The following is a 115,343-nucleotide window of genomic DNA, read 5'->3' on the forward strand; positions in this document are numbered from 1 at the left end:
AACAGGCATATTTCTTTTCTAGACAGGCATGTTTCTGTATACCCACCTATCTGAGTTGTTATTGAAAGCTATATTCCAGTAATAGCAAAGTCTATTGCACCTATTAGCAATTCGCGGGATTGGTCCAAAGAACCGATGCAGTCCTTGAGCACATCTTCGGGTATGGAACTCAGTTGTTGAGCCAGGAATAGGTACGTCTCGCCTTCGAATTCTATCTCCGGCGTTAGGTTTTTCATGTAAAGACTATTGCTAGTCTTATTCTTTGTCAGCGGTACAATTAACCTTGTTGCTAATTGGTCAATTACGGAGTTCTGAACATCTACAAGAAAAGGGTAAGCTTTATTAGTTTTTGAGCTTGGGTTTCTGTAAACATCAAACTGTGCCATTAGAAGTTCCTGTACTCATCACCTATACAGCCGTTCTCAGCAACAAACTCGTTATACGCAGCTATGGCAGTTTTGTTTTCTTTTTTCCATCTTTCTTCTTCAACGCTTTTTAACTTGTCTTTAAGTGCCTGTTCTAAGGTTGCAGACAGGTTAACTTTTAAGTCTCTAGCTTTTTGTAATAAGTCGCTGTTTAAGCTTAAATTAGTCGCTTTTTTTGGGGCATGGATGTCATATAAATCTTGCATACTATCACTCCAAATTGTTCTACATATTAAGTATACGCATAGAGATGCGCATTGCAAAAAATTAGGTTCTTAACAAGCCCGGGGAATTGTTATATGGAGATGTATACATATAGTGCCTGTCTTACTCTCTATTAAATTGCAAAGCTAACCAAGTAATCGCATAGCATTTTGTCGGCCCTGAACCCGTTGCTGGTGTTGATTGTGTGCGTATTGCTCCAAGTAAGTCACTTTGCCGGCGGCGTGCTTAAAGCAGGTTTCAAACTGCGTGGTTAAAGTTATCCAATGTTCGTGTTCAATATTGAGGCGCTCTAAAATAGGGGGCAGATTATGCTGAACCTTACCGCGTTTGTTTGGATGAATATATCGGCTGGTTATATCTACAAGCTGTAAGTAGTGTGGAAGAGTAAAAGGTAAACCGTGTGGCATCTCTAGTCTTGGATTGCCTGCAAAAGGCATAAGTCTTTTCGGTGTTTTGCCTACCTTGGCTGCGTTAATTCGGTATTTAATACTGGTATGGTCCGATGTTTCAGGCGTTTTGGCCATCTTTGCTCGTACTGGGTTTAAATCAACATAAGCCATACAGGCGGCTAGGGCTGACTCATCGAGCAGCGCTTGAGATTTAAACCGTCCTTCCCAAAAATGCCCTGTGCAGTTGTCTTCTTTATTTGCGGCCCTGGCAATGTATTCATTTAGTGCACGCATAAACCAGCTGATATCAAATAGCCTTTTACGCCATACTTCAGCCGTTAACTCCACCGTTTTAATTTGGGTTTCATGTAATTCTTTACGAGCATCTGCTGACATATAGCGCTTCGAGAGTAATGTGCCTTTGTACAGTTTGTGCCATCGTTGAATCACGCCCTCTGTACTTAGTGCGTCTGCTTTCTCTTTGTTTACGTGCAATACCAGATGCGTATGATTACTCATTACTGCATAGGCACATACATCAATTGCAAACACCTCACTTAAAACATGAATACGGTCTTCTACCCATTGGCGACGATGTTCAAAACTTCTACCGTTTTCCTCACCACATAAAAAGGCACGACGTACACAGCGGGAAATACAGTGATAATAGGGTGTATCCGATAAACTAATTTGAGACTTTCGGGCTTTAGGCATTACATCTGTCTTACTCTGATTAACTTGTTCAGCAGTTTGAATAGGGATTTAAATTAAAGAAAGTGTACGAGGGGACAGTTTGTGATTTTTCTAGTTATGCCTGTCTTGTTAAGTTTTTAAGTCATGCCTGTCATGTTAAGTTTGAGTAGCATTCTGTCTTGTCTTACAGAGAAGGAGTAACATCGTCTAGCTAAGCTCTCAGGTAATATTTCCAAAAAAGTTAGTCACACTTTTGTCGTCTGTGGTTACTAAGTAATAACACTAAGTAAAAAGGGCATTAATCACATGACAACTATCAATCAACACCTCGCTAAACACTATCGCAAGTATCAGTTAATTGGTCTGCTAATTGGCTTTCTTGTAGCCAGCTTTTCTATTGCAGCCCAAGAGACCTTCACGGCTTCACAAAAAGGAAACGGGCCCGCTATTATTTTTATTCCTGGACTTATGTCAGACAGCTCTGTGTGGGACGATTTTGCAAAGCAGTTTGACCAAGCACACCAGGTGCACCAGATATCAATAGCCGGTTTTGCCGGTTCAGCGCCGATAGAGAACTGGTCTATTGACCGGGTAGTGGGCGAGGTAGCCCGCTATATTGCCGACAATGACTTACAAGCGCCAATTATAGTAGGGCATAGCCTTGGCGGGTTTGTTGCTCTTAAGCTCGCTGTCGATTATCCTCAAGCGGTGGGTAAAGTGGTCTCCGTTGATGGGTTGCCATTCTTAGCACCTATTTTCACCCGTGATCCTCAGACTAAGGCTGAAGATATGCGACAACGTGCTGAACAAATGAAACAGTATTATGCCGCACTCTCGCCAGAACAGGTACGAGAAAGCACTCGCAATGGCGTCTATATCCAAGCTAGGAACGAAGACGCTCAGGACAAAATATTGGCAATGGCAGAGCGTTCAGACCCACGTACCGTTGGTATTGCGATTAGTGAGTTAATGACCACTGATTTACGGGAAGATCTTACGACAACGCAAACACCTATATTGGTGTTAGGTGCCAGTGGCGCATTTTCCAGCGAGCAAGAACATGAATTTGCTGAGCGTTTGTATCAACAACAGGTTTCTCAGGCACCGACAGCAAAACTTTTGATGAATAGAGATGCCAGGCACTTTATGATGTGGGAAGCGCCAGAGTGGGTGACGTCGCAGATAGCAAGCTTCATGTAATCTAAGGAAAGGAGAGAAGGCAACATGAATACGCTCGCCGCTGATGTTATCGAAGCTAAGACTGGCAATCTCAAAGCGTTTGAACGGTTAATTAATCACACGCGGAATATGGTTAGCAGTTTAGCCCTTTCAATTATCAAAGATGTAGATGCCAGTGAGGAAGTGGCACAGTTGGTCTACATTAATTGTTGGCAAAACCTAAGCTCGCTCAAAAGTGAAAATAGCTTTTTACCTTGGGTTAGGCAATCTACCCGCTATACAGCACTTAACTACATAAGAGACAACAAGCTTTCCAAACGTATTGGTGGTGACGAGGCCGATAAGTTACTCGCCTCTTACTGCACGCAGGATCAAGACCCTCAAGAGTACTACGAAACTGATACGATGAAAAAGGTGGTAGCACAACTCGTAGACAATCTACCCGAAGAGACAAGAGAAGTGGTTCTTTTGTATTACAGGGAGGAGATGTCCAGCAAGCAAGTTGCTGAACTGCTATCGATTTCAGAAGCTGCGGTACGCAAGAAATTGTCACGGGCAAGAGAGGTGTTGAAGCAAGATGCATTAACTAAGATGGGAAGCGCCATCTATGCAACGGCACCAGCGGTGACCTTCACCACAATGACGTTGGCAAACCTAACGATGAGTGCACCGGCTTCTGCTGCAACTGCAACAGGTGGTGCAACTGCAACGGGTCTGACAAAGTGGAGTTGGTTGCTGAGTGGCGCAGCTATTGCGTCATCCTTTGCCGCTGTTGTGGTCTTTCTAAGTTCGCGATTTCCACTTAAAAAGATGCACTCCGAGACCAAAAAGAAGCAGTTGCTCAAACTGCGCAACTTAACCATAGTTTGGATCTTATTAAGCAGTATACTTATGTCTGCAGCTTATCAATTTACCAAAGGCGCCGCAGCGCCGATTGGCGCGTTTACCGTTTTTTCTGCAGGACTTTATGTTCTGAGTAGACGTTCTCAGTTGCTTATTGAATCTGACGAGGGAGTAAAATCCCGTAGGAGATTTTGGCACCCTAAATTGAGTAGAGCGTGCATTTTACTGGGGGTAGTCGCGGGGTATGCTGGGCTTTTTATCGGCCTCATCAATAATGGACGGCTAGCGCTCTAGCACTGGTCCAGTATGTTGTCCTAATTTCGAAGTTTAAACAAGACAGGCATCCTTATGTAGTCGCGCAGCGGTATATTATTTGGGCTTATTCATTGAAAGAAAAAGATTTAATTATTTACGATGGAGTGTGTAACTTCTGTAACGGAGCTGTCGCATTCATTTTGAAGCGCGACAAAATGGAACGCTTTATTTTCTCCCCAATGCAGTCAACTTACGCTCAGGAGGTTATAGAACGCTATAAAGTCGATACAGTAGGTGTTGATACTTTCATGTTGGTAAAAGGCGGGAAAGTCTTTCTGTGGTCAGACGCAGCACTTGAAATCGCCAAAGATTTAAGTGGTTTCTGGTTTTTGTTCGGCATATTCAGAGTTTTACCAAGAACATTTAGAGACCTGTTCTATAAAGCCTTTGCTCGTAATCGCATCAAGCTTTTTGGTGGTACACAACACTGTCAAATACCCAATAAAAAGGTACTAAAAAGGTTCAAAGGCCTAGAGTAATCGCTAAAGACATCATGTTACAAATTGGTTAAAGCCTTAAGCTTAAAAGTTGACTAAACTAGTTTAAACAAGACAGGCATCTTTGTGTCTTTGTAGTTTAAACAATACAGGCATTCTTGTGTCTTTGTGTTAGGCCTTTAAAAGGAGAGTTTAAATGAATGGTGTTTATCGAATTCTTATCGCTCTGTTTCTTCTAGTCGCAGCAATCGCATCTTACAGTATGGGTATTCAGTCAGGTGTATTTCTATTTATCATTTTGGGGCTTGTTCTAGAAGGGGCATTTTGGTTCGGCATGTTTTCAGCCAAAAGGCGGAACGAAGCTTAGCGATATGTACCGGCACTTTTAGAATTATAGAAGATAGGCACTTTATGTAATATTTAATTATGCCTGTCTTGATTAGTTTGCTTTATGAAGTTTGTCCAATATGTGCTGGTGAGTTGAACATTACTCAGTGGTTCGGTAGTTGGAACATTGCGTGTGAAAAGTGCGATATGTCGTATTCTATTCGTGAGAGACGCGCATATTTTTAGCTTTTACGGCAATTACAATATAAGTTGTATCTCTTAACTAGCGACAGAGAAAAAACTATGGAACCCATCAATAAGTTCTGCCCTAGATCTGGCAAGCCCGTAAAGCCCGATTCGCTTGCCGAATACAGGGGCTATACCGTTGGATTCTGCAACCCAGGGTGCAGTAGCGATTTCGCCAAAAACAGCGACGAATGCCCAAACGATACTCAATACTTTGATGTGTTAATTAAAGAAAAATATGGAAAATGAACGCTTAAAAGCTTTCATCTCGCAAGTACCAAATGGCTTCAAGATGGGACAGAGATTTGACTAAAATTTTAATATTCGGAAATTCCGGTTCTGGCAAATCTACGCTAGCGCGCCATTTGTGTGATTCTCAAGGTTTAGCACATTTAGATCTCGATACCCTTGCATGGAAACCCACTAGCCCACCAGAAAGAAAGCCGATTAAGGAGTCGGATCAAGAGATACAGGCTTTTACCGTTTCTAATGAAACTTGGGTAATTGAAGGGTGTTACACAGACCTTCTCAAGCTTGTAGAGGGGCAGTCTTCAGAAATTATATTTATGAATTTACCCATTGAGTTGTGTATTGCTAACGCGAAAGCAAGACCTTGGGAGCACCATAAATACGATACCAAACAAGCGCAAGATAATAATTTACCTATGCTGATCGACTGGATTGCCCAATATACAAAAAGAGACGATACGTTTTCTTATACTGCTCACCAGCAGTTTTTTGAAAACTATAGCGGCAATAAAAAAATGATAACGCAAAATATCCCGCACCAAGCCAGTTAAAACGTTATTCGGCTTATGGATAGGGACTTCGCTTAACTACTTTAAGCGCAATAAAATCAAGGAGGACACCCACTTGGATAGCTTTTTATCTTTTACAGGGATAGCAGCATCGGTTTGGATAGTTTTAGGTATTTACATCGCTTCTCGTTTTTATCCAAACTATAGCCATACGAAGCAGTTTTGTAGTGAACTTGGTGCATTTGGTAGTCCAACACAGAAACTCTCTCCTGCAATCAATAATTACCCGTTGGGCTTATTATTCGCTCTGTTTGGGTATTACCTCATTAACTCACATCCAGACCATACGCCAACTATGGTTATCGGTGCAATGACAATAATACATGGTATCTGTACTTGGGTTTGTGGCTACTTCCCAATGGACGCCGACCCATATACAACAACACCTTCGCAAAGTTGTAAAATCCATACGTGGTCAGGGCTAATAATGTTAGTTTCGTTTATCGTGGCGCCGCTGATCGTTACTTTTTCTAGCTTCTATGCTTGGCCGCTGAGGATTCTGTCTGCATTAAGCGTTATTGGCTGCGTTTTCTTTACACATAAATTAGCAAAATCCCTTGAACGAAAAACTGTACCAGGGCTTTATCAACGCCTAAGTTACGGCTGCCAAATTCTTTGGCTGTTAAGCTACTCGATATTCATGATTTTATAGAGCCGTACAATGAACACTCGCTTTAAAAACTCTATCCCTCTAGCGTTCTTATGTTTAGCATCTCTTTGGTGGTGGTTTTACTATTCCTCCTCGAACTTTATCAACGACTATGGTGATGAAAAGCACGAGTGGTTGTTCATGTGTTTACAGACAAAAGATATTGAATGGTAGGTCGTTTGAGTGCGGCTATTTAGGTGGCTAAACAAGGCGGGCATCTTAATGTAGTCACATTTTTGTATTCGAGGACAGTTTTGATTTTTCAAGTTATGACTGTCATGTTAAGTACTTTATTTTCTCCCCAATGCAGTCAACTTACGCTCAGGAGGTTATAGAACGCTATAAAGTCGATACAGTAGGTGTTGATACTTTCATGTTGGTTAAAGACAGGAAAGTCTTTCTGTGGTCAGACGCAGCACTTGAAATCGCCAAAGATTTAAGTGGTTTCTGGTTTTTGTTCGGCATATTCAGAGTTTTACCAAGAACATTTAGAGACCTGTTCTATAAAGCCTTTGCTCGTAATCGCATCAAGCTTTTTGGTGGTACACAACACTGTCAAATACCCAATAAAAAGGTACTAAAAAGGTTCAAAGGCCTAGAGTAATCGCTAAAGACATCATGTTACAAATTGGTTAAAGCCTTAAGCTTAAAAGTTGACTAAACTAGTTTAAACAAGACAGGCATTTATGTGTCTTTGTAGTTTAAACAATACAGGCATTCTTGTGTCTTTGTGTTAGGCATTTAAAAGGAGAGTTTAAATGAATGGTGTTTATCGAATTCTTATCGCTCTGGTTCTTCTAGTCGCAGCTATCGCATCTTACAGTATGGGTATTCAGTCAGGTGTGTTTCTATTCATCATTTTGGGGCTTGTTCTAGAAGGGGCATTTTGGTTCGGCATGTTTTCAGCCAAAAGGCGGAACGAAGCTTAGCGATATGTACCGGCACTTTTAGAACTATAGAAGATAGGCACTTTATGTAATATTTAATTATGCCTGTCTTGATTAGTTTATTATGCCTTACGTGAACGTACAGATTACTAAAGGTGCAAGTCGCGAGCAGAAGGCTGAAATAGTGAAAGATATCACCGGCTCATTAGAACGAGTTTTAGGTAAAAAGCCGGAATAAACGCACGTTGTAATTCAGGAGTTTAAAATGAGGACTGGGGCTTCGCAGGTAAACTCAAAGACGACTGGAAAAAAAGCGAATCTTAACGTTACTAATGCTTGTAGGTAAATTCACGTCTAAAGTCTTTATGATACAGAACTAAGAAAGACAGGCATTTTAAGCTCCATTGTGCCTTACTTAACTAAAAACGATATTTCAAAATAACTCCCTAGGAAAAATGTTTCATTATGAATGTAGAGATAGTAAAAGCTGATTACAAAAATAAACAACACGCTCGAGATATCCCGTTTCTTCTAAACGAATACGCTTGTGATCCTATGGGGGGAGGAGATCCGCTAGCAGAATCCACTATGAAAAACCTTTCTGTTAAGCTTTCTAATATCCCGCACGCTTTTAGTGTTTTAGTATACGTTGACGACAGCCCGGCAGCGTTAGCTAATTGCTTTGAAGGGTTTTCAACTTTTGCTTGCAAACCTCTTATCAACATCCATGATATCTGCGTTCATAAAAACTATAGAGGGCTAGGGCTTAGTCAAAAATTATTGGAAAAAGTGGAGTCGATAGCTAAGGAACGTGGTTGCTGTAAAATTACCCTTGAGGTACTGAGCAATAATGATGTTGCTAAAGCGGCGTATAAAAAATTTGGATTTAGTAGTTACGAATTAGACCCAGAGGCTGGCAGCGCTGTTTTTTGGCAAAAAGCCTTGGATGCATAATAACTCCACACACACGGAACACAAAACTAGACAGGCATTTTTACGTAGTGCCTTACATATATAGGATTGTTCTTGAAAAGTCAGAACGCTAAAAGGAATTTATGAAATTTAGAAGCAGAGTTTCATTGAAGTATCTTGGGCATCTCCCCATCGTTTTGTTGCTTATAATGGTAAGCATCTTAGGTGAAAATCACAGAGCTAAAGAGCTTGTTGAAAATTATCTAGAAACCGTGAAGGTGGGCTTTGAAGCTGAAAAATGCATACCTTTAAACTTCAAGAGTTCAAGTGGCGTCGACCAAAGACTATCCTGTGAAGATCAAAGTTTTTTATTTTTGATTTCCCTAATGAAAACCCTCGAGTTAAAGGACTTTGGTAGTGTTGTTTACACGACAGACTTGAATAAATACTGGACTCCTTTTAGCTCAAACAACTTTGTTTCTGTCCACGTTATCTTTGAAAACATAAGCGAAAATACTCTTAAACATTATATTCGTTGTTGAACGAGATGGACTATCTTGGACGATTGATAAAATCGATATTAACAATAAAGAACTAGTCAGTGTTTATAAAGAGTTCAAGGCTTTAGATTTATCCCGTTATATAGAAGTTGCTGACGATACTTTAGTGATAAAGAGTAACCATCTGAAAAGAGGCAGCCTGTCCTCCATTGACAAGATGGTTATAAAATACAATCTATATAGGTTGAATGAGTTTCTAGAAGATAACTGATGGTAAGCAAAACTAGAAAGGCATCTTGGCGGGCATGTTTTGGGGAAACGCACGGGCAGGTTAGTTTGCCTTTTAGAGCATTAATTAATGCATCGCTTGTTATTGCCTCGCTAGGTGTAACGTAATTCCTGAAATCATTGTATGCTTAGCAACATACAGTCAGAAATACATGGAAAGTGAAATGTGGTTTGAAGATATTGAGTTAGAATCTGAGAATATAAAGCTCACTCCCTTAACAATGGAACATGCAGGTGCTTTAGTGAACGCAGCAAACGACGGTGAACTGTGGAAGCTATGGTTCACCTCTGTACCAAGCGCTGAAATTATTGAAGACTATATTACGACAGCACTAGAGCAAAAAGCCAAAGGGCTATCGTCACCGTACGTGGTTATAGACAAAGCGAGCGGAGAGGTTATCGGCTCAACACGCTTTTGTAATGCTGACCTTTTAAATCAAAGGGTGGAAATTGGTTACACCTGGTACAGCAAAAGCTATCAGAAAACATCATGCAATACCGAATGTAAGCTACTTCTTCTTACCCACGCTTTTGAAAGTCTCGGAGCGATCGCTGTAGAGTTCAGAACGAATTGGCATAATCAGGCTTCAAGAGCCGCTATTACTCGCTTAGGCGCAAAACAAGACGGCGTGCTAAGGAATCATCAAAGAATGCCAAATGGTGGTTATAGAGATACGGTTGTGTTTTCAATTATTAATACAGAGTGGCTAGCTGTTAAAGAGAACTTAACTTTTAAGCTCTCAATGCGTTGCTAGCACAACATTCAATATTAAATAGGCAATTAGGGTTACATTTTTATTGAGTAAGCAATCACGCCTCTAATGTTAAAACGTTAAATAACAATAAAAAGCAGGAGAGAACATGCACCCAAATAGACATGCTATAGCTTTCGGAAGTCTAGTATTTTTGGTGGTATCAGTTGTATTAATTATTGCTGCATTATTTTGGGGTTGGCCAAAATACAAAGTATATAAAAAAGAGATGGACGGTATTGCCGCACTAAAAGAAGCAGAGTGGAGCAAACAAATACTGATTGAAGAAGCCAAAGCTAGAGAGCAAGCGGCCCTGATGCAGGCGAAAGCGAGAGTAACATTGGCTCAAGCAGAGGGTGAAGCGAAAATTGTACAGGCTAAAGCTGAGGGACAAGCGGATATCGAGCGTGCAAAAGCTGCTGCTGAGGCTAATAGAATCATCGGTGAATCTCTTAAGGGAAATGAAGAATACCTTCGTTACGTATGGATTAAGGGGCTTCAAGATGGAAAGGGTGAACGCATCTATATTCCAACCGAAGCTGGCCTTCCAATACTTGAAGCGGGTAAAGCAGGGAATTAATCGTTGGCAGTAGCTCAAAAATGTAACTCTGCCGTTTGAAATTAGTGTGGGGCCGCTAGAGCTCTTGGCTGTTCGCAGTTGGCTTATAAATTATAGAACAAACAGCAAGGATGAAGTCATGAGCAGACCCAATTTTTCAAGTTATACCATTGACGAATTATTAGACTGTAAGCAAAATATTGACAAAGAGCGCTGGCCTGAACGCTATCAAGAAATACTCGATGTCTTAGCTTCACGCGTCGAAGACCCAACTAATAAGGCCGAGCATGACGAGCTTATTTTTACTTCGTTTTGTGAAGAATTAAGAGACGATTTAACGATTGCTATCGATGATAATCTCTGGCCTATCATTACGTTCTTTTCAAAGCGCTTAAGGCATAGCGTTCCAAGTACCTTTCTTGATGAAGTTTGTCCAATATGTGCTGATGAGTTGAACATTACTCAGCGGTTTGGTAACTGGAACATTGCGTGTGAAAAGTGCGATATGTCGTATTCTATTCGTGAGAGACGCGCATATTTTTAGCTTTTACGGCAATTACGATATAAGTTGTATCTCTTAACTAGCGACAGAGAAAAAACTATGGAACCCATCAATAAGTTCTGCCCTAGATCTGGCAAGCCCGTAAAGCCCGATTCGCTTGCCGAATACAGGGGCTATACCGTCGGATTCTGCAACCCAGGGTGCAGTAGCGATTTCGCCAAAAACATCGACGAATGCCCAAACGATACTCAATACTTTGATGTGTTAATAAAAGAAAAGTATGGAAAATGAAAACATTCATAATAGCGTTTTTGTGCTTTTTTATAAGTAGTGTGGTTGCCGAAAGCAATTTAGATGAAAGTGCGTTTACTCAAAGGTATGTGAAGGCTGTTACCACCAAACCAGAGGTTGTGAGTGCGCGAATAAAAAACCGTCTAGAGGTTGAGATGACTTACAGTGGTGGAGGAACGTCTACCGCATATCTCGATAATGCCTATATGAATTACCTTTCTGACCCAGAAGAGCTCGACGTAATTATAGAAACGTACATCAGTGCGTTAACAAAGAACAGTAATGACGCTAAAGCCAACATAGATAAAGCGAATATTTTTCCCGTAATAAAAGATTCAGGTTATATAAACCATATAACTGAATTGATGAGCGAAGATGAACTGCCTTTCTTTTATGAAAAACTAAATGATGTTCTCTATATTCTTTATGCCATTGATACACCTTCATCTATCAAGTTCATACCGAAAGAAGACATTGCTAACTTAGACGTAAAAGAGGAAGAGCTTAGGGACCTCTCAATGTCTAATTTGATGAATGCTATTGAGTCACTACAAATTAAAGGAAACCCTTCGACCATCTCGATGATTGTGGCCGATGGCACTTACGAAGCGTCTTTTCTAATTTATGATGCGCTTTGGACGAAAGAAAACTTTCCGGTGAAAGGCGATATAGTTGTTTATGTACCCTCTAGAGACGTTGTAATTGTAACGGGTTCAGAAGATACGGATAGTATAGAAACGGTGAAAGGGATAGTGCACAACCCGGAAAATCAGTGGCCTCATTCAGTAACAAAAACTGGGTTTATTCGCAAAGATGAGAAATGGCTCAAGTTTCATGATTAGCTGGGTACACGCTATAGAATAATAAGCGTTTCTCGATGCCTTTTGCTAAGGTAATAAGGAAAACACCGTGACTAAAATTTTAATATTCGGAAATTCCGGTTCTGGCAAATCTACGCTAGCGCGCCGTTTGTGTAAAACTCACGGTTTAGCACATTTAGATCTCGATACCCTTGCATGGAAACCCACTAGCCCGCCAGAAAGGAAACCAATTGAAGAGTCGGACCAAGAAATACAGGCTTTTACCGCTTCTAATGAGACTTGGGTAATTGAAGGGTGTTACACAGACCTACTTAAGCTTGTAGAGAGGCAGTCTTCAGAAATAATATTTATGAATTTACCCATTGAGTTGTGCATTGCTAACGCGAAAGCAAGACCTTGGGAGCCCCATAAATACGATACCAAACAAGCGCAAGATAATAATTTACCTATGCTGATAGACTGGATTGCCCAATATACAAAAAGAGACGATACGTTTTCTTATACTGCTCACCAGCAGTTTTTTGAAAACTATAGCGGCAATAAAAAAATGATAACGCAAAATATCCCGCACCAAGCCAGTTAAAACGTTATTCGGCTTATGGGTAGGGACTTCGCTTAACTACTTTAAGCGCAATAAAATCAAGGAGGACACCCACTTGGATAGCTTTTTATCTTTTACAGGGATAGCAGCATCGGTTTGGATAGTTTTAGGTATTTACATCGCTTCTCGTTTTTATCCAAACTATAGCCATACGAAGCAGTTTTGTAGTGAACTTGGTGCATTTGGTAGCCCAACACAGAAACTCTCTCCTGCAATCAATAATTACCCGTTGGCCTTATTATTCGCTCTGTTTGGGTATTACCTCATTAACTCACATCCAGACCATACGCCAACTATGGTTATCGGTGCAATGACAATAATACATGGTATCTGTACTTGGGTTTGTGGCTACTTCCCAATGGACGCCGACCCATATACAACAACACCTTCGCAAAGTTGTAAAATCCATACGTGGTCAGGGCTAATAATGTTAGTTTCGTTTATCGTGGCGCCGCTGATCGTTACTTTTTCTAGCTTCTATGCTTGGCCGCTGAGGATTCTGTCTGCATTAAGCGTTATTGGCTGCGTTTTCTTTTCATATAAACTAGCAAAATCCCTTGAACGAAAAACTGTACCAGGGCTTTATCAACGCCTAAGTTACGGCTGCCAAATTCTTTGGCTGTTAATCTACTCAATATTCATGAATTTATAGAGCTGTGCAATGTTAGTTATGTTATTTTCAACTAACGTTAACGAACTATCGAAGCTTTGAAACTAAAATGTTAGCAAGGCGATAAGTGAAACCTAGCTTAGCGTTTGAGTAAAAATCAATAGGGAGGTTTTCATGAAAAGCGTTTTACTTTCAGCGCTTATTTATTTGTGGTCGATACAAGTATTTGCACAAACTGAATTAGAAGAACTTGGCAGACAATACTTTAATGCGTGGTCAGCAACGCAATCTCCAAATGCTACAGAGCATGATTTAGATAGATATCTATCGCTTCTTAGTAGTGACGTCGCTCATCAGCATTTACCGTACGATTCTGACGATTCCCGCATGCCCGATGGTAAAGCGCGCATTCGTGAGGGGATGCTTTATTACTTGGGTGCACACGTTTCTTATACCGCCCAACTCAACCACATTATAGCTGCGCACAATGCGATAGCTATTTCGTACACTACAACGAGTAAGGGCATTCACCCGCAAACCAAAGAGCTAGTTGAACTCCAGTATCAAACATTGGAAGTTCTAGAGATTGAAGATGGTAAAGTCGCTGTGATAAGAAAATACGAAGAGTAATGGTAAGGTGTTAAGCCTGCTTAAAATAACTAAAAATCTATTAGCAATACAATAAACGCAAAGGACGGCAACGTGATCGTAATCTATGGTATAGACAATCAATTAAACCCAATAAAACGCAAGCTATCAGATGTTATTCATTCTTGTATGCAATCAGTCTTAGGCTTACCAGAAAATAAAAGAGCCCATCGCTTTGTGCCGCTGTCAAAAGACGACTTCTTTTACCCTGACGGTAGAACCGAGGCATACACAGTTATCGAAATAAACATGATGAAAGGGCGAGAAACACACACGCAAAAGTCACTGATAAAAGCATTGTTCAAACAAATTGAGCTAGAGTTAGGAATTTCACCCGTAGATATTGAGATTACGATTAAAGAACAAGAAAAGTATCAGTGGGGTTTCCGCGGAATGACAGGTGATGAAGCCCTTGATTTGAAGTATAAAGTGAACGTTTAGCTCATTAATATGTCCAGTTTAATACTTGCACTATTTACGCATGTACTTCTTTGTACTGTACTTTACGCCTTACTCACTATAGCTCGCGCACCTGATATATGGGGGGTGGGGCAAAGCAAAGATGGTTCAAACCCTTTCAGCAATATTCAGCCTAAAATCAGCGCGAACCTAAGCAATCAATTTGAGTGGCCACTATTTTTTTACATTGCCATTGTATTGCTTATCGCAATGGATGAGCAAATAGACAGTGTGCAAATCTACTTTGCTTGGGTATTTGTAATTGGCAGAGTGTTGCACAGCATTGTTCAAATATTTACCAACAATATCAGATTGCGTGGTATGGTGTTTGCCATCAATTTTGTCGCTGTGTTGGCTATGTGGGCCTTGATTCTTATTGGTGAAATTGGCATGTAGTCTCGCCATTAGACGAACCAGAGTGCCGAGTAAAGGGCGTCGTTAGCGACAAAATTATTAGACAGCCACTATTTAATAACGGCACCATTTAGTAAAAGCACTATTTAACAAAAGCACTGTTTAATAAAAGCAACAAAGAGCATTAAAGTTATGGAAGACGTTTTAGAACCACTGGGCCGCTTTATACTTCGGATATTCAAATGGATAGTCGTAGAAGCTATCATTGAATTCGTTATAAAAGGTATAGGGCATATAGTGCTCAAACTTTTAACCTTTGGCAAATATCCGCGAGCGGGCAGAGACGAAGGAAGGACCTTCGCTGTTGGTTTAGTTAGCTCAATAGTTGTTTTTGTTTGCCTTGTACTGCTTGTTTAATATTTGGAAAAAGGATATTTACATGAATATGGATAAGTGGGCAAAAACGCGAGAGAAAGGCAAACAGCGCTTCGTTTTAGTAAACGGTGTTTTAGGGTGGGGCGTACCTACTGCCATCCTCTGGGCCCTACTAATGGAATTTCTTGACCCATTAGAAAATATTTGGGTGCGCCCAACTATTGCTTTAATCATCTTTCCCATTGCAGGTATCGCTTTTGGCCACTTAACGTGGAACAAATCTGAGAAGGCTTACGAAAAAGCGACGAGTAATACTCTGTAACTTCTCTAGGCTGGCTTTTTACTTATAACCCAGTAAAGTAAAAGTTCTAATTTCTACAAGCTAATTCAGAGAAGTACATGGAAGTATCGAAAGCAAGTATTCAAAAAGCAGTAGCGAAGAAGATCATCTCTGAACAGCAGGGCGTTGACCTCTACAGCTTCTTTCAGGCAGAAAGCCAGCATACTCCCGCTTTCACCTTTACCCACATTCTCTATTACTTGGGCGGCCTTATCGCTATTGGCGCCATGACTTTGTTTATGAATTTAGGGTGGGAACAGTTTGGGGGGCTGGGGATAATCTTCATATCATTGCTCTACGCTGGTGTAGGGATAAAGCTTACTAACTCTTTAGCAAATAAAAACCTTATTATTCCTGCCGGTATTTGCGCAACCTTTGTAGTGTGTTTAACACCGCTTGCTATCTACGGTTATCAACAGTGGCTTGGCCTTTGGCCCGAGGACTATGCAGTCTATCGTCAGTTTCATACACGCGTTAAATGGCTGTGGTTGTACATGGAACTTGGCACATTGGTGACCGGCATGATAGTAGCTTGGCGGTACAAGTATCCATTTTTGATAATGCCTATTGCTGTAACACTGTGGTACATCAGTATGGATGCCGTCATGCTTTTCATCGACCAAGACGATATATGGAACTCTCATACGTGGGAATTTCGCGCACAAGTATCTATGTACTTTGGCATACTCATGACCTTATTAGCTTTTTGGGTCGATATACGTTCAAGGTACACTGCCGACTACGCATTTTGGTTATATTTGTTCGGCGTTATTGCGTTTTGGGGCGGGCTTACTAGCCAAAACTCAGACAGCGAACTTTCAAAGTTTTTCTATTTTTGTATAAACCTAGTCATGGTTGGGCTAGGCGCATTATTGGTTCGGAAAGTATTTGTGATATTTGGTGCGTTAGGCAGCTGTTTCTATTTAGGCCACTTGGCCTCGAATGTGTTTAGAGACAGTTGGCTTTTTCCTGTTGCGTTAACGGCTATTGGTTTAGGTGTGGTGTATATAGGAATATTGTGGCAAAAACATGAAGTTAAGATTACGCGCAAAGCCCGTAATGCTTTGCCAAAGCCGTTTCAGGAACTCTTAGACAGCAGGCTTAGGTAAAACGCTTAATTAAAAGCTAGTTAATAAATAAACGCTATTTAATTGTGATAAAAGTAGAAATCGAATAATAAACATAAACAATAGCCTCGATAAAAGCAGATAGATTAGCTTGGTAAAGTGGCCTAGACCCAAGGTAGTAAATAGAAATGTCAGATAAAAAAGAAGAATTCAAAGACCCTACAAACCTAATGGCGTGGATTAAGTACTTTCTATGCTTTCAAGTTGTCCTTTCGTTCGTCGCTATCGGCTCAAATTTATTGGAGTACCAGCTTTTAACCGACTTTCAAAACGGCGTTTATTTTAGCCAAGAAATGGCGGTGGCCGATGCCGAAGCTAATGATATGAGGCAAGCCGTTATTGCATTCTCTTATTTAGGCGTGTTTATTGTATCTGGAATATTGATTTTAAAATGGATTTATCAAGCAAATCAAAATGCGCGTCAACTTGGTGCGAAAGATATGGCGTTTTCGCCAGGCTGGTCGATAGGTTTTTATTTCATTCCCATTGTTTCTCTTTGGAAGCCCTATCAAGCTATGAAAGAAATCTGGCAGGCAAGTCAAAACCCAACTAATTGGCCAGTAGAAAAAGTAAGCTCTATCTTGGGAATCTGGTGGTTTTTCTGGATTGCAAATAGCATGGTGGGGCAGGCGGCATTTAGAATGTCTAGAAGAGCGGAAGAAATCTCTGAAATTATGAATGTGAACTTGGTGTCACAGGCCTCAGAAGTTATTTCAATTCCCTTAGCATTAGTTACCTGGTTAATGATTAAAAAAGTTTCTAATGCTCAGCTAGCAATGCGCGAGCGAAGTGATGAACAGCCAGAAACTAACGAAGTATCGAACCTAGAACCAGCAAAGTGAAGTTGACCAACTTTTTATTTCGTTAGAATAACGCAATAACCGCTGATAGCGGGTATTTTTTCATAAAGGTGCTTTAAAATACTTTTTATTGATTAACCTAAAACGTTCTGGCTTACTAGTGCGTTATTTTCCAATGAGTTTTTAAGTATGTCGTTTAAAAAGAAAGCGTTAGCAGGTGTTCTTGTTTCTCTTTGTTCTGCGTTTAGCCTAAACGCTAGCGCAAATGAACCTTATGAATTGATGGGCGTGACCACCCAAACGGGTCAGAAAGCGTCCTACCTCGCTACAGAGAAAAGCATAACGCTGCCAGTGACGGTTATAAACGGAAAAGATGACGGTCCAGTACTGCTACTTACCGCCGGTATTCATGGTGATGAGTTCCCGTCTATGTATGCCCTACAACAACTTCAGCAAAACCTTGATCCTAACGAGATGAGCGGTGTGTTGGTTGTGCTGCACCTGGCTAACTTAGATGGGTTTCATGGAAATAGAATTGCGTTAAACCCTAAAGATGAGAAAAACCTGAATAGGGAGTTTCCAGGGAGCGCGGATGGCACACCGACGGAACAAATTGCTGAGTTGTTAACCAGAGAGTTTATTGGCAAAGCTGACTTTTTAATAGACATGCATTCTGGCAGTGCAAACCAAACGTTATTGAATCATGTGTATTCTCCTTTTGTGGGCGACGAAGAACTTGACGCTTTAACATTTGAATTCGCGAAAGCGACTGGCATGCAGCATATTGTCATGTATGGCGACCGTCCAAGAGATCCTAACAATTCAATTTCTTACCCTAACACAGCCATGACAAGAGGAAAGCCTGGCCTTACTACCGAAATAGGGCACTTAGCGCAGACAGATGAAGAGTCTGTGGCGAAAGCCTTAGAGGTGGCTAAGAACGCTATGTATTTTCTAAAGATGTTGCCAGAAAAGCCAAAGCAGCACCCTGAGCCAATTATCTACGAAACCATTAAATACCCTAAAAGCTCGAAAACCGGTTTTTTCAAGGCTTCAGTGGAGATAGGCGATAAAGTGTCAACTGGGCAAGACATAGGTAAGGTCACCGACTATTTTGGAAATCTAGTTGAAACCCTCAAATCGCCTGTTGATGGCACGGTTATGATGGTTAATCAAATGCCAGCCATTAAAGACGGTCAGTCTGTAATGGCTATTGGTATAGAAAAATCTCAATAACATCGTTGATGAAGTAAATAGGCTGAATGATCTAATTCGCCTACTCAATCAAATAAATGTTAAAGTTAAATTATAAAACTGTGATTAGGGAATAACATGGACTTTCTTTTTAACGTATTGATTTGGGTAGGCGTGGTTATCTTCGCCATTTTTATTATTGGCTTTATGGCAGCAGCGAAACTAAATAAGCGCCAAAATGAAAATAATGATTAGAGGACTGCCAAGCTTGCTGTAGAAACTGCAATGGCAATTGTAGAAAAACAATAAATATTTCACCCCTTTTATTCAGTTCCTCCGTTTAGTGAAAAAAGGGGGAACAACATGCAAACAACAATTCTACCAAGCGCTAATTCGCAAGTTCTGGTACAACACAGTGTATTGTCTTTTGCAAAAGCGCCTTTCCACAAACGGGCTATAAATGTTGCCACTATTTCTCTTGCCGGTGGAGTAGTAACAGCTGGGCTTTTCGTCTTAATGGCAGAGCTTATTAAGCAAGATAAGGTGAATATCAGCGAAGCGCCGCCTGTGCTTTTTGAACCCGTCATTTATCAGCCTGAAGACGAACGGATTATGACAAAAAAGCCCATTGCGCCAATTGAGCAAGTCATAAAAACGCCGCCGCAAAGAGTAGTCGAGATTGACCCCGAGCCAAATGATGACCCGGGTAATTTCGAAATAAACACTCAGGTTCCTAATACAGCATTGAATTTATCGATAAATTTAAATAGTGCTCAAGGTGATATGCAGGCTACGCCTCAATTTAGGGTCGATCCTACTTATCCGCCAGAAGCGAGTCGTGACGGTATTGAAGGTTGGGTAAAGCTCGGGTTTACGGTAAGTGCTAGCGGCGCTGTATCCGATATAAAGGTATTAGATTCTGAGCCCAAGCGTGTGTTTGATAGAGCAGCACGCCGCGCTCTTAAAAAGTGGAAGTACAAACCAAAGCTGGACGGCGGTAAACCTGTTAGTCAACCAGGTATGGTTGTAGTATTAGATTTCAAACTAGAACAATAAGGACAGCCTATGAGTATAGGCGCAAGCTTGCAAAGCCTGTTTCAAGGCAAGCGCGAAACAGCGCTGGGAGTGAGTGAAAGGCTAATGCTGCAATACACCGCAAAAGGTGATGAGGCATCGTTAGCCGCACTTTTTGATTTACACAGCACTAAGCTATTTTATTTTCTTAAGGTATTAAGCGATAGCACCATAGCGGAAGATATAAGCCAGCGTACATGGATTAAAGTTATTGAGCACCGCCATTTATTTAAAAGTGGCGACAATTTCCAAGCTTGGCTGTTCACCATTGGTAGGCGAGCACTTATTGATGAGTTTCGTAAAAACGCCAAGCTTGAATATAGTAACGAGGCTGTAGAGGAATTTAGTGTTTCTGAGTTTGTTAAGCACGCGCACCCTTCTGTAGAAAATGATGTGGCTAAAGGATTAGAAAAAGACGTGTTCAAAGCTTGTTTAGCGCAATTGCCATACAAACAGAAAGAGGCGCTCTCACTGCAGTTTGAGGGTTTTAGTTTATCGCAAATAGCTGATATGTGCGGCGCTGAAAAAGAAACGGTGAAAACACGAATTCGATATGCAAAAGACAGTCTAAAAATTATGCTGGAGAAATTGTAATCATGTCTATCTCAGATAAAGAGCTACAAGAAGCCTTCAGACGCAGTCAGCTAGTCCAAAAGCAAAATGATTCAACAACTCAAAAAGCAAACGCCCGGGTACGCGCCAACGTGCTTGCGCACAACAAGGCTAAAGCAAACGGCAGTGACACAGAGCGTATGTTTGCTGTGGTGGCTTCGCACCTTCGCGCCTATTTCGCGTCATCAACCCTTCGATTTGCCGCTGTGGCTTTTGCTATTGTTGCCATGCTAGGGGTGTACAACATTGGAACATTCCAAAGCCGCCACTCGTCAGGTATGCAAACTGCTGCACACAGTGTAGATATTGTTCATTACCACGGTTTTGCAGGTGAAGATAAAATGCTGGCTAATAATCTCAATAATAACTATCAAGCCCGTTTCAATGCCTATACTCGCCAATATATCGAGAGTAGTTTAGTTGCTAAAGCGGTAACCCAGCAGCCAGCTACATTGCAATCACAAGATGGGTATTGGCTATTAGTAAATTGTGAAAATCAGCAAGTTGTCGTTTCTGAAAGTCTAATTGCATCGTTAGATATTAATGGCCGTATAGAAGGGGATATCAACGTAGGTACTCAAGTTGCGCTATCATTCGATGGTCAGGGAAGAATATTGTCTATTAAACAGTCTACTAAGCCGATGATGTGCTGATATATAAATGCGTGCTATTTATTTTTAGAAACGCAAAAACGAGGCTGGTAGATGTGGAACCTTCCAGAGCCTCGTTATTGCAAGGTATCGTGATAAACCTATTTGTCTAGATCGTGCGCCCTAAAGGCATTGGGAAGTAATTCACCAATTGTGGTTTCAAACTTTTCACCACTTTGACTAATCATGGTCACGGGCGTTTCATCTGGCGCGAACTCGGCGATTTTTTGTCTGCACCCGCCGCATGGAAAGCAAAACTCATCGTTTGGACTTGCAATAACAATATGTGAGATACGCTTTTGACCTTGTGTAACCATATTGCCAATAGCGGTGGCTTCGGCACATTGCCCTAGTGGGAAAGCAGCACTTTCTACGTTACAACCAGAGAAGGTTTCGCCACTAGGCGTAAGTACCGCAGCACCAACTTTAAAGTTGGAATAGGGGGAGTGAGAGTTTTTCTGTGCGTCAAAAGCAAGTTGTGATAGTTGTTCTAAATTATTTTTCTTCATAGCTACCTGTGTTAACCACCCAATACGCTTTACTTTTATCATCAAATGCGAGAAGGTTGGCGGCATTAGCGCCGCGGACAAGCGTATATTAAATGCTCAGGCGGTTTTTTCTTTTTTTATAGAATGCTTTTTTACCATGTGCAGAAACGTTAGTCTCATCTTTTTTTCTCTATTCGCTGCTATTTTAACCGGTTGTGCGCAAACACCCCCTGTTTCAGAAAGACCACAAATGGGGAATTTGCTTCTAGCCGAGCCTGCACCTATTAATCCTCGTTCAGAGATGGCGATTGCGCGTTATAATCAAGTGCTAACTAGCCCGGCGCTTTCGGATGAAGATAAAGCTGAACTTCATTTTCAACGTGGCATGCTTTACGACAGCGTAGGTCTTGCAGGTTTAGCGCAGTTCGATTACACCCAGGCCATTAATTTAAAGCCTGATTTAGCAGAAGCCTATAATTCTATGGGTATTCATTATATCCAGCAGAGTGACTTCATTCAGGCTTACGACGCTTTTGACTCTACAATTGAAATTAACCCAGAGTACGATTTCGCGTTCTTAAACCGTGGCATCGCGCTTTACTATGGCGGTCGCGCAGAACTTGCGACTGACGATCTTAATCGCTTTTTTGAAAAAGATAACAGCGATCCGTTTCGTGCGCTGTGGGCTTACTTCGCGCATTACGATGTATCAGAACTGGAAGGGCAAACTTACTTAGCGTCTATTCGTCCTACGCTAGACAATGAGCATTGGGCAACTTCGCTGGTGGATCTATTCTTAGGTACTGTAGATGAAAACGATGTACTTAACTCATTGCTAGACGGTGTTAAAAGCCAAAAAGCGCTAACCGACCGACTATGCGAAGCATATTTTTATTTAGGTAAATTTCATTCCCTACGCGGAAATAGCGGCATTGCATCTAATTACTTCAAGCTTGCGCTAAGTACAAACGTGTTCGACTACGTAGAACATCGTTACGCAAGAATGGAGCTTAATCGTTTGCGTAATCAAGCTAGCAACGATGTAGTTAGCGAAGAGTAAGCGCAAAGCATTATGCGGGGCTTATTTTTAGCAGTCTTTGCACTGCTTATTGTTGCGGGCGATAGCGGGCGTTATGCCCCTCAACTTATCTCTAACGCAATTAGCGTGCTATTACCATCACATAAAAATGAAGATGGTGTCTTACTAGAAGGCGAGGAAACTGGCACGTTTGACAGCGTTCAGTCTAATGCTTTTGCCCAAGATAGCGCTAATACTACCCTTAAAAACAATAATCCACGAGATAACGCGCTAGCGCTGCTTTGGTTGGCTTCAAAGCAGGGAAGTGACACTGCCCAAGCCTATATGCTTGAGATATTTGAGAGCGCATATAACAACGGCTTTACCTCTGCTGCTATTACTGACGAAGATACGGCGACCTATTTTCTGGAGAAGCTTGTTAGTCTAGAAAATGCCGACGCTGCGTGGCTGTTGTACCAAATTTTAGGCGAAGAGGGTGCTTCAGAGCGTTTTATGCGCTTAGCAGCGCTTGGCGATGTAGTTGAAGCACAACTGGCCTTCGCGATGTCTACCGATTCGCCAAAAAAGCGAGAAAAGTGGCTGATACGCGCAGCGTCACAAGAATATTTGCCTGCACAGGCAGCACTGGCCGATTGGTACTTACTTCACGGTCAACAGCAGTTAGCTAAGCCTCTGCTGGCAGCTACAGCAACCTTAGACATGCAAAGTGCGTTTAAGTACGCAAGGCTTTTGTGGGACGAGGGCGAATTCTCAGAAGCTAAATCGCATTTTAAATTTGCAGCGCAAAAAGGCCATCAACAAGCGGAAAAAGCACTAGAAGCCATCAAACTTTATTCACCCTATTCAGTAACGCAAGCAATAAAGCAATCTGGCGCTTTTGATTGGGAGAGTCAAACAAATTGCCTGCAGCGTGTTCAACCTTTCGCTACAAGTTTGGCGACCATCATGCGAGCGCACGAACTTTATCAGTCATATAACGACGATTCGCGCCTTGAAAACCTTTCTATTTGTTTAGCCCCGCCTATTTGGCTTCAATCCGATGTGCTGGAATGTAACGCTAACTATAAAAGGGCGGGTATCTTGGGGTGCAATATTACTCCGTTAGCCAATATCGCCAAAAAGCGTAAATTTAGCCATGCAGTTGTGGTGGCGGAGCAGGGTAAAGCGAACGTTCAAAATGGTGTAATGTATTTGGATATTAGTGACGCTTATTCAGTATTCGTGCACGAACTAGCGCATTTTGCTGGCTTTGCTGACGAATATCCTATTGGCAAGGGTATGGCAAACAAGCTGTGCGATGAAGATGGGATTGAAGGCTTCCTACCTCCCAACGTTGTGGTAGATACTGAGTATTGGTATGCACCGCATGAAACGGTAGAGAATTGGCTGTCGATAGACCCCGCAACGATTATTGCTCGCGCTAAAACCTGTTCAGTGTTGGGGCTTAATAGCTACAAACCTAGCCGAAGAATTACCTTTATGGAGCACCACGATAGCGGTGTGATCCCGCCTTTATATCTGGTCCTTTGGCAGCAACAGCTTGAAAAGCAAAATGCGCAGCGGCCCATCTCAATGAATTTCTTCCAAGCTTTTCACAATAGCGGTAATCAAAAAGAGGCGGCCCACTGGCTAGCTGAGTACGAAGCATTTACCGGCACCAAATAAGCAGCCGCACACTCTTTTTTGATAACGCCATAGTTCTATTCAACAACCACCTTCACAGGTACTGCAACGGGTTATTTCTCGCTACCCACGAAGCGTAGGCTTCAGCTCTCTTACCCACATAGATGTGGCACCACAAATTGCTACCGGCATAACAATGAAGTTCACCACGGGAATGAGCGAGAACACGTTTACCATCATGCCAAAGGTCATTGCTTTTCCTTTGTGTTCGCCAAGGTGCAAGCGCATTCGAGTGAAATCTACCTTGTGGTTATCATAAGGATAGTCGCAATACTGTATCGCCATCATCCAGGCGTTAAATAAGAACCAAAGCACTTGCCCGATAATAGGTAGAAAAAAGAACAGCAATAAAAATCCGATGGCGCGAGGTAAATACCAAATGAGCTTAGTCAGTTCGCGACCTACAGTGCGCGGAATGTCTTTTACCAACGACATAACGCCTTCATCACCCAGGTCTTGACCCGTTAAATGACGCTCAACCTTTTCTGATAACACGCCGTTGAAAGGCGCGGCAATCCAGTTGGCCAGGGTGCCAAAAATAAGTGCGAAAATGAGTAATACGCTTATAACTGCTAAAGGCCATAAGAAGAAACTGATAGCCGTTTTTATCCAGCCTAACCATTCTGGTACAAGGTCGATAACATAGGCTATGCCCATTTCTATTTGGCCGAATAAGAAATAAAAAGCAACGGAAAACAGAACAAGGTTAATAGTGAGGGGCACAAACACGAAACGCTTTAGCCCTTTTGTCTTTATAAGCGAAAAGCCTTCAAAGAAATAATGTACACCACCTGAACTCATTCATACTCCTTCGCGTTATTTTAAACGCTTTGTTTATTAACTATTTACTCTATCATACGCCCTTGGCGCGTTCTGTGCCTAACTCGCTGAAATGGTAATTGTTACAAGCTGTTAGTTTTGGTAGAGTCGAAACATAATAACAAAAGAACCTTCTGTGTGATTACATCATTTCCATATCATCTGCTAATTCAGCATCCCGCCATGGGGTATTGGGCTGAAGCTATGACGATTTTGTCCGGCAACTCTGTATACCAGAGGGATGATGCGTGAGACTTAAGAAGATAAAGCTTGCCGGCTTCAAGTCCTTTGTTGAGCCTACTACTATTCCGTTTCCCGGGGAAATGACTGCCATTGTTGGCCCGAACGGCTGTGGTAAATCCAATGTTATTGATGCTGTTCGCTGGGTATTAGGTGAAAGCTCAGCGAAGAACCTACGCGGCGATGCAATGACAGACGTGATCTTCAACGGTTCATCTTCACGAAAACCCGTGGGGCAGTGTAGCGTCGAACTTGTTTTCGATAACAGTGCAGGGCGGATCGCGGGCGAATTTGCTAACTATAACGAGCTGTCTGTTAAACGATTAGTGACCCGAGATGCCACGTCTACTTACTTCCTCAACGGTACCAAATGTCGCAGGCGAGACGTTACCGATCTGTTTTTAGGAACGGGGTTAGGCCCACGTTCTTACGCCATTATCGAGCAAGGTATGATCTCACGGCTTATCGAATCTAAGCCACAAGAACTACGCGTGTTTATTGAAGAAGCTGCGGGTATTTCAAAGTACAAAGAGCGTCGCAGAGAAACAGAAAATCGAATAAGGCACACGCAAGACAACCTTGAACGCTTAAACGATGTGCGCGATGAACTTGGCAAGCAGTTAGAAAAATTACAGCGACAAGCTGCCGCAGCAACCCGCTATAAAACGTTGCGCGCACAGGCTCGTGAGTTAAAAGGCCAGCTTGCGGCGATTAGATTTCTTAAAAATAGCGAGCATATTGAAGTGCTGCAAAAACAGCAGCAAACACTGCAACTAGAAGTTGATGATTTAAATGCCAGGCTACAAGGTGATGAAGCCGGACTTGAATCGTATAAAACTAAACAAGTTGAGACCAAGCAAGTCATCGATGATCTGCAGCAGCAGTTATTCACCACAAGCAATGCAATAACGCGATTAGAGCAAAATGCCCTGCATGCTAAACAGCGACAAGGGCAAATAGAGCAAGAATTAACGCGAATCAACGAACAGCATGAATTGCTAAACCACTCTATTGATGAGGCACAGGAAGCACTTGCCGTATCAAACGAGGCGCTTGAAAACATTGAACCAGAGCTTGTACTGAAAGAAGCCGAGTTGGAACACGCAAAAGCGCGTTTTGAAGAAGTTGAGCAGGCGCTTAGAGAGTTTAACGTAAAAGCACGTGAACAAGAGCAAACGTACAACCAGCTTCGACAAGACGTGCAACAGTGTCATAGCCAAATTCAGTCCACAATGAGTATGCAGCTTCGTACATCTCAGCGTATTAGCGAACTGCAAGACGAGCTAAAACAACTCGATGACGAAGATTACTCAGATCAAATTGCATTACTAGATGAGCAAGCAAACGTGCTAGATTTTGATATTGATGAAGGTAAACAGGCGGTTCAAGCAGCTAGCGAGAAAGTGCAAAAACAACATGCTGAAGTGCAAACCATTGAAGCAAAACGACGGGATGCGCTGGGTCAGTTGCAAACCGCCCAGTCAACCAAATCTGCATTAGAAGCGCTTCAGCAAGACGCCTCTAGCTTCGAAGATATGCTATTAGAAGGAATAGAAAAGCTTTGGCAACAATTTAGCTCAAGCCAAAAGCTTGCACCCTGTATAGAGGCTATATTACAGCACGCAAAAGATCCTGTTGTCGCAAAAAGCTACCCGGTACAAGAACTTCTTAAAAACAAAGAGCGTCTGCCCACCGGCATAAAGGTATACACCGAAAGCGTGTTTGTAACTTCGGCAAAAGCTGGATCTTTAGCTAATGCTTTATTAAGTGACCTTAGCGGTAGCCACACTTCACCGGCACGGGTTCCCGCATTTTTTGATGATATCTACCTGTGTGAAGACGATAAAGACCTGACAAGTAAGGTGGAACACTTAGCTGATGACGAGATGAAAAGCGATGGTAATGGCTTTTCTAGCGCAATTTCACCTACAGGCCTGTGGGCAAGCCGCAATTGGGTTGTTAAACCAGGTGAGGTGAATGACGGTGCTTTGCAGCGTGCTAACAAGATTAAAGCACTTACAGATGATATTGAAGGCACTGAAAATCTCATTGAAGAAGTTGAGCATTCCATTGAGGAAGCGAAGCAGGGTCTTGAAACAAGCGAAGCTCAAAAGCATACGGCTCAACACGCCTTAGCTGAAAAAGAAAATCAACGGGCTCAGATTAAAAACAAGCTATCTTTACTTGAAATGCAACAAGAGCAGCAGTCTACTCGGAGCGCTAAACTCAATGATGAATTGGCAAAACAAGAGTTAATGCTTGCTAAAGAAGAAGAGCAGTTAGCGCAACTTTCGGAAAAATTAGAACTTCAAGAAGCGCAAATCCTTGAATATGAAGTGCACATTGATGAAGTTAACACTAAACGTGAAGAAAATGAGCGAACTACGTCAGAATTGCGCGCCTCAGTCGATTCATTAACGTTGCAAAATCATGAGCTTGCGTTAAAAAAGCAGCAGTTTGAAAATCATCAAAACTTATATAGTCAGCAGGTTACACGTAACCTTGAACAGCGTGAAGAATACATAAAGAACAAAGAAAGATTGCAAAAAGAACTAGCGCATCTTACGTCTCCTGAAGAAATTCAGGAAGCAGAACTTCAGTCTCTGTTAGAAAATAAAGCGGAATTAGAACAGCTGAAAAGCGCTAAGCAGCGCAGCCTTGAAGATATTGAACAGTGGTTGCGAGAAGCTGAAAAAGGGCATCAGGCTCTAGGTAAAGACATTCAAACCCGACAGACAAACATCGATAAACTTAACATCGATATTGAAGGGTATCGTGTACGCGCAAACACTGTCTTAGAGCAGCTTGATGAAACACAGCAGTCACTGAAAAACATTCTAGAAACCTTACCCGAAGACGCCGAAGAGAAACGCTGGCAAGATGACCTTGAAAAAACGCAGGCTAATTTGCAGCGTTTAGGGGCAGTGAACTTAGCTGCGGTTGAAGAATTTGAAACCCAGTCAGAAAGAAAATCTCATTTAGATACACAGCACAACGACCTTACTGAAGCCCTAGAAACGCTACAATCGGCCATTCGAAAAATTGATAAAGAGACACGCACGCGCTTTTCAAACACTTTTGAGCAGGTTAACGAAGACCTTAAAATGTTATTTCCTAAAGTCTTCGGCGGTGGGTCAGCATACCTTGCACTTACCGATGATGACTTATTGGAGACCGGGGTGACGATAATGGCTCGCCCCCCTGGTAAGAAAAATAGTACGATTCACCTCTTAAGCGGTGGAGAAAAAGCATTAACCGCTTTATCATTGGTGTTTGCTATTTTTAGATTAAATCCAGCACCATTTTGCTTGCTGGATGAAGTAGATGCACCATTGGATGATGCAAATGTAGGGCGCTTTTGTAACTTAGTGTCAGAAATGTCACAAACAGTGCAGTTTATTTATATCACCCACAATAAAATAGCGATGGAAATGGCTAGTCACCTAACCGGTGTTACTATGGCGGAACCTGGCGTTTCACGTATGGTAGCGGTAGACGTTGACGAAGCTGTAGCCTTCGCAGAAGCATAACAAAGGGCGAAAGAAATTAAATGGAAGATCAATTACGTCTATTTTTACTCCTTGGAGGCACGGTTTTTATCATTGCTGTGCTTGCCCACGGTATTTGGAAAATTCGTAAAAACGGAAAGCCTTCGGAAAAAGAGCGCTTAGAGCCCCGACAGTGGCAAGACGACGATAGCGAAATAGAAGCCGAAGCTCAGGAAGGCTTTGATGAGCTTGGTATTGGTGCGGTTCGAGTGGTTAGCAATTCGCAAAGCTCGCATAATAGAGCAGATGAGAACAGCGCAGCTTCGAGCCCATCGTTTGATGACACTTTGAATAATCCAGATAACGGCAGCGAACGTAAAAAATTCGGCAACGATGAGAGCAATCACTCTTCTCAATATGCTTCTTCGAGTGACATCCATAGCCATGAAGACGACGCTGGCGAAGAGCACGCTAATGCCAGCAGCAATGATAATTCGTCGATATCGCCAGCCGTAAAAGTGGGTGGAACAGAAGACGAAAAAAGGAGCGAAAAAGAAGACGCTCAAGAAGCGCCCAAACTGTATGGTTCAGTGGTAACGAACCCCAAGCCACACATGAAAGGGCAGGCTCGCTCGATTGATACCGCGTCAAATAAAAGCGATGACAACGTTGCTGCTTTCCCAGAACCTCCAGGTTTTCTGCTTCGAGAAGGCGACGATGAAGCTCAGTCAGAGTCACAAGCACAGCGCGAAGAAAGTACGCAAGACGCGTCTTATACAGCGTCATCAAACGCAAATAACGCGAATAGCACAAATAACGGGTACTCTGATAATCAAACAACGGCACATCCCGAACAGACTCATTCAGCACCAGTTCGTCCTGCGCAAAAGTTTTATGTGGACCCTACGCTTGAAGAAGAACCAGCAACAGTTCAAGCGCCAACTAAAAACGAGCAAGAAGTCGCTGACTTTAGTTTAGACGCTCAAGACGATGCATCTTCATTACGGGGTAGCCAGGAAGAAAATGAACAGCCGCGGCGTTTTGCACGTAGTAAGCGCAGTAAAACACCGATTAAGAAGCGGGAAGAGCCTAATTTTGGTGATGACCAAATGCGCATTGACTTCGACACCAGTGAGCAAGGTAACACTGATTTTGGTGAAGAGAGCTTTAGTGCAAATGATACACACAGCGACGCTGCGAGCAGCACTTCTGAGCCGGTGAAATCATCTAATGTTGAACCTGAAGTATTGGTGTTGAACGTAAGAACGCCAGAAGGTGAGCCAATTTCTGGTGCTGCGCTTTTACCTATGCTGCTTACACTAGGGTTTAAGTTTGGCGACCAGGATATCTTCCATCGTCACGTAAACTCCAATGGCAAAGGTCCAGTATTATTTAGTCTAGCCAATATGTTTAAACCTGGTGTTTTTGATATTGATAACCTAGAAAATTTTGAGACCCAAGGTGTATCTTTGTTTATGATATTGCCCATTGAAGGCGACCCTCATCAAGTATTCAATATGATGCACAACGCGGCTCGTAAGTTGGCAGACGAGTTTGGTGCTCAGGTACTAGACGGGCGTCGAAGCGTGTTAACTAAACAAGGCTTACAGCAATACGTTGAAAAAATTCGTGAATTTGAACGCAAGCGTATGATTGCTCGCGGCTAACGTAAGCTATTCAACTGTCTATATCGCACGCTTCGTACGTGCTTGCGTGTTAGCGTAATAAAAAGGACTTGGCTCATACCCAGGTCCTTTTCTATTAAATAGCGCTACAGCGAGGCTACAAATTATACTAGCCGACTAAAAAGACGGCGGTTTAATGCCTCACTTGAAACAAAAGGTCGTTTAGGTTAAGTCACCTAAGCTACAAAATGTAAAACTTTTAATTATTTATACGGCGTGAAAACAACTCCATGTCAGACTCTTTAGAACAAGCAAAGCAACAAGTTGCTCAACTTCGCAACACGTTAAATGAATACAATTACCAGTACTATGTACTAGACGATCCTTCGGTTCCCGATGCGGTTTATGATAGAGATATGCAGGCGCTAATAGCGCTTGAAAAACAATATCCTGAGTTACATAGCCCAAATTCTCCAAGCCAAAAGGTGGGAGGCGCTGCGCTGTCTGCATTTGAGCAAGTGACTCACGATGTGCCTATGCTGTCGCTAGATAACGCCTTTGATGAAGAGTCTCTATTGGCATTTGAGAAGCGCTTAAAAGACAGGCTTAAAGATACTGCTACTTTGGATTTTAGCTGTGAGCCTAAATTAGATGGCTTAGCCGTGAGTATTTTGTACGAAAACGGTGAATTAGTTCGCGCTGCAACGCGGGGCGATGGACAGGTAGGTGAAAACATCACTGCTAACGTGCGTACTATTTCAAATGTACCTTTAACCCTTCGTGGCGACCACTATCCAGATCGCGTCGAGGTGCGTGGTGAAGTGTTTATGCCGCGAGATGGCTTTGCAAAATTAAACGAACATCAAAAAGAAACGGGCGGTAAGGTCTTTGCCAATCCGCGCAATGCCGCAGCCGGAAGTTTACGTCAGTTAGACTCGAAAATCACCGCTAAACGCCCGCTGATGTTTTATGCGTACTCACTAGGCGTAGTACAACCAGAAAGCTTTGAACTACCTAAAACCCACAGCGCGCGCCTTGCACAATTAGGTAAATGGGGCCTGCCCCTGTGCCCAGACATTGACACCGCTGAAGGCGGTAAGGGCTGTTTAAATTACTACAACCATATTCTGGAAAAGCGCGATAATTTGCCTTATGACATTGATGGCGTCGTGTTTAAGGTAGACCGTATTGATTTGCAAAACACCCTAGGTTTTGTAGCCCGCGCGCCACGCTGGGCGATTGCGCAGAAATTTCCTGCGCAAGAGGAAGTAACTAAACTGGTGGACGTTGAGTTTCAAGTGGGCAGGACTGGGGCAATCACACCGGTAGCGCGCTTAGAGCCTGTTTTTGTAGGTGGCGTTACCGTGTCTAATGCCACACTTCATAATCAAGATGAAATTTCCAGATTGGGCGTTAAAGTTGGCGACACTGTTGTTATTCGTCGCGCTGGTGATGTTATTCCTCAGGTAGTTTCTGTGGTTGAAGCAAATCGCACGGGTAGTGAAACTGACATTAGTTTCCCAAGTCAGTGCCCAGTGTGTGACTCGCAGGTTGAAAAGCTTGAAGATGAAGCAGTCGCTCGCTGTACCGGAGGGTTAATCTGTGCAGCGCAACGCAAACAGGCGCTCAAACATTTTGCATCGCGTAAAGCGTTTGATATCGATGGTTTGGGCGATAAGCTTGTTGACCAATTAGTAGATGCTGATCTCGTACACAGCCCGGCAGACTTCTTTACCCTGTCTTTAGGAGACGTGGTGGGTTTAGAGCGTATGGCTGAGAAGTCTGCAAGCAAGCTTTTGGGATCCCTTGAAGCATCAAAGAAAACTACCTTAGCCAAATTCCTATACGCATTGGGGATCCGTGAAGTAGGTGAGGCGACAGCGGCAAACTTAGCTGCGCATTTTGAAACCTTGGAAGCCATTCGTGAAGCTTCATTAGAAGCGTTAGTAGAAGTGCAGGATGTGGGCGAGGTGGTAGCTACTCATATATTCAACTTCTTTAACGAGTCGCATAATACCGATGTGATTGACGCACTTCTAAATGAAGGTATCAATTGGCCCGCTATCGAAAAGCCCGATTTAGATAATTTGCCACTTGAAGGCAAAACCTGTGTTATTACCGGCACGCTAAGTGAAATGGGCCGTTCTGATGCAAAAGCTCGTCTTCAACTACTGGGTGCAAAAGTGGCAGGCTCAGTAAGTAAGAATACTGACTTCTTAGTGGCGGGTGAAAAAGCGGGTTCTAAACTAACCAAAGCGCAAGAGCTTGATGTCGAAGTGTGGGATGAAGCCGCGTTAGTCGCCTTCCTTGCTGAGCATGAATAATAGATCTGTGAACTAAACGCTAAGAATGCTTTCAGGCCGAAGCCTCTTCGATAGTGCTTTTCGTCAGAATTCTTCGGCCTAACGCAGTTTAGTTGCAAAACGCAGGTATTCTCTAGTCTCACTTCCGATAAGAACCAAAAAAAACGCCACATTTCAATGTGGCGTTTTTTTTAAATCTTATCGAAAGCAAATGCTGCTATTTAATATTGCTGCTATTTGCTCTACGAGACTTCGTTATTGAGCCGTCTGATTACGCATTTGCCTGCGTCTTTCCCACGCTTTTTTCACTTGAAAGCGCCATACCCAGTTTAAGGAAAAGTAACCTGCCAATCCGAAAACCACAGAGCAAATACCACAACCAACCAAAAAGGCGGGACCTATGGTGTTAATGCTTTCTACCACCCACTGCCAGCTAAACTGGAATTCAAAATGTTCAGGTTTGGTCCCAAGTACAGTAGTACCCACTTTATAAGCCCCATAAAATATGGGCGGAATGGTAAACGGATTAGTTACCCAGACTGTTGCAACAGACAAGGGAAGGTTTGCGCGAAAAGGGATAGCTAAACCTGCAGAAAGCCACATTTGAAACGGCACAGGCCAAAACGCAAAAAATAAGCCTATGCCAAACGCGCCAGATGCAGAGCGACGGTTCAGGTGCCATAAATTAGGTTCGTGCAATACGCTACCAAATATTTTTAACGCTTTGTTTTGCTTAATGCTTTGGTGATCTGGCAAAAAACGTCGAATAAATTTCTTAGGCATAAATATCAATGCATCTCGAAAATAAAAACAAAAAACACAGAAAAAATAACAGCAAACGGGATTGCGCAGCACGGTTTTGCACTAGCAACGTTCACTTACTGTCAATTGCTACGTGAAAACATGGTCAATCGTATCACAATTTGCCTAAGCTGTTTTTGCGTTGGCGCAATAAGTGCGGTTTTATGGCAAAAACTTCCAAGTAGCCACACCATGGCGTTGATGATTGCCATATTGGTGATAGCTATTGCTGTCACCTTACTGTTTTCTTTAGAAAAACCTAGGTCCAATAAGACTATTTTTGATGTACAGCTATGTTGTGCAGTGAGCGGCTTAATACTCGGCGTACTGTGGGTGGCGAGTGTAGGGCATTTTTACTACGCTTGGCAACTGCCCAAGGGTAAAATTCAACAAGATGTCACAATATCGGGGCGAGTTTTATCGCAGGGGTGTGTTTCTAATAAAAGTAATAACTCAGAGGCCGCTTTTCATTATGTGGTAAGCATTGCGTCGCTAAATGGTGAGAGCGTCGCAACATTTTTAGATGATGGAGTAGCACTAACACCCTTTAAAGCAGTTTTTTCTAACGCTTTCAACTTTAGAGCTCGCCTTGCTCACAAGCAATACAAGTATTTAAGTGACAATGTTGAGATAGGGCATCGTTCACAACGTGATTTAGATGATGTAAAGCAGCGCGCGAGACCGCAAGCGTCAGAAAAGTCTGTTGGACTTAAATGTTTGCACAATGGCGACATGTTTACAGCGGTTGTTAAACTTAAACCTGCATACGGTACGGCCAATCCCGTTGGTGCAAGCCGCCAGCAGCAGCTGGTCAGTCAGTTTATTCATGTCACTGGATACATTAAATCTATAGAGCACGATAAAACCACGCATAATCATTCATTGCGCTATGACCTTGCGACAACGCTAGAAGCGCTGAATCTCAATAACCTAAACTGGTGGCGTGCGCTACTGCTTGGCGATAAGGCTGGGTTTACGAAAGACAACTGGGTGCTGTTACAACGGACAGGTACCGGGCACATATTTAGTATATCCGGTATGCACTTATCACTTATTGCCGGGGTATGCTTACTAGCTTTTAACCCGATAGTTTTCATACTCAGACACGTTTTCGATATATTCGGCAGTGTGCAGTACTTCTTAGCCAGCGTAACAAGCCTAAGATTAAAGGCAGGTGAGGGTGAGGGCAAAACTAATCGACGTTCAAAGTTATTAACTATTAAAGCGCCGATTAGAGCCATGGTGCTCTGCTTGCTTGTGGTTATTTGTTTTTTTTACGCGCTGTTAAGCGGAAGTGCCTTGCCCGTTGTGCGAGCCTGGGTTCTTATAGCTATTGGCTGCGTATTGTCGCTTTCACGTAATGCATGGAGGCCAATAAATATTGCGTTAGCTATGCTGGCGTTAAGTTTGCTGCTTTTCCCGCTTTCAATGTTAAGTGCAAGCTTTTACTTAAGCGTAGGTGCGGTGGTGTGTATTTGGTTTTTAGTGACCACATGGGGGCTACAGCGCTCACCATGGTATGTGTCGCTAATAAAGTTGCAAATAGCGCTAACGCTGATAATGATGCCGCTAACACTCATCTGGTTTGATAGTGCAAGTATTATTGCGCTAATAGCAAACTTGATTGCCTTACCCGTTATAACTTTGTTGCTGCCTATTTGTTTACTCTCTCTATTGCTGCTTCATTTTATCCATTTCGGCCCAGTCCAAGAATTAGCAAGCACACTATTTCAAACAAGTGATGGGTGTTTGGGGTATTTATTGTCATTCCTAAACCTGCTTAGTGGCTTTTCATTAAGTGCAGTTGATGTTCACCAAGGTAATGGCGCTACGCTCTGTTTGCTTGCTGCTTTTGTTATTTTTCTCTTGCCCAGGTGGCGCTACAAAAAAATATGTATCCTTATTTTGTCTATTCCTTTTTTTAGTTCCACTCAAAAATGGCTACCCATTGACAACGAGCCTTGGGCACTCCACGTTTTTGATGCAGGCCAAGCTAGCGCGATCGCTATTACGCGAGGGAGTAGAGCAATCATTATTGATTCCGGTGCTCAGTTTAACGGTATTGCTCACACAGCGACCGCACACCTACTGCCTTTTCTGGAAAGTACACATGTTTCAAGCATCGATGTTGTTATTCATACACATAGTGATAACGATCACGCGGGAGGTTTGTCTGCGGTTAAGCTTCATAAATTGGCAACACAAGCCAGCTTTTATTCGCCTACCGCGGGATGCGAACGAGGCAAGCGCATCCAATGGCAAAATTTGACCATTGAATTTTTATGGCCGCCAAAGGGCAATCAGAAAGACAATAACGCCATGTCCTGCGTTGTAAAAATATCTAGTCAGTCTGGCAGCGTTTTGATACCCGGTGATATTGAAAAGGCGAGTGAGTACGCCCTAATTACACAAGAAATAATCGGTACAAGTGAAATAAAGAGCACACAAGAAATAATCGGTACAAGTGAAATAAAGAGCACACAAGAAATAAACGGCACACGTGAAATAAGCAATACACCTGAAATAGAAGAGGGGGCTGCAACAAAAAGTGCCTTGATTCCAAGCTTTTCAAAGCTGAGTGCTGATATTCTTATTGCCCCCCATCACGGTAGCAAAACCTCATCTACTGATATTTTCATAGAGTATGTTGCACCAGAGGCTGTGATCTTTACCCAAGGTTTCGAAAATCGCTGGCAGTTTCCGGCAAGTGAAGTGGCTAGGCGATACAATCACCATGGAGTTAAACAGTATCTAACCAGTTATCACGGCTATGTAAGGGCAACGTTTACTCAGGGCAGTTATCGTATAGATGCCCAGCGAGATACCTTGCATAAACGCTGGTATTTACGAGGCATAAGTCCGCGACATCTAGAAGTGCAACCCTAACTCATCGACATGCAACACCTCAAAAGCCGGCACCTCAAAAGCCGGCAACTAAAAAGCAAGCTCCGAACCACCGTGAATATTAAGCAACATGGCTAATTGGCTAGAACAGTTATATTCAGCAAAACCTTTAGAATATACCAGCCCACATAGATCATTACCCACTCAGCCATTCTTGCATTCACACGCTTTGCTAGAAAGCTTGCCAGCGCCTTCTAAGTGGGCAATTACCAATGAGGGTTGGTATTATAGTGAAGTGACCACACATTGTTCAGTTAGTTGGCAGACTAACCAATTTTGCCTCTATATTAGTGAATTAGAGTGAGAACGAGTACAATACTCTTAACGCGTTTTCGTTAACGTTTTAAACAGGTTAAAAAAACTACATGCAACAAGCCGACAACTCGGATTATCAAATTAAGCGCTTTTTACAGTATCTGAAAGCGTATAAAGTGCCTTTTGTGTTTGCCATTATCGGTATGATTGGTTATTCCGCGGTAGATACTTTTGTATTTTCACAGCTACAGCCAATGATTGATGAATCGCTAGGCAATAACGATAAAGACTATCTTCGGATGGCTGCGTACGCCATCGTTCCTTTGTTTCTATTGCGCGGCGTGTTTAATTTCTTAGGCAGCTATACATTAAACTGGATTGGTGCCCAAGTTGTTATGCGCATGCGCCAACAGCTGTTCGATAAATACATCCATTTACCTGTGTCATTTCACGATAATCATGCAGTTGGCGGGCTTATAAGTAAGGTCACTTATGATACTGAGCAAGTAGCTAACGCTTCTGGTAAAGCTTTGTTAACGCTTGTCAGAGAAGGCGCGCTGGTTATTGGTTTGCTATGTGTCATGTTCTATTACTCATGGCAGCTCTCGCTCATATTTCTTTTAATTGGCCCCGTTGTGGCGGTGATTGTTTCTATCGTCAGTAAGCGTTTTCGCATCGTTAGCAAAAGCATACAAAAATCAATGGGCAACCTTACGTCGTCAGTAGAGCAGGCGGTAAAAGGTCACAAAGTTGTGATCATGTTTGGCGGTCAAGAAATAGAGCAAAAGCGTTTCGAGCAAAAAAATAATCACAATCGCCAGCAGTCAATGAAGCTTCATGTGACCTCTATATTAAGCGTATCGTCAATTCAGGTTATTGCATCAATAGCGCTTGCTGTTGTTTTGTTTATAGCCAGTACGCCAGGTATGCTAGAAAAGCTAACGGCTGGTGTATTTATCAACGTGGTTTTTTGTATGGTGATGCTGCTTAAGCCCCTTAAACAGCTCACTACCATCAACAACCAATTCCAAAAAGGCATGGCAGCGTGTGCCAGTATCTTTGAAATTCTTGATGAAGCTGATGAAGAAGACATAGGTAAAACAAAAGTTGAACGCGCCATAGGTAAGATAGAATTCGACGACGTAACCTTTTCTTACCCGGGAAAACAGACGCCCGCGTTATCTAATGTAAGCTTTACCGCTAACCCAGGGCAGTCGATTGCTTTGGTAGGACGTTCAGGAAGCGGTAAATCGACTATCTCGTCGCTGCTTACGCGTTTTTACGTGCCGCAAGAAGGTGAAATACGTCTAGACGACACACCGCTTAACGACGTTGACCTTAAAGATCTGCGAGCGCAGTTTGCCGTCGTTTCACAAAATGTGACGCTATTTAACGATTCTATTGCGAACAACATTGCTTATGGTGCGAGAGAAAACGTATCTCGAAAAGACATTGAGAATGCAGCTAAGATGGCGCATGTTGAAGAGTTTTTATCGAACCTACCTGATGGTTTAGATACGGTTATCGGTGAAAATGGCCTAATGCTATCGGGTGGTCAGCGACAGCGTATTGCTATTGCTCGTGCAATCCTTGCCGAAGCGCCCATTCTGATTTTGGACGAAGCGACTTCTGCCCTTGATACTGAGTCTGAGCGCTTAATTCAAGATGCGCTGGAAACGCTGCAAAAACGATGTACCAGTATTGTAGTGGCCCACCGTTTGTCTACCATCGAAAATGCAGACTGTATTATGGTGGTTGAGCAAGGCCGCATTCTCGAGAAAGGCAAACACAATGAGTTGCTTGAAAAAGGTGGTCATTACGCACAGCTGCACGCACTGCAGTTTGGTGAGGCTAAGTGAGTCAGTTGCAAAGTAAAACCAAGCACGATGAGTGGTACTTTGGCCACCCTTTGGTGTGGCTTCTCTCACCGCTTGCGCTGTTGTTTTACTTTGTCTCAGCACTTCGACGTTTATTATTTAAAGTAGGCGTTAAAAAAGCTTACAAAGCGAGTGCGCCCGTCATCGTAGTTGGCAATATTTCGGTAGGTGGAAACGGTAAAACTCCGGTTGTACTGGCGTTAGCCGATTACTATCAAAAACAAGGCGTAAAGGTTGGTATTTTAAGTCGCGGGTATGGCGCTAAGTCGCCGTTTTACCCTCGATTAGTTAACGGCGAGGACGATGCCTCTGAAGTAGGTGACGAGCCCCGTTTATTAGCCATAAGAAGCCAATGTGACGTGGTAATTGATCCAGTTCGCGCACGCGGGGCCGCTTACTTAAGTGACGAATTACAGTGTGATTTAATTATCTGTGATGATGGCCTTCAGCATTACGCGCTTCATCGCGATGTTGAAGTTGTGGTAATGGATGACAGAAAAGTGGGAAGCGGTTTTTTGCTGCCAATGGGACCACTACGTGAAGGGCAGTGGCGATTGAATACCGTTGATGCGTTAATTCATAACAGTCGTTCAATGCCAACATTCAACAATGCCGTAGCGCCTCAATACTTGATGACGTTAGTCGCAGGGGATTTTACCTGTGTGGCTAACAGAGTGAAAACCACAACGCTTGAAGAGATTAAAAAAGTGCCATGCAGCGCTATTGCTGGTATCGGTTCTCCACAGCGTTTTTTCTCTCAGCTTAGAGAAATGGGTATTCAACTTTCTTCTGCCACTCCTTTGGCTGATCATCATGCTATAACGCCTTCAGATATACCTAATGGTAGAGTGTTAATGACGGAAAAAGATGCGGTAAAAGCGGCATCCTTCGCTCACGAAGATTGCTGGTTCTTACCCGTTACTGCTCATTTGGCACCAGATTTTTTTAATTTAGTAAACGTAAAACTTGCCAAAGCAGGTTTAAAGATTCACCAAAACGGACAGGAATAATAACAATGGCCTTTGATAAGAAGCTTTTAGAAGTTTTGGCTTGCCCAGTGTGTAAGGGAAAATTAGTACTTAGTGAAGACAACACTCAGTTAATTTGCCGATTCGATAGGTTGGCTTTTGATATTAAAGATGGCATCCCTGTACTTATCGAAAGTAAAGCAACTGCATTGTCGTTAGACGAAGTAGACGCAACGCGCTAATAAAACGTTTAATTAAGTGGTAAGTAGGGGCGAAATAAAGTTATGTCATTTACAGTTGTGATACCCGCTCGGTATGGCTCAAGCCGGTTTCCAGGCAAACCTTTAGCGTTAATTGGCGGTAAACCAATGATTCAACACGTCGTTGAGCGTGCTAAGGAGGCTGGCGCCGATACCATCATAGTGGCAACCGACGATGAGCGCATTCAAAACGTAGTGGCTGGGTTTGCCAAAGTCTGTATGACGTCAGTTGATCATCAATCGGGAACAGAGCGTATTGCTGAGGTTGTCGAAAAAGAAGGCATTGACAGCGCTACCATTGTGGTCAATGTGCAGGGAGACGAACCCTTTATACCTGCAGAAAATATCAGGCAGGTTGCCGACAACCTTGCGAATGCACCTCAGTGTCAAATGGCTACACTGTCTACGCCAATCGAGAGTGCTGAAGACGTATTTAATCCCAATATTGTAAAGGTATTGGTAAACGAAAAGGGTGAGTCAATCTACTTCTCTCGTTCTCCCATTCCCTTTGAGCGTGATCACATGATGGCAAACCCACAATCTGCAAACACGTCGCTTTATAAACGTCACATAGGTATTTATGCCTACCGCGCTCAATACATTAAGCAATATGTGGCTTATGCACCTAGTTCACTGGAACAAATTGAGTCATTAGAGCAGCTACGTGCTATATGGTATGGCGATAAAATTCACTGTGAAGTTGCGATAGCGCCGCCTCCCGTTGGAATTGATACTCCAGAAGATCTAGAACGCCTTTTGAAGACTATAAAATAACGAGAAATGAGTGCCGAAATAGGGCTTAGCGTTTATCAGTAATGAGCGATAAGTCCTTACGAATCTGCCAGTTCTCGTGAAAGGTTAATAAAACCTTTTTAAAGCATACACATTGTAACAAGGGAACCGTTATGAACGTAGTAATTACCGGTGGCAATAGGGGCATAGGCCTTGCGCTTACCAAGCAATATAAAGCACGTGGCGCAAAGGTTTATGCCACTTGTCGTAATAGCTGTGATGAGCTAAACAGTGCAGGTGTGACCATTATCAAAGGCGTGGATGTATCACAGCCTGAGTCATTGGCTGAAAAGCTTGCCCCTTTAATGGATATTAACATTGGCTTGCTCATCAACAATGCTGGTGTACTTGGACGTGAAAGTCTTGATGACTGGGATCCAAACACAATCGACTACCAGTTTCGCGTTAATGCGATGGGCCCACTTCTTGTTACGCAAACACTGCTGCCTGCAATGGCGCAGGACAGCAAAATTGCGTTAATCACTAGTCGCATGGGGTCTATGGCTGACAATGGTTCAGGCGGTTATTACGGCTATCGAATGTCTAAAGCAGCGTTAAATGCAGCGGGTGTTTCTATGGCGAATGACTTAAAGCCTAAAGGAATTGCTGTAGGTATCTTCCACCCTGGATTCGTGCAGACTGAAATGGTAAACGGAGCAGGGGATATTGATGCCGATACGTGCGCCGAACGTTTGTCACAGCGTATTGATGAATTAGATGTAACTAACTCGGGTCGCTTTATTCATTCAAATGGTGAAGTATTGCCTTGGTAAGCTCATTGCTAGCTTGTCATGAACTTAAACGCATTATATTAAAAGAGTGCTTATAAATAAGTGCTCTTTTATCTTAGCCTTTAATTTTTTAATTTGCCTTTCAACTACTTTTTCGTATTGAGTCGTAGATTGCTAGCGCGTTAAATTATATGTGTTAATAATCTGCTCAATAGACCCATCTTTCAAACGAGCGCTAAGAGCATCGTTAAACTCGGGGAATAGCGATGCACATTTTGATTTGGCAGAGATAGCAAAATGTACATTATTTGATGATATAGGTGACTGGCTTAATCGCATGCCGTCATTTTCTGGGACGTTCAAGTGACTTAGTGCTGCGCTTTGAGGTGAAACTGCGTAGTCGGCACGGTGGCGGCGCATCATTTCATACATTTTGTCGTGGTCTTTAACTTCGATAATATTTAAGTTTGGTTTAATGCTATCGAATTTTTCACCTAAGCTTATTCCTCTAGGCATCACACCAATATATTGCGCAAGGGCGTTAAGCGAAAGCTCGGTGCCTCGTGTTTGTATCAATGAGGGCGAAAGCACAACATAAACCTCTTCTGCTGCAAAAGGGGCGGTGATAAGCCACTTTCGACTTCGGGCTTCATTCCAATAGTTTCCCGCCAAAATATCAAGCTCGCCCGCATCGAGTTTAGATTCTATTCGTTTCCAAGGTAATCCGGTTTCTATTTTTAGTGTGACACCTAAATCCTGTGCTAGCAGGGTTAGAACGTCAAATGCTATCCCCGAGGCTTTCAGCTTTCCTTCAAACTTGTTAAATGCGTAAGGAAACCACTGTTTTGCTCCCGCGGTGTGTAAAGTCTTACACTCTGTGATGGCTAGTGCGCGCTGACTGAACACAAAAGTTAAAATGAGCAATATGCCAAACGACAAAAAGCAGTGGGATAAATGTTTCGGTTTGATGTAGGGGAGCATTGCCATATTTTATTCACGTACCACAGAAGGTGGCGTTGATTGGGTTACTTGTATAATAGTGTATAGGGTCTGTTATATATAAAACCCTATCGACTGGCAATTAGCCGATAGGGTTAAAAAAATAACGAATAGATGACTTACGAGTATAGACCGCTTTTTATTCGAAAATTACAGCGCGGGATCTGCGCCTTCTTGTTCGTCTTGATCTTCAGATAGTACAGCCCACACGTCGTGCTCGTTAGCATGGATTACTTCAGCCCATACACGATCGCCTGGTTTTACGTCATAAACGCCGTTTAAATGAACCAGACCATCAACTTCCGGTGCGTCAGCATATGTACGGCCTACTGCACCTTCCGCATCAACACTGTCAATGACAACTTGATATTCGTTGCCAATTCTGGCTTGTAAACGAGCTTGACTGATTTCACCCTGTACTTCCATAAAGCGCGCAAGGCGGGCTTGTTTTATATCTTCTGGTACTGGGTCAGGCAGGTCGTTTGCTCTTGCCCCTTCAACTGGTGAATAGGCAAATGCGCCAACGCGATCAAGCTGGGCCTCACGAAGGAAATCCAATAGTTCTTCAAACTCTTCTTCTGTTTCGCCCGGAAAGCCAACAATAAATGTTGAGCGAATAACCAGCGACGGGCACTGCTCGCGCCATTTCTTAACACGTTCAAGAACGCGCTCGGCACTGCCTGGGCGCTTCATTAATTTAAGAATGCGTTTATTGGCGTGTTGGAAGGGAATATCCAAGTACGGAAGAATTTTACCTTCGTTCATCAGCGGTATAAGGTCATCGACGTGCGGGTAGGGGTATACATAGTGTAAACGGACCCAAATACCCATTTCACCCAGCTTTTCACACAGCTGCTGCATGTGCGCTTTAACAGGCATGCCGTTCCAGAACCCCGTTCTGTGCTTAACATCAACACCATAGGCGCTAGTGTCTTGTGAAATAACCAATAGCTCTTTAACACCAGCGTCCTTCAAACGCTTAGCTTCATCAAGCACGTTACCCACTGGGCGGCTGACAAGGTCACCACGCATAGAAGGGATAATGCAGAACGTACAACGGTGGTTACAGCCTTCTGAAATCTTTAAATACGCATAATGACGCGGCGTTAATTTTACGCCGTGGTCAGGAATGAGATCTTCAAACGGATTGTGCTGTGGCTTTGGAAGGTGATCGTGTACTTGTTCAACTACCGTTTCGTAGGCGTGAGGGCCAGTAATCGCTAACACGTTCGGGTGAAGCTCTCTAATTTCGTCCTCTTTAACACCTAGGCAGCCAGTCACGATAACTTTACCATTTTCTTTAAGTGCTTCACCGATGGTATCAAGCGACTCTTCAACTGCAGCATCAATGAAGCCACACGTGTTAACGATAACGAGATCAGCATCGTTATAAGTAGGGACGACGTCATAACCCTCGGTGCGAAGTTGAGTAAGAATACGCTCAGAATCAACTAAGTTCTTAGGGCAACCTAAGCTAACAAAACCAATTCTACTGCCATTGCTTTGTTGCGAAGGTTTGTTGTCACTTAATACCTTCACTGGCGTTTCTAGCGTGGTGGTTTTATTTACTACTTTGTTTGGATTAAACGTTTCTACTGTCATCTAAAATATCACCTGGAAAATGACTGAGCTTAAAATGGCCGCGGATTATACAGGAAAACCCGCGTAGACGCAGTATATATGTTTAGCGTTGACGATATAAGTTGTTAACGCATATTTGAAATAGCGCGCAGGTAAACTTTTTTGAAAGCATGAAAATTAAAAGTGACAGATTATATGGTTAAAGCAACACCAAGAAGGTTTAAAAAAGCGTTGTCTACCCCCACTTTAGTCACTTCCTAGGAATAAATACCATCAAGACTTTTTGCGTTTTGAAAATGCAGAGTTGAAAACATAGAAGTGAAAACATGCTCAAATTACCGCTAGCTTTTTATGATGAATCAGGGAGAATTCTGCCGCCCCGTTGGCTATATAGCGTGCTTATTCTTCTTTGCATCGATTGGTTAGCGTTTATATTTTCGCTAGCTTCTCGTACTCAAACCAGTGAACTACTCGCATTTTTCTACCCGCAAAAAGAAAGCTTGGGTTTAGGGCTAGCAGCCAGTTTTCCCGTGTTAATTGCTTTGGTTTTAGTTAGTCAGCGTGAGCGTCTGTGGAAAAAAGAGTATTTAGCTTGGCGAAAATGGGTTATACCACTGGCTCAGTTGGGTGTACTGGCACTCTTAAGCGTTCAGCTTTATTACACAATGCATCATCACTGGGGGTTTGAATACATTACGGGCGTGAAAATCGTTTTTTACGGCATAGCTTTATATGCTATTTCCAAAAGTCGCCACCTGAAGTGGATGGTAGAGGATTGGGAGACGCCCAATCCTTGAAGTTAGTGTCGTTTAGAACCAGTACCTTTTAGCACCATCAACCGCGTAACTTAACCACACTGGGTTTTGATTAGGTGCAAAGCCGACGAATATTTAGTGGCTGCCTAAGTGATTGCCCAGCGCTTGTTCATAATAAGAATTAACGCTTATTTGACTATCGTTAACCAGACGTTCATAGCAGATACCTGCTAAGGCATAGGTATTTTCACCAACCTGAAGAAAAACGGCAGGTGCTTTGGGGTTTGATTGATCGTAAATCCACTGACCATCTAGCTGCGCTTTTAAAATTTCGCCGACGTAAGCGCCAAAGATATTACAAATGGTGAACACCGCTTCATCTTCTAACGCTAAATCGTGATACTTATCTACGAAACTCAGTAAAATATCATCTACAAGTTTTACGCTAGCAGGTGAGTGGTCGAGTACAATTTCGAACTCATCAGCTGCAGTAACCACAGCGTCCTTCGCGCAATCTGCCATTAATTTATTGAGTTCATCAGGTGACATTTTGTTCTCCTTCTCACCAGTGCTTTTAGTACACCAAGCCAACGCCGAAAAAGCCCGCAGGACAAGGTGTTATAAGTTTTTAACTATTGTGCGTAAGTTATCGGCTAAAGTCTATTTTTGTCCAGTTAATCTATTAATCACACTTGCAGCTGCGAACATGCCAAATGTGGCGGTTACCGTCACTACAGCTCCAAATCCGCCAGCACAGTCAAGTCGTGTGCCGCCTTCCATCGCAGACTTATTGTAGCAAACCGAACCGTCTGGCTGTGGATAGCGCAATTGCTCAGTTGAATAGATGCACTCAACGCCAAAGCGACGTTTAGGGTTCTTACTGAAGTTGTAGTTACGACGAAGTTCGCTGCGAAGCTTAGCCGCAAGCGGATCCTGCGTCGTTTTAGCTAAGTCGCCTTTAGTGACTTGAGTTGGGTCTATTTGACCGCCTGCACCGCCAACCGTAACAATGGGAATTTTATTGCGTTTGCAGTGAGCTATCATCGCCGCTTTAGCGCGAATACTGTCAGTGGCATCAACTACAGCGTGCATTTCTTTATTTAGCAATGTGGCTGTATTTTCAGGCGTAACGAAATCCTCGACACAGATTACGTTGCAAGCTGGGTTAATCAAGTTGATTCGAGCTGCAATTGCGTCTACCTTTGCTTCTCCGATAGTGTTTGAGAGCGAATGTATCTGTCGATTCGTGTTCGTTACGCAAACATCATCCAAATCAATAAGCGTGATAGTGCCAACGCCTGAACGGGCCAGCGCTTCTGCAGTCCAACTTCCTACACCACCAATGCCGACCACGGCCACATGACTATTGGCTAAATTATTGGTTTGCTGCGCGCCATACAAGCGCACGATACCGCCTAAACGTGGATCATCAGACATGTTTCACTTCACTTAAAAATAAACTAACTCAAAGGCGTGTGTTTACACAAAAACGTGCGAGCACGCTAGCAGGGCGCGCATCATCTCAAAAGTGGACACTAAAGATCAATACACTCCAGTTTTTTCGAATAATAAATCCGATTTTAAGCGACATACGTTCTACCCAATACATGTTTAAATGAATTCATTGTTTAATGAAGTAATAAATAGGGGCAGGCATATGGGCTTACTCGTTGATGGAAAATGGCAAGATAAATGGTATGACACCAGCAAGAACGGCGGCAAATTCGAACGTCAAGCATCTAAGTTTCGTGACACTATTAGCAAAAGCGGCGAAGCAACCTTCCCAGCTGAGTCAGGCCGCTATCACCTATACGTTTCGTTAGCCTGCCCATGGGCGCACAGAGCGCTTATATTTAGAAAGCTTAAAGGACTGGAATCGCATATTGATGTTTCTGTAGTACATCCCGAGATGCTTGATCAAGGATGGGAATTTAAAGATTATCCGGGGTCGACGGGTGATAAGCTCTATGGTTTTGATTACGCGCACCAAATATACACCAAGGCTAAATCTGAGATAACCACTCGTGTTACCGTTCCAATTCTTTGGGACAAGCACACTGAAACCATCGTGAATAACGAATCAGCGGAGATTATTCGTATTTTCAATAGCGGGTTTAACTCACTGACTAATAATGACGACGATTACTATCCTAAAGCACTGCGCGAAGAAATCGATACCATCAACAACATGGTGTATCACGACATAAATAATGGCGTGTATAAAGCTGGGTTTGCTACAACGCAAGAGGCCTATGAAGAGGCAGTAAGCGCATTGTTTGATTCGCTTGACAGGGTTGAGGAAAGGTTGAGTAAACAGCGCTATTTGGTTGGTAATCAAATTACAGAAGCCGACTGGCGTTTATTTACTACACTCATTCGCTTTGACGCTGTCTATCATGGGCACTTTAAATGCAATAAAAAACAAATTGCAGACTATCCAAATATTTACGGCTATATGAAAGAACTTTATCAAGTACCGGGTATTGCTGAAACGGTGAACTTCGATCATATCAAAAGGCACTATTACTACAGCCACACTATGATAAATCCAACCCAGGTCATCCCCGTGGGACCAGAGCAAGATCTTATGTCGCCTCACGGTCGCGATAAAATGGGACGTTGAAGCACCCAAAAGGCCAGTAATACAAAAAGCTAAGCGTGAAGTTCGTAAAAGATAGTGAAGGCTAAGATTTAAGGTAGATACACATTATGTCAGTGGAAGTGAGTGAACAAAAATCGATAGATAAAGTGGTTACAGGTATGCCAACAAGTGATGGCGCGGGCGTGTCGCTTACTCGTATTATCGGACAACCTGATCTACCTCGCCTTGATCCCTTTTTAATGTTGGATTTTTTTGGTTCAGATAATCCAGGTGAATACATTGCTGGTTTTCCACCACATCCTCACCGCGGTTTTCAGACTGTAACTTATATGCTTGCAGGAAAAATGCGCCATAAAGACTCTGTAGGCAACGAGGGGGTTATTGATGCTGGTGGCATTCAATGGATGAATGCGGGCCGAGGCATAATACATGAAGAAATGCCAGAGCAGGAGGAGGGCTTGTTACAAGGCTTTCAGCTGTGGGTGAATCTTCCGGCCGTAGAGAAAATGTCAGCGCCGAACTATCAAGACATACAGCCAGATAGTGTGCCTACAGTACACATTCAAGATGCAGTAATCAAAGTGTTAGCAGGTGAAATTGACGGTGTGAAAGGGCCTGTGAAGACAACGGCGGTTGCCCCTACTTTTTTAGACGTTGCACTACGAAGCGGGAGTTCGGAAATTGTACTGGGTTCGGATGAAGCTGCCTTTATTTATGTGTACGAGGGAAGCGTGGTCATTAATAGCGGCGAACTTAGCAAAGAAACAATTGTGTCGCAGGGAGAGCTAGGTGTTTTGTCACAAAGTGGCAAGCAGCTATCTGTATCCGCTGATACAGGTTGTAAGTTTATAGTGGTTTCAGGTAAACCTATTGAAGAGCCTGTGGTCCAATATGGGCCTTTTGTAATGAACACTCAGCAGGAAATTGTTCAGGCATTTAACGATTACCAAAGCGGTTCATTAGCGAAGTAGATTCAAGTTTTGTCTGTCTTGATTCGACTATGGGTAATTATCTATGCGGAATGGTATTAGACTGGGCTTTTAATCAATACCTCTTCATTAGGTTCAGCAAGGAGCAGCACTGCCAATGCATTTTGAAAGCGTCGCCGAAAAACACGTGCTATCTCTTTTAGAATTTGAGCGTAGTAACAAAGCCTATTTTGAAATGTCTATAGCACCAAGAGAGGCTACGTTTTATTCAATAGATGGTGTTGGCTATCACGTTAGCGAATTGCTTTACTTACAACAACAGAAAAGGGCTTGGGGTTATGTACTTGTTGATGATCAACGAAACAAGCAGATTTTAGCGCGTGCTAATATCAGAAACAGAGCAGGCGACAAGGCGGAAATTGGCTATCGAGTTGCGGAGAAGGAATGTGGGAAAGGCATTGCTTCTCGCTGTGTTTCATTTTTAATTGATGAGGCTAAAAGCAAGGGCTTAAAATGGCTTACTGCTGAAGTCATGGATAACAATCCTGCTTCTGAAAAAGTACTTATCAAGAATGGTTTTAGTTCTAAGCAGTGTTTTCGCCGAAAGTATCAACATCAAGGCGCCCTTCATGACAGTATCTACTTCGAACTCGCACTTTAAACTCAGTGATAGATAACGGAGATAGTGAAACGCTGTGTTATTTAAATTGAAATAGTAATTCACTTCCTCTAATGATTTAATATCGGTATGTCTAAACTCTCTTTTACGACGATAATAAAGGGGCGGTATGCGCGTTTTAGTTGTGAAAGACGATAATGTAATCATAAATACACAGGGAATTTCTATCTAAATGGCAACCCCAATTACCTGCTTTAAAGCGTACGATATTCGTGGCGAATTGAATTCACAGTTAACTGAAAATGTAGCGTACAGAATTGGCTATGCTTTTGCGCAAGAATTAAATGCGAAAACTGTTGTTGTTGGTAGTGATGTGCGTCTTACATCAACACCATTAAAATTAGCGTTAAGTGCGGGTCTAATCGATGCTGGCGCGACAGTGACTGATATTGGCATGGCAGGAACAGAGGAAATTTACTTCGCTACTAAACACCTTGGCGTTGATGGTGGTATTGAGGTAACGGCAAGTCATAACCCCATTAATTACAACGGTATGAAACTGGTGAAGTCAGGCTCTGTTCCAATTAGTGGCGACACAGGCCTTAACGCGATAAAAGAGAAAGCGGAAGCGTTAGAAGATAGCTTCGTGTCAGAGCGATTAGCACACTACACTGAGGCTACATCAATTGATGCCGATGCGTTTTTTAATGGTACGGCTCATGTAAAAGAAAACAAGCTTTCTGAAACCGATAAATATGCGGTTAAGTCATGTATGTCTGACTATGTGTCTCACATGCTTTCTTACGTCAACTTGAGTAATTTCACGCCGTTAAAAGTGGTGGTTAACGCGGGTAATGGTGCAGCAGGCCCCGCGCTTGACGCCATTGAGAAAGAGATGAAAGTGCAGGGTGTACCGATTGAATTTATAAAAGTACATCACAACGCAGATGGTACTTTTCCAAATGGTATACCTAACCCGCTTCTACCTGAGAATCGCGCAGACACAGCTGATGCGGTTAGATCATCAGGTGCTGATTTCGGTATTGCGTGGGATGGTGATTTCGATCGTTGCTTCTTGTTTGACGCTGATGGTGAATTTATTGAAGGGTATTACATTGTTGGCTTGCTTGCCGAAGCATTCATTGAAAAAAACACCGACAGCAAAATCATTTATGACCCACGTGTGTACTGGAACACAGAAGATATCGTAGCGAATGCTGGCGGTACACCGATTAAATCTAAAACAGGCCATGCGTTTATTAAAGAACGTATGCGTAAAGAAGACGCTGTTTACGGCGGAGAAATGAGCGCGCATCACTACTTTAGAGATTTTGCCTACTGTGACTCGGGCATGATTCCTTGGCTATTAATTGCTGAATTGGTATGTGTGAAACAACAAACACTCGCAAGTATGGTAAAAGAACGTATTCAGGCGTTCCCATCGTCAGGCGAAATTAACAGTAAACTTAAAGATGCTGACGCGGCACTTGAACGTGTAACCAGTAAGTATAAACCTCTCGCGAGCGTTATCGACACGACTGACGGATTAGGATTAGAGTTCGATACATGGCGCTTCAACTTGCGTAAATCGAACACTGAACCAGTTATTCGATTGAATGTTGAAAGTAAAGGCGACATCGCGTTGATGGAACAAAAAACAGAAGAGTTACTTTCACTTATACGCGCTGAATAATTACCTTGTGCTTCTGAAGATACTGTAAGGTAAAAAGAACAAAGGCGATAATAATGCTTCATTATTATCGCCTTTTTTATTTGCTAAGAAAATTGTTAAATTTGCATTACTATCAGTAGTTTAATTCTCTTAAGTAATGGTTATGCGTAACTGTAGCCTGACTGTTTTTGAGCGGGCACTCTACATCTGTACGATACCTATACCAGCAAATAAATCATCCAGGCGTGACAGATAACCACAACGCTAGTTAACCCCATACGCAAACTGATATAACTGACAACCTGCTCTTTAGGAAGGCTTAGCGTAAACTTGTCATAGATTAATATCGCGACGTAGCTAAGCGATAACACGCCAAAAACTTTTACATCATGTGAGAATACTAAGCATAGCCATCCTACAATGGTTGGCAGCATTGCGGTAAGCATTTGCTTGCCATAGCGTTGGTTACTTACTGCGTCCCACCAATGAATACCTCCAAAGAAAGATAGCAGCACAGCTGAGTACTGCACAAAATAAACGGCACTTTGCGTTAGTGATAACAAGTTAAGCTGATAGGCTAGTGGCATTGCTACAAAAGGAATAAGACCGGCGATACCTAAAAAAACCGCAGAATAGGGCATGGATGTTCCTTGACGGTGGTTGTATAAACAAAAATAGCGCCATAAAGGCGCTATTTTTACTATTAAGCATAATACTTAGTTCAGTGAAACCTAAACTTTTACTTAATCGGCGTGTACTTACGCTGGCTGTGGCCAGTGTAAAGCTGACGAGGACGACCGATCTTCTGTTTAGGGTCGCTCATCATTTCATGCCAGTGTGAAATCCAGCCTACTGTACGAGACAGAGCGAAGATACACGTAAACATGTTGGTAGGAATACCAATTGCTTTAAGAACGATACCTGAGTAGAAATCTACATTCGGGAACAGTTTCTTCTCTGCGAAGTAAGGGTCGCTTAACGCAATCTTTTCAAGTTCCATTGCTACTTCTAGTAGTGGATCTTTAACGTTAAGTTCGCTTAGTACTTCGTGACAGCTTTCACGCATTACCGTTGCTCGAGGGTCGTGGTTTTTATAAACACGGTGTCCAAAGCCCATAAGACGGAACGGATCGCTCTTGTCTTTAGCGCGTGCAATAAACTCAGGGATACGATCAACTGTGCCGATTTCTTCAAGCATGTTTAGACATGCTTCGTTTGCACCACCGTGAGCAGGACCCCAAAGTGAAGCAACACCAGCAGAAATACAAGCATATGGGTTTGCGCCAGAAGAACCAGCAAGACGAACGGTAGACGTTGACGCATTCTGTTCGTGGTCTGCGTGAAGCGTAAAGATACGGTCCATCGCGCGCTCAACAGCTGGGCTGATTTGATATTCTTCTGCTGGAACAGAAAACATCATGTTCAGGAAGTTAGCTGCGTAGCTAAGGTCATTACGTGGGTAAACGAATGGTTGACCGATGTTGTACTTGTAGCACATAGCAACAAGTGTTGGCATCTTAGCGATTAGACGGTGTGCGCTGCGAATGCGCTGTTCTTCATTAGAAACATCTAAATCACTGTGGTAGAACGAAGACATAGCGCCAACGGTACCGCATAGCATTGCCATAGGGTGCGCGTCGTTGCGGAAACCGTGGAAGAACATGTTGATTTGTTCATGTACCATGGTGTGACGAGTGATTGTCTCTTTAAATTCTTCGTACTGTTCTTTTGTTGGTGCATCACCGTGAAGAAGCATGTGACAAACTTCTAGGTAGTCTGCGTCACGTGCAAGTTCTTCGATAGGGAAACCGCGGTGTAATAAAACACCTTGAGCGCCATCAATGTAGGTAATTGAAGACTCGCAAGATCCTGTCGCCATAAAACCTGGGTCGTACGTGAAATAACCGTGTTGGCCTAACGTACGGACATCGATTACATCTTGTCCTTCGGTGCCAGACAAGATAGGAAGCTCGATTTCCTTACCGCCGGCTTTAAGAATGGCTTTCTGATCTGCCATAAAATGCTCTCCTCAGAATGGTTCTGTTTGCAGCGAAAACGGACGAAAATATCCGCTTCGTTGGGAAAAGTGGGCGTATTTGTACTTTATTATGCACCAACAAGTCAATTTAATTGCATATTTGAACAATAAATATTCTGAATTGCTTAAAAAAATACTAGCAATTCAGTAACGTTCAATTAACTCGTTGGTAAATCACTTTTCCCGATACAGTGCAATTATCAATTGGTTTTCGACAAAGGTAAACCACCGATTAATAAATATATTAACAGGTTAGATTAAAAAGTAACCTTTTCATGAGGAATAATTACGCATTCAGATTAAAAGTGCTTAATTTCTTATTGATATGCATAGTTATTCTATTTAGCTACTGATAAACTTCGACTTACTGTAATTGCACTCGTTATAACGTGTTGCGCTCAATTTTGATCTCTTTTTTAGCAAAATAATTATTCTAAAAGTGCGTATAGCGACTAAAGTCTTACTACGGCACAAAAAATTGTAATTATATACTACGCTGGATATACTCAGCGGTGCCTCGGAAACAGAATATTTATTCTGTTACAGGCATTAAAGAATAATTCACAAATTGTTAACAACTCAGTGGATGAGGCAATTAACAGGTTAAAAATCGAATTCACTTACTCAGGACATAATAAAAGTAAGAAATTCATTATCCCCTACGGATTAAACAGGCATACATTGTGAAAAAGCAAAGACCAGTAAATTTAGAACTCAATACTATTAAATTTCCGCCCTCTGCTATTTCGTCAATTCTCCACCGTGTAACCGGTGTTGCAATGTTCTTCGCGCTTCTTTTTGTTATTTGGGCATGGGCAGTTTCTGTTCATTCGCCTGAAGGTTTCGCGAACGTTCAAGCAATCATGGACGGTTTCCTTGGAAAATTTGTCGCAATTGGCACAGCCTCAGCGCTGACGTATCACATTCTAGGCGGCCTAAGACACGTTGTTATGGATTTAGGTCACTGGGAAGAATTAGAGTCGGGCAACACAAGTGCTAAAGCAGTAATCGCACTTTGGGTTGTACTGACCGTAGTATTGGGAGTTGCATTATGGTAACCAACCAAGCAAGCATTAAGCGTGACGGCGTACAAGACTACGTTTCACTTCGCGCTACAGCAGCAATTATTTTCGCGTACTCGGTTTTCATGGCGTGGTTCTTTATAACCACCGATAACCTAACATTTGTCGAATGGCGAGGGTTATTCTCTGGCCTTGCTATGAAAGTTTTCACATTGGCAGCACTAGTAGCAGTGATGATCCACGTGCGCATCGGCCTATGGCAGGTGCTAACAGACTATGTTAAAGCAACAGGTCTGCGCGCAGGACTACAATATATTCTAAATATCATCGCGTTCGGCTATGTAGCTGTTGGCCTATTCGTACTGTGGGGAGTGTAAAATGAGTTTACCCGTTCACGAGTTTGATGCAGTTGTAATTGGTGCAGGCGGTGCAGGTATGCGCGCAGCACTACAGATTTCAGAATCTGGTAAATCATGCGCACTGTTGTCTAAAGTATTTCCAACCCGTTCTCATACTGTGTCTGCACAGGGTGGTATTACCGTAGCACTAGGTAATTCACACGAAGATAACTGGGAATGGCACATGTATGACACCGTAAAGGGGTCAGATTATATCGGTGACCAAGACGCCATCGAGTACATGTGTAAAACTGGTCCAGAAGCTATTATCGAAATGGAGAACATGGGCTTACCTTTTTCTCGCTTCGAGAATGGTAAGATATACCAGCGTCCTTTCGGTGGTCAGTCAAGAAACTTTGGTGGCGAGCAGGGCGCTCGTACGGCAACTGCGGCGGACCGTACAGGTCACGCACTACTTCACCTTCTTTATCAACAAAACGTAAAGAATAAAACAAAAGTTTTCTCTGAATGGTATGCACTAGATTTAGTGAAAAACCAAGACGGTGACGTTGTAGGTTGTACAGCAATCGACATTGAAACTGGCGAAGTAGTTTACTTTAAGTCGCGCGCAGTTGTGCTTGCAACTGGTGGTGCGGGTCGTATCTACGCTTCAACGACAAACGCGCACATCAATACCGGCGACGGTGTTGGTATGGCGCTACGCGCAGGTGTAGCGGTTCAAGATATGGAAATGTGGCAGTTCCACCCAACGGGTATTGCTGGCGCAGGTACATTGGTAACAGAAGGTTGTCGTGGTGAAGGTGGTTACCTTCTAAATAAAGACGGCGAACGCTTCATGGAACGTTATGCACCTAACGCGAAAGACCTAGCGGGTCGTGACGTTGTTGCACGTTCAATGATGACTGAAATTCGTGAAGGTCGTGGTTGTGAAGGCCCGTGGGGTACTCACATTAAGCTTAAGCTTGACCACCTTGGTAAAGACGTTCTTGAATCTCGTCTACCAGGTATCCTAGAACTTTCACGTACATTTGCACACGTTGACCCAGTTAAAGAGCCAATTCCAGTAATTCCTACTTGTCACTATATGATGGGTGGTATTCCTACTAACGTTGATGGCCAATGTCTAACCGTTGATGAAAACGGTAATGATAAGGTAGTTAACGGTCTATTCGCATGTGGTGAAATTGCATGTGTATCTGTACACGGTGCAAACCGCCTTGGCGGTAACTCACTACTTGACCTTGTTGTATTCGGTCGTGCGACTGGCCTACATCTTGGTAAGACATTATCTGAAATGGCACCAACACGCGACGCGTCTGAGTCTGATCTTGAAGCCTCTATGACACGTTTCAATCGTTGGGAAAATTCAGAGAAAGGAAAGGGCGAAGACCCTGTTCAAATTAAGAAAGACTTGCAAGAATGCATGCAGCTTAACTTCTCAGTATTCCGTGAAGGTGAAGCCATGGCGGAAGGTCTTAAGGAACTTAGCGAAATTCGCGAGCGCCTTAAGCACGCGCGCCTTGACGACAAGAGTTCAGACTTCAACACTCAACGTATTGAATGTTTAGAGCTTGATAACCTAATGGAAACTGCGTACAGCACAGCAGTAGCAGCGAACTTCAGAACGGAAAGCCGTGGTGCTCACAGCCGCTTCGACTTCCCGGAACGTGATGATGACAACTGGTTATGCCACAGCATCTACGATCCGAACACTGATAAAATGCTTAAACGTGAAGTGAATATGGCGCCTAAGCTTAGGGAAGCATTCCCGCCTAAAGTGCGTTCATATTAAGAGAGGCAACGATCATGCAATTAACTTTTTCGATTTATCGTTACAACCCTGAAGTAGATGCGAAGCCTCGCATGCAAGACTACACTCTAGAAGTAGAGGAAGGTCAAGACATGATGGTGCTAGACGCGCTGCTTGCACTAAAAGAGCAGGATCCGACGCTTTCTTTCCGTCGTTCGTGCCGTGAAGGTGTATGTGGTTCAGACGGTGTAAACATGAACGGCAAAAATGGCCTAGCATGTATTACTCCTCTATCTGCACTGGGCAAAGGTAAAATAGTAGTTCGTCCACTTCCAGGTCTACCGGTAGTACGTGACCTCGTTGTTGATATGACACAGTTCTATACACAGTACGAAAAGATTAAGCCGTTCTTAATCAACGACAGCAAGCAACCGCCAGCGCGCGAGCACTTACAGTCGCCTGAAGAACGTGCGAAGCTTGATGGTCTATACGAGTGTATTCTTTGTGCATGTTGTTCAACGTCATGCCCATCGTTTTGGTGGAACCCAGACAAGTTTATTGGTCCTGCGGGTCTACTTCACGCATATCGCTTCCTTATTGATAGTCGCGATACTGCAACTGAAGAACGTCTCAACGACCTTGATGATGCATTCAGCGTATTCCGCTGTCACGGTATCATGAACTGTGTGAGTGTATGTCCTAAAGGCTTAAACCCAACAAAAGCAATAGGCCAAATCAAGTCTATGCTTTTACAACGGGCTGTTTAGTACTATATTCTGATAACTACTTTTAGTTACAGAAAGTGATGCTCTAAATAGCCATCCCAAAAGGATGGCTATTTTTTTATATATTCGCTGTTATAACACTTGGTTATGCTGAGAATAACCTTATAATACATATTGATTGTTAACTAGATTTTATAAAACGTAGCAAGGCAAATTAAATGCAAGAAAGCGTGATGAAAGCGTGGTGGGATTCCTCGCACATGGCAGGTGCCAACGCTGCCTATGTTGAAGAGTTGTATGAAACCTATTTAGAAGACCCTCAAAGCGTCTCTGAAAATTGGCGACAAATCTTCGATAACCTCCCCAAAGTCGATGGCGTAGAGTTAGAAACCAATCATACAACTATCAAAAATCAATTTAGGCAACTTGCTGCGTTAGGGCCCACAGCCCGCATGTCTAGCCCGTCTGTGCCTTCGGCAAATGTTTCAGACGATAGGCAAGTTAAAGTTCTTCAGTTAATTAACGCATTCCGCTTCCGCGGTCATCAGCACGCTAATCTAGACCCACTTGGTCTTTGGCAGCAAGAGCGCGTTCGCGATTTAGAACTTTCTCACCACAGTCTTTCCGAAAAAGATTTCGACTCAGTATTTAACGTAGGCTCTTACGCTATTGGTAAGGAGTCTATGCCGCTAGGTGAGCTGTTTAAATCACTTAATCGCACATACTGTGGTTCTATCGGTGCGGAATATATGCACATCACCGATACAGAACAGAAGCGTTGGTTACAGCAAAAGATTGAATCAGTTCAAGCCAAACCAGAAATCTCTCGCGATGAAAAATTAGGCATTCTTAAAGGTCTAACCGCAGCAGATGGCATGGAAAAATACCTAGGCTCTAAATTCCCGGGTGCCAAGCGTTTCTCACTTGAAGGTGGTGACGCACTTATTCCTATGCTTAAAGGTCTTATCACTAAGGCGGGCACAGCAGGTACCAAAGAAGTGGTTATCGGCATGGCTCACCGTGGTCGTTTGAACGTGCTGGTTAATGTGTTGGGTAAAAACCCTTCAGTTCTGTTTGATGAATTCTCTGGTAAGCACGATGACTCGCTAGGTGCGGGTGACGTAAAATATCACGCAGGTTTTTCTTCAGATTTCGCAACGCCAGGTGGCAATGTTCACTTAGCGCTAGCATTTAACCCGTCTCACTTAGAAATCGTTAATCCTGTAGTAATGGGGTCAGTACGCGCTCGTCTAGCTCGTCGCGATAATGACACTAACACTGTACTTCCTATTACTATTCACGGCGACTCAGCAATTGCTGGTCAGGGTGTGGTACAAGAAACCTTCAACATGTCGCAAACCCGCGGCTTTGCAGTAGGTGGTACCGTTCGTATTGTAGTGAACAACCAAGTTGGTTTCACCACATCGAAGACTGAAGATACCCGTTCAACTCAATATTGTACTGACATCGCCAAGATGGTACAGGCGCCAATTTTCCACGTGAACTCTGATGACCCAGAAGCGGTTGCCTTTGTTACACAGCTTGCGCTTGAATACCGCAACAAGTTTAAGAAAGACGTTGTAATTGACCTAGTTTGTTACCGTCGTCATGGCCACAACGAAGCGGATGAGCCAAACGCCACGCAGCCGTTGATGTACCAAAAGATTAAAAAGCACCCGGTTCCACGTGTTCTTTATGCTGACCAGCTAATTGCTGAAGGTGTAATTGAGCAACGGGACGCTGATCGCTACCTTGAAGAATATCGCGAAGCGCTAGATCACGGCGCATGCGTGGTTGAAGAGTGGCGTCCAATGACTGAGCATAGTGTAGACTGGTCTCCATATCTAGGACACGACTGGGATACACCATACGATGGTGCACTTTCGGTTGAAAAGCTTAAAGAGTTAGGTGAATCAATTACCACTATCCCTGAAGATCACAAGCTTCAGTCTCGTGTTAACAAGCTTTACCAAGACCGTAAAGCCATGGTAGCTGGAGAGAAAAAGCTTGATTGGGGTATGGCAGAAAACTTAGCTTATGCCACAATCGTTGATGCAGGCGAAGACATTCGTATTACTGGTCAGGACTCAGGTCGTGGTACTTTCTTCCACCGCCATGCGGTACTGCACAATCAGAAAGATGCGTCGACATATATGCCTCTACAGCATATTCGCGAAGGACAGGGCGAGATCGAAATTTACGATTCTGTACTGTCTGAAGAAGCGGTAATGGCGTTTGAATATGGTTATGCCACTGCAGAGCCGACGTGCCTAACCATTTGGGAAGCACAATTCGGTGACTTCGCAAACGGTGCCCAGGTAGTATTCGACCAATTCTTAAGTTCAGGTGAAGCTAAGTGGGGCCGTCTGTGCGGTCTAACAGTATTGCTTCCACATGGGTATGAGGGCCAAGGCCCAGAGCATAGCTCTGCACGTTTAGAGCGTTTCTTACAAATGTGTGCTGATCACAATTGGCAGGTGTGTGTACCTTCAACGCCTGCACAGGTGTACAACATGCTTCGTCGCCAAGTGGTGCGCCCTATGCGTAAGCCGCTTATCGTGATGTCGCCTAAGTCACTATTACGTCATCCAATGGCTGTATCTTCGTTAGAAGAACTTTCGGAAGGTAAATTCCATAACGTCATTGGTGAAATTGACGATATCGATCCTAAGAACGTCAAGCGCGTTGTTATGTGTTCAGGTAAGGTTTACTACGATTTGTTAGACCAACGCCGTAAAAATGAGCAAACAGACGTCGCAATCGTTCGTTTGGAGCAACTTTACCCATTCCCACAAGAAGAATGCGCTAAAGTTGTGGCACAATACAGCCATGTAAAAGATTGGGTTTGGTGTCAAGAAGAGCCTCAAAACCAAGGCGCTTGGTACTGTAGCCAACACCATTTCTGGCAAGCCATTCCAGATGGTGCAAAATTAACATATGCAGGTCGTGATGCATCCTCGTCACCTGCAGTAGGTTATGTATCCGTTCACAACCAGCAACAGAAAGCCCTGGTTGAAAACGCACTCACAATTAAATAAGGAACAGTAATGACAATTGAGATAAAAGTTCCGGTTCTACCTGAGTCAGTTGCCGATGCCACCATTGCAACCTGGCACGTAAAGGCCGGTGACGCAGTTAAACGAGACCAGAACCTGGTTGATATTGAAACTGATAAAGTAGTTTTAGAAGTTGTGGCGCCAGCGGACGGTACAATTGGTGAGATCCTAAACGAAGAGGGTGCAACAGTTTTAGGCGAGCAAGTGATTGCTAAACTAGAGAAGGGTGGCGCTGCTGCTCCATCTGAGCCGAAAGCTGACAGTGAATCTAAAGAAGAGTCTAAGTCTGAATCAGCACCGGCTGCATCTGGTAAAACTTCAGATGTTAAAGTGCCAGTACTTCCTGAGTCAGTTGCTGACGCTACTATCGCTACATGGCACGTAGCTGTAGGTGAAGCCGTTTCTCGCGACCAAAACTTGGTTGATATCGAAACTGATAAAGTAGTACTAGAAGTTGTTGCTCCTGCAGACGGTTCACTTGCTGAAATCATCGCAGAAGAAGGCGCTACTGTTACAGCTGAAGAAGTTATTGCTAAATTTGTAGAAGGTGCTGCAAGCGGCGCTTCTGCACCAGCATCAAGCGAAAGTGCTGATAGTGATGATGGCGACAGCAGCGATGCGCTAAGCCCGTCAGTACGCCGTCTACTTGCTGAAAAAGGCGTAGACGCAGCTAAGGTGAAGGGCACAGGTAAAAACGGTCGTATCACAAAAGAAGACGTAGAAAAGTACCTTAAAGGCGGCGATAGCGCTGCGAAGGCTGCACCTGCTGCAGAGTCTGCACCGGCAGAACTACCAACGGGTAACCGTACCGAGAAGCGTGTTCCTATGACACGTCTTCGTAAGACGATTGCTAACCGCCTTCTTGAAGCGAAGAACTCAACGGCAATGCTTACAACGTTTAACGAAGTAAACATGAAGCCAATTATGGACCTTCGTAAACAGTATCAAGAAAGCTTCGAAAAGCGTCACGGCATTCGTCTTGGCTTTATGTCTTTCTACGTTAAAGCAGTAACTGAAGCACTTAAGCGCTTCCCAGAAGTTAACGCGTCAATCGACGGTGATGACATTGTTTATCACAACTATTTCGATGTATCGATTGCTGTTTCTACACCACGCGGCCTTGTGACTCCAGTACTTAAAGATACTGATACACTAGGCATGGCTGGTGTTGAAAAAGGAATTAAAGAACTAGCACTTAAAGGTCGTGACGGTAAGCTGTCATTGGCTGAACTACAAGGTGGTAACTTCACAATTACCAACGGTGGTGTGTTTGGTTCACTAATGTCTACACCAATCATTAACCCGCCACAAAGCGCAATTCTTGGTATGCACAAAATCCAAGACCGCCCAATGGCTGTTAATGGTAAAGTAGAAATTCTACCAATGATGTACCTAGCGCTTTCTTATGACCACCGTATTATCGATGGTAAAGAATCAGTAGGGTTCTTGGTAACCGTTAAAGAGATGCTTGAAGATCCAACACGTCTACTTCTAGACGTATAAGACTTTCGTCTCACGGAATTGTGGTTAGGCGTTTAGCTTGTGTATGCTAGCATGGCGCCTAACGCAACGCTGATATTTGCCCTATAATATCAGTCAAACTAATCAAGTCGCATTTGCGGCTTTTGTCTTACTAAAAATCGGATAGAAACACCATGAATTTGCATGAATACCAAGGTAAGCAGCTATTCAAAGAATACGGCTTGCCTGTTTCTGAAGGATACGCAGCAGACACTGCTCAAGGTGCTGTAGAAGCGGCTGACCGCATCGGCGGTGAAGAGTGGGTAGTTAAGTGTCAGGTACACGCGGGCGGTCGCGGTAAAGCTGGCGGTGTAAAGCTAGTTAAAAACAAAGACGACATTCGCGCTTTCGCTGAAAACTGGCTAGGCAAAAATTTGGTGACTTTCCAGACTGACGAAAACGGTCAGCCTGTGAGCAAAATCCTAGTTGAATCTTGCACAGATATCGCAAACGAGCTTTACCTTGGTGCAGTAGTTGACCGTACAACCCGTCGCGTTGTATTTATGGCATCTACTGAAGGTGGCGTTGAGATTGAAACTGTTGCAGAAGAAACGCCAGAGAAAATCCTTAAAGCTGAAATCGACCCAATTGTAGGTCCTCAGCCTTACCAAGCACGCGAGATGGCGTTTGCTCTTGGTCTTTCTGGCGTTCAAATTAAGCAATTTACTCAAATTTTCCTTGGCCTAGCTAAGATGTTTGAAGAGCTTGACGTTGCGCTTATCGAGATTAACCCGCTAGTAATTAAAACTGACGGTAACCTACACTGCCTTGACGCAAAAGTTGGTATCGATGGTAATGCACTATATCGTCAGCCTAAGCTTAAAGACATGCAAGATCCTTCACAAGAAGACGCGCGTGAAGCTCACGCTGCTCAGTGGGAACTTAACTATGTTGCACTAGACGGTAACGTAGGTTGTATGGTTAACGGTGCTGGCCTTGCAATGGGTACAATGGACATCGTAAACCTACACGGCGGCAAGCCAGCTAACTTCCTAGATGTTGGTGGCGGCGCTACTAAAGAGCGTGTAGCTGAAGCATTTAAGATCATCCTTTCTGATGACAATGTTAAAGCGGTATTGGTTAACATCTTCGGTGGTATCGTACGCTGTGACATGATTGCAGAAGGTATTATCGGTGCGGTTAAAGAAGTTGGCGTAGAAGTACCAGTAGTTGTACGTCTTGAAGGTACCAATGCAGAGCTTGGCCGTGACGTTCTAGCGAACTCTGGTCTAGATATCATTGCTGCTGAATCGCTAACTGATGCAGCGCAGAAAGTTGTTGCTGCAGCGGAGGGCAAATAATGTCTGTATTAATTAATAAAGATACTAAAGTAATTTGTCAGGGTTTCACTGGCGGTCAGGGTACTTTCCACTCTGAGCAAGCAATTGCTTACGGTACGCAAATGGTTGGTGGTGTAACACCAGGTAAAGGCGGTACTGAGCACCTAGGTCTTCCAGTATTCAATACTGTACGTGAAGCTGTAGAAGCAACTGGCGCGACTGCGACAGTTATCTACGTACCAGCGCCTTTCTGTAAAGATTCAATCGTTGAAGCAGCAGATGCAGGTATCGAGTTAATCGTATGTATTACTGAAGGTATTCCAACGCTAGATATGCTTTACGTTAAAGAATACGTAGAAGCCAAAGGCGTTCGCATGATCGGTCCAAACTGCCCAGGTGTTATCACTCCTGGAGAGTGTAAAATTGGTATCATGCCTGGTCACATCCATAAGCCTGGTAAAGTAGGTATTGTTTCTCGCTCTGGTACACTTACGTACGAAGCGGTTAAGCAAACTACTGACGAAGGTTTCGGCCAGTCTACTTGTGTTGGTATCGGTGGTGACCCAATTCCTGGTTCTAACTTCATCGACATCCTTCAGATGTTCCAAGACGATCCTCAAACTGAAGCTATCGTAATGATCGGTGAGATCGGTGGTACTGCAGAGGAAGAAGCGGCTGCGTTCATTAAAGAGAACGTAACTAAGCCAGTTGTTTCTTACATTGCTGGTGTTACTGCTCCTCCGGGCAAGCGTATGGGTCACGCTGGTGCAATCATCGCAGGCGGTAAAGGTACTGCTGATGAGAAATTTAAAGCACTAGAAGACGCAGGCGTTAAAACAGTACGTTCACTTGCTGAAATCGGCAAGGCGCTTCGCGAAACTACAGGTTGGTAAGCTAACGCTTATTAATATGTTTGAAAGCCCGCTTTAAGCGGGCTTTTTTATACCTGTATTAAAACGTGTGTTGCTTTAAATTGCTTGCAAACGTATTCACCTTGTTAAGATAGCGTTTATACGTACTCTATTTTTACCAACCGAATAACATGAAGATTTTTTTATGAAAAAAACTGCGTTAGCTTGTTTCGCTTCCTTATTGTCATGCTCAGCTATAGCTGATGAATACCTGACTTTTTTTATGGCAGGGCAATCCAATATGGATGGCTATGGATACGTGTCTGAACTGCCAAACAATTTAGCAAAAGAACAAGACGTGATGATTTTTCATGGAAATGGGGTTTTCGATAATCAAGACAACGGCGGTGTAGGGAAGTGGAATAGACTTCAACCAGGCCACGGTACAGGTTTTAAAACGGATGGCAAAATCAATACGCTTTCAGAGCGATTCGGAGCTGAATTAACCTTTGCGAACGTAATACAGCAGCAATACCCAAACAAAAAAATTGCCATTATAAAGTATGCGGTAGGGGGAACTGGCCTTGCGCTTAACACAGGTTACAGTAACTGGTACCCGAATTTTACTGAAGGCAGAGGTCTTAACCAGTACGATTTTGCACTAGAGACTATTAAAAACGCCTACGCGGTTAGTGATATCAATGGCGATGGCAAGTCAGACACGTTAAAACCTATGGGTATTATTTGGATGCAAGGTGAAGCAGATGCACACGCAAGCGAAGCGTCAGCCAATGCATACCTTACCAATTTAACAACTATGATGAACTTGTTCCGTGCTGCACTTAGGGAAGATGATTTGCCTGTGGTTATTGGCAAAATCACCGATTCCGAAATGGGCGAAGAAGATATCATGCCCTACATAGCAAGGGTGCATTTAGCGCAGCAGCTTTTTGTTGAGTCAGACAGTTGCGCTACTTACATGTCTAATTCTGATACATACTCATATGGCGATGACCCTTGGCACTATACCAGTGAAAGTTTTATACAAATGGGGAAAGACTTTGCCTCAGCTTATAAGCAAGCCGCAGAGAAATGTGGATTCGGTGTTGATTAAAAATTTGTAGGCCGTTATTAGCTACTACCTCTAGAAAGCCTCGTTTTTACGGGGCTTTCTTGTTTGAGCATTTCTGCCCTTTACACGAAACTGTAGAATAAGTTTTTTATGATTTGGCTAATACTATAGGCTACGAATTCACGCGTTCAATTTCCTTTCTATACTTTATTAAACTTAGCATCGACCCCGCTTGCATCTCTTTTTATAAGCATAAATACGCAGTATGCATGAAATTTAATTTCATAAAAAATTTACATACGGACGGTTGAGTACGGTATATGTTGTAAAATTACATCACTATTTCCTGGTGACTTGTTAAAACTGTGTTGCATAAATTTTATTGAATACGTATGCAGGCAATTGTGCAAAACCTAGGGCATCTATAGCATTGTCCCCGTGAGATGTATTGTCATTTATTTGTCATAAGAACAACAAAAAGACAACAACTATAACCGTATGGGACACCCGTTTTATGAAACAATTTAAACCCAACCTAATAAAAGCTGCGCTTATTTCAGGCGGTATGGCGTTTGGTAGTGCACCTGCACTAGCTCAAGAAGCAAACACAGATGCTGTTGATGAAGCTAATCTAGAAGTTATTCAAGTAAGCGGTATACGCGGCAGCCTACAACGTGCTCAAGCGATTAAAATGGACAACACGTCTATTGTTGAAGCGCTTTCAGCTGAAGATATCGGTAAGCTTCCAGACACAAGTATTGCAGAATCAATTGCACGTCTACCAGGTGTTACTGGTGAGCGTCGCAACGGTCGTACAAGTGGTATCTCGGTCCGTGGTTTTAACGAAAATTACGTTGGAACGTCTTTAAACGGCCGTGAGCTTTTGGGTATGGGTGACAACCGTGGGGTTGAGTTTGACCTTTATCCTACGGAAATTATTTCAAATATTCTGGTATACAAAACACCGGAAGCGGGCATGACCACGCAAAACATCGGCGGTTCAATTGACCTTCAAACCGTTAAGCCTCTTACAGCAGAAAGCACCTTTACCGTAAACGGTACATTCGAGAAGAACGCTGAAGATTCTCCGAATCCTGATTTCGATAATGATGGACACCGCGTCTCTGTAAACTTTGTTGACCAATTCGCAGACGATACAATTGGTTTAGCATTAACCGTCGCAACAATGGAATCACCTCGTCAAGAGCAACAGTTCCGTGGCTGGGGTTATGCTGGTATCAATTTTGATAATGAGCGCCGTGCTCTTGACCCTGTAGAGGTACCAGAAGATACGGTTGTACTTGGTGGACATGACTCTTTCCAACGTTCTGCAATGCTTGAACGTGACTCTTTTGCAGCTGTTGTTGAGTGGGCACCGACGGATAAGTTAAATATTCAACTTGATGCGCTTTACATCGATTTCGTTGAAGACGACGTTCGTCGTGGTCTTGAAGAAGGTGGTGCAGAGTGGGGTACAAGTGCTTATACCATCACTGGTGTTGAAGACGGTCTTGTTACCAGTGGATACTCTGACGGTTTCTACAGTGTTGTGCGAAACGATGCTCGCCGACAGGAAGCTGATCTAACCACTGTAGGTATTAACGCTGAGTACCAAATTAATGATTCTTGGGCACTGGAAGTTGATTACTCTACAGGTAAAGTAGAAAAAGAAATCATTGACGTAGAAAGTTACTCAGGTGTTGGTCGTGCAGGCACAGAAGGTCGCCCTCTTACTGCTCGCAGTTGGGAAATGACCTCTACCGGTGTTATGTTCTCAGACCACCCAACTATTGCGCCAGTTGACTTAACTGACCCAGCACTTATCACATTAGCCGGTCCACAAGCATGGGGTGCACCACCTCTATTAGAGTCTGATGGTCAAGACGGCTTCGTAAACCAACCTGTTTTCGAAGAAGAGCTTGATACATTGCGCTTCGACCTTAAAGGTTATGTAGATTGGGGTGTGGTTACAGGTCTTTCGGCAGGTGTTGTTTATTCTGACCGTTCAAAATCTAAAGATAACAACGGTGCTTATTTAACGGCTCCTACATATCCAAGCGATGCAGCAATTCCAGATGTATTAGGTGTAACAAATCTAGATTTCATCGGTATCGAAGGCATTTTAGCGTATGACTCGTTAGGCTTATATGAAAGCGGATATTACATCGAAAGTGATGCCAGCCGTGTTCAAAATGATCGCCTAGGTGATACCTATACGGTAGACGAAGAACTCATTACGCTTTACACCAAATTAGATTTGGAAATGGAGTTCGGTGATATCTGGGTACGCGGTAATGTAGGTGTTCAAGTTGTAAACGCAGACCAGCAGTCTACAGGTTTCTCAACTACATCAGATACCGACGGTTACACTATTGCTAATCCAATTAGCGGCGGTGCTGACTACACAGATGTGCTTCCAACTTTGAACTTGTCAGTCTGAAGTTGCAGAAGGACAGTTTGTACGCCTAGGTTTAAGTAAAGTCATTTCTCGTCCGCGTATGGACGATATGCGCCCGAATACACAGGTGACTTTCTCATTCAACGATAACCAAATTGAAAGTACAGACATTGAAAACGGTCCTTGGAGTGGTAGTGCTGGTAACCCGGAGCTTCGTCCTCTTGAAGCGAACCAGTTTGATTTGGCTTATGAAAACTATTTCGCTGATACCGGTTACGTTGCAGTATCTTTCTTCTATAAAGATATTAAAAACTGGCACCGCAGTACATCACTAGTTGCTGACTTTACTGACTTCTATATTCCAGACCTTCATCAAGGTTCTGAAGGCCAAGCGCCTGTGTTGTTCGAAGGACAAGTAGGCAGTGTGCTAGACGGTTTTGAAGGCTTTGTACGTGGCTACGAATTACAGGGCTCGCTACCATTCGACCTTGTACATGAATCGCTAGAAGGTTTTGGCTTATTTGCAAGTGCTACCTTCATGGACGGTGAAGTTGATGCAGCGCCGGGTCAAAGTGAAACAAGAATTCCAGGCCTTTCAGAAGAGTCTTACAGCATGACTTTCTTCTACGAAAGCAACGGTTTCGAGTTCCGTTTAGCGGCAACGAAGCGCGATCAATACTTGACAGAAGAGCGCGGTTTAAGTCTTGCGTTAGTTGATGCAACTAAGCAAGGTGGAACGCTTGTTGATGCGCAGATTGGTTATGACTTCGGTGAATCTGGTATCGATTATCTAGAAGGTTTGCGTGTAACGCTTCAAGCACAGAACTTGACTGACGAGGACGACATTCAAGCATCTGCTGCTGACGGTCGCCAAATTACACAGTTCCAGACTTACGGAACAAACTACTTGTTAGGTTTTAACTACAAGTTCTAATCACTTCGTGTGTGTAAAGCCACCTGCTGCTTTTTGTTTTAGCTTATGCTAAAAGAAAGCAAACGGTGGCTTTTCTTTTTTTGTATAAAGAAAAATCGTTAATAGTAGCTGATAAATTCGAGACGTTTATGCTTACCCCTCATACAAAACCTATAAATCGCGTCGTAATAGCAGGAGGCGGTACCGCCGGTTGGTTAGCTGCTTCACTTTTGAAGAAGCTGCTTGGACAAGCTATTCAAATTACGCTTGTTGAATCTGAAGCCATAGGAACGGTTGGTGTTGGGGAAGCAACCATTCCTCCAATTCGACTCGTAAATCAAGTATTGGGTATAGACGAAGCTCAGTTCATTCACGACACTAAAGCTACGGTTAAACTCGCCATTCGTTTTGAGAACTGGAAGACTAGAGGAGAAAGTTACTATCACACCTTTGGAGCGCCTGGCAGAAGCATGGCATTTTGTCATTTCCATCACTATTGGGTGAAGGCTCGCCAACAAGGTTTAAAAAACGATTTGTGGGATTATGATCTTAATTATCTCGCTGCTGAAGCGGGAAAATTCGCCCAAATTAATGCAAAAGATCCCGTTTTAGAACTTCCGTTTGCATACCATTTTGACGCCAGTCTGTATGCGCAGTATTTGCGAAAGCTAAGTGAACAAATGGGCGTAGTGCGTGTAGAGGGTAAGATCTCAAGAGTACAACGTTGTAATGACAGCGGATATATACAAGCGCTGCACCTGGAAAGTGGAGAAGTCATTGATGGCGATTTATTTATAGATTGCACCGGTTTTAAAGGCTTGTTGATTGAAGGTGCTTTAGGGGCGGGCTATGACGACTGGTCTCACTTATTACCCTGTGACAGTGCGCTGGCTGTTCCGTCAGAAAGGCACGAACACACCGCACCGTACACGCGCTCCATAGCACACGATGCAGGGTGGCAGTGGCGAATTCCATTACAACATAGAAATGGTAACGGTCACGTTTATAGCTCTCGCTATATAAGTGATGACCAAGCCTGTGACACTTTATTATCAAACCTAGATACGAAACCGCTGGGCGATCCAAAGCTGATAAAATTTACAACCGGTAGAAGGCGAAAGCAATGGTATAAAAACGTGGTAGCGGTAGGCCTATCAAGCGGATTTCTAGAGCCTCTTGAATCAACTAGCATTCATCTTATTCAATCAGCAATTGTGCGTTTAATTCAGCTATTTCCGCACAATGGTGTGACAAAGAGCCTAATTGACGAATACAACAAACAATCAGAACTCGAATTCGAACAAATCAGAGACTTTTTGGTATTACACTATGTAGTAAATGAAAGAACGGACAGCGCCTTCTTCAACGATATGCGCAACATCACGCTGCCTGACTCTTTAGCCCATAAGATTGAACTTTTTAAAGATAATGGTGTTCTTCAAAGGGAGCAAAACGATCTTTTCCTTGAAAGTTCTTGGCTTCAAGTTTTATACGGGCAGGGTGTAATGCCAAAGGATTACCATGGCTTAGTAAATAGCGTACCCGATGCACAATTAAATCAAATGTTAACAAAGCTGCTAGAACTTAAAAGAGAGCCTATTGCTAAATTGCCTTCACATGACGATTACATAAATGGGATGGTTGCGAAGTACAAGCGTTCAATGAAGTAGGTTATTCGAAGATTTTCTATATTATTTAGCGTATTTTTAATGCATTAGCGAGGTAAATAAACGCGCATTCTATAAAGCGGCCATATGGCCGCTTTTTTATTTCTGATAATAAAGTGTTAACTAAATTGCCAAAAAATCATGATTCATTAAATTTATGTTGCGCATATGTAAATGAATACGTATGCATAGCATTGCTCCCTTTTTATACAAACCAGTAGTATTTGGTGTTGAACCATAAGAGGCATTTTTGGGTGTGGTATTCCTAAAAATGTCGATAATAAACAAGGATGGGACACCAATGAATACATTCAAACCCAGCACTATAATGGCGGCCTTGATCACTAGTGGGGTCGCGTTTAGTGCGCAGCCGCTCTATGCTCAAGAATCACCAGACTCACCCGTAGATGAAGTTGAACGACCGCAAGAAGATACCTTAGAGCGTATCGAAGTACGTGGTTTCAGTACCAGCTTAATTCAATCACTAAATCAAAAGCGTTTCTCTGACACGGTTTCTGAGCAAATATCTGCAGATGACCTTGGCGGGCTTCCCGACGTATCTATGGCCGATGCTCTGACCCGCTTGCCGGGTATCTCGGCAGTGCGTACCGGCGGACAAGCAGCGCAAATCAATATTCGCGGTTTATCAGGCGACTTTGTTTTTTCTACGTTAAACGGTAGGGAGCAGGTATCCACGAGCGGAAGTCGCGCTATTGAATTTGACCAATATCCGTCTGAGCTTATTAGCGAGGCTGCGGTTTATAAATCTCCCAAGGCATCGCTAATTGAAGGCGGTATTGCGGGTACGGTAGAACTAAAAACAGCATCACCACTTGCCATTGAAGAGCAGCATAAGTTTAGCGCCAACATGCGTGGTATGTATAACGATAGAGCCTCCGAAATAAGCGATGCTACGGAATACGGTCATAGACTGAGCTTCTCTTATCAAGGTAAGTTCCTAGACGACACCCTGGGTGTATCATTGGGCTATGCTCGTCTATTCCAGCCAAGCGTTTCTACGCAGTTCATCGGGTTAGCTTATAACGGTCAGGTAGATGTTGATGGCCTGGAAGGGGATACCGATGGCCCGGCAGATTGTCCAAACTGTGAGCTAATCTCAGAAGGTTTTGAGATGCAGCACAAAGGCGGTGAAGAAACGCGCGATGGCTACGTAGCGGCGTTTGAATGGGCGCCTATCGATACGTTCACCTTAAAAGCTGATGCCTTCATTTCAAAATTTGATTCTGAAGCATTTGCTCGGGGATTTCGCGTTAAGTTAGGCGGTATTAACGCGGGTATTACTAACCCGGTTGTAGTTAACAACAGCGTCGTTGGCGGTACTTTTTCTCGTACAGACAATAGCTTCACCCGAGTTGAACTGGTAAACGACGACAATCAAGACTTCGACAGTGTTACTAACTTAGGTGTTAATGCTAGCTGGGAAATATCTCCAGATTTATCGGTTCAGTTTGACGTATCTCGCTCAAGTGCTGAAAGTGACTTTAGAAACGGCTTGTTATGGTCGCTTGTAGGCGAAGATGCGACAGTTGCGAACCCAGTGTTTGATGAAAACGTTCAAATATCTTATTTATTGAACGGGTTAAATCTGCCTGATATTGGTTTTAACCAAACCGATGCCTTTACCGATTTAGACCGGGTCATGGTGAGCAAGTACGGTATCTATCCATTTGAAAACAAAGATGAGCTAGATGCATACCGTGTCGACTTCCAGTATTACGTAGACGTACCCATCATTTCTGGTCTTGAATTTGGCTATCGTTATTCAGATCGGGAATACAACAACGATCGCTCTGTCTTTGAATACGGTAATGACAGTGCCTTTTCAGTTAGTGAACCGCCACTTCGTTTAACGTCAGACATGGTTGAACAAGTTGATTGGAGCGGTGACTTTGGATATTTCCCAAGCTATTTATCAGTCGATTTAAACAGTGCACTTAATGCCTGGTTCCCAGAAGGTAGGCCGGTGCCTGTTCAAACATGGGGGCCTGGAGTTGCGGGCGTTATTAATGGCCCAGGAACAGGCCCCGCTACAGCGTGGACACTACAAGAAAGCGGTGATGTATTTGAAACCGTAAACTCGGCTTACTTAATGGCAAATATTAACACTGAAATTGGCAGTATTCCTGTTACAGGTAATGTCGGTGTTAGATACGTTAAAAGCAAGCAAAGCTCAACTACACTGCAGCGTGCTACTCAGCTTATTCAAGACTTGGAAACGGGTACGTCAGTTGAGGTAAGCGACCCAACAGCAGGCGCGCAAAACATTACAGATGACGTAGGGCTCATCAATAATTTTTATCGTCCAGCGTTAATTAGCCACGAGTATTCAGATGTACTGCCCTCTATTAACCTGAACTTTAAACTTACTGATGATACTCAGCTTCGAGTAGCAGCAGCAAAAGTAATGGGGAGAGCGCCAATTAACCGTTTTGCTGCGAATGCGTCTACCACTATTGAAACAGTTACTGCGTTCCAAGACAGAGACTCAGGCGAAATCACGCTTTCAAACCCAACAGCGAGAGTCAGTGGTAATGCCCGCAATAGTCCATACCTAGAACCGTTTTACGCAACACAGTACGATGTGTCATGGGAATATTACTTCTCAGATACAGAAGGGGCTTTGGTTGTGGCGGGCTTTTACAAAGACATCGAGTCGTTTGTAGAAGACATTGAAATAGAACCTTATGACTTTGAAGCAAACGGTATAGTCATTCCAGACAACGTAAGTGTTCCAGTCTATTTAACCCCAGAATTTACCGGGCAAGAAGCCGAACTAGCAAGGGATGAAAACGGCGATCCTATCTTTGTGACAGTGCCTACAGAAAATGGTAGCTATAGCACTGCGGTAAATAACGCAGAAGGTGGCTACATTAGAGGACTAGAAGTCGCCTACACGCAAATTTACAGCATGTTACCTGGGCTATGGTCAGGTTTAGGGGTTAGCGCAAGCTACTCTTATACGGAAAGTGAAATTCAGCGCACCCTCGGCGATGGCGTTTACGCCGCTAATTTACCAGGGCTTTCTGAAAATGTAGCCACATTAACCGTTTTCTGGGAATACGAAGGGTTTGAAACCCGCCTGTCTAGTCGCTATCGCGATGCCTTCGTATCTCAGCAAGTAGCGGTTAACGATCAGGTTGTTAACTTTGATGACGAACTGGTCATTGATTACCAAGCGTCTTATGAAATTAACGATAATTGGAGCGTTCTGTTCCAAGTAAACAATCTAACGGATGAGCCAACCAAAAGCTATTTCGCATCAGAAGAGCAAACCGGCACTATTCAGTACTTTGGCACACAATATTACCTAGGGATGACATATCAACTATGAAAAACAACATCTTAGGTAATTTATTTGACGATGCACATAAACGTTCGGTTGCCAGAAATAGCGAAAATATTCAGGAGAGTTTTATGTTTACTAAAAAGAAAGTAGTGCGCGCAGCGTTACTTTTAGTAGGCGCTTATACACTAACGGGTTGCGGGGGTTCTGGCGTAGAGTCAGGCACAAACGATTTGCTTACTTGTGAAGTGCCCAATGTACCTAATGCAGCAGGAACGGCCTGCGAGCCACCACCGCCTATTCAATGTGACGCACCGTTAGTGCCGAACGATGCAAACGATGCCTGTGAAGCGGGCGCGGATCCAAGTTTACCGGCACCTGTATTCACCCCCTCATCTAATCAAGCTGTGCTTTACTATAACCGCGCTGCAGTAGACGCGGATAACTCAAGTAACGACGCCGCCTATGAAGGTTGGCGACTACATACTTGGAACAATGACCAGTGTGATGCTTATGCTGACGCAGACACGGATTGGGCAAACGGCCGTATTCATAGCGGCATCGATCCGAACTATGGTGCGTACTGGATCTTAGACCTTAAAGACGATTACGGAAGCTGTCATAACTTCATCATTCACAAAGGTACTGATGATGCAGGTAAAGAATTAGGGGGAGGTGACTTCCAAGGTTCATTAGTACAAGACGATGAAACTTTTGTGCGAATGAACTTTACCCTTTCTGGCGAGCCAACAATTTTTGAGTTTCCCATAATGTCGCTTGGGCCACAGCCGGTTGATATAGAAGGCTTTGGTGCCCATTGGTTAGATGCAAACACCATTTTATGGGATGTTCCCGAAACTGTATCAGAAGTGAAACTTCACTATTCAGCTCAGGCTGATTTACAGAGCACCCTAGAAGAGGGTATCAATGGTAATGAAGTAGCGCTAATGAGTACAACACTTACCGAAGAGCAATCTGCTCGCGCACCGCATTTATCTTCGATGCAGGCGTGGGAAGGAGACTGGTCTGTTGAAGATGCGAAAACTGTACTGACGACACAAGCGGTCGTTGGAGGATATGATGCAGATGGTGCACTTGTAGCAGCAACCGGTATTCAATTGGCAAACGCAATTGATGCACTTTACACCATGGGTGAAGATGATGCCGACGAGGCACAACTTGGCGGGGTTTATACAGACCAAGGTATTACCGCTGCGCTGTGGGCGCCTACCGCTTCGAATGTCGACCTTTTGCTTTATAACGATGATAAAACGTTAAGTCAGCGTATAGATATGGTACGTGATGATGTGTCAGGCATATGGCGCTATGAAAGCGATATGTCGCTAGACCGTCAGCTTTATCGCTATGAAGTTACGGTATATCACCCTATTACAGGTAACGTAGAAACCCTGCTTGTAACAGACCCATATTCTGTGTCGCTTAGCACAAACGGTCGTTTCTCACGCTTTGTAAACCTTGCCGATGAAGATTTAAAACCTGAGGGGTGGGATACTCACACCATTCCTACGGTAGAAAATTATGAAGACGCGGTTATTTACGAAGGTCACATACGTGATTTCAGCGTACGTGATATGTCTACTTCTGAAGAAAATCGTGGGAAATACCTTGCCTTTACTGAAGAGGGAACGGCACCGGTTGAACACCTTAAAAAGTTGGTAGAAGCAGGGCTAACCTATTTCCATATCCTTCCGGCCAATGACATTGCAACCATTGACGAAGACCCAACCAACACTGTTGACTTGTACGATACAGTGGGAAAACTTTGTCGCCTAAATAGCAGTGCTGCGGTATGTGAAGAAGAAAGCTCGGACGCATTGTTGATTGACGTATACAACGCTTACGACCCGTTATCACAAGCGGGTAAAGCTCAGCAGTTGACTAATGATTTACGCAATCTGGATACGTTCAACTGGGGGTACGATCCTCATCACTTTAATGCACCTGAAGGTAGCTATGCATCTAGTGCAGAAGGTGTTGAGCGTATTGTAGAAATGCGCGCGATGATCCAAGCGCTTCATGAAATGGGCCTGCGTGTTGCACTTGATGTGGTTTATAATCATACCAATGCATCTGGTGTTTTCAGTAAGTCTGTTCTAGACAAAGCTGTACCAGGATATTACCACCGTTACGAAGTGGACACTGGAGCGATAGTGCGCGAAACCTGCTGCGATGACACAGAGCCACGCAATGTCATGATGGAAAAATTCATGGAAGACTCATTACTTATGTGGGCGGAACACTATAAGTATGACTCGTTCCGTTTTGACATCATGAGCCAAGCGACCAAGGATACCATGGTACGCCTTCGTGATGCTGTTCAAGCTATTGATGAAGACAACTACTTCTATGGCGAGGGTTGGACCAAAATAGACCGCGGTTACGAGCAAGCCAGCCAACTCAATATGGCCGGTACTGAAATTGGTACTTATAACGATCGCATTCGTGAAGCCATTCGTCAGGGCGCTATATTCAGACCCGAAGATGATGGGCTGTTAAGTGCTCAAGACCGTGTAAAAATGGGCATGATTGGAACGCTTAAAGACTATGTATTGGAAACTTCTTCGGGCAGTGCCGGTGCAACGACTAACTTGGGCGGCTATGCAGAAGACCCGGCAGACATCATTAACTATGTGTCTAAACACGATAATGAAACCTTGTGGGACCAATTAAATTACACGCTTCCACAGGACATCACGCTAGAGCAGCGAGTGCGCGCACAAAATGTGGCTATGGGCATCAACCTTGTGTCTCAGGGTATTCCATTTCTACAAATGGGCGGCGACATGCTTCGCTCTAAATCAATGGACCGAAACACCTACGACTCGGGTGACTGGTTTAACTATGTAGATTTCACATACGAGACTAATAACTGGAATGTAGGGTTACCGTTAGCACAAGACAATGAAGCCCGTTGGGAAGAAATGGGGGAGTTTATTTATAACCCGAATCGAGCAGCGTCTATGGCTGATATTATGTTTGCCTCTGATGTGTTTGCAGAATTGCTCAACATTCGAATGACGAGCCCATTGTTTAGGTTAACCACTGCAGAAGAGATTATCGACCGTATTGGGTTTCACAATATCGGCGCACGCCAACAGCGTGGTCTTATCGCTATGAGTATCGACGACGGTGTATCATCTAACAGCGAAGTACCTCGTCAAGACTTAGATATGATGAACGATGCGGTGATGGTACTCGTTAACACGGGTTACGAAGAGAAATCTATCACTGTAAATACAGCAACCGGCTTTTTACTTCACGCTACACAAATGAATTCGGTTGATGCCGCGGTACGTGGTGCTACTTTTGTTGAGGGTGAAGACGGTAACGGTACCTTTACTGTACCTGCACTTACTATTGCCGTGTTCGTTAAGCCACAGTCTGGCGCTCAAGGTTATGGTCTATCAGCGTATGCAACATCTGGCGCACCTGACGTTGTGCCTTACGGCGACACTGTCGCTTACCTTCGTGGAGACATGAACGGTTGGTCAACGGATGACGCATTTACTTATCAAGGTGACGGTGTATATACGGCTACTGCTGCGCTTGAAGGGGGTGTAACTTACGGGTTTAAGTTCGCTTCTGAAGATTGGAGCACTGTGAACTTTGGTGCTGCCGAAGGTGAAGAAGGGTTGGTGGTAGCAGGTGAAGAGAAAGTACTTGCTCGCACTAATACTAATTTGTCGTTTACACCTGATATCAGTGCGACATACCTGTTTACCATCGATGCATCAGACAGCGAAGCGCCTATATTAATGGTTGAAAACGAAGAACCCTACGTTGGAACCCCTGTGTACCTTCGTGGTGCAATGAACGGGTGGGGTACAGACAATGAGTTCTCTTACCAAGGTGGTCGTATCTATACTTTTGCTCGAGATATTGAGCCTGGCACTTACGAGTTTAAAGTTGCGTCTGAAGACTGGAGCACAGTGAACTTTGGTGCTTTGTCTGCCGACGATGCCGACCGTAACTTAGCGCCAGGTCAAACCCTTGGGTTGGCTGCGACGAACGATAACCTTGTTCTAAACATTGAAACTGCTGATCGCTATGTGTTTGTGTTCAACGTGACTGACTTAGATGCCCCTACCATTGGTGTATTTAAAGAAGCATTTTGGGGAGACACCCAAGTTTATATCCGCGGTGGTATGAACGGTTGGGGCGCAGTAGATATGTTTGAATATCAAGGAGAGGGTGTATACGCCGCCGACATCGAGTTAAGTGCAGGTAGCATCGAATTTAAAGTTGCCTCTGAAGATTGGTCAACGGTAAACCTTGGTAATCCTAATGATGCAGCGAGTAATATCGTGATGCCAGGTGAGCCTAAAATTTTAGGCGCAAGCAATAACAATTTGATGATTGAAATCGCTGAATCTGGCCTGTATGAGTTTAAGGTTGCCGGGCCCGATGGTAATGCACCCATGTTGACTGTAACGATGAAATAAATGCTCATCAGAAAATTTAGTTAACGTCTCAGTGTTAACAATTTAAAAGCCGCGACCTTGTTCGCGGTTTTTTCTTCTTGGCATATCTCTTGATTCTCTTGTAGGATAGTTGTTACCGACAGTGGTCGTACCAGAAGGTTGTGAATGTATCTACAGGGAGAGAACAGATGAAAAGTGCATTAGTTGTTGAAGGCGGCGCTATGCGTGGAATATTTGCGGCAGGCGTCCTAGATAAATTCATGGAGCAAGACTATTACCCCTTTGATTTTACGCTAGGGGTGTCCGCTGGGGCGACAAACCTGTCGACTTACGTCTCTAAAATGCAAGGTTTGAGTAAAACTATTATCACCCAATATGCAACCAAGCGAGAGTTCTTCAGCCCGCTTCGATTCATAAAAGGGGGGCATATGACAGATGTTCATTGGTTATGGCATCACTCAAAACAATCAATGAATATTCCTGCTCCAGGTGAAAAGAGCAGCATGCCCTTGTACGTGGGAATTACGAATGCTGAGTCAGGCGAATGTGAGTATGTACAGGCCACGGAAGATAATGTAGATCAACTGATGGTAGCATCTTGTGCGTTACCCACTGCATATCGAGATGAAATAACCATTAACGGCACGCGTTATTTAGATGGCGGAGTTGCAGATGCAATACCTGCAATTAGGGCTTATAACATGGGCGCTAGGGACATTACCGTAATACTTTCTCAACCATTTGGATTTACCAAGCCTGAAGTTAAATCAACTTGGTTAATGCAGAAGATGTATGGAGACCAGCCCGCCATTCTAGAAAAGATGCTTCAGCGTGCAGCAATTTATAATGAAACCCTTGATTTTCTCAATAACCCACCAAGAGACTGCATCATTCGAGTAATAGCACCGGATGAAGCTTTCTGCGTTAAACGACTTACTATGGATAAGAAGAAGTTATTGAGAGGTTATGGGCAGGGTAGGCGTATGGCCCGACGTCACCTCAAAAGTCTTACCTCTGATGTGGATGGTCTAAATTACCAAATAGCGTAGTAGATTCGTCGTCACGGGATATAAGCCCTGTATGAATTTAGCAACAGTTGCCGTTAAGAGCTTGGATATTATCCAGGCTTTTTTTTGTTCGTAAATAAAGTCAATATTTTCAGAGGGATATCGTGTTTCAAAATGGCAACACACGATCGGGCCTATCGCTTGTACTTTATTTATCACCTCTACTTCTTATCAGTTCCTGGCCCTAATTAGACAACTGATCTGGCAATCTAGCTACTAACTCCCACAACAAAGTAAACGCGCCCAACCCCTAAACCTAATCATAAGCAACTGATTAAAAGCGTGTTTACCTTCTCTTTGTTGTTAAACAATGTAAACTTTGCACCGAACTTGCAAAATTTTCACACTGTTGGTCTGCAATTTGCTGTACCCTGAACGAGATTAGTTATTTTCTTTAATACGTTAATTACAGACACGTGAAACGCTTGCCAATATATGAAAAGCGTAAAGTTGTAGAAGAGAAAATGGCATGTAGCGCATCTAAATGGCCTGACTTGTAGGGTTAAGCTAAGGCGTTAACGAAAAACAGGTTACCTGCAACAACGCATCGATTACGATGAGGTCGCTGTAGACTTTATGTATTCGTTCTTATACTTATGGCTAATTTTCGTGGTTACGCGTAGTAGCTTCTTCTAAGTCGTGGCAGTATCAAACTCAAATAATAAAAAGCTAATAAAAAGTGCAAATAGCAAAACAAAAAATTTCGATTGGGCTAGTTAACCCAAAAAATCCCGTCAATGTAGCGTCTATTTTGCGTGCTGCGGGGTGCTACGGTGTCGCTAGTGTATTTTATACGGGGCAGCGTTATCGTTTCGCTAAAGATTTTAATGCAGATACAAAAGCGTTCCATAAAGTTATCCCGACAGTTGGTGTTGATAATCTACGGGATGTTGTCCCAGAAGGGGCGTCTGTAGTTGCGGTTGAGCTTGTTGAAGGTGCAGAGCCTTTACCAAGGTTCGAACACCCGGAAAATGCCTTTTATATTTTAGGTCCTGAAGATGGAAGTGTAGGCGAAGACACTCTGTCGTGGTGCGACCATGTCGTTTATGTACCCACGTATTCATGTATGAATTTGGCGGCAACAGCTAATGTTTTACTGTACGACCGCCTATCTAAGTCTGATTTTGTAAGTGGGGATGCGCTTATCAGACAAAGCCGAGATACCAATAATAAGACAAAGATAAAATAGCATTTCAAATATTAATTTAAAACAATATACCAAAGGCTACTGCTGCGAACAGGAAGTTACCCACAAGCCTAATAATTAACATAAAATTAGGGGACTTTTGCGTTGAAAACAACAACAATGAGCGCTGCTCGTGCGCTAAATAGTGCTGTAACTAATAAGTTAAACCAGTTACCTCGACAACTGCTTAAAGCATTTCCACGCCGATTGTCACTTGAAGAAAGTATTTCTAATTTCTTTTTTAGCCGTTATGAACTCGTTGTAGCCAACGAAGAAAATGAAAAACAAGTGAGCTACAAAACCCGCCATAAAGTCTATTGCGAGGAAATGAAATTCGAGCAAAAAAACGCTGCTGCTATTGAGAAAGATAAATATGATGATCGCGCAATTAACTGTTATATAAAACATCGCCCAACAGGCGAATGCGCAGGTACAATTCGCTTAGTCTTGCCAACCGAAGCAGGGTTATCGCTGCCGTTAGAAGAAAAGTGCGCAGGAGCATTTGAAGATGATGCATTGCTGCCCTCTAGCTGTGACCCAACGCAAGTATGCGAAATTTCAAGATTGGCGATTCCACGAGAGTTCAGAGTTCGCCAAATGCGCTCTAAAATCCTGCCTGCCGACAAGCTTGAAAAGATTAAACGAAAGAAGAGTACGTCATTTAACGTAGACCACTTTCCCTATCTTTCTATTGCGCTGTATTTGATGGCAACCAGCATCTGCCAACATTTAAATGTTGAGCATGCATACGTTTTGATGGAGCCCAAATTAGCAAGACGAATGAAAGCATTTGGTATTCATTTTAATCCCGTAGGCGACGCTGTAGAGTTTAATGGTAAGCGCGTGCCCTATAGAGTTTGCCCAAATGTTTTGGCTACAGAATTAGCTAGGCCGCTGAAAAGTTTTCACAAAAAGATTAATAATGAACTTCGTAGCGCGTTACCAGTGATTAATAACACACCAACACATACCGCTCGTCCTCTACAAAAACCATTGCGTGTAGCGCAAGCAGCTTAGGAAATCTTCTTTACAGCTTTATAAATCAGCCGTCCTCTTGGACGGCTTTTTCATTTCTGAATACGTATGCATGTTTTTTAACATACATTTAACGCGTATCCTGTTGGCATCATTTACATTTTTGTCACGAATACTATGCTCAATCACAAGTCGGTTTTTTCTCTTAAGCCTTTATCTGTTGCTATGCTGTCATTGGGGGTAATGGCGTGTACTGGTGCATCTCCATCATCAAGTAATCAAACACTTGAGGGTGAAGGAAGTAGGCATTCAGCATCAAATCAACAAGGTGATATGTCAACGCATACTGAAAACGGTGAAAGGCAAGGGAAACCTGTCGTCTACCAAGTGTTTACTCGACTATTTGGAAATACTAATTCTACTAATAAGCCTTGGGGCACTATCGAACAAAATGGCGTAGGCAAATTCAGCGACTTTACCCCTAAAGCCCTTGAAGCCATTAAAGCTTTAGGCACCAGTCATATTTGGTATACCGGTGTGCCACATCATGCGGTAATCAATGATTATACCGAATTCGGTATTTCAAATGACGACCCAGATGTGGTTAAAGGCCGCGCTGGTTCACCATACGCCGTTAAAGATTACTTCAATGTTAACCCTGATCTAGCTGATAACCCTGCTAAGCGCTTAGAAGAGTTCGAAGCCCTGATTGAAAGAACTCATGCTGCGGGTATGAAAATTATTATCGACATTGTTCCCAATCACGTAGCCCGTGATTATCATTCGCTTTCTGCGCCAGAAGGTACAGTCGATTTTGGCGCAAACGATGACACGTCTGTGGAGTATGCTCGTGACAACAACTTTTATTATGTTGTGGGTGAAGCATTTCAAGTACCCACTGCTGACAGCTACCAGCCTCTAGGCGGCGAACCCCACCCATTGTCAGACGGTAAGTTCGATGAGTTTCCTGCAAAGTGGACAGGGAACGGTGCAAGGGCAGCGCAGCCAGATATTAACGACTGGTATGAAACGGTAAAGGTGAACTATGGCGTGAAGCCAGACGGCACTTATGATTTTCCTATACTACCTAACGAGTACAATCAAAAATCTATCGAAGAGCACGCCGCGTTTTGGCAAGGAAAAGATCTTCCAGACTCGTGGTACAAATTCAGAGACATTGCCCATTATTGGATAGACAAAGGTGTCGATGGATTCCGTTTTGATATGGCCGAAATGGTACCAGTAGAGTTCTGGTCTTTTCTCAACAGCAGCATTAAGCAAAAAGCACCTGATGCATTCTTGCTAGCAGAAGTTTACCAGCCCGACAAATATCGCGATTACCTGCATAAAGGCAAGATGGACTATCTATACGACAAAGTAGGCTTTTACGATACGCTAAAAGCGATTATGCAGGGAAAGAGTAAGGTTAGTGACCTGGTCGCTGTCCATAAAGAAGTCAGCGATATCGCACCGCATATGCTGCACTTTCTAGAGAACCATGACGAGCAGCGTATCGCTAGCCCTGATTTCGCAGGTAGCGCTGAAAAAGGCAAGCCAGCGCTTGCGGTAAGTGCGCTTATAAGCAGTTCTCCAACGCTGCTTTATTTTGGTCAAGATGTGGGCGAAGACGGCAGCGAAGAGACAGGTTTTGGCGACCCAACGCGTACGTCTATTTTCGATTACGTTGGCGTTCCTGCTCATCAGCGGTTTATGAATGATGGAAAATTCGATGGTGGTCAATCCACAAAGGAAGAAAAAGAACTGCACAAGTTTTACGAACGCGTGATGTCTATCGCCGCTACTAATCCGGCCATTGTTGGCGATTACCAAAGTCTCCATGCGCTCAATCTAGGCGTCGATTATTCAGCGTATTCAGAGCAACAATTTACATTTGCTCGCGTACAAGATGATCATGGTTTTGTGGTTATCGCAAACTTTAGTGATGCACCAGTAGGGGAAATAGAATTTACAGTGCCAGCGAGTGTATTAGGTGCAAATAACAAAACGATTAGCCTTGAGCCACTTCTTTCTCATGGCGGCATTAGTTTAGAAAAAGATGATGTGAACTACAGAGCCTCGTTATCACTAGATGGGCTAGAGACGAAGGTATTTGCGTTCTAGTTGGAGTGTAAAGCTATCAACGAAATCGAATACTAGAGATTTTATTTAAACGAGAGACCATGTGTATTGGCATGGTATCGCGTGAATACGTATGCAGAGCATTGGTCAGTCAGGCTATGCAATGTAGTATCTCGGTAATATTTTGCACTTAACGTATTTTTAACATCGGTGTCTATATGTTTAATCGCAACCGCGTAACTAATGCTATTTCCCCATCACGCAGTGTCTCGCTCTCACTCGTTGTGAGCCTTACTACTTTATTTCCTGCATTTTCTGCTTTTTCTTCACAAGAAAATAACCTAGACGTTTACCCGCCCAACTGGTGGGCAGGTATGCAACATGATGAAGTAGAACTGATGATTTCTGGCAAAGACGTGGCCGATGACAAGGTTTCCGTTTCAAAAGGCAGTGTCCAAATAAAGCAAAGCAGGGCGCTTGAAAGTGAAAACTATCTTTTTGTAACGTTAGACCTTGCTGAAGCGAACCCGCAAGAATTGGTACTGACGTTAAAAGACGAAGAAGGAAGTTCACGGGACATTCACTATTCATTGAAAAAACAGAGCTAAAGGTTCGTCGTCGAGAGAAGGCTTTGGGCCTGAAGACGCCATTTACCTAATTGCCCCTGACCGATTCGCTAATGGCAGCGTGGAAAATGACAACATTGATGGGTATCAAGATAATGTAGATAGGGCCTTTAAAGGCGGACGTCATGGCGGGGATATTCAGGGCATTGTTAACAACATCGACTATATAAAAGAGATGGGGTTCACCCAAATATGGACCATGCCGATGCTTGAAAATGCAATGAAAAAGTACAGTTACCATGGCTATTCAACCACCGACTATTACACTATAGACCCGCGTTTTGGCTCTAATGACGCTTTTGTAAAGCTAAGTAAAAAAGCCAACGAAAACGGCATTGGCGTTATCATGGATATGGTGCTTAATCATATCGGTAGTGAGCATGTATGGATGGAGGATACACCGTCTGCTGATTGGATAAACAATAATGGACAGTTTGTCGGTACTACCCATAAGCGTGAATCGCTTCACGACCCTCATGCCATAGCGAGCGATATCAAAGGGTTTAGTGACGGTTGGTTTGTACCAACCATGCCTGACCTGAACCAGCGCAACCCACATTTGGCAACTTATTTGATTCAAAATGCTATTTGGTGGGTGGAAACAGCAAATCTGAGTGGCATACGAGTAGACACTTATTCATATCCTGATAAAGGGTTCTTAAGTCAGTGGACCAACCGTATCATGAAGGAATATCCTAACTTCAATATTGTTGGGGAAGAGTGGTCGGTAAACCCTGCTATCACAGCCTATTGGCAAGCAGGCAGTCAGCGACACGATGATTATGATAGCGCGTTGCCTTCTGTAATGGATTTCCCTCTTCAAACTGCTGTAGTTGAAGCACTTAATAACGATGAAAGCTGGAATTCTGGTTTTATTTCAGTTTATGAGACATTAGCTACCGATTTCTTGTATGGTGATCCAAATAATCTGGTTATCTTTCCTGATAATCACGACATGAGCAGAATATACACCCAGCTAAACAACGACAAAGCTAAATGGAATATGGCAATGACGCTGTTTTTAACAACACGCGGTATACCTCAAGTATTCTACGGTACTGAGATTTTGATGGGCAATGAAGGGACAGAAGACCATGGTATTATTCGCTCTGACTTTCCTGGCGGGTGGCCATCGGATAGCGAAAAAAATGCGTTTAGCGGTAAAGGCCTTTCTGGTGACGAACTGTGGGCGCAAGAGCGTATAAAAACCTTATTAGCGCTGCGTCAAACTCATCCTCAATTATTCGAAGGTGAGCTTAAACATTATGCGCCTGTAGACGGGGTTTACACATATTTTCGAGTAGCCGAGGATTCAGCACAGAAGCTTATGGTTGTCCTTAATAAAAAACCGGTAGATTTGCCTTTAGCAAAGTACGCAGAAGTATTGGGTACAGATGTAGCAATAACGCGCGTGAGCGACGGTCAAACATTTAACGCCTCTGAAACCATAAGCCTTCCTGCGATGTCGGCCAACGTGTTCATTGTGCAATAACCGTATCAATTAAAGTAAAACAATAAATAGAGCAAAATATGCAAGCAACTCAACCACGCCTTTCTTTTTGGCAAATATGGAATGTCAGCTTTGGCTTTCTGGGTGTTCAATTTGGTTTTGCACTGCAAAACGCAAACGTCAGTCGGATACTATCGGACCTAGGCGCAGACCTTCATTCACTTTCACTATTTTGGCTTGTAGCGCCCATTATGGGCTTGATAGTACAGCCTATTGTTGGCTCGGCATCGGATAGAACCTGGAATCGATTAGGTCGCCGTCGGCCGTTTATACTTGCCGGTGCGCTCGCTGCAGTGGTGGGCATGATTTTATTACCCAATGCGCCGATCTTCGTTGCCTTCTTAGCACCTATGCTTATGGGCGCTTTAATGGTTGCACTGATGGATGCATCGTTTAATGTGTGTTTCCAGCCTTTCCGCTCACTGGTATCCGATATGGTACCAGCGTCACAGCGCAACGTAGGTTATTCAATTCAGTCGCTTCTTATTAATATCGGTGCGGTAATTGGTTCTATATTGCCATTCGTTCTAACCAATGTGGTAGGACTGGAAAATACCGCTCAAATGGGAGAGGTTGCGCCTTCAGTAATGTGGGCATTCTACATCGGCGCGACTGTACTGCTAGGTACGGTTATATGGACCGTTATACGTACGAAAGAGTATGCGCCAGACGAATACAATCGCTACAAGGGCCTTACCGAAGAAGCCCCTGCAAGTGAAAGTAAGGCTAAAGCACCGCTTGGCCAGCGCTTAGGTGAGTTTTTCGTTTTAGTAAAAGACATGCCAACCACCATGAAACAACTGGCTGTTGTTCAGTTTTTCTCTTGGTTTGCGCTTTTTATTATGTGGGTTTACACCACACCGGCGATTACTCAACATATTTGGAACGTAGATAAGCAATGGTTTGATCCCGCTTATATCGCCGCTGCGCCTATGGTGCCTGAAACTATTGTTATGGCAAAAGGTGCTGCTGGTGACTGGGTAGGTATACTTTTCGCGGCATATTCTGTGTTCGCTGCTATTTTTTCCATTTTCTTAGCAAAGCTGGCAGATAAGTTCGGTCGCAAGACTGTATACGCTTCGTCTTTGGCGCTAGGTGGCCTTAGCTATGTAAGTTTCTTACTATTCCAAGACCTTACTATGGTGAACGTTAACCTGCTTATTACTGAAGTAACTGTGCCGTTAGGCGCAGTGAAACTACTTATCCCAATGATCGGGGTAGGTATTGCGTGGGCGGCAATTCTTGCTATGCCTTACGCCATGTTAGCCGGCGCACTACCCGCGAACAAGACGGGTGTTTACATGGGGATATTCAACTTCACCGTGGCTGCACCGCAAATTGTTTCAGGTTTAACTGCCGGTTGGATCTTAAGCAGTGTATTTAACAACGATGCTAAGTACATAATTGTCGTGGCCGGTGTTTCTATGCTGATTGGCGCAGTGTCTGTCTTTTTCGTTAAAGAGACGGATAAACAAGAACTTGAAGCGGAGCAGGGAGCTTAATATGTTATTCAAACGTTCAGCAATTGCATTAACGTTAGCCGGTTTATTTTGCTCTGCTTGCACTAGCACGGCTACATCGTCTTTAGACAATAGTGAAATGCATACTTCACAGGCTATTGTAGGTACCAGTACGCCCTTCGCTAGCGAGGCAGTTTACTTTGTGGTAACTGATCGCTTTGTCGACGGCGACCCTTCGAATAACCACGAAGGCCAAGGCGGAAAACATCCCACTTGGCAACTACCGCTTGAAGGTCCCGACGGTGAAAAAGCCTATGTGGGTTACATGGGCGGTGATTTACAAGGTATCTTAAATAACGCTGATTACATCAAAGATATGGGCTTCACTGCCGTATGGATGACGCCTGTTCACGATAACCCTGACTATGCGTTTAACGGCGACGAGCCTATTACATATGGCGGTGCATTCAAAGATGGCGGAAAAACTGGCTATCACGGTTATTGGGCGACAAACTTTTATAAAGCTGATGAGCATCTCGTTAGTGACGATTTGAGCGTAAGTGACTATACCGCGAAGATGCGCGAACACGGCCTTAAGTCAGTGTTTGATATCGTTGCCAATCACGGCACACCAAGCTTCACGATGAAAGAAGACTTGCCAGGTTATGGTGAGCTTTACGATAAAGATGGAAACTTAGTTGCTGACCATCAAAACCTAGCACCTGAAGAGTTAGATCCTAAAAACAACCCGCTGCATAGCTTTTTTCACAAATATCCAGATTTAGTCAAGCTTTCAAATCTGGATGATGAGAATCCAGCAGTTCGGGGTTACTTAATTAACAGTTATCTTTATTGGATATCGCAAGGCGCTGATGCATTTAGAATAGATACCATAAGGCACGTACCGCATTCATTTTGGCGTGAAGCGTCTGACCGTATTCGCAAACAAAACCCAGACTTTTTTATGTTTGGCGAAGCGTTCGACTACGAAGCTAACAATATTGCGCAGCATACGTTGCCTAAAAATGGCGGCGTAAGCGTTCTAGACTTTCCTATGCAAAAAGCCATGGTAAGCGTGTTTGAAAAGCCGCTTAAAAGCGATTTTGCAGACTTAGAAAAGGTACTTCATCTTACTCACGGCCCTTATAATAACCCCTATGAACTAACCACGTTTTATGACAACCATGATATGGCGCGCATTAACGCAACAGATAAAGGGTTTATTAATGCGCACAACTGGCTGTTTACTGTTCGTGGTATACCGGTTGTTTACATGGGCTCTGAGATAGGTTTCATGCGCGGTACAGCTGAACATGCCGGTAATCGTAATTACCTTGGTCAGGAACGCATCAATCAGGCTAAGAGTCATCCTATACAACAGGCGCTAACGAAAATCGCCAATGTGCGTAAAAATACTATCGCCTTGCAGCGCGGTGTGCAGGTTAATCTAGAGCTTAGCGGTCATCGTGCCGCATTCTATCGCGTTGTCGACACTAAAGATGCGCAGCAAACAGCGCTTGTGTTACTAAACAAGGGTGATGAACCCCAGTCGTTTGAGGTAAGTAACTTCATGCAATCAGGCAATTGGATAGAGCAATTGTCTGGGCAAACCCAACAAGTAGAGGACGGCGCTGCGTTAAGCGCTAGCGTTAAGGCCAATGGCGTTCAAGTGTGGGTTCGCGAGGGCAAACCTAGTAACTCTGCGTTACTCACTCAAATTGAACATCAACTTGCTCGCCAGTAACAACTTGCTTAGCCAGTAAAAAAACAACGAACGCGATAAATTGAGAGTCAAAAAAAAGCCCCGAGCGTTAAACGTTCGGGGCTTTTTATTTGATTAGTTAGCTATTTAGATAGAGTACAAGCTTAAGTCGTGTATTCGCTGCCACAAGATTGACGTACAATAATGTCGGCTGGCATTAAGTAATCCTCAACCTCTTCATTGTTTATCGCTTTCAATAGGGTATTTACCAATAGCTCACCGGCAAGCTTTGTGTTTTGCTGTACTGTGGTAAGCGAAGGTGTCGTGTAAGCAGACACCGCAATATTGTCATAACCCACCACAGCAACATCGTCTGGAACATTCACTTTCGCTTGGCGCAGCGCACGTAAAACCCCCATAGCAATAAGGTCGGATGCACAAACAATAGCTTCGGGTAGTTCGCCTGCTTGCAGCAATGATCTCACTGCTTCTGAGCCAGCATCTTCGGTAGAAATGGCGTTTCGCTGAACACTTGATTGCGCTAAGCCATGAGATTGTAATGTTTTAAAATACCCGTCAAAGCGTGCTTTAAATTCCGGTGCGTGCTCGCCATTATCACCAATAAAGGCAAACGATGTTTTACCCAGTTCGATGAGGTGTGAGGTAATGCTTTGACCACCTTGGTAGTTATCACACCCGATACTTACACCCGGGTGCGCTTCATCAGGTGCACCCCAGCGAACAAAATGCGTACCTTGCGATTCAAGCTGAGCGACTTTGTTTTGATAGTCAGTGTAGTCACCATAGCCCAACAAAATAATCCCGTCGGCCTTGTTTGAATCTTCGTATTCCGCGTGCCAGTCGTCTTCTAAGTTCTGAAACGATACAAGAAGATCGTAGTTTGCTTGCGCACAAGCGCGAGTAATACTACCGAGCATTGCTAAAAAGAAAGGGTTAATCATCGAGTCATCAGACGTTGGATCTTCAAACAAGAGTAGGGCAATTGTGCTGCTCTTTTGTTTTCTTAAATTACTGGCGTTCTTATCTACCTTGTAATTAAGTTCCCGGGCAATACGCTGAACGCGGTCACGAGTTTCTTGGTTAACCAGCGGGCTGTTGTTTAACGCTCGCGAAACCGTTGATTGAGAAACCCCTGCCAAGTGGGCAATATCAAAAGAGGTTGCTTTTTCTTTCATAAACACCATGTTTTGCTGCTACGACAATGTTGTCGCCAAATTAGATTACCATATTTTTCGAATAGCGCGTGCTTTTTGCTATATATGCGCCTAAATGCTAATCAAAATTAATGAAGCGTTGCTCATCAAGTACATTCCAGAGGGTTTTGTTGTAGTTTTTATAGTGCACTCTTTGTGTGGATCGCTCTTAAATCAATCACTTGTTAGGCTTCTTTGAATAAAACATGGTTGAAGTAATTGCGAGAGTGTTATACTCAGAGCGATTTTGAAATATTACGTGCATAAGGGGAACAAGCGAATGGCCGAGACTGAACACCGTCCGACCAATTTTATCCGTCAGATTATTGATAAAGACCTGGCTAGTGGTCTACACGACGCTATTAAAACTCGGTTTCCACCAGAGCCGAATGGCTTCTTACATATTGGTCATGCCAAGTCTATTTGCTTGAATTTTGGTATTGCACAAGACTACACAGGCTCGTGCAATTTGCGCTTTGACGATACTAACCCTGCAAAAGAAGACATTACGTTCGTTAATTCTATAAAAGAAGACGTTCAGTGGCTTGGATTTACCTGGGATGGCGAAGCGCGTTATTCATCGAATTATTTTGATCAATTACATGCATATGCGGTTGAGCTTATCGAAAAAGGTTTAGCATACGTCGATTTTTCTGCGCAAGAAGTCATGCGCGAGATGCGTGGTACGCTTAAAGAGCCAGGTCAAAATAGCCCTTATCGCGACACAGACGTCGAAACTAACCTTCGTGAGTTTGCCAAGATGACGGCAGGCGATTACAAAGAAGGCGAATGTAGCTTGCGCGCCAAAATCGATATGTCGTCGCCGTTCATGTGTATGCGCGATCCGGTAATTTACCGAGTCAAACATGCACACCATCACCAAACCGGTGATAAATGGTGTGTTTATCCAATGTATGATTTTACTCACTGCATCTCGGATGCTATCGAGGGGATCACGCATTCATTATGTACATTAGAATTCCAAGACAATCGTCGCCTTTACGATTGGGTTATCGAAAATATCTCAATTGACTGTACGCCTCGTCAGTATGAGTTTTCCCGTCTTAACCTTGAGTACACGGTATTAAGCAAACGCCGTCTTATTCAACTAGTCGATGAAAACCATGTCAGCGGCTGGGATGACCCCCGTATGCCTACTATAGCGGGCTTACGTCGTCGTGGTTATACACCAGGTTCTGTGGTTGAGTTCTGTAAGCGAATTGGCGTGACCAAGATGGACAACATGGTTGAAATGTCTATGTTGGAAGCTTGTATTCGCGATGACCTAAATGCTAATGCACCGCGTGCGATGGCGGTATTAGACCCAATTAAGCTTGTTATTGAAAATTACGATGAAGGGCAGACAGAAACGCTGACCGCACCGAATCATCCTAATGATGAAACCATGGGTACGCGTAGCATTAGCTTTAGCCGCGAAGTGTATATTGAAGCAGAAGACTTTCGTGAATCGGCAAACAAAAAGTTTAAACGCTTAGTACTAGATAAAGAAGTACGTCTACGTAACGCCTATGTGGTTAAAGCTAATCGCGTTGAAAAAGATGAAGATGGCAATGTAACTACTGTTTACTGTACTTACGACCCAGAAACATTGGGTAAAGATCCAGCTGATGGGCGTAAGGTCAAAGGCGTTATTCACTGGGTGGACGCAGCAACGGCACAGGCAGCAGAATTTAGACTGTATGACCGTTTATTTAACGTACCTAATCCGGCGGCTGAAGAAGACTTCACCAATGCAATAAACCCTGGTTCGCTTGAAATTAAACAAGGCTGGGTAGAAGCAGGACTCGCTAGCAGTGTTCCTGAAGTTGGCGCCTGGCAGTTTGAACGTACTGGTTACTTCTGTGTAGATAAAGATAGCACAGACGAAAAGCCCGTTTTCAACCGCACGGTAGGGCTAAGAGACACATGGGCGAAAATGGGCGAGTAATATAATTATTGATTACGCGTTCTATGCTTAAATGAAAAAAAACCGCTTAAGTGCAAACTTAAGCGGTTTTTGTTTATAAAAGTATAAGGTTTAATTAATTACTTCGGCTGGCAATCAAGAGACTGACCGTTTATTTCCTTACCTTCATCACCCATTAGGTAAAGATACATAGGCATAATATCTTCTGGTGTTTTAAGTGTATCCGGGTTTTCTGCAGGAAAAGCTTGTGCACGCATGTTTGTGCGGGTGCCGCCTGGATTAATACAGTTGAAACGCAGCGTCTTATTTTGATATTCATCTGCCAGAGTTTGCATTACGCCTTCTGTAGCGAACTTAGATACAGCATAAGTCCCCCAAAACGCGCGACCTTTTCTTCCTACACTCGATGTAGTGAAAATAACTGATGCATTTTCCGCTTTTTCTAATGCCGGGATAAGGGCCTGCGTCATATAGACCATGCCGTTAAGGTTTATCTGCATTACGTCTTGCCACTCTTGCGCATCAATATCTTTGAATGCACTTAGGTGACCTAGAATGCCGGCATTGTGAAGGACACCATCTAGTCGACCAAACTGGTCAATAATGGTCTGCGTCATCTGTTGATAATGAGAAGGCGTTGCACCTTTTATGTCTAAAGGAACAATGGCAGGTTCCTGACCGCCTGCGGCGATAATATCGTCATACACGGCTTCAAGTTTCGACACGGTGCGCCCTAATAGAATACAAATAGCGCCGTGTGCAGCATATGTCTTTGCAGCTTGAGCACCAATTCCATCGCCAGCCCCGGTGATAAGAATAACTTTATCGCGTAGTAAATTCGCTGGTGCGTTGTAATCGTTCATCATTTTCCTTTAAAAGGTTAATTTTCATCGCTTTGCGTGGGGCTTTTATGCCCAACTGAGAATATGACCTCAGATCATACCCAGCCTAGCCCACAAGTAAAACAATGAATGAAAAATTCTTCAAACGTAAAAAAAGTTAACAAAAGTAGTTAACAAAACTTTGCAAAGTTGAAACAAAGTCAATAAGATTGAGGAAGATACAACTGGTCTAACATGTTTAAAACTATCAACTACACCTGTAGATACAGGGTAGACCAAGCTACTTTTAATAGAGTTAAGTTTTAAACACAGAATAACAACAATGCTTGTAGGGAGTAGAGATGAGAAAACTCGTATTAAGTTCCAGTGTGGCCCTTGCGCTGGGTCTGGCAGGCTGTGGTGGCTCCGATGAAACCCTTTCCGACATTCAAGCCGAAACAGAAGTCCAAACACCATTTTCCCGGATTCTTTTTGACCCAGCCAATGGGAATCTGAATATTCCAAATGACCTTCTAATGCTTCCTGGCGATGACGGTTTCTTTGATTACACACTGAACATCCCAGTGGCTGATCCTACAGATTTCGCTGATCCGCAAAATGCACTTAATGTGCTGGACGGGTGGTCTACGCAGCATCCTTTTGTTATCAATGTTGAAACGCCTGCAGGCGCATCGTTAGACGAAAGCACGCTAGCATCTGGCGTATTATTATTTGAAGCAACATTAGGGCTTGATCAAAGCGACCCAGACTGTGCGCAGGTATCTACGCCTTCGGCAGGTTGTAAGTTAGGTGATAAACTCACTTTTGGCGTGGATTATGTCCTTAGCCTCGCCGATAGCAATACCATTACATTTGTTCCGTTAAAGCCCCTTAAGCCGGGTCAGGGTTACATGCTGGTTATGACAACAGACTTGAAAGATTCTTCAGGTAAGTCTGTTCAGGGTTCAACAACTTGGGATTTGGTAAGACAAGATATTAATACCGATCCGCTATCAAGCGCTTCTCAGTTAGACCTACAGGCTTTGGTTAATTCTTATGTTAACCCGCTTCTGCAAGCTGGCTTTGCCCGCGAAGATTTAACCTATGTCTCTGCGTTTACTACACAATCGGTAGGAAATTCACTTGATACAATTAAAAAGGTAATGATTGGTACCTTCGCTCAGCTTGCAGCTGGCGGCGATCCGTCAGCACCAGCTGCACTTCCAGCGATCACCGTTAGCGATGTGTCTGCTGCGCCAAATGCCATGGAAGCTTTAGGCCTAGTGAACGAAACTGTTGTAGCGGGCGCGGTTGAACTTGGCAAACAAGGTCTGCCAGACAACATACAAGCAGCCATTGATGCAACTGATTTTAGTCTACTCGAAACCTGTGCAGGTCTTGCTGGTACAGCGTCGGGTCAACTAGAGGCTCAGTGGGGCGCGTTGAACGAATTTGCTGTTGGCGTATCAACAGGCATTTTAGCGCAAGCAGGGCCATTTTGTGCGGCACAACGCTATGAAGGTAATATCGCATTGCCTTATTTCTTGGGTGTACCAAGTGCTGAAAACCCATTAGCGCCGGTAAATGATTTTTGGAAGGCGGCGTGTGACAGCGGCATCGTGCTAGCTGGTGCACCGCAAGAGCTACTTGCTAGTGCTGAGCCAGGTCCAAATGCAGCAATGTGTTCTTCACTAGGCCTTGCAGACGTTCGAATAAATGGCGAAATGCTTGATAGCGCAAGGAATATTACCAAATTTAACCCGTATCCACAGCCAACTGGCGGAAATATGGGGACGGAAACGTTAGACGTACAGGTAACTATCCCAGACCCTGCAATTGCGGGCGCTCTAGGCTTCCCAATTAGCATGCCTGAAGCTGGTTGGCCAGTAGTTATATTGGCTCACGGTATTACCAGTCAAAAAGAAGACATGCTTGCTATTACAGGTACGCTCTCACTTGCAGGTATTGCGTCAGTAGCTATCGACCAACCCTTACACGGTAGTCGAGGTTTCGACCTTGATGGTGACGGTACAGATGACTTAAACGCTACAAGCGTAAGTGCAACGCATTACATGAACCTTGCTAGCTTACCAACTGCCCGCGACAACTTACGTCAAAGTGTATCTGATTTACTAGGGCTGCGTTTAGGACTTAATGCAGTTGTAGATACAACCGCAGCACAAAATGTTAAGTTTGATATGTCACGTGTGTCTGTTATGGGTGTGTCGTTAGGCGCAATGACTGGTGGTAACTTTGCTGCAGTAGCAAACACATCAATGGGTGGCGATTTAGCTGCGCTTGACGGTATGTTTGCTGTTAGACAAGCATCTCTTGAATCTCCAGGAGGTGGCGTAGCGCAATTCTTATTAGAATCTCCTTCATTCGGACCTCTGATTAAAGGCTTGTTGCTTTCACAGGCATCAGAAGACTTTGTTGCATTGCTTAATCAACTTTATGAAACAACTGACGTAACTGAAGAGCAGCTTAGTGCGGCGGTTACTATTTTTGAAGATAATCTAACTGCAGAGCAAGCCGCTGAAGTAAACGCAGTATTTGCGGAATTTGCATTCGCCGCGCAAACAGTAATGGATGCTGGTGACCCAACTAACTATGCACAAACGCTAGGAAGTAATACACCGGTTCACATGATGACGGTTGTAGGTGATGGTAGCGAAGAAAACTTACCTGATCAGGTAATTCCAGTTTCCACAGCGTTACCGCTTTCTGGTCAGCTTCCGTTAGCAGCGACAATTGGTCTAGAGCAAGTCACTACTACCCAAGGGCCTGGTACAGACCCAATTAGCGGTATTGTGCAGTTCAATAGCGGCGCACATGCTTCTAGCTTAAGTCCAGCATCAAGTGCAGCGGTAACTACAGAAATGCAAAAAGAAGTGGCAGGTTATATTGCGTCTGACGCGCTAGCACTTCCAATTTCTGATGAGAGTGTTGTTGCAAACTAGCCCTCTCTAATGCGGTCGACAAAGCAGAGTTACACCTGCTTACATTTTATCGAGTTGAAGCCGGCGTAGTAGCCGGCTTTTTTGTCTTTAAAAGCAGAATGTTATTTGAATGTTTTGTGATGTTAATGTAGTGTAAATAATGGTCCGATGAGTATTCTAGAGACAATAATTAACTCCGTTAATGGAAAAGAGAAATAGAAGCCATTGACCATATTCATTCATCATTAGGGAACATTTGCGATGATCAACCAACAGTCATTCTCTGCTAAGCGTACGCTAATTGCACTTTCAATTGCCGGTCTATTAACTGCATGTGGCGATAACGACAACGATTTTTCAAATATAGAGCAACCAGCGCCACCCACGGCTACTACACCTGAACCTGCTCCTACACCTATTCCTGCTTTTTCACCGGATGGTACTTTGTCTGCTGACGTAACATGGACAACCTACGGTGTTCCGCATGTAAAAGCTGATAACCTCGAGAGCATGGCGTATGGGGTAGGTTACGCCTTTGCAAGGGATAACCTTTGCGTACTGGCCGACCAAATTGTGAAATACAATTCTGAACGGGCCAAGTTTTTTGGCCCAGACCAGGTGCCTGGTAGCGGCGACTCTGAGCACCTTATCAACGACTTTGGCTTTTTAACACTCGGTATTAGAGAGCTCGCGGAAGAGAATTTACCGCGTTTGTCTGCAAATTCTCGCGCAATGTTTCAGGGGTATACGGCAGGGTATAACAGATACTTAAATGAAACGCCTGTAGAAGAGCAAGATCAAAGTTGTGCAGGACAACCTTGGGTAACAGAAATTGATAGCGTTGACCTTCTAACATACTCCTTGGGCGTGGCGCTTTTACCCGGCGCTGCAAACTTTTTAGGCCCAATGTTTATTGCTGCGCCACAAGGTGAGAGCTATTTACCAACACCTGCCGATTCATCAAGTGAAGTTGCCTCTACATTTACGATTTCGCCAACAGTGGGGCTGCCTGACAGAAATCCTCAAGAAATGGGGTCTAATGGATGGGGGTTAGGCAGCGATAAAACCACTAATGGGAAGGGAATGGTATTAGGTAACCCTCATTTCCCTCACACTGGAAACTTGCGTTTTTGGAATTTCCACGCTCAAGTTCCTGGTCATTTGAATGTTACAGGTGGCTCCCTCACAGGGTTACCCGGCGCGGTAAACATCGGCTTCAATGAAAACGTAGCCTGGACTCACACATTCTCAACTGCTGAACATTTCGTTGTGTATCAGCTAACCCTTGATGAAGATGATGCATCAGGTCTTACCCATGTAGTTGACGGAAGCAAACGCACTATCTATGAAAAACCCCTTCAAATTGACGTTGCTATAGGTGGCGGGCAAACCATCAAGCTTAATAAAACCGCATACTACACGAACTACGGCCCAATGATTGAAGTACCTGGTAACTTCGATTGGAACTCAAACAATGCGTTTGCCATTAAAGACGCTAACCTGCCTAACTTTGATATTGTTGATCATTGGCTGGCCATGAATATGGCCACATCAATGGATGAGTTCAAGCAGGCGTTCAAAGACTATGACGGGGTTATTTTTAATAACACCATGGCTGCGTCGGCCGATGGCCAGGTATTCTATATTGACGATTCAACGGTACCGAACTTAACTGAAACTGCAATTGAACAACTAACAACGAACCCCTTGCTTATTCAAACTAAAGCGGCAGCCGGTTTTACCGTATTGCCGGGTAATATTTCTCAATTCGATTTTGAAGGCCCGGTTCCTTATGAAGAGGCGCCGAAATACGAGGGAACAGACTCAGTTCAAAATTCAAACGACAGCTACTGGTTAACCAATTTAAATTCACCGATTGTTGTGAGCAACCCGTTGTTTGGTAGCGTGGAATATCAGCAAACACTGCGTTCACGTTTAGGGCAGCAGTTTATTGAAAATGAAGCTGGAAGTGATGGTACTTTCACACCTGAGGAGGTTGAAGGGCTATTATTAAATAACCGAAGCTACTTGGCAGAGAACATATTGCCATCTCTCCTTGAACTATGCGCAGATCAAGGTGATACACCAGTAGATGTTGATGGAGCTAGTGTTGATGTATCACAAGCCTGTGCAGCACTAGAGGACTGGGACGGTACAATGAACCTCGCGAGTACTGGTGCACACGTATTCAGAGAATTTGCCTTTCAGTTTAACCAAGCTCCCCAGTGGGAAGTACCGTTCTCTCTTGATGCACCTGTGACTACGCCATCAGGTTTAGTAAAAAATGATACTACTTTAGAGCAATTAGCGCGAGCTACGCAGGTCATCGAACAGGCTGGGGTAGCATTTGATGCCCCGCTTGGTGAAGTGCAATTTGTCGAACGTAGCTTACCAGACGGCTCTGCCTCAGGTGTTAAGTTACCATGGGCTGGCGCACATAACATTGAAGGTGGCTTTAACGTATTTGATGTTAGTAGCAGTAGAAATGGAACCCAGTTGCCGAGACATAGCTACGAAACAATAAACAGTAATACGGCAATGAGTGCTGAAGCTGAGGGCTATCACATTAACTATGGCACAAGTTGGGCGATGGTTATCAACTTCACCGATGCAGGGCCAAAGGGCCGAGGTATATTGACTTACTCACAGTCTCGTAAATATGGCAGTGATCACTTCTTAGACCAAACACAACTTTATTCTACACAACCTACACTGCGGGATATCTATTTCACTGATGAAGAGATTGAAGCAAACAAGATAGAGCAGGTTAACCTATCGTCAGAATAAGATGAGACTGGTATTATAACGCAATTACATCAGCGGCTTTGCCTTATATTGGGTAAGGCCGCTCTTTATGTTGTGGGTAAACAACCTTGCTTACCCGTTTATTTTACTAGGAGTAAAGTTTGGAGTTTTTGTACGAGTACGGTTTGTTTGTTGCCAAAGCAGTAACGTTAGTTGTCGCCTTCGTTGTTGTTGTATCCACCATAGTTGGTGTAGCAAGTAAACAGAAGCAGGGGAAAGGGCAACTTGAAATCGTGTCTATATCTGAGCAGTTAAAGGACATTACAAACTACGCTAAAGAAGTCCTTTTAGATAAAAACGCATTAAAAAAGTTAGCTAAAGAACAGAAAAAAGAGGCCAAAGCGAAGAGCAAGGCTAAGAGCAAGGCAAAAGAGCAGGGTGAAGAGTCTGAAAAGTCTCGGTTATATGTTATCGACTTTAAAGGGTCTATGGATGCCAATGAGGTCGAGTACCTGCGTGAAGAGATCACTGCGGTTTTATGCGTAGCAAATAAAGAAGACGAAGTTTTAGTACGCCTTGAAAGTGGCGGTGGCGTAGTACATGGCTATGGACTTGCTGCGTCTCAATTACAGCGCATTAAAGAAAAGGGACTGAAATTAACCATTGCCGTAGATAAAGTTGCGGCAAGTGGTGGTTATATGATGGCGTGTGTTGCCGATAAGTTGTTAGCGTCACAGTTTGCATATATCGGCAGCATTGGCGTTCTAGCTCAGCTACCTAACTTCAATAAGTTACTGAAGAAAAACGATATAGAATTTGAGCAACATACCGCCGGAGAGTTCAAGCGCACACTAACGATTTTCGGTGAAAATAACGATGAAGGTCGCGCTAAGTTCAGAGAGGAAATTGAAGAGATTCATGTGCTCTTTAAAGACTTCGTGCAAAGTCAGCGTCCTGAAATGGATATAGACAAAGTAGCTACTGGTGAATACTGGCCAGGAATCAAGGCAAAAACACTTGGCTTGGTCGACGATATAACGACCTCCGATGACTACATTCTTTCGCATTACCCTGCACGCGAAATATTCAGCGTTAAATATGCTGTGAAGAAAAACGTTGCGGAAAAGCTGGGTATGTCGGCAGCTAATGTTGTTGAGCGTGTGTTTATGAAAAGCATGAGCAAAGCGCGCCATTGGTTTTAATAGCTATAAACCATCTGTGTTTATTACGGCATGACGTATAGCACCCACCGTCAATAAGCACAGATGGACGTTAAATTTTTAACCGACAAAAGATAATAAAAAGAATATGGCACGGCATACTAAAAACGATATATTAGATGCGGCAGAATACTTGTTTTCTCAAAGTGGGTTTACCCAAACCTCGATGCGGGAAATCACTGCCAGAGCAGAAGTAAATCTCGCGTCGGTGAATTACCATTTTGGTAGCAAGAAAAACTTAATACAAGCGGTGTTTAAGCGATACTTTGATGAGCTTATGCCACAGGTAAAGGTTTGCTTAGACGGTTTACCGCCTATTGAAGGCGCCAAAGGCGTTGAGCAGCTCTTATATTCGCTTATCCCTTCCATGTTAAATCTTAATGCTATCTCCGAGCAGGGCACTGCCACTTTTGTTAAGCTGCTCGGCCGAGGATATAACGAAACACAAGGGCACTTGCGTAAGTTTTTGATGCATGATTACGGTGACTGTATACGCGCTCTAGTAGACGCTATCAGACGCTGTTTACCTGAACTTCCTGAGGAAGAATTGTTCTGGCGACTGCATTTTGCGATGGGAAGTTTTGTCTTTTCGATGGCATCGAGTCAGGCATTAACTGAAATCGCTGAGTCCGATTTTCATAAACACGTAGATATAAAAGAAGTCATCCAGCATCTTGTTCCATTTGTCGCACAGGGACTTGCCGGCAAATAAACCATTTTTATAGCTTACGTATGAACAAAGCGCTAGCCTCCAAAATGAAGGCTAGGCATAGTGTGGAATAGGCGTTATGAGAAATGCTTGTTGAAGCTAGCGGGGAAGAGTCGCGCCAGGTGCTTCAGCGTTTAGCTTCTCAGCCCAAAAATCCTTAACTGAGAAACCTGATTTTTTAGAAGCTGATGCTTTTTTCGTAGCAGGTTTGGCTTTTGCTTTGGTCTCGCTTTTGTCTTTCTTCGTTTCTGATTTTTCAGACGAATTCGATGCGAGCGATTCTGCCATTTCCTGAAGCTGTGCTAAGCGCATATTTTTGCCGCCATCTACGCTGTACCAACCGCTCTTACTTTCAATAGTCGGCGCTTTGCCATTAGCTTTTTTATAGGCTTCAGTGAAAGCCGCGATAACTGCATCTTTGTCTAAGTTTGCCATGCTTTTTTGCTCTTTATTTTGTTAAGATGACGAACGTTTTTGACTTGTAATACCATTAAGTGACAGCTGATTGATTAAAGCGCAACACGTTACCGATAAAACGAATTAAAAGTAGGCAGTGATTTAAACAATCCACTTTTTTCCCGTTTTCCTGCGATAAGTGTTTGTCGACTTATAGGTGTTATACGAAACGTTCGCGTATTTTATAGCGTTTTTTTAACAATTTGTCTAACTTTCAACCGGAGGACTTGTGTCTATTACCCGCCTAGAACTACAAAATTATCTTGATGGAATGTTAAGGGTTAGCGAAATCAGCGATTATTGCCCAAATGGCTTACAGGTAGAGGGCACAAGCAAAATAGAGAAAATTGTAACAGGCGTTACTGCATCACAGGCTTTAGTAGATGCGGCGATAGAAGCTAACGCCGATGCACTTATTGTGCATCATGGTTACTTTTGGAAAGGTGAGTCGCAGGCTGTAACCGGCATGAAAAAGCGCCGCCTTTCTGCTTTACTTGCCAACGATTTAAATTTGTTTGCTTACCATCTTCCTTTAGATGTTCACCCAGAATTTGGTAACAATCGTCAGCTTGCGTCTCTTCTAGATGTTCAAAATGTAAGTGCAGTCAGCGGCGTAAAACCTGTGGGTGTTGTTATGCAAGGAAATTTTAAGGAAGCAATTGAAGGTGCGGCGTTACAAGATAAATTGCAGCAGCTGTTAGGACGAGATGTGCTAATAGAAGGGCCTGTTTCAAAACCAATCAAGACACTTGCTTGGTGCACTGGCGGTGGTCAAGGGTTTATAGAACAAGCGGTTGAGCTGGGTGTGGATGCATTCATTACTGGTGAAGTCTCTGAGCAAACCGTGCATACAGCGAGAGAAATGGGTATTACCTTTTTTGCGGCAGGCCATCATGCTACCGAACGCTACGGCGTGAAGTCTTTAGGCGAACACATTGAGCAGCAATTCAACGTGCCTGTTGAGTTTATTGATATCGATAACCCTGCATAGCGAAGTATGTAGTATATGAATAACGATCGTATCTTCGACGGTATTGCTGAGAAGTTCTCCAACAACATTTACGGGACAACCAAGGGCAAATTGCGACACACATTATTATGTGATGTTCTTGAACCTTATTTAAAAGCGCCGCTTCGAGCCATCGAAATAGGTGGGGGCACAGGGGTAATGACGGCCCATATAGCCGCAAAAGGACACTCTGTTGTGCTCACCGATGCGTCAAAGGATGTGCTTAATCAAGCGGAGTCTTTACTTTCTGACGCGCCAAATATAAAAATACGGCATCAATATTTACAACAAATAGAAGATTTAAGTGATTTCGATTTTGTGATTTGTCATGCGGTTCTAGAGTGGCTAGATGCGCCCTTCGACGCTATAGATTTTATGTATAGCAATATGAAACCCGGAGCGCGATTAAGCTTAAGTTTCTTTAATCAAGATGCGAATTTATTTGCCAATGCCATTTACGGTAATTTTGATTATATCGCCAAAGGAATGAAGGCGAAAAAGCAGGTGAGACTTAATCCCAACCAGCCGCTTAGCGCAATGAGAGTGGTTGAGTATTGTGCTTCGTTAGGCTTTAACATACTGGAAAAAGCTGGCATTCGCTGTTTTCACGATTACATGAGGGATATCACTCATCAAAGTAGCAAATTTAGCGATTTGCTTGCTCTTGAACGTCAATATCACCAACAGGAGCCCTATTTGTGGCTAGGAAAATACTTTCAACTCATTCTTGAAAAGCCATAAGCCGGTTGAGTTTACAGGCAGCTTTGACGAATTGCGTTCATTCTGAAAGCTGCTTAAAGCGTGTTGTCACCGGTAAGGATGTTGTTAAGCGTCGTTACCGCAATTTCATTTAATGCCTCACAAGTGAAAAAGCCCTGATGCCCCGTTATCAATACATTGGGAAAGGTTGTTAAACGCTGAAAAGTGTCGTCTTGTATGATTTCCTGTGAATGGTCACTGAAAAAGAGTTCAGACTCTCTTTCGTAAACATCTAACCCCAAATAGCCTATCTGTTTAGATTTAAGCCCTTTTATAATGGCGGTATCATCAACTAATCCGCCCCGAGAGGTATTGATGAGCATCACGCCCTTAGGCATTTTATTTATGCTGTCAGCATTGATAATATGATAACTCTTGTCGTTGAGCGGGCAGTGCAACGTCACAATGACGCTTTGTTTTAACAGTTCGTTTAGCGGAACGTATTGGGCTCCCATAGCGATCACATCATCATCCTGATTTGGGTCAAAACAAAGAACTTTGCACCCAAACCCCAGAAGTATGCGAATAACGGCTTTACCAATCTTCCCTGTACCTATAACGCCTACCGTTTTGCCGTGAAGAGTGAACCCCATCAATCCGTCTATGCTAAAGTTACCTTCTCTAACCCGATTATAGGCTTTATGGGTTTTTCGGTTTAAGGTCAGAATGAGTGCGAGCGTGTGTTCAGCTACCGTTTCAGGGCTATAAGCAGGCACACGACTTACTGATATGTTAGCTTCAGCAGCAGCGCCAACATCTACATTATTGTAACCTGCACAGCGAAGCGCGATGTGTTTAACACCACAGTCTTTAAGCACTTTGATAGTTGCAGCATTTACATCGTCGTTCACAAAGACAACCACATCACTATATCCCTTACAGCTTGTAGCAGTTGAAGGGTTAAGTGGATGTTCGAAAAAAGTGCCCTTAATGCTTTGGCTATTGGCGCTATTGTGGTTTTCTAATAGCTGTGAAAATACCACTTGCTCATAGGGGCGAGTACTAAAAAAGGCAATATGATTATTTTGCATAGTATTTCCACACATGTACGTATTTTCATTTGGCGTAGTTTTCACTTTACTACCCAACTGCTAATGCACTATATAGTGCGCAACAATGCGCAATAAATTAGCACGCTACTATTTGCACTGTGTAGACATAGATCAATAAAATAATAGTAGCGTTAGTCGACCCAGTGCACTTCAGACTGCACTCAGGTTAGGGGGTAGGGTTTAGGCCCCTAAAAGTTTAACAATTTCTTTTTCAATAGCTTCTGGCTTTACGGTAGGCGCGTAGCGTTTTAGTACTTTACCTTCAGCATTGACCAAGAACTTTGTGAAATTCCATTTAATACGTTTGGTTCCCAGTAGCCCGGGTGCGTTTTGTTTTAAAGCCTCAAAAAGCGGGTTTGCATCTGGCCCATTTACATTTGTCTTTTTAAAAAGTGGAAATGAAACGCCAAAATTGAGGCTGCAAAATTGTGCAATATCGCTATCACTTCCGGGTTCTTGATGGCCAAATTGGTCGCATGGAAACCCTAGAACTTCAAATCCCCGGTCTTTATGTTTCTTATAAAGCGCTTCAAGCCCTTCGTATTGAGGTGTAAAGCCGCATTTACTGGCGGTATTAACAATAAGCAGTACTTTCCCTTTGTATTGCTCAAGTGTAGTTTGCTCGCCGTTATTCAGCGTAATAGGGTGAGTGTAGAGTTCCAAATTCGAATTCCTATGTTTTTGTTAAGTCTGTTACTCTTAGGTAATGCAAACCTATTTATTTGGTATCTAGAGTATATTCTGTATGAGTAATTTGAAAGTGAGTTTTTTGGGCTTAGGTGTAATGGGGTTTCCTATGGCAGGGCACCTTAGCAAAGCGGGTTATTCTGTTACTGTGTATAACCGCACGGCGAAAAAGGCACAAGATTGGCTAGCCGCCTATGGCAGCGCTGATGCTAGTGCGTGTAATTCGGTGGCCGAAGCCGTTAAAGACGCAGATATCGTTTTTATGTGCGTAGGAAATGACAATGATGTAAGAGATGTTGGTACGCAAGCACTAAAAATAATGAAAGCAGGTAGCGTGCTGGTCGATCACACAACCGCATCAGCAGATGTGGCGAGAGAGCTTTATGCAAGCAGTAAAGTTAAACAAATTGGATTTTTAGATGCGCCAGTTTCTGGAGGGCAGGCTGGGGCTGAAAACGGTCAACTGACTATCATGGTTGGCGGTGATGAAGCGGTTTTCGCTCAAATAGAGCCAGTAATGGCACATTATGCTCGCCATAGTCAGTTGCTGGGTAAAAGCGGCAGCGGTCAGCTAGCAAAAATGATGAATCAGATTTGTATCGCAGGCATTGTACAGGGCCTAGCTGAGGCGCTTCACTTCGGGCAGCGGGCTGGACTAGACTGTAACGCAGTCATTGATGTTATAAGCAAAGGCGCTGCGCAGTCTTGGCAGATGGAAAACAGAGCCAGCACCATGTTAAACAACAGTTTTGATTTTGGCTTCGCTGTAGATTGGATGCGCAAAGACCTAAACATAGCGCTTGATGAAGCGCGTAAAAATGGGTCTACCTTAGCGCTCACCGCCCTTGTGGACCAATACTATGCTGATGTACAGAAACTTGGTGGCGGTCGTTGGGACACGTCCAGCTTGCTTACTCGTTTGAAATAGTCTTTTTTTGAGCACATTTTGATGTAATGTAGAAAGGCATTAGCACTTTAAATATACTAAAGTGCTTGCTCTTGTGCGGACAAAGTAAGCTGTTCTAAACGGGTCTTATTTGTCTCGTTCAGCGGCAATGATGTGATTTTCTCAAGTAAAACCTTGATGTTAAATTTACGGTATACACCGGTATCTGCTTCAATCATGCATTGAAGCAGGTTTAATCCAAAAGCTGCGGTATCTGGCGAGAGCTGAAATGCATCGTAGAAATGCTTCATTGCTTTATCAAACATTCCTTCTATAAACAGTTGGGTACCAGTTTCATTTATAGAAATAGCCTGTTCGTGGTTTAGCCCCAATCGTTCGCCACCTGTGAAAATTAACTCGTCGTTCATCACTTGTTCTGAAATGGCCTGTAGCTCAGCATTTTTCTGCTTAGCCATTAACAACAATTCACCTGCCTTACGTTCATCGCCAAGCCCGTGATGAACCTTGGCAGCAATCACTAGGACAGAGGGTCTCGGTACGCAGGTAATTATCAATGTGGTCACTTTCAAGCAGGTGACTGGCTTTATCTATATCCCCATCTAACACTGCTGAGAAGGCCAGAAGGTAATCCCTTTTTTGCAGTGTTTGTGGGTCGCCTTGGCTTCTCCCCGCAATACCTACTAGTTTTCTCGCTTGAGACAAACTTTCTTCTCTGTTGGTTTCGGGAGACTCTTCTGCCAAGAACAAATAAAACTCTGCCAATTCAAAGGTGAAATCATTAAACCTGTCTTTAGCACTGCGGTGCATCGCACGCTTTTTTTGCAGAAGGTCTATAGCTTCAACAACTTTGTCCTGTTTTTGATAAGCAAGAGTTTTAAGTTTGGCGGCGGGCAAACTCAATTCACTGAACTTTATCTCGTTAAGGTATTTTTCTACCTGTTCATAAGAATTCTGCTCAAAGGAAATAGAAGCTAGCCATTCAAATGCCTTATCCCGTGCCAGGCTTGAATTAACCATTTGGCTTAGATGGCTTTTGCAGTGTGGCCATTGCCCAGACGCGTATTGGCATTTAACTTTGCCCCATTGCGCCCACAGCACTTTATCGCTGCGGGTGAGCACATCATCATAAATACTCAAAGCCCTTTGGATATCGCCGTTTTCATAAAGAAGCCGCGCATAAAGTTTTCGTATATCCGCTACAAGGCGAGGGGGGATGCCTTCTGAAATTTTAGCACGTACGACACTGATAGCCCTTTCTAATTGTTTATTGTCTAGCGAATGCAAAACGTTTTTAACAAAATCTCGGTATGTCAAATAGTGCTTAATTTGGCGGGTTAGTGAGGCAATAGTGTAGGGTTTGATGAGTAAAACGTCGGGTTGAAGATCCATGATCCGACCTATTATTTGAGGTGACCGGTCCGAGGTAAGAAAGATGATTCCTGTACTCGGCCTAATAAACCCGGCTTCTCTTAAATTTTGCACCCACTCGACACCAGTTTTGCCCTGACCAAGGTGGTAGTCCATTAATAGCAGTTCAAAGTTCTGTTTTTTAAGTGCCGCTTTCAATTCAACGCCAGATGCAAAGCTACTCACCGATAAATTTGCAATAGACATGAGGTGGCCTCGAAGCGCGGTTCGAGCGGTAGCATTGTCTTCTACTATGGCTATTCTAAATTCCACGGTGTTCATATGAATACTTTAAACTAAAGCTAGCTTATCAGCGGCTGGGAAAAAGTGCATTATTAAAAAGGATAAGTTTTGACTACCAGTATTAGTCTCAGAATCAAAATTATTATCTCGTCACAAAATATTTACGTTATACATCCATATATTTAAATAAATATTTACCTTTACGTTTACGTAAGGGGTAGGTATTGGTTATTGTGTGTAGAAAGCAACTCAGTTGAAGGTATGTCTAATGAACTTTGAATTAACCGATGACCAATTAGCCTTTGAAGAAACCGCCCGCCAATTTGCGCAACAAGAATTGGCACCCAATGCTGCGATGTGGGATAGAGAGCACCATTTCCCCGTAGAGGCAATTAAGAAAGCCGGTGAGTTAGGATTTTGTGGCTTGTATGCCCCTGAAAGTGCGGGTGGCCTTGGGCTGTCAAGGCTCGATTCTTCAATTATCTTCGAACAGCTTTCAATGGGGTGTACTACAACTACAGCCATGTTAACTATTCACAACATGGCCACGTGGATGATAGCGACATGGGGTACCAGTGAAGTTAAGGATATGTGGTGTGAACAATTAGTCACAGGTGACAAACTTGCCTCTTATTGCTTAACAGAGCCTGGCGCTGGATCTGATGCTGCTTCACTAAAGACTAGAGCAACTAAAACTGACGATGGATATGTACTAAATGGCTCTAAAGTGTTCATCTCTGGAGCAGGAAGTACAGATGTTCTCGTAGTCATGGCCCGTACTGGCGAGGATGGCCCTAAAGGCGTATCTGCATTTGCAGTCCCAGCTAACGCAGATGGCATTGAATACGGAAAAGCAGAAGAGAAAATGGGGTGGAATGCCCAGCCCACTCGTATGATTACTTTTGACAATGTAAAGCTCGATAATAGCTGGATGCTTGGTGAAGAAGGTCAAGGCTTTAAAATGGCCATGCAAGGGCTTGATGGCGGCAGAATAAATATCGCTACGTGTTCAGTAGGCACAGCACAGCAAGCGCTAAACGTAGCTCGTGATTATATGAATGAGCGCGAGCAGTTTGGTAAACCTATTGCAGGCTTCCAAGCTCTACAATTTAAGTTAGCAGATATGGCGACTGAGTTAGTTGCAGCTAGACAGATGGTACGTATGGCAGCGTGCAAATTGGACAACAATGACGCGGATAAAACGACTTACTGCGCTATGGCTAAACGCTTTGCAACAGACGTAGGTTTCAATGTGTGTAACGATGCGCTCCAATTACACGGCGGATACGGTTATATTAAAGAGTATCCACTAGAGCGTCATTTTAGAGATGTTCGTGTTCATCAAATACTTGAAGGAACCAACGAAATTATGCGCGTGATTATTGGGCGCCGCCTACTTTCTGATGAGCGAAGCGTTCTTTAACGCGGTTGCAACTCAGTTAGAAAAAAATGGGTTTCAAGGCACATACAATGGAGAAAGTGAATATGACAGATGCGGAGTCAGTAGTCATTGTAGGCGAGTTAAAAACATCGAACGGTGACTTAACAATAGGACGTTTAACGCTTAATAAGCCAAAAGCACTGAATGCACTGGACTTAGCGATGGCAGAAATCATGCTAAAAGCACTTCAACAGTGGCAGTCGCGTAGTGATGTTGTAGCTGTAGTCATTGATGCTGCTGGTGATAAAGCGTTTTGCGCTGGTGGCGACATCGTATCTATGTACAAGTCGATGGTGGAAGCGCAGGGGCAAATTCCATCGTTCTTGAAAACGTTTTTTGAAACCGAATATACTTTGGATTACACCATTCACAACTACAGCAAACCCATTGTAGTGTGGGGAAGCGGCATTGTGATGGGCGGCGGTATGGGGCTGCTATGTGGTGCTAGCCATCGCGTTGTAACCGAAATGTCGCGATTAGCTATGCCTGAAATTACTATCGGATTATACCCTGATGTAGGTGGGAGTTATTTCCTTCCCCGTCTACCTGGGAAATCAGGATTGTTCTTAGGCTTAACAGGCGGGCAGATGAATGCTTCCGACGCCCGTTTTGTGGGTCTAGCGGATGCGTTAGTAGCAAGCTCAGAAAAAGAGACGTTGATACAAAAGCTTTCGGACTATTCATGGGATGAGATAGAAAGTAATCGTTTAAATGATTCTGTAACCTTTATTCTTGAATCTTTAAAGGCTCCGGATTCTGTGCCTAGCAGCAATGTAGAGCCTAACATGGCACTTATTGATGACTTGTGTGCAGCTGACAATGTCACTGACGTAGTTAATGCAATTCTTAGCGCCGATGTGAGCCAAGATAAATGGTTGTCTCGAGCACAGAGCACATTGGCGAAAGGCTCTCCGATAACTATGCATTTAGTTTATGAGCAGTGTAAAAGAGGGGCAACTATGACTCTCGCTGATTGCTTTAAAATGGAAGTTAATATGTCATGTCGCTGCGGTGAAAGTGGTGAGTTTCAGGAGGGCGTTAGGGCTCTGTTGATTGACAAAGATATGTCTCCTAAATGGAAATTCGAAAGCGTAGAAGATGTTCCTCACGATGTGGTAGAGCATTTCTTTACTTCTCCATGGCACGAAGATAAGCACCCCTTATCAGGGTTATAAAATACTTTTTTAATTGAATGTAGCAAAGGTATTTGTAACAAATTGGCATAAATTTAGTCTGCGTGCCCAGCGTAATCATCACTGATAACGTTGGGCTTAATTTCCTTTGCACCTTTCTACCTTTGCACCTTTACCGTTATTTTGCGCTGTTATTGCCGTAAAGGTGTCGGTTTTGATATCCTTTACTGCAAATCCACAATAATAAAGATCCTGTCATGTGGCACTGCCCACTTTGTAAATCACCTATTTCATTAAATTCAACGCCAATCCGCTGTGAAAATAATCATAGCTTCGATAAAGCAAAATCTGGCTATGTTAACTTATTACCGGTTCAGTTTAAGAAGTCGAAACTTCCGGGTGACGATAAGGACATGGTGAAAGCCCGAAGAGAGTTTCATCAATTAAACACCTACCAACCGCTGAAAGACAGGTTAATCGAGACTGGTAGGGGGCTTAATTGCTGAGTCGTGCAAAGAGAAAGGATTGGCAGAGTACGCATCTAAACAAAGTATCTCTATTTACGACGCTGGTTGCGGCGAAGGAAGTTATTTAGATGCAATGGTTCAGGGACTTTCGCTTAAAGGTTTCTCTATTGAGGCTGCGGGCAGTGATATATCTAAAATAGCCGTGGAGTTAGCCGCTAAGGCTTATAAACATGCTCAGTTTGTTGTAGCAAGCAGCTTTGAACTACCCCTTGAAAAGTCTACTCAAGATTTAGTGATACAGGTCTTTGCGCCTGGAAGCAACGACGAGTATGAAAGGGTATTGAAAAGTGAGGGGCTACTTTTAACAGTAGACCCTGCGCCTAACCATCTGTTTGAGCTTAAACAGCAAGTCTACGACACACCTAGAAAACATCAAATTGATGATGGACCAAGAAGCGGATTCACTCGCATCCATGACGAGTGTTTTTCATTTCCCATCAATTTTGAAAGTGAAGATCACAAGATAGCGCTTATAAAGATGACGCCTTTTTATTGGAAGTTACCACACGGTAAAATTGAGTCTATTGTAGCGTCGTTAGAAAAAGTAACCGCAGATTTTCATATTCAAATTTGGAAAAAGGGCGCGGCTGTTAGTGATGAGAAAGTAGATGTCCAGCCATAAACAAAAAGCGCTGTTTTTAGACCGAGACGGTGTTATCAACGTTGACCACGGTTACGTAGGTAAATACGAAAATTTTGAATATGTAGAAGGGATCTTCGATGTCGTGCGCAAGTTTCAAAATGAGGGTTACCTACCTGTAATCGTCACAAATCAAAGTGGAATAGCGCGAGGCTATTACACTGAAAAAGATTTTCATAGGTTAATGGAGCGGGTACAAAAAGATTTCGCTTCTCACGATGTAAAACATATTCCTGTTTACTATTGCCCTCACCACACCCAGGGTAGCGTAAAAAAGTTTGCTATCGAGTGCCAGTGCAGAAAACCATTGCCAGGCATGTTGCACCAAGCTGCTAAAGAACTTGATATCGACTTAGTGAACAGCATACTCATTGGCGATAGCTGGCGAGATATAGAGGCTGCTAATGCTGCGGGTCTAACGGAAAGCTTCTATTTGTCACATAAACTTATAACAGATGAGCAGTTGAGTAAGCTTAGCTCTTCTCACCGTGTATCTCGCGTTGCTAGCTTATCTGAAATATAAAAATAGTTATGCGTAACCTCTTAAGTTTTTATTACTAATAGAAAAAAGTAAAATGGGTTGCAGCGATAGATTGGCCTATCGCTGCGACAAAGAAGCGCTAGTTCTGACTAGTTTTGTGTGGAAAAGCGGGATAAATGCTTTATGGCTTGACTGAGCAAGTCAATGTTCAAAGCGTCTTTACTGCGTTTGCCGGAAGTTAAATCGCTGATTTCATAGCTACCATTACTTAGAACGTCTGTCCGTTTATTTCCATGAAATACTACGATTCGCTCGCCTGATGTACTTACTAACCAAGGGCGCGATGGTGCCAATAAGTTTTGCCCAGTTGAATAGAAAGTTGACGGTGCGTTACAACCCAAGGCATTTAATATAGTGGGAGCCAAATCTTCAGTGCTCGCTAATTTACCTTTGATATCTAGCGTGCTGTAAAGCGTACCCTTACCGTTTTCGCTGCCAAAGCCTGTCGCTATTAGTACGTCATGTTTTCTATCAATCGTATTTTCAACGTAGCCTTTGATATCCGAACCTTTCATAAACGTAATGTGCAGCCCTTCGTGATTATTGCTTAAAGGCTGTACATAGCCAGACAATTGAGGAAGGGGGAGTGCGACATCGCTATGTATCGATACCGGCATACCCGAGCCTAAAGGCAAGGCCAATAGCACAGGGCGCTTTTGAGACAAGGCATCCTGATAAATTTCCGGTACACCAAATAAGGTTGCCGTCATTAAACCTTCAACACTGCTGGCTGTTGAATAATAATTGGCAAGAGTATTTAACGACACACCTTCAATACCACTTAAGTCAACAGCGTTATCATTATCTACTTGAACGACTACGGTAAGATTTCTATTGGTCTCAATAGAGCAATAAACTGGTTCAGCAGGATAAGTGATATTGTGAATATCAGGGTTAAATTGCAGCTGCTTTCGCTCTTCATAGGCCGCTAAGTCAAGCAAACCGTAGCGCGACATGGTGGTTTTAGCTGTCGCAGGGTAGGAAAGCGGAAACATATTGTCTTGGGCAATAATAGGTTGATAAAGCTTAGCATCAGCCCACACATGAATAGCATGACTGGTTACAAAACAACTTACGAAAAATGTTGTAACAGGTATGCCCACTTTATAGCGAGTGAAACGCTCAACACGCTTCCATATCGCATTAGCTAAAACTAGCTGGAAACCAAGCCAAACAATGAACAGAAGGAACAAGAAGGCCCACTGCTGCCAGCTCTCTATAGCCATTGTGGATTGTGCTTCGCTGCGCAGTAAGTCTGCAGCATGAAAGCTAATGTGAAACCCTGTGCGGTTGAACAATAAAGCATCGAACGCTAAAAGTGCTAAGCCCACAGCAGCAATAATGGAAGCGCTAGCTTTAATCACTCTAGGGTTATTAACCAAATAACAAAGAGGAAGAACAAAAATGACAAAGCCAAAAAAGGTCATAAACCCAATATGGCCAAACCAATTGGCTAAAAGGTATACGGTGCCGACACCTGTGCCTGGCATAGGTGATGAGAAAACAAAAATCGAGGCAATAACAATGGCGATGATAATATTCGCCAGGGCAAACCAGTGCCCCCAATTTACCAGTTTAGTAACGCGCTGGCGACGAGGTGATTCGGCAAGTATCATGCAATCCCTTAGCTTTTTGTTACGCTTTTCTTAAGTACATCGGCAAACTGTGCTGCCATGGCTTCGCGATTTTCAGGAGCAACCTGAGTATTTAAAATATGTGTAATGACGTTGCCTAACACCATAAGTGAAAGATCGCGGTTTGCACCGCCTTCTTCTAGGGTTAGAATAACATTATTCATTAGCGTTTCGAATTCGTCGTTGCTATAGCGGCTCTGTTGGGGCATTGCTACGCCTCTTTTTTATGATTATCTTTGATAAAAAGAATGGTTTTAAACGTAAAATGATTATAATCGTTGTTTGAGTGAGTACAATCATTCATTCTAAAATCCCGCAATTCTTTGAATATTTCTGACACTTTTTAAGCAACAGGACACCAGATACTCTATGAGTGCACTGATTCATCACTTTGTTGTACATCGCTTGATTGTAAACAAAGAAGAGAAAATTGAAGCAATTCCCCGTGATAACTGCTTGGCAGTAACGCCGGAAATTGAGCTTTTAGCCCATCAAATAAACCATAGCTTCAATGCTAAACCCGGAAAAGGCGTAGGGCATTTTGTAACAGAAGTTGCTCGCGAAGCAAAAGTGGAAAACGAAGACGGTGAAGCAACTACACAAAAAAGCACCGAGAATGTGGCTGAGTTCGCCGAAGGCCTCAGGCAGTACATGGATATTCAAAAAGCAGCTGGTGACAACGTAGAAGACGCGTTTCACGGGTTTTCTGTATCGGCGACAAACCGCTTAGTACGTACTTTAGCTGATACAGGTACGGTAGAAACTGGCTTTCTTATATTCTGCCAGTATGAATACCTAGCCACACAGTATTTAATGATAGCGCTACTGAATACTCGTTCACATGTTGAGGTGACTAATTCATTAGACCTGTCTGCCCGCGAACATTTAGATTTAGCTAAAATGCAGCTGGCCGTGCGTTTTGATTTAACCCAGTGGGATATTCAGCCAGAGCAGCAGCGTTACGTTAGCTTCATAAAAGGTAGAATGGGTCGCAAAGTATCAGATTTCTTCATGCAGTTTGTGGGCTGTGAAGAGTTAGTTGATGTTAAGCAACAGAACAAGCAGTTAATTTCTACTGTCGATGCATATCTTGCCAGTGAGTCGTTAGACCCACAAGAGCAGCATCAGCATAGAGAAGAAGTTAAATCGTACTTTAAAGAGAAGATTGATGCAGGCGAAAGCTTGTCGGTGGATGAACTGGCAAATCGACTTCCTCAAAACGAGGAAACCAGCAACAACTTTTCTGCCTTTACTCAGTCTATGGAAGCACCACTTGAGAAAGAAATTCAGCCCGATCCAGCAGCGTTAAAACAGCTTGCAAAGTTTACCGGTCAGGGTGGCGGGATATCGCTAAGTTTTGAACGTAAGCTAATGGGCGACAGAGTGTTTTATGACCCGGCTACCGATACACTAACTATTCGTGGAATTCCACCTAATTTAAAAGATCAGCTTAATCGCCAATCTTCAATGGACTAGTCGCTGCGAAGCGTAGATAAAAAACGTATACTAGTTAATAGAATATCAACTCGATTCAAGGGTGTTATGCAATTATTTGTAAATGATTTGACAGTGATGGACTTCTCTTACCTTTGCCCAAAGCGCGGCATGGTAGGTGAAAGCTGGATTGTCGATGTGATTTTGGACGGTGAGCTTAATGAAGAGAGCATGGTCCAAGACTTCGGTCACGTGAAAAAAAACCTAAAGCGTCTTATTGACGAATACGTCGATCATAAGCTTTTAGTACCCGCGGAGTATAGCGGTTCAGAAGTTATTCACGATGACGTTACTGAACAAGTAGAGACCCGTTTTACCTGCACTGATGGGCGTAGCATCATGCTACATTGCCCGGCTGAAGCGTATGCGTTTGTTTATTCAGATGAAATAAACATGGAGTCTGTTGGGGTTTACCTAAAGGAAGTGTTGGCAACACACCTACCTGAAAATGTTGAAAACATAACGCTGCATCTACGTGAAGAAATTATCAACTCACCGTTCTATCACTACACTCATGGACTTAAGAAGCACGATGGTAACTGTCAGCGCATAGCTCACGGACACCGTTCTCGCATTGATATTATCCTTGACGGTAAAGTGAGCACGGAAAGTCAGCAATATTGGGCAGACCGTTGGGCGGACATTTATATTGCAACCCGTGAAGATGAAATAGCCTATAGCGACAGAAAGCTTAAAGGTGAAGTATCAAATGCTGAAGACTACTACTGTTTTGCTTATGAATCATCACAGGGCTATTTTGAACTACTTATTCCTAAATCAGATTGTGAAGTCATCGAGACCGACTCAACGGTTGAGTGTTTAGCTCAGTATCTTCTTGAAGAACAAAAGAAGCGCACGCCTGATGGAGTTTGCCAAGTGATTGCCTATGAAGGCGTGGGTAAAGGCGCTACGGTTAAAGGTTAGCGTTAGCATAAAGCAGCAAAGGATAGGGCATAATATGGCTTCCACACATACTAAAGACGCGTTAACTAACCCCATAATCAGCGTGATAAAAAAAGCGTTGGGTAATAGGGCACCAAGTGCATTAACGTGTATTTTTGCAATGGGTGTAATTATCACAAGCCCTGTTGCGACTGCGGCAACTGCAACGAATGAAGGCATTGAAATATCGTCTGACTCAGTCGAAGGGCAAGACCAGATTGAGGTTTCGCTGAATGGTAAATTTACCCAAGGCGCCTTGTTACGCGGTCAGGCTCCGGCAGGCGCTAAGGTTACGCTTAATAGCGAACCTGTTCAGACAAACAAGGACGGTAAGTTTGTTGTGGGCTTTGAGAGAGAGGCCCCCCTTCAGCAACGTTTAGTGGTAACGCTAGAAAATGGTAAAACGTGGAAGCGCGACATTACCCTTGAAAAGCGCGAATACAACATTCAGCGCATCGATGGTTTAGAGCAGAAAATGGTTACACCGCCTGCTGAGGTGACTGCACGGATAAAGCGAGATAACGTCAACGTTGCTAATGCGCGAAGCAAAAATAGCGATTTAGACGCGTTGTTTACCCGTTTTGAGTGGCCAGCTAAAGGTAGAATATCGGGCGTGTATGGTAGTCAACGCATATTAAATGGTGTGCCGAAATGGCCCCATTACGGCGTAGATATCGCTAACAAAACAGGCACTCCCGTATATGCGCCTGTGGATGGTGTGGTTACCATGGCCGACGATCTCTATTACTCAGGTAACACCCTGATTCTAGACCACGGTATGCGTGTTTTTTCAACGTTTTTGCATATGGATAGCTTCACAGTTGAGGTGGGTGATACCGTCAAGCAAGGTGAACAAATCGGTACGATTGGATCAACTGGCCGCTCCACCGGCCCGCATTTAGACTGGCGTATTAACTTAGGGAAAACTCGACTAGATCCGCAGACTATAATCTCTGGTTCTCCCGAACAGTAAAAGCGCATAGATTTCAGTGATTAAAGCAACATAGGAAAGGCGCTTTCAGGTAGAACCCGAAGGCGCCTTTTAAGTATTCTTTTTAGTTTTTTTTTAGTGATCTTTTAAGTAATTATGCGTTGCCTTATTAACCTAATCACTTATTGGATTTACCTAACCACTGATTAAGTTTCTCTTCATTGGTAATTTCAAAGTACGCCATTTCCTGTCTAGCCCGAGTGACTTCAAGAGGCAGGGTTAAAAGTCGCCCATCGCGGATAAGCGTTATGTCTACCGTCGATGTCTGCGCGTTATCCAATAAGCGTTGTAGCTTTTGAGCATTAACAATATGGCCGTCTAGAGCAATTATCACATCGTTAAGAAGAATACCTGCCTTCATCGCAGCTAGACCTTCAAATACCTGAACTACCGTTAGTCCAAACGTTGCGGCTTTTAACGTGGCGCCAAGCTGGTTCTTGATTGAAGGATGCTGTGAAACCCCGCCTTTATCTTCAGTCTGACACACGTGCACGGGTGCTGAAGTTAACGCCCATACAAGAAACCAGTGAAGCTAATTCAACATCGTCTGTGCCATAAACAACACGGTCT

At 43.5% G+C, this 115,343-nt stretch carries 102 protein-coding genes and 2 pseudogenes (1 of these 104 cut by a window edge); 81 read left to right on the forward strand and 23 right to left on the reverse strand.

Annotated features, from left to right (window positions below; all coding sequences use genetic code 11):
- Positions 1-68: 68 nt before the first annotated feature.
- The 3 genes from ACYX4W_RS12590 to ACYX4W_RS12600 form a co-directional block, all read right to left on the reverse strand.
- On the reverse strand, positions 69-386 hold the full coding sequence (locus ACYX4W_RS12590) for a CcdB family protein (RefSeq protein ID WP_476054173.1): 318 nt from the start codon (positions 384-386) through the stop codon (positions 69-71).
- On the reverse strand, positions 386-631 hold the full coding sequence (locus tag ACYX4W_RS12595) for a type II toxin-antitoxin system CcdA family antitoxin (RefSeq protein ID WP_476073411.1): 246 nt from the start codon (positions 629-631) through the stop codon (positions 386-388). Before ACYX4W_RS12595 ends, ACYX4W_RS12590 begins: the two co-directional genes overlap by 1 nt.
- Positions 632-775: 144 nt before the next feature.
- Complete coding sequence (locus tag ACYX4W_RS12600; protein WP_476073412.1) at positions 776-1,753, reverse strand: transposase; 978 nt, start codon at positions 1,751-1,753, stop codon at positions 776-778.
- A 285-nt stretch (positions 1,754-2,038) separates the two neighbouring features.
- Here ACYX4W_RS12600 and ACYX4W_RS12605 point away from each other — a divergent pair, with 285 nt between their 5' ends.
- From ACYX4W_RS12605 to ACYX4W_RS12745, 29 genes are all read left to right on the forward strand, one after another.
- Positions 2,039-2,932: an alpha/beta fold hydrolase gene (locus ACYX4W_RS12605; protein WP_476073413.1), complete on the forward strand. Its 894-nt coding sequence runs from the start codon at positions 2,039-2,041 to the stop codon at positions 2,930-2,932.
- Positions 2,933-2,956: 24 nt separating this feature from the next.
- Positions 2,957-4,048 carry an RNA polymerase sigma factor gene (locus tag ACYX4W_RS12610; RefSeq protein ID WP_476073414.1) on the forward strand — a complete coding sequence of 364 codons (1,092 nt, stop codon included), beginning with the start codon at positions 2,957-2,959 and terminating at the stop codon, positions 4,046-4,048.
- 92 nt (positions 4,049-4,140) lie between these two features.
- Positions 4,141-4,548 (forward strand): thiol-disulfide oxidoreductase DCC family protein, encoded by a 408-nt coding sequence (locus ACYX4W_RS12615; RefSeq protein WP_476073415.1) that lies wholly within the window; start codon positions 4,141-4,143, stop codon positions 4,546-4,548.
- Between the two features lie 154 nt (positions 4,549-4,702).
- Entirely contained in the window at positions 4,703-4,873 is a 171-nt protein-coding gene (locus tag ACYX4W_RS12620; RefSeq protein ID WP_476073416.1) for a hypothetical protein, read from the forward strand.
- Positions 4,874-5,136: 263 nt separating this feature from the next.
- On the forward strand, positions 5,137-5,328 hold the full coding sequence (locus ACYX4W_RS12625; RefSeq protein WP_476054164.1) for a YHS domain-containing protein: 192 nt from the start codon (positions 5,137-5,139) through the stop codon (positions 5,326-5,328).
- A gap of 56 nt (positions 5,329-5,384) precedes the next feature.
- Entirely contained in the window at positions 5,385-5,879 is a 495-nt protein-coding gene (locus tag ACYX4W_RS12630) for a P-loop NTPase family protein (protein ID WP_476073417.1), read from the forward strand.
- 73 nt (positions 5,880-5,952) lie between these two features.
- Positions 5,953-6,549, forward strand: a complete 597-nt coding sequence (locus ACYX4W_RS12635; RefSeq protein ID WP_476073418.1) for a DUF998 domain-containing protein — start codon at positions 5,953-5,955, stop codon at positions 6,547-6,549.
- Between the two features lie 289 nt (positions 6,550-6,838).
- A complete protein-coding gene (locus tag ACYX4W_RS12640; protein ID WP_476075472.1) occupies positions 6,839-7,150 on the forward strand; it encodes a thiol-disulfide oxidoreductase DCC family protein in 312 nt (103 codons plus the stop codon).
- Positions 7,151-7,304: 154 nt separating this feature from the next.
- Positions 7,305-7,475, forward strand: coding sequence for a hypothetical protein (locus ACYX4W_RS12645; protein ID WP_474856266.1), 171 nt, complete (start codon positions 7,305-7,307; stop codon positions 7,473-7,475).
- An 82-nt stretch (positions 7,476-7,557) separates the two neighbouring features.
- A complete protein-coding gene (locus tag ACYX4W_RS12650; protein WP_476073419.1) occupies positions 7,558-7,671 on the forward strand; it encodes a tautomerase family protein in 114 nt (37 codons plus the stop codon).
- Between the two features lie 227 nt (positions 7,672-7,898).
- Positions 7,899-8,387: a GNAT family N-acetyltransferase gene (locus ACYX4W_RS12655; RefSeq protein ID WP_476073420.1), complete on the forward strand. Its 489-nt coding sequence runs from the start codon at positions 7,899-7,901 to the stop codon at positions 8,385-8,387.
- Between the two features lie 101 nt (positions 8,388-8,488).
- Positions 8,489-8,887 (forward strand): hypothetical protein, encoded by a 399-nt coding sequence (locus ACYX4W_RS12660; RefSeq protein WP_476073421.1) that lies wholly within the window; start codon positions 8,489-8,491, stop codon positions 8,885-8,887.
- Between the two features lie 410 nt (positions 8,888-9,297).
- On the forward strand, positions 9,298-9,888 hold the full coding sequence (locus tag ACYX4W_RS12665) for a GNAT family N-acetyltransferase (RefSeq protein WP_476073422.1): 591 nt from the start codon (positions 9,298-9,300) through the stop codon (positions 9,886-9,888).
- Positions 9,889-9,994: 106 nt separating this feature from the next.
- Positions 9,995-10,465, forward strand: a complete 471-nt coding sequence (locus ACYX4W_RS12670; RefSeq protein WP_015067176.1) for an SPFH domain-containing protein — start codon at positions 9,995-9,997, stop codon at positions 10,463-10,465.
- A gap of 118 nt (positions 10,466-10,583) precedes the next feature.
- Complete coding sequence (locus ACYX4W_RS12675) at positions 10,584-10,988, forward strand: hypothetical protein (RefSeq protein WP_476073423.1); 405 nt, start codon at positions 10,584-10,586, stop codon at positions 10,986-10,988.
- Between the two features lie 57 nt (positions 10,989-11,045).
- Positions 11,046-11,237, forward strand: coding sequence for a YHS domain-containing protein (locus tag ACYX4W_RS12680; protein WP_476073424.1), 192 nt, complete (start codon positions 11,046-11,048; stop codon positions 11,235-11,237).
- Entirely contained in the window at positions 11,234-12,079 is an 846-nt protein-coding gene (locus ACYX4W_RS12685) for a DUF1444 family protein (protein ID WP_476073425.1), read from the forward strand. Before ACYX4W_RS12680 ends, ACYX4W_RS12685 begins: the two co-directional genes overlap by 4 nt.
- Before the next feature lie 67 nt (positions 12,080-12,146).
- Positions 12,147-12,641 (forward strand): AAA family ATPase, encoded by a 495-nt coding sequence (locus ACYX4W_RS12690; protein WP_476073426.1) that lies wholly within the window; start codon positions 12,147-12,149, stop codon positions 12,639-12,641.
- Positions 12,642-12,714: 73 nt separating this feature from the next.
- A complete protein-coding gene (locus tag ACYX4W_RS12695) occupies positions 12,715-13,311 on the forward strand; it encodes a DUF998 domain-containing protein (RefSeq protein ID WP_476073427.1) in 597 nt (198 codons plus the stop codon).
- 132 nt (positions 13,312-13,443) lie between these two features.
- The gene (locus ACYX4W_RS12700; protein WP_476073428.1) at positions 13,444-13,899 is read left to right on the forward strand and encodes a nuclear transport factor 2 family protein; all 456 of its coding nucleotides are present in this window, start codon (positions 13,444-13,446) and stop codon (positions 13,897-13,899) included.
- A gap of 72 nt (positions 13,900-13,971) precedes the next feature.
- Positions 13,972-14,358, forward strand: coding sequence for a tautomerase family protein (locus tag ACYX4W_RS12705; RefSeq protein ID WP_476073429.1), 387 nt, complete (start codon positions 13,972-13,974; stop codon positions 14,356-14,358).
- A 9-nt stretch (positions 14,359-14,367) separates the two neighbouring features.
- Positions 14,368-14,772 (forward strand): MAPEG family protein, encoded by a 405-nt coding sequence (locus ACYX4W_RS12710; protein WP_476073430.1) that lies wholly within the window; start codon positions 14,368-14,370, stop codon positions 14,770-14,772.
- A gap of 397 nt (positions 14,773-15,169) precedes the next feature.
- The gene (locus ACYX4W_RS12715) at positions 15,170-15,427 is read left to right on the forward strand and encodes a hypothetical protein (protein WP_476073431.1); all 258 of its coding nucleotides are present in this window, start codon (positions 15,170-15,172) and stop codon (positions 15,425-15,427) included.
- 77 nt (positions 15,428-15,504) lie between these two features.
- Positions 15,505-16,554 (forward strand): DUF2157 domain-containing protein, encoded by a 1,050-nt coding sequence (locus ACYX4W_RS12720; protein ID WP_476073432.1) that lies wholly within the window; start codon positions 15,505-15,507, stop codon positions 16,552-16,554.
- 146 nt (positions 16,555-16,700) lie between these two features.
- Entirely contained in the window at positions 16,701-17,414 is a 714-nt protein-coding gene (locus tag ACYX4W_RS12725) for a DUF4328 domain-containing protein (RefSeq protein ID WP_476073433.1), read from the forward strand.
- A 147-nt stretch (positions 17,415-17,561) separates the two neighbouring features.
- A complete protein-coding gene (locus ACYX4W_RS12730) occupies positions 17,562-18,608 on the forward strand; it encodes a succinylglutamate desuccinylase/aspartoacylase family protein (protein WP_476073434.1) in 1,047 nt (348 codons plus the stop codon).
- Positions 18,609-18,929: 321 nt separating this feature from the next.
- On the forward strand, positions 18,930-19,622 hold the full coding sequence (locus tag ACYX4W_RS12735; protein ID WP_476073435.1) for a TonB family protein: 693 nt from the start codon (positions 18,930-18,932) through the stop codon (positions 19,620-19,622).
- Positions 19,623-19,631: 9 nt separating this feature from the next.
- Complete coding sequence (locus ACYX4W_RS12740) at positions 19,632-20,234, forward strand: RNA polymerase sigma factor (protein WP_476073436.1); 603 nt, start codon at positions 19,632-19,634, stop codon at positions 20,232-20,234.
- Positions 20,235-20,236: 2 nt separating this feature from the next.
- Positions 20,237-20,905, forward strand: a complete 669-nt coding sequence (locus ACYX4W_RS12745; RefSeq protein ID WP_476073437.1) for a hypothetical protein — start codon at positions 20,237-20,239, stop codon at positions 20,903-20,905.
- Between the two features lie 98 nt (positions 20,906-21,003).
- Here the strand turns inward: ACYX4W_RS12745 and cdd are convergent, their stop codons facing one another.
- The gene (cdd, locus tag ACYX4W_RS12750) at positions 21,004-21,411 is read right to left on the reverse strand and encodes a cytidine deaminase (RefSeq protein ID WP_338081706.1); all 408 of its coding nucleotides are present in this window, start codon (positions 21,409-21,411) and stop codon (positions 21,004-21,006) included.
- A gap of 136 nt (positions 21,412-21,547) precedes the next feature.
- Here cdd and nlpI point away from each other — a divergent pair, with 136 nt between their 5' ends.
- Together nlpI and ACYX4W_RS12760 are read left to right on the forward strand one after the other, a co-directional pair.
- The gene (nlpI, locus tag ACYX4W_RS12755; RefSeq protein WP_474856285.1) at positions 21,548-22,450 is read left to right on the forward strand and encodes a lipoprotein NlpI; all 903 of its coding nucleotides are present in this window, start codon (positions 21,548-21,550) and stop codon (positions 22,448-22,450) included.
- 12 nt (positions 22,451-22,462) lie between these two features.
- Positions 22,463-24,094: an SEL1-like repeat protein gene (locus ACYX4W_RS12760; RefSeq protein WP_476073438.1), complete on the forward strand. Its 1,632-nt coding sequence runs from the start codon at positions 22,463-22,465 to the stop codon at positions 24,092-24,094.
- A gap of 81 nt (positions 24,095-24,175) precedes the next feature.
- Here ACYX4W_RS12760 and cysZ read toward each other — a convergent pair whose 3' ends face one another.
- Entirely contained in the window at positions 24,176-24,913 is a 738-nt protein-coding gene (gene cysZ, locus ACYX4W_RS12765; RefSeq protein WP_334060514.1) for a sulfate transporter CysZ, read from the reverse strand.
- Between the two features lie 266 nt (positions 24,914-25,179).
- Between cysZ and smc the strand changes: the two genes are divergently transcribed.
- The 3 genes from smc to ligA all read left to right on the forward strand — a co-directional run bounded on the left by smc (position 25,180) and on the right by ligA (position 32,608).
- Positions 25,180-28,701 carry a chromosome segregation protein SMC gene (gene smc / locus ACYX4W_RS12770; RefSeq protein ID WP_476073439.1) on the forward strand — a complete coding sequence of 1,174 codons (3,522 nt, stop codon included), beginning with the start codon at positions 25,180-25,182 and terminating at the stop codon, positions 28,699-28,701.
- 20 nt (positions 28,702-28,721) lie between these two features.
- The gene (gene zipA / locus ACYX4W_RS12775) at positions 28,722-30,326 is read left to right on the forward strand and encodes a cell division protein ZipA (protein WP_476073440.1); all 1,605 of its coding nucleotides are present in this window, start codon (positions 28,722-28,724) and stop codon (positions 30,324-30,326) included.
- Between the two features lie 248 nt (positions 30,327-30,574).
- Positions 30,575-32,608: an NAD-dependent DNA ligase LigA gene (ligA, locus tag ACYX4W_RS12780; protein ID WP_476073441.1), complete on the forward strand. Its 2,034-nt coding sequence runs from the start codon at positions 30,575-30,577 to the stop codon at positions 32,606-32,608.
- A gap of 234 nt (positions 32,609-32,842) precedes the next feature.
- Here the strand turns inward: ligA and ACYX4W_RS12785 are convergent, their stop codons facing one another.
- Complete coding sequence (locus ACYX4W_RS12785) at positions 32,843-33,370, reverse strand: DUF2062 domain-containing protein (protein WP_179983377.1); 528 nt, start codon at positions 33,368-33,370, stop codon at positions 32,843-32,845.
- A 210-nt stretch (positions 33,371-33,580) separates the two neighbouring features.
- On the opposite strand from ACYX4W_RS12785, the gene ACYX4W_RS12790 reads away from it, so the two are divergent.
- From ACYX4W_RS12790 to ACYX4W_RS12815, 6 genes are all read left to right on the forward strand, one after another.
- Positions 33,581-36,274: a ComEC/Rec2 family competence protein gene (locus ACYX4W_RS12790; protein WP_476073442.1), complete on the forward strand. Its 2,694-nt coding sequence runs from the start codon at positions 33,581-33,583 to the stop codon at positions 36,272-36,274.
- A gap of 383 nt (positions 36,275-36,657) precedes the next feature.
- Positions 36,658-38,406, forward strand: a complete 1,749-nt coding sequence (gene msbA / locus ACYX4W_RS12795; protein WP_476073443.1) for a lipid A export permease/ATP-binding protein MsbA — start codon at positions 36,658-36,660, stop codon at positions 38,404-38,406.
- Positions 38,403-39,434 (forward strand): tetraacyldisaccharide 4'-kinase, encoded by a 1,032-nt coding sequence (lpxK, locus tag ACYX4W_RS12800; protein WP_476073444.1) that lies wholly within the window; start codon positions 38,403-38,405, stop codon positions 39,432-39,434. Before msbA ends, lpxK begins: the two co-directional genes overlap by 4 nt.
- 5 nt (positions 39,435-39,439) lie before the next feature.
- Positions 39,440-39,634 carry a Trm112 family protein gene (locus tag ACYX4W_RS12805; protein WP_474806882.1) on the forward strand — a complete coding sequence of 65 codons (195 nt, stop codon included), beginning with the start codon at positions 39,440-39,442 and terminating at the stop codon, positions 39,632-39,634.
- 42 nt (positions 39,635-39,676) lie between these two features.
- Entirely contained in the window at positions 39,677-40,426 is a 750-nt protein-coding gene (kdsB, locus tag ACYX4W_RS12810) for a 3-deoxy-manno-octulosonate cytidylyltransferase (protein WP_474856294.1), read from the forward strand.
- Between the two features lie 131 nt (positions 40,427-40,557).
- Positions 40,558-41,217 carry an SDR family oxidoreductase gene (locus ACYX4W_RS12815; RefSeq protein ID WP_476073445.1) on the forward strand — a complete coding sequence of 220 codons (660 nt, stop codon included), beginning with the start codon at positions 40,558-40,560 and terminating at the stop codon, positions 41,215-41,217.
- A 132-nt stretch (positions 41,218-41,349) separates the two neighbouring features.
- Here ACYX4W_RS12815 and ACYX4W_RS12820 read toward each other — a convergent pair whose 3' ends face one another.
- Together ACYX4W_RS12820 and rimO are read right to left on the reverse strand one after the other, a co-directional pair.
- Positions 41,350-42,162 (reverse strand): substrate-binding periplasmic protein, encoded by an 813-nt coding sequence (locus tag ACYX4W_RS12820; protein WP_476073446.1) that lies wholly within the window; start codon positions 42,160-42,162, stop codon positions 41,350-41,352.
- A 162-nt stretch (positions 42,163-42,324) separates the two neighbouring features.
- A complete protein-coding gene (gene rimO / locus ACYX4W_RS12825) occupies positions 42,325-43,776 on the reverse strand; it encodes a 30S ribosomal protein S12 methylthiotransferase RimO (RefSeq protein ID WP_474806874.1) in 1,452 nt (483 codons plus the stop codon).
- A gap of 305 nt (positions 43,777-44,081) precedes the next feature.
- Here rimO and ACYX4W_RS12830 point away from each other — a divergent pair, with 305 nt between their 5' ends.
- The gene (locus ACYX4W_RS12830; RefSeq protein ID WP_476073447.1) at positions 44,082-44,552 is read left to right on the forward strand and encodes a DUF2919 family protein; all 471 of its coding nucleotides are present in this window, start codon (positions 44,082-44,084) and stop codon (positions 44,550-44,552) included.
- 93 nt (positions 44,553-44,645) lie between these two features.
- Here the strand turns inward: ACYX4W_RS12830 and ACYX4W_RS12835 are convergent, their stop codons facing one another.
- Together ACYX4W_RS12835 and tcdA are read right to left on the reverse strand one after the other, a co-directional pair.
- Positions 44,646-45,059, reverse strand: a complete 414-nt coding sequence (locus ACYX4W_RS12835) for a hypothetical protein (RefSeq protein WP_474806870.1) — start codon at positions 45,057-45,059, stop codon at positions 44,646-44,648.
- Between the two features lie 111 nt (positions 45,060-45,170).
- Complete coding sequence (gene tcdA / locus ACYX4W_RS12840) at positions 45,171-45,947, reverse strand: tRNA cyclic N6-threonylcarbamoyladenosine(37) synthase TcdA (protein WP_476073448.1); 777 nt, start codon at positions 45,945-45,947, stop codon at positions 45,171-45,173.
- A gap of 220 nt (positions 45,948-46,167) precedes the next feature.
- On the opposite strand from tcdA, the gene ACYX4W_RS12845 reads away from it, so the two are divergent.
- The 4 genes from ACYX4W_RS12845 to ACYX4W_RS12860 all read left to right on the forward strand — a co-directional run bounded on the left by ACYX4W_RS12845 (position 46,168) and on the right by ACYX4W_RS12860 (position 50,353).
- Positions 46,168-47,133, forward strand: a complete 966-nt coding sequence (locus tag ACYX4W_RS12845) for a glutathione S-transferase family protein (RefSeq protein WP_476073449.1) — start codon at positions 46,168-46,170, stop codon at positions 47,131-47,133.
- Positions 47,134-47,219: 86 nt separating this feature from the next.
- The gene (locus ACYX4W_RS12850) at positions 47,220-48,083 is read left to right on the forward strand and encodes a pirin family protein (RefSeq protein WP_476073450.1); all 864 of its coding nucleotides are present in this window, start codon (positions 47,220-47,222) and stop codon (positions 48,081-48,083) included.
- A 115-nt stretch (positions 48,084-48,198) separates the two neighbouring features.
- Positions 48,199-48,702 carry a GNAT family N-acetyltransferase gene (locus ACYX4W_RS12855; RefSeq protein WP_476073451.1) on the forward strand — a complete coding sequence of 168 codons (504 nt, stop codon included), beginning with the start codon at positions 48,199-48,201 and terminating at the stop codon, positions 48,700-48,702.
- Between the two features lie 190 nt (positions 48,703-48,892).
- Entirely contained in the window at positions 48,893-50,353 is a 1,461-nt protein-coding gene (locus tag ACYX4W_RS12860) for a phosphohexomutase domain-containing protein (RefSeq protein WP_476073452.1), read from the forward strand.
- 197 nt (positions 50,354-50,550) lie between these two features.
- Here the strand turns inward: ACYX4W_RS12860 and ACYX4W_RS12865 are convergent, their stop codons facing one another.
- Together ACYX4W_RS12865 and ACYX4W_RS12870 are read right to left on the reverse strand one after the other, a co-directional pair.
- Entirely contained in the window at positions 50,551-50,973 is a 423-nt protein-coding gene (locus ACYX4W_RS12865; RefSeq protein WP_476073453.1) for a DUF3429 domain-containing protein, read from the reverse strand.
- 98 nt (positions 50,974-51,071) lie between these two features.
- Positions 51,072-52,349: a citrate synthase gene (locus ACYX4W_RS12870; protein WP_474806861.1), complete on the reverse strand. Its 1,278-nt coding sequence runs from the start codon at positions 52,347-52,349 to the stop codon at positions 51,072-51,074.
- A 704-nt stretch (positions 52,350-53,053) separates the two neighbouring features.
- Here ACYX4W_RS12870 and sdhC point away from each other — a divergent pair.
- The 20 genes and pseudogenes from sdhC (at position 53,054) to ACYX4W_RS12970 (ending at position 87,377) form a co-directional block, all read left to right on the forward strand.
- On the forward strand, positions 53,054-53,428 hold the full coding sequence (gene sdhC / locus ACYX4W_RS12875) for a succinate dehydrogenase, cytochrome b556 subunit (RefSeq protein WP_071814724.1): 375 nt from the start codon (positions 53,054-53,056) through the stop codon (positions 53,426-53,428).
- Positions 53,422-53,769: a succinate dehydrogenase, hydrophobic membrane anchor protein gene (sdhD, locus tag ACYX4W_RS12880; RefSeq protein WP_269917142.1), complete on the forward strand. Its 348-nt coding sequence runs from the start codon at positions 53,422-53,424 to the stop codon at positions 53,767-53,769. Before sdhC ends, sdhD begins: the two co-directional genes overlap by 7 nt.
- A gap of 1 nt (position 53,770) precedes the next feature.
- On the forward strand, positions 53,771-55,543 hold the full coding sequence (gene sdhA / locus ACYX4W_RS12885; protein WP_476073454.1) for a succinate dehydrogenase flavoprotein subunit: 1,773 nt from the start codon (positions 53,771-53,773) through the stop codon (positions 55,541-55,543).
- A 14-nt stretch (positions 55,544-55,557) separates the two neighbouring features.
- Entirely contained in the window at positions 55,558-56,268 is a 711-nt protein-coding gene (locus ACYX4W_RS12890) for a succinate dehydrogenase iron-sulfur subunit (RefSeq protein WP_012518362.1), read from the forward strand.
- A gap of 176 nt (positions 56,269-56,444) precedes the next feature.
- Positions 56,445-59,264 (forward strand): 2-oxoglutarate dehydrogenase E1 component, encoded by a 2,820-nt coding sequence (locus ACYX4W_RS12895; RefSeq protein WP_476073455.1) that lies wholly within the window; start codon positions 56,445-56,447, stop codon positions 59,262-59,264.
- Positions 59,265-59,273: 9 nt separating this feature from the next.
- Positions 59,274-60,785, forward strand: a complete 1,512-nt coding sequence (gene odhB, locus ACYX4W_RS12900; RefSeq protein ID WP_476073456.1) for a 2-oxoglutarate dehydrogenase complex dihydrolipoyllysine-residue succinyltransferase — start codon at positions 59,274-59,276, stop codon at positions 60,783-60,785.
- A gap of 152 nt (positions 60,786-60,937) precedes the next feature.
- Complete coding sequence (gene sucC / locus ACYX4W_RS12905; RefSeq protein WP_025255208.1) at positions 60,938-62,104, forward strand: ADP-forming succinate--CoA ligase subunit beta; 1,167 nt, start codon at positions 60,938-60,940, stop codon at positions 62,102-62,104.
- Positions 62,104-62,976 (forward strand): succinate--CoA ligase subunit alpha, encoded by an 873-nt coding sequence (gene sucD, locus ACYX4W_RS12910; protein WP_025255209.1) that lies wholly within the window; start codon positions 62,104-62,106, stop codon positions 62,974-62,976. Before sucC ends, sucD begins: the two co-directional genes overlap by 1 nt.
- Positions 62,977-63,139: 163 nt before the next feature.
- Complete coding sequence (locus ACYX4W_RS12915; protein WP_476073457.1) at positions 63,140-64,048, forward strand: sialate O-acetylesterase; 909 nt, start codon at positions 63,140-63,142, stop codon at positions 64,046-64,048.
- Between the two features lie 472 nt (positions 64,049-64,520).
- A pseudogene (locus ACYX4W_RS12920) lies at positions 64,521-67,338 on the forward strand (TonB-dependent receptor).
- Positions 67,339-67,466: 128 nt separating this feature from the next.
- Positions 67,467-68,987 carry a tryptophan halogenase family protein gene (locus ACYX4W_RS12925; RefSeq protein WP_476075473.1) on the forward strand — a complete coding sequence of 507 codons (1,521 nt, stop codon included), beginning with the start codon at positions 67,467-67,469 and terminating at the stop codon, positions 68,985-68,987.
- A gap of 298 nt (positions 68,988-69,285) precedes the next feature.
- Positions 69,286-72,336 carry a TonB-dependent receptor gene (locus ACYX4W_RS12930; protein ID WP_476073458.1) on the forward strand — a complete coding sequence of 1,017 codons (3,051 nt, stop codon included), beginning with the start codon at positions 69,286-69,288 and terminating at the stop codon, positions 72,334-72,336.
- A gap of 83 nt (positions 72,337-72,419) precedes the next feature.
- Positions 72,420-76,751, forward strand: coding sequence for an alpha-1,6-glucosidase domain-containing protein (locus ACYX4W_RS12935; protein ID WP_476075474.1), 4,332 nt, complete (start codon positions 72,420-72,422; stop codon positions 76,749-76,751).
- Between the two features lie 167 nt (positions 76,752-76,918).
- Positions 76,919-77,779, forward strand: a complete 861-nt coding sequence (locus tag ACYX4W_RS12940) for a patatin-like phospholipase family protein (protein WP_476073459.1) — start codon at positions 76,919-76,921, stop codon at positions 77,777-77,779.
- Between the two features lie 697 nt (positions 77,780-78,476).
- Complete coding sequence (locus ACYX4W_RS12945) at positions 78,477-78,986, forward strand: RNA methyltransferase (protein WP_474806845.1); 510 nt, start codon at positions 78,477-78,479, stop codon at positions 78,984-78,986.
- A gap of 102 nt (positions 78,987-79,088) precedes the next feature.
- Positions 79,089-80,000: a PEP-CTERM/exosortase system-associated acyltransferase gene (locus tag ACYX4W_RS12950; RefSeq protein WP_476073460.1), complete on the forward strand. Its 912-nt coding sequence runs from the start codon at positions 79,089-79,091 to the stop codon at positions 79,998-80,000.
- A gap of 291 nt (positions 80,001-80,291) precedes the next feature.
- On the forward strand, positions 80,292-82,079 hold the full coding sequence (locus tag ACYX4W_RS12955) for an alpha-amylase family protein (RefSeq protein ID WP_476075475.1): 1,788 nt from the start codon (positions 80,292-80,294) through the stop codon (positions 82,077-82,079).
- Positions 82,080-82,255: 176 nt separating this feature from the next.
- Positions 82,256-84,155 (forward strand): annotated as a pseudogene (locus ACYX4W_RS12960) (glycoside hydrolase family 13 protein).
- Between the two features lie 38 nt (positions 84,156-84,193).
- Entirely contained in the window at positions 84,194-85,675 is a 1,482-nt protein-coding gene (locus ACYX4W_RS12965; RefSeq protein ID WP_476073461.1) for an MFS transporter, read from the forward strand.
- 1 nt (position 85,676) lies between these two features.
- Positions 85,677-87,377 (forward strand): alpha-amylase family glycosyl hydrolase, encoded by a 1,701-nt coding sequence (locus ACYX4W_RS12970; protein WP_476073462.1) that lies wholly within the window; start codon positions 85,677-85,679, stop codon positions 87,375-87,377.
- A gap of 122 nt (positions 87,378-87,499) precedes the next feature.
- Here ACYX4W_RS12970 and ACYX4W_RS12975 read toward each other — a convergent pair whose 3' ends face one another.
- Positions 87,500-88,531: a LacI family DNA-binding transcriptional regulator gene (locus tag ACYX4W_RS12975; RefSeq protein WP_476075476.1), complete on the reverse strand. Its 1,032-nt coding sequence runs from the start codon at positions 88,529-88,531 to the stop codon at positions 87,500-87,502.
- A 298-nt stretch (positions 88,532-88,829) separates the two neighbouring features.
- On the opposite strand from ACYX4W_RS12975, the gene glnS reads away from it, so the two are divergent.
- Complete coding sequence (gene glnS, locus ACYX4W_RS12980) at positions 88,830-90,497, forward strand: glutamine--tRNA ligase (protein ID WP_476073463.1); 1,668 nt, start codon at positions 88,830-88,832, stop codon at positions 90,495-90,497.
- A gap of 98 nt (positions 90,498-90,595) precedes the next feature.
- Here glnS and ACYX4W_RS12985 read toward each other — a convergent pair whose 3' ends face one another.
- Positions 90,596-91,339, reverse strand: a complete 744-nt coding sequence (locus ACYX4W_RS12985) for a YciK family oxidoreductase (RefSeq protein ID WP_476073464.1) — start codon at positions 91,337-91,339, stop codon at positions 90,596-90,598.
- 320 nt (positions 91,340-91,659) lie between these two features.
- Here ACYX4W_RS12985 and ACYX4W_RS12990 point away from each other — a divergent pair, with 320 nt between their 5' ends.
- The 4 genes from ACYX4W_RS12990 (at position 91,660) to ACYX4W_RS13005 (ending at position 98,913) form a co-directional block, all read left to right on the forward strand.
- Positions 91,660-94,257 (forward strand): VolA/Pla-1 family phospholipase, encoded by a 2,598-nt coding sequence (locus tag ACYX4W_RS12990; RefSeq protein WP_476073465.1) that lies wholly within the window; start codon positions 91,660-91,662, stop codon positions 94,255-94,257.
- 240 nt (positions 94,258-94,497) lie between these two features.
- Positions 94,498-97,023 (forward strand): acylase, encoded by a 2,526-nt coding sequence (locus tag ACYX4W_RS12995; protein ID WP_476073466.1) that lies wholly within the window; start codon positions 94,498-94,500, stop codon positions 97,021-97,023.
- A gap of 119 nt (positions 97,024-97,142) precedes the next feature.
- Positions 97,143-98,183, forward strand: coding sequence for a protease SohB (gene sohB, locus ACYX4W_RS13000; protein WP_476073467.1), 1,041 nt, complete (start codon positions 97,143-97,145; stop codon positions 98,181-98,183).
- Between the two features lie 106 nt (positions 98,184-98,289).
- Positions 98,290-98,913, forward strand: a complete 624-nt coding sequence (locus ACYX4W_RS13005) for a TetR/AcrR family transcriptional regulator (protein WP_476073468.1) — start codon at positions 98,290-98,292, stop codon at positions 98,911-98,913.
- Positions 98,914-99,009: 96 nt separating this feature from the next.
- Here the strand turns inward: ACYX4W_RS13005 and ACYX4W_RS13010 are convergent, their stop codons facing one another.
- Complete coding sequence (locus tag ACYX4W_RS13010; RefSeq protein ID WP_476073469.1) at positions 99,010-99,345, reverse strand: hypothetical protein; 336 nt, start codon at positions 99,343-99,345, stop codon at positions 99,010-99,012.
- Between the two features lie 250 nt (positions 99,346-99,595).
- Here ACYX4W_RS13010 and ACYX4W_RS13015 point away from each other — a divergent pair, with 250 nt between their 5' ends.
- A complete protein-coding gene (locus tag ACYX4W_RS13015; RefSeq protein WP_476073470.1) occupies positions 99,596-100,357 on the forward strand; it encodes a Nif3-like dinuclear metal center hexameric protein in 762 nt (253 codons plus the stop codon).
- A gap of 15 nt (positions 100,358-100,372) precedes the next feature.
- Positions 100,373-101,116 carry a methyltransferase gene (locus ACYX4W_RS13020; protein ID WP_476073471.1) on the forward strand — a complete coding sequence of 248 codons (744 nt, stop codon included), beginning with the start codon at positions 100,373-100,375 and terminating at the stop codon, positions 101,114-101,116.
- A 53-nt stretch (positions 101,117-101,169) separates the two neighbouring features.
- On the opposite strand, the gene ACYX4W_RS13025 is transcribed toward ACYX4W_RS13020, so the two are convergent.
- Positions 101,170-102,165 (reverse strand): 2-hydroxyacid dehydrogenase, encoded by a 996-nt coding sequence (locus ACYX4W_RS13025; RefSeq protein ID WP_476073472.1) that lies wholly within the window; start codon positions 102,163-102,165, stop codon positions 101,170-101,172.
- A gap of 201 nt (positions 102,166-102,366) precedes the next feature.
- The gene (locus tag ACYX4W_RS13030; protein ID WP_476073473.1) at positions 102,367-102,849 is read right to left on the reverse strand and encodes a glutathione peroxidase; all 483 of its coding nucleotides are present in this window, start codon (positions 102,847-102,849) and stop codon (positions 102,367-102,369) included.
- A gap of 82 nt (positions 102,850-102,931) precedes the next feature.
- Between ACYX4W_RS13030 and ACYX4W_RS13035 the strand changes: the two genes are divergently transcribed.
- On the forward strand, positions 102,932-103,801 hold the full coding sequence (locus ACYX4W_RS13035) for an NAD(P)-dependent oxidoreductase (protein WP_476073474.1): 870 nt from the start codon (positions 102,932-102,934) through the stop codon (positions 103,799-103,801).
- A gap of 56 nt (positions 103,802-103,857) precedes the next feature.
- On the opposite strand, the gene ACYX4W_RS13040 is transcribed toward ACYX4W_RS13035, so the two are convergent.
- Both ACYX4W_RS13040 and ACYX4W_RS13045 read right to left on the reverse strand, forming a co-directional pair.
- Complete coding sequence (locus tag ACYX4W_RS13040) at positions 103,858-104,235, reverse strand: hypothetical protein (protein ID WP_476073475.1); 378 nt, start codon at positions 104,233-104,235, stop codon at positions 103,858-103,860.
- Positions 104,236-104,260: 25 nt separating this feature from the next.
- The gene (locus tag ACYX4W_RS13045; protein ID WP_476073476.1) at positions 104,261-105,469 is read right to left on the reverse strand and encodes a response regulator; all 1,209 of its coding nucleotides are present in this window, start codon (positions 105,467-105,469) and stop codon (positions 104,261-104,263) included.
- A gap of 229 nt (positions 105,470-105,698) precedes the next feature.
- On the opposite strand from ACYX4W_RS13045, the gene ACYX4W_RS13050 reads away from it, so the two are divergent.
- From ACYX4W_RS13050 to gmhB, 5 genes are all read left to right on the forward strand, one after another.
- The gene (locus ACYX4W_RS13050) at positions 105,699-106,853 is read left to right on the forward strand and encodes an acyl-CoA dehydrogenase family protein (protein WP_474856320.1); all 1,155 of its coding nucleotides are present in this window, start codon (positions 105,699-105,701) and stop codon (positions 106,851-106,853) included.
- A 62-nt stretch (positions 106,854-106,915) separates the two neighbouring features.
- Entirely contained in the window at positions 106,916-108,046 is a 1,131-nt protein-coding gene (locus ACYX4W_RS13055) for an enoyl-CoA hydratase/isomerase family protein (RefSeq protein WP_476075477.1), read from the forward strand.
- Positions 108,047-108,261: 215 nt separating this feature from the next.
- A complete protein-coding gene (locus tag ACYX4W_RS13060) occupies positions 108,262-108,510 on the forward strand; it encodes a putative RNA methyltransferase (protein WP_476073477.1) in 249 nt (82 codons plus the stop codon).
- Positions 108,511-108,529: 19 nt separating this feature from the next.
- Positions 108,530-109,153 carry a methyltransferase domain-containing protein gene (locus ACYX4W_RS13065; protein ID WP_476073478.1) on the forward strand — a complete coding sequence of 208 codons (624 nt, stop codon included), beginning with the start codon at positions 108,530-108,532 and terminating at the stop codon, positions 109,151-109,153.
- On the forward strand, positions 109,140-109,694 hold the full coding sequence (gene gmhB, locus ACYX4W_RS13070; RefSeq protein WP_476073479.1) for a D-glycero-beta-D-manno-heptose 1,7-bisphosphate 7-phosphatase: 555 nt from the start codon (positions 109,140-109,142) through the stop codon (positions 109,692-109,694). Before ACYX4W_RS13065 ends, gmhB begins: the two co-directional genes overlap by 14 nt.
- A 107-nt stretch (positions 109,695-109,801) precedes the next feature.
- On the opposite strand, the gene ACYX4W_RS13075 is transcribed toward gmhB, so the two are convergent.
- Together ACYX4W_RS13075 and ACYX4W_RS13080 are read right to left on the reverse strand one after the other, a co-directional pair.
- Positions 109,802-111,328: a DUF3413 domain-containing protein gene (locus tag ACYX4W_RS13075; RefSeq protein WP_476073480.1), complete on the reverse strand. Its 1,527-nt coding sequence runs from the start codon at positions 111,326-111,328 to the stop codon at positions 109,802-109,804.
- An 8-nt stretch (positions 111,329-111,336) separates the two neighbouring features.
- Entirely contained in the window at positions 111,337-111,555 is a 219-nt protein-coding gene (locus ACYX4W_RS13080) for a YejL family protein (RefSeq protein ID WP_179983423.1), read from the reverse strand.
- 160 nt (positions 111,556-111,715) lie between these two features.
- Between ACYX4W_RS13080 and yejK the strand changes: the two genes are divergently transcribed.
- The 3 genes from yejK to ACYX4W_RS13095 all read left to right on the forward strand — a co-directional run bounded on the left by yejK (position 111,716) and on the right by ACYX4W_RS13095 (position 114,755).
- Positions 111,716-112,822 carry a nucleoid-associated protein YejK gene (yejK, locus tag ACYX4W_RS13085; RefSeq protein ID WP_476073481.1) on the forward strand — a complete coding sequence of 369 codons (1,107 nt, stop codon included), beginning with the start codon at positions 111,716-111,718 and terminating at the stop codon, positions 112,820-112,822.
- 66 nt (positions 112,823-112,888) lie between these two features.
- Entirely contained in the window at positions 112,889-113,764 is an 876-nt protein-coding gene (locus ACYX4W_RS13090) for a 6-carboxytetrahydropterin synthase (protein WP_474806796.1), read from the forward strand.
- Between the two features lie 139 nt (positions 113,765-113,903).
- Positions 113,904-114,755, forward strand: coding sequence for a M23 family metallopeptidase (locus ACYX4W_RS13095; RefSeq protein ID WP_476075478.1), 852 nt, complete (start codon positions 113,904-113,906; stop codon positions 114,753-114,755).
- Between the two features lie 136 nt (positions 114,756-114,891).
- Here ACYX4W_RS13095 and ACYX4W_RS13100 read toward each other — a convergent pair whose 3' ends face one another.
- Both ACYX4W_RS13100 and ACYX4W_RS13105 read right to left on the reverse strand, forming a co-directional pair.
- Complete coding sequence (locus tag ACYX4W_RS13100) at positions 114,892-115,260, reverse strand: PDZ domain-containing protein (protein WP_476073482.1); 369 nt, start codon at positions 115,258-115,260, stop codon at positions 114,892-114,894.
- Positions 115,247-115,343 carry the 3' portion of a M61 family metallopeptidase gene (locus ACYX4W_RS13105; RefSeq protein ID WP_476073483.1) on the reverse strand. 1,382 nt of this gene lie beyond the right edge of the window, so 97 of the gene's 1,479 nt are visible here — the last part of the coding sequence; the start codon falls outside the window, past its right edge; it ends in the stop codon at positions 115,247-115,249. Before ACYX4W_RS13105 ends, ACYX4W_RS13100 begins: the two co-directional genes overlap by 14 nt.

The sequence above is a fragment of the Alteromonas sp. ABH4_454 genome (assembly GCF_056311775.1).

Coding starts and splice junctions, on each gene's coding strand:
- ACYX4W_RS12590 (WP_476054173.1), bottom strand. CDS start 386: ATGGCACAGTTTGATGTTTACAGAAACCCAAGCTCAAAAACTAATAAA.
- ACYX4W_RS12595 (WP_476073411.1), bottom strand. CDS start 631: ATGCAAGATTTATATGACATCCATGCCCCAAAAAAAGCGACTAATTTA.
- ACYX4W_RS12600 (WP_476073412.1), bottom strand. CDS start 1,753: ATGCCTAAAGCCCGAAAGTCTCAAATTAGTTTATCGGATACACCCTAT.
- ACYX4W_RS12605 (WP_476073413.1), top strand. CDS start 2,039: ATGACAACTATCAATCAACACCTCGCTAAACACTATCGCAAGTATCAG.
- ACYX4W_RS12610 (WP_476073414.1), top strand. CDS start 2,957: ATGAATACGCTCGCCGCTGATGTTATCGAAGCTAAGACTGGCAATCTC.
- ACYX4W_RS12620 (WP_476073416.1), top strand. CDS start 4,703: ATGAATGGTGTTTATCGAATTCTTATCGCTCTGTTTCTTCTAGTCGCA.
- ACYX4W_RS12625 (WP_476054164.1), top strand. CDS start 5,137: ATGGAACCCATCAATAAGTTCTGCCCTAGATCTGGCAAGCCCGTAAAG.
- ACYX4W_RS12645 (WP_474856266.1), top strand. CDS start 7,305: ATGAATGGTGTTTATCGAATTCTTATCGCTCTGGTTCTTCTAGTCGCA.
- ACYX4W_RS12650 (WP_476073419.1), top strand. CDS start 7,558: ATGCCTTACGTGAACGTACAGATTACTAAAGGTGCAAGTCGCGAGCAG.
- ACYX4W_RS12655 (WP_476073420.1), top strand. CDS start 7,899: ATGAATGTAGAGATAGTAAAAGCTGATTACAAAAATAAACAACACGCT.
- ACYX4W_RS12660 (WP_476073421.1), top strand. CDS start 8,489: ATGAAATTTAGAAGCAGAGTTTCATTGAAGTATCTTGGGCATCTCCCC.
- ACYX4W_RS12665 (WP_476073422.1), top strand. CDS start 9,298: ATGTGGTTTGAAGATATTGAGTTAGAATCTGAGAATATAAAGCTCACT.
- ACYX4W_RS12670 (WP_015067176.1), top strand. CDS start 9,995: ATGCACCCAAATAGACATGCTATAGCTTTCGGAAGTCTAGTATTTTTG.
- ACYX4W_RS12675 (WP_476073423.1), top strand. CDS start 10,584: ATGAGCAGACCCAATTTTTCAAGTTATACCATTGACGAATTATTAGAC.
- ACYX4W_RS12680 (WP_476073424.1), top strand. CDS start 11,046: ATGGAACCCATCAATAAGTTCTGCCCTAGATCTGGCAAGCCCGTAAAG.
- ACYX4W_RS12685 (WP_476073425.1), top strand. CDS start 11,234: ATGAAAACATTCATAATAGCGTTTTTGTGCTTTTTTATAAGTAGTGTG.
- ACYX4W_RS12700 (WP_476073428.1), top strand. CDS start 13,444: ATGAAAAGCGTTTTACTTTCAGCGCTTATTTATTTGTGGTCGATACAA.
- ACYX4W_RS12710 (WP_476073430.1), top strand. CDS start 14,368: ATGTCCAGTTTAATACTTGCACTATTTACGCATGTACTTCTTTGTACT.
- ACYX4W_RS12715 (WP_476073431.1), top strand. CDS start 15,170: ATGAATATGGATAAGTGGGCAAAAACGCGAGAGAAAGGCAAACAGCGC.
- ACYX4W_RS12720 (WP_476073432.1), top strand. CDS start 15,505: ATGGAAGTATCGAAAGCAAGTATTCAAAAAGCAGTAGCGAAGAAGATC.
- ACYX4W_RS12725 (WP_476073433.1), top strand. CDS start 16,701: ATGTCAGATAAAAAAGAAGAATTCAAAGACCCTACAAACCTAATGGCG.
- ACYX4W_RS12730 (WP_476073434.1), top strand. CDS start 17,562: ATGTCGTTTAAAAAGAAAGCGTTAGCAGGTGTTCTTGTTTCTCTTTGT.
- ACYX4W_RS12735 (WP_476073435.1), top strand. CDS start 18,930: ATGCAAACAACAATTCTACCAAGCGCTAATTCGCAAGTTCTGGTACAA.
- ACYX4W_RS12740 (WP_476073436.1), top strand. CDS start 19,632: ATGAGTATAGGCGCAAGCTTGCAAAGCCTGTTTCAAGGCAAGCGCGAA.
- ACYX4W_RS12745 (WP_476073437.1), top strand. CDS start 20,237: ATGTCTATCTCAGATAAAGAGCTACAAGAAGCCTTCAGACGCAGTCAG.
- cdd (WP_338081706.1), bottom strand. CDS start 21,411: ATGAAGAAAAATAATTTAGAACAACTATCACAACTTGCTTTTGACGCA.
- nlpI (WP_474856285.1), top strand. CDS start 21,548: ATGTGCAGAAACGTTAGTCTCATCTTTTTTTCTCTATTCGCTGCTATT.
- ACYX4W_RS12760 (WP_476073438.1), top strand. CDS start 22,463: ATGCGGGGCTTATTTTTAGCAGTCTTTGCACTGCTTATTGTTGCGGGC.
- cysZ (WP_334060514.1), bottom strand. CDS start 24,913: ATGAGTTCAGGTGGTGTACATTATTTCTTTGAAGGCTTTTCGCTTATA.
- zipA (WP_476073440.1), top strand. CDS start 28,722: ATGGAAGATCAATTACGTCTATTTTTACTCCTTGGAGGCACGGTTTTT.
- ligA (WP_476073441.1), top strand. CDS start 30,575: ATGTCAGACTCTTTAGAACAAGCAAAGCAACAAGTTGCTCAACTTCGC.
- ACYX4W_RS12785 (WP_179983377.1), bottom strand. CDS start 33,370: ATGCCTAAGAAATTTATTCGACGTTTTTTGCCAGATCACCAAAGCATT.
- ACYX4W_RS12790 (WP_476073442.1), top strand. CDS start 33,581: ATGGCGTTGATGATTGCCATATTGGTGATAGCTATTGCTGTCACCTTA.
- msbA (WP_476073443.1), top strand. CDS start 36,658: ATGCAACAAGCCGACAACTCGGATTATCAAATTAAGCGCTTTTTACAG.
- ACYX4W_RS12805 (WP_474806882.1), top strand. CDS start 39,440: ATGGCCTTTGATAAGAAGCTTTTAGAAGTTTTGGCTTGCCCAGTGTGT.
- kdsB (WP_474856294.1), top strand. CDS start 39,677: ATGTCATTTACAGTTGTGATACCCGCTCGGTATGGCTCAAGCCGGTTT.
- ACYX4W_RS12815 (WP_476073445.1), top strand. CDS start 40,558: ATGAACGTAGTAATTACCGGTGGCAATAGGGGCATAGGCCTTGCGCTT.
- ACYX4W_RS12820 (WP_476073446.1), bottom strand. CDS start 42,162: ATGGCAATGCTCCCCTACATCAAACCGAAACATTTATCCCACTGCTTT.
- rimO (WP_474806874.1), bottom strand. CDS start 43,776: ATGACAGTAGAAACGTTTAATCCAAACAAAGTAGTAAATAAAACCACC.
- ACYX4W_RS12830 (WP_476073447.1), top strand. CDS start 44,082: ATGCTCAAATTACCGCTAGCTTTTTATGATGAATCAGGGAGAATTCTG.
- ACYX4W_RS12835 (WP_474806870.1), bottom strand. CDS start 45,059: ATGTCACCTGATGAACTCAATAAATTAATGGCAGATTGCGCGAAGGAC.
- tcdA (WP_476073448.1), bottom strand. CDS start 45,947: ATGTCTGATGATCCACGTTTAGGCGGTATCGTGCGCTTGTATGGCGCG.
- ACYX4W_RS12845 (WP_476073449.1), top strand. CDS start 46,168: ATGGGCTTACTCGTTGATGGAAAATGGCAAGATAAATGGTATGACACC.
- ACYX4W_RS12850 (WP_476073450.1), top strand. CDS start 47,220: ATGTCAGTGGAAGTGAGTGAACAAAAATCGATAGATAAAGTGGTTACA.
- ACYX4W_RS12855 (WP_476073451.1), top strand. CDS start 48,199: ATGCATTTTGAAAGCGTCGCCGAAAAACACGTGCTATCTCTTTTAGAA.
- ACYX4W_RS12860 (WP_476073452.1), top strand. CDS start 48,893: ATGGCAACCCCAATTACCTGCTTTAAAGCGTACGATATTCGTGGCGAA.
- ACYX4W_RS12865 (WP_476073453.1), bottom strand. CDS start 50,973: ATGCCCTATTCTGCGGTTTTTTTAGGTATCGCCGGTCTTATTCCTTTT.
- ACYX4W_RS12870 (WP_474806861.1), bottom strand. CDS start 52,349: ATGGCAGATCAGAAAGCCATTCTTAAAGCCGGCGGTAAGGAAATCGAG.
- sdhD (WP_269917142.1), top strand. CDS start 53,422: ATGGTAACCAACCAAGCAAGCATTAAGCGTGACGGCGTACAAGACTAC.
- sdhA (WP_476073454.1), top strand. CDS start 53,771: ATGAGTTTACCCGTTCACGAGTTTGATGCAGTTGTAATTGGTGCAGGC.
- ACYX4W_RS12890 (WP_012518362.1), top strand. CDS start 55,558: ATGCAATTAACTTTTTCGATTTATCGTTACAACCCTGAAGTAGATGCG.
- ACYX4W_RS12895 (WP_476073455.1), top strand. CDS start 56,445: ATGCAAGAAAGCGTGATGAAAGCGTGGTGGGATTCCTCGCACATGGCA.
- odhB (WP_476073456.1), top strand. CDS start 59,274: ATGACAATTGAGATAAAAGTTCCGGTTCTACCTGAGTCAGTTGCCGAT.
- sucC (WP_025255208.1), top strand. CDS start 60,938: ATGAATTTGCATGAATACCAAGGTAAGCAGCTATTCAAAGAATACGGC.
- sucD (WP_025255209.1), top strand. CDS start 62,104: ATGTCTGTATTAATTAATAAAGATACTAAAGTAATTTGTCAGGGTTTC.
- ACYX4W_RS12915 (WP_476073457.1), top strand. CDS start 63,140: ATGAAAAAAACTGCGTTAGCTTGTTTCGCTTCCTTATTGTCATGCTCA.
- ACYX4W_RS12925 (WP_476075473.1), top strand. CDS start 67,467: ATGCTTACCCCTCATACAAAACCTATAAATCGCGTCGTAATAGCAGGA.
- ACYX4W_RS12930 (WP_476073458.1), top strand. CDS start 69,286: ATGAATACATTCAAACCCAGCACTATAATGGCGGCCTTGATCACTAGT.
- ACYX4W_RS12935 (WP_476075474.1), top strand. CDS start 72,420: ATGTTTACTAAAAAGAAAGTAGTGCGCGCAGCGTTACTTTTAGTAGGC.
- ACYX4W_RS12940 (WP_476073459.1), top strand. CDS start 76,919: ATGAAAAGTGCATTAGTTGTTGAAGGCGGCGCTATGCGTGGAATATTT.
- ACYX4W_RS12955 (WP_476075475.1), top strand. CDS start 80,292: ATGTCAACGCATACTGAAAACGGTGAAAGGCAAGGGAAACCTGTCGTC.
- ACYX4W_RS12965 (WP_476073461.1), top strand. CDS start 84,194: ATGCAAGCAACTCAACCACGCCTTTCTTTTTGGCAAATATGGAATGTC.
- ACYX4W_RS12970 (WP_476073462.1), top strand. CDS start 85,677: ATGTTATTCAAACGTTCAGCAATTGCATTAACGTTAGCCGGTTTATTT.
- ACYX4W_RS12975 (WP_476075476.1), bottom strand. CDS start 88,531: ATGAAAGAAAAAGCAACCTCTTTTGATATTGCCCACTTGGCAGGGGTT.
- glnS (WP_476073463.1), top strand. CDS start 88,830: ATGGCCGAGACTGAACACCGTCCGACCAATTTTATCCGTCAGATTATT.
- ACYX4W_RS12985 (WP_476073464.1), bottom strand. CDS start 91,339: ATGAACGATTACAACGCACCAGCGAATTTACTACGCGATAAAGTTATT.
- ACYX4W_RS12990 (WP_476073465.1), top strand. CDS start 91,660: ATGAGAAAACTCGTATTAAGTTCCAGTGTGGCCCTTGCGCTGGGTCTG.
- ACYX4W_RS12995 (WP_476073466.1), top strand. CDS start 94,498: ATGATCAACCAACAGTCATTCTCTGCTAAGCGTACGCTAATTGCACTT.
- ACYX4W_RS13005 (WP_476073468.1), top strand. CDS start 98,290: ATGGCACGGCATACTAAAAACGATATATTAGATGCGGCAGAATACTTG.
- ACYX4W_RS13010 (WP_476073469.1), bottom strand. CDS start 99,345: ATGGCAAACTTAGACAAAGATGCAGTTATCGCGGCTTTCACTGAAGCC.
- ACYX4W_RS13020 (WP_476073471.1), top strand. CDS start 100,373: ATGAATAACGATCGTATCTTCGACGGTATTGCTGAGAAGTTCTCCAAC.
- ACYX4W_RS13025 (WP_476073472.1), bottom strand. CDS start 102,165: ATGCAAAATAATCATATTGCCTTTTTTAGTACTCGCCCCTATGAGCAA.
- ACYX4W_RS13035 (WP_476073474.1), top strand. CDS start 102,932: ATGAGTAATTTGAAAGTGAGTTTTTTGGGCTTAGGTGTAATGGGGTTT.
- ACYX4W_RS13040 (WP_476073475.1), bottom strand. CDS start 104,235: ATGGCTAAGCAGAAAAATGCTGAGCTACAGGCCATTTCAGAACAAGTG.
- ACYX4W_RS13045 (WP_476073476.1), bottom strand. CDS start 105,469: ATGAACACCGTGGAATTTAGAATAGCCATAGTAGAAGACAATGCTACC.
- ACYX4W_RS13050 (WP_474856320.1), top strand. CDS start 105,699: ATGAACTTTGAATTAACCGATGACCAATTAGCCTTTGAAGAAACCGCC.
- ACYX4W_RS13055 (WP_476075477.1), top strand. CDS start 106,916: ATGACAGATGCGGAGTCAGTAGTCATTGTAGGCGAGTTAAAAACATCG.
- ACYX4W_RS13060 (WP_476073477.1), top strand. CDS start 108,262: ATGTGGCACTGCCCACTTTGTAAATCACCTATTTCATTAAATTCAACG.
- gmhB (WP_476073479.1), top strand. CDS start 109,140: ATGTCCAGCCATAAACAAAAAGCGCTGTTTTTAGACCGAGACGGTGTT.
- ACYX4W_RS13075 (WP_476073480.1), bottom strand. CDS start 111,328: ATGATACTTGCCGAATCACCTCGTCGCCAGCGCGTTACTAAACTGGTA.
- ACYX4W_RS13080 (WP_179983423.1), bottom strand. CDS start 111,555: ATGCCCCAACAGAGCCGCTATAGCAACGACGAATTCGAAACGCTAATG.
- yejK (WP_476073481.1), top strand. CDS start 111,716: ATGAGTGCACTGATTCATCACTTTGTTGTACATCGCTTGATTGTAAAC.
- ACYX4W_RS13090 (WP_474806796.1), top strand. CDS start 112,889: ATGCAATTATTTGTAAATGATTTGACAGTGATGGACTTCTCTTACCTT.
- ACYX4W_RS13095 (WP_476075478.1), top strand. CDS start 113,904: ATGGGTGTAATTATCACAAGCCCTGTTGCGACTGCGGCAACTGCAACG.